Origin of the sequence: Pseudophaeobacter sp. 1A16562, assembly GCF_041008785.1 — a bacterium.
In the GTDB taxonomy this organism is placed as follows: domain Bacteria; phylum Pseudomonadota; class Alphaproteobacteria; order Rhodobacterales; family Rhodobacteraceae; genus Phycobacter; species Phycobacter gallaeciensis_A.
In genome coordinates this window covers 227,473-338,689 of record NZ_JAXGFT010000004.1, presented here as the reverse complement: position 1 = coordinate 338,689, position 111,217 = coordinate 227,473, and the positions used below count along the sequence as shown (strand labels likewise).

Sequence of the window (111,217 nt, the reverse complement as noted above, 5' to 3'; positions counted from 1 at the left end):
GGCGGCCGACAGGGCCAACCCGGCGCGGACCAGCCATTTTGCCCCGCGCCGTATCATGAAGCGCCAAGCACCTCTTCCAGCGCCGCCTCGATCAGGCCCAGACAGGCCTCATCGGAAAACCGGTGGTCTGCGTCCTTGACCAATGTCAGCCGCATGTCTTCGCATTCCGCGTGATCCAGCAGCCGCAGCGCGGTCTCGGTGGAGACAGCCGTATCGGCCGTGCCTTGCAGGCAGCGCACCGGAAAAGGCAGCGCCAGCGGGCTTCGCAGGACCAGACGGGTGCGCCCATCCTCGATCATTCGTTGGGAAATGCGGTAGGGTTCCATGTAATCACTGGGCAGCTCCACATAACCCTGCGCGTCGAGTTCGGCCTTCTGCGCATCGGTGAAACTCGCCCAGTATCCATCCTCGGTGAAATCCGGCGCGGCAGCTATGGTGACCATCCCGGCGATGCGTTCGGGTACGGCGCGCGCCAGAAGCAGCGCCTGCCAGCCGCCCATGGAAGAGCCGACCGGCACGATGGGCCCTTCGGTCAGTGCCGCAATAGCCGCCAGCGTGTCTTCGTGCCAATCGCCAATGCAGCCATCCTCAAACGTTTCCGAGCTTTCCCCGTGGCCGGAATAGTCAAACCGCAAAAAGGCGCGCCCCTGCGCCTGCGCCCAGGCCTCCAGATGGATGGCCTTGGTGCCCTCCATGTCGGACTTTAGCCCGCCAAGGAATACGATCACCGGCCCAACGCCATCAGTCTTGTGATAGGCGATGCGCCGCCCTTGGGGCGTTTCCAGATAGTTGGCCGTCATCTCGCGTGTCCTTCTGTCATGTCTTTCGCCAATCCTCTGCCATGTCGTGGCGCCATATGCAAAACCAGCAATCCGTCGGCGGGCGAGCCTATATGCTGAGCGCGAGAATGCGGGAAATCTCTGCCAGAGGCCGCCCCGACTGCGCCTGCCATGTATTGAATGCCTCTTGCGCCGCCAGCATGGCCTTTCTTGATCCCGGCGGGCCCGATATCACCCCTTCGGCAACAAGACGGGTGACCACGTCTTTGGTGAAAACATAGCCATCGCGCCCTATCTGCCGCAGGACATAGCCGCCGGTGGTGCCGCCCAACCGGGACCCTTCGGATTTGAGCCACAACAGCAGTTCCCCAAACCGGTCATCCGGCCAATCGGCGATCTTGCGGCCAAAACCACCCGCCTCTGCCGAGACCTCTTGAATGAAAACCGCGTTTTCCTGAATGGCGCGCAGTTTCGGGGCGTTGCGAATGATCCGCTTGTCCTGCAACAGCGCATCAAACCATTCATCGGACATCAGTGCCACGCGCCCCACCTCGAACCCCTCGAAGGCGGCAACGATATCGTCCTCTTTGGCCTCAATCATCTTTGTGTTCATGCCGGTCGAAAAGATCCGCATCGCCATGGTCTGCAGCCAGATAGCGTCCGGGATCTCTGCCACCTCCGCCTTGGGGCGGATCGTCGGCAGCATGGCCGCAATTGCCTCGGGGCCGCCATGGCGATCCGCCGCCAAGTCCAATATCTCTTCAAAACTATGCATGGTGCTCTTTCTAATCGGGCAATCGGGCAAAACACCCGGGGATCGTGACCCCGCGCCCATCAAAAGGCAAGAATGGAAAGAAAACCAATATGCTGTGGCTTCTTCCTCTTTACTCAAGGTGAGGCCAAGACAGACTGCAGTGGTTGACAGCGCCAGCGCCTCGGTCAAAAAGGGGCACACACACCATAACCCGCAACCGGGCGTTCAGTGGGCGCCAAACCGACGAGGAGCAGCCGATATGGCCCAGATCTCTCTCACCCTTCCTGATGGCAATTCACGATCCTATGACGCAGGCGTAACCCCTGCCGAAGTGGCTGCCGATATTTCGACCTCGCTGGCCAAGAAAGCAATTTCGGCCACTGTCGATGGCAAGCATTGGGATCTGCAATGGCCGATCAATGCCGACGCCTCCATCGCCCTGCACACCATGAAGGACGAAGAGCAGGCGAATGAGCTGATCCGTCACGATCTGGCGCATATCATGGCCCGCGCGGTGCAGGAAATCTGGCCCGAGACCAAGGTCACCATCGGCCCGGTGATCGAAAACGGCTGGTATTACGATTTCGACCGCGCCGAACCCTTCACCCCCGAAGACCTTGGCGCCATCGAAAAGAAGATGAAGGAAATCATCAACAAGCGCGAACCCGTGACCACCGAGGTCTGGGACCGCGAACGTGCGGTGAAATTCTATGAAGCCAACAACGAGCCTTACAAGGTCGAGCTGATCGACGCCATTCCCGGCGACGAGCCGCTGCGCATGTACTGGCACGGCCACTGGCAGGATCTGTGTCGGGGTCCGCACCTGCAGCACACCGGACAGGTGCCGGGCGATGCCTTCAAGCTGATGTCCATCGCGGGCGCCTATTGGCGCGGCGACAGCGACCGCGCCATGCTGCAGCGGATCTATGGCGTCGCCTTCACCGGCAAGGAAAAGCTGAAAGCCTACCTCACCATGCTTGAGGAAGCTGCCAAGCGCGACCACCGCAAACTGGGTCGAGAAATGGACCTCTTTCACATGCAGGAAGAGGCCCCCGGTCAGGTGTTCTGGCACCCCAATGGCTGGAAGGTTTACACCACCCTGCAGGACTATATGCGCCGTCAGCAGGAACGCGGCGGCTATGTCGAGGTTAACACGCCGCAGGTCGTTGACCGCAAACTGTGGGAAGCCTCGGGCCACTGGGACAAGTACCAGGAAAACATGTTCATCGTCGAAGTGGACGAGGACCATGCCCGGGAAAAGGCCGTAAACGCGCTGAAACCGATGAACTGCCCCTGCCACGTGCAGGTGTTCAACCAGGGTCTGAAATCCTACCGCGACCTGCCGCTGCGCATGGCCGAGTTCGGCTCCTGTGCGCGCTATGAACCCTCTGGGGCGCTGCACGGCATCATGCGGGTGCGCGGCTTTACCCAGGACGATGGCCACATCTTCTGCACTGAGGATCAGATCGAAAGCGAAACTGCGCGTTTCATCGACTTCCTGTCGAAGATCTACGCCGACCTTGGCTTCCACGACTGGACCATCAAACTGTCGACCCGCCCCGAGAAACGCATCGGCAGCGACGAAAGCTGGGACTTCGTGGAAAAGGCGCTTGGCGATGCCTGCAAGGCGGCCGGCTATGATTTCGAAATCCTCGAAGGCGAAGGCGCCTTTTATGGTCCCAAGTTGGAATTCACCCTGACCGATGCCATCGGCCGGAACTGGCAGTGCGGTACGCTTCAGGTGGACCCCAACCTGCCCGAACGCCTCGAAGCGACCTATGTGGGTCAGGACGGCGCCAAGCACCGTCCCTTCATGCTGCACCGCGCAACGCTCGGCTCCTTCGAACGTTTCATCGGCATCCTGATCGAGGAACACGCGGGCAAGCTGCCGTTCTGGCTGGCACCCCGTCAGGTGGTTGTCGCTTCCATCACCTCGGAAGCCGATGATTACGTTGCAGAAGTCGTGGAAACGCTGAAGGCCGCAGGCGTGCGCGCCGAGGCGGACATCCGCAACGAGAAGATCAACTACAAGGTCCGTGAACACTCGCTGGGCAAGGTGCCGGTGATTCTGGCGGTCGGCCACCGCGAGGTGGAAGAGCGCACCGTTTCCGTGCGGCGCCTCGGTGAAAAACAGACCAAGGTCGAAACCCTCGCCGATGTAACAAAATCGTTGGGCCTTGAGGCCACGCCGCCGGATCTGCTGTAACAATTGCAGCTACCGCTATCAAAAACCGGCTCCCAATCGGGGGTCGGTTTTCATTTTATAGTTGATTAACGTTCACAATCAGATGGTTAAGCGCCACCAGACTGTCACACTTCCTGACGCCCGCGTGACACACAGCCTCGTGAATTTAAAGACCTTCGGACCTGGGTTAGGGTTTTCACGTACCCCAAGGGTATACTCGATATACCGCAAAACCCGTTGAGGAGGACTTCATATGTCGAACCACGCAAAATCCCTCGCCGTCGCCAGCGCGGTTGCCGCTGCCCTGACCGCTGCAACCACCATGCCTGCCGCTGCGCAGAGCAAGGAAAAGTGCTACGGCATCTCCCTGGCCGGCCAGAACGATTGCGCCGCCGGCCCCGGCACCACCTGCGCGGGCAGCTCGGTCGTTGACTATCAGGGCAACGCCTGGACCCTGGTCGACGCAGGCACCTGCGCCGAAATCGAACTGCCGGAAATGGCAGACGGCACCGCGCGCAAAGGCTCGCTTGAGCCGCTGGAACGCGACCTGCCCGCATAATAATTGATTTCGTGAAGGGCGCGCGCCTGCCCGCCCTTCACATTTTCGCCCCGCCCCAAGCCACGACCAGACGAGCAGGACACGCCATGCTGGACGCCGTACTTCCCAACCAACTGCCGACGACCCCCGGCGTGGGGTACAAGCCGCAGCATTTTGACGCCCTGATCCGGTCTGTGACGGATGAACACGGCCCCGGACCAGTGCGCTGGCTGGAAATCCATGCCGAGAATTACATGGGCGACGGCGGACGCCCTATCGCGCAGCTGCGTCATCTGGCCGAACGGTTTGCCATTTCCGTGCACGGCGTGGGCCTGTCGATTGGCGGTGAAGCGCCGCTGGACCGTGACCACCTTGCGCGGTTGAAAAAGCTGGTCAACTGGCTGAACCCGGCGAGCTTCTCTGAGCATCTCGCGTGGTCCACCCATGACAGCCATTTCCTGAACGATCTGCTCCCCCTGCCCTATACCACAGAGACGCTAGACCGGATCTGTGATCACATCGACCAGCTGCAAACCACCATCGGCCGCAGCATGCTGCTGGAAAATCCCTCCAGCTATCTCGCCTTTGACGAAAGCGACTGGTCCGAGCCGGAATTTCTGGCCGAAATCAGCCGCCGTACTGGCTGCGGTCTGCTGCTGGACGTCAACAACGTCTTTGTCTCGGCGACCAATCTCGGGTTCTCGCCCACCGGATATATCGACGCCTTCGCGCTCGATAAGGTCGGCGAAATCCATCTGGGCGGGCACGACGAAGATGAAGACGATCACGGCGCGCCACTGCTGATCGACAGCCACGGGCGCGAGGTTGTGGACCCTGTCTGGTCTCTGCTCGACTACACCTTGGCCAAATCCGGTCCCAAACCTGTTCTGATCGAATGGGACACTGATGTGCCGGACTGGCCTATTCTGCGGAACGAAGCAATGCGTGCGGATCAGGCCCTGTCGAAAGTTGCCCCGACACAGGTGGCGAGATGAAACTGTCTCAAACAGGTTTTGTCAGCGCCTTGCTGGCGCCGGATGTCCCGATTCCGGATGGGCTGTCGGATGGTGTTGGCCGTCCGGCTGGTCGCCGGTTTTCGGTCTACCGCAACAATGTGGCGGCCTCTCTGACAGAAGCCCTGCACGAAGGTTTCCCGGCGATCGCGGGCCTTTTGGGCAAGGAGAACATGGACGGGCTTGCCGGGCTTTACTTTCGCAAGCACCCGCCCGCCTCGCCCCTGATGATGCATTTCGGCGGCGATTTCCCTGATTTTCTGGCCGGGATGCAGCAGCTGAACCATCTGGGCTACTTGCCCGATGTGGCCCGTCTCGAACTTGCGATGCGCCGCTCCTACCACGCAGCCGACGCAACGCCCGCCGCACGGGATGCGCTGGCCGGGATGTCCCCTGATGTGCTGATGTCACTGAAGGTGGGAATTGCCCCGGCGGTGGAACTGCTGCGCTCCGACTGGCCGCTATATGACATCTGGCGTTTCGCCACGCAGCCCGGCGCCCCCAAACCCCGGGCCGAGGCGCAGGACGTGCTGATTACCCGGCCCAAATTCGATCCCATCGCACAACCGCTGCACCCTGGCGGCGCCGATTGGATCGACGCCCTGATACAGGGGCAAAGCATCGGGGCAGCCTACGAGCTTGCTCTGCAAGCGAGCCCCGATTTCGACCTCTCCCAACCGCTGGCCCTATTATTAGAGGGCGGCGGCCTGACCGATCTGATGATCTCATGACATAAAGGAAAACCAATGCGTTCTGTTGTTTCGCTCCACAACGCGGTCTTCGGCTCCATCGAAACCGCGGGCAGCTGGCTGTTGCCTGCCCTCACCCGTTTCGTCTTTGCTGCAACCCTGCTGATGTATTTCTGGGTCTCCGGCGTCACCAAACTGGGCGACGGCGTCCTCGGTCTGTTCAGCCCCTCCATGGGGGCCTATGCGCAGATCTTCCCGAAGCAGTTCGAAGCCGTCGGCTATGACGTTTCGCAGCTGGGCGCGTTCCACTGGCTGGTCGTCATGGCGGGCACCTGGGCCGAATTCATCCTGCCGCTGCTGCTGATCATCGGCCTGTTCACCCGTCTTGCCGCGCTTGGCATGATTGGCTTTGTCGTGGTGCAGTCCCTGACCGATATCTACGGTCACAACGGCACCGATCCGAAAACACTTGGCGCCTGGTTCGACCGCTTCCCGGACGGCATCATCCTGGATCAACGTCTGCTGTGGGTCTTCCTGCTCAGCGTACTGGTGATCAAAGGTGCCGGCGCCCTGTCGCTTGATGCAGTGCTGCGCCGCAAATTCGCTGCGACCGATCCGGCCTGATCTCAACCGAAATCGTCACGCGTCATTCCCGCCATCCCCGCCAAAAACGGGGATGGCGTTTTTCGTTACCTTATTCGGGCAGAAGGGCCTGCTGAACGCTCTTGTCCCAGCCAAGGTACAGCTTGCCGTCATCTTCGATCAGGGGCCGTTTCATCAGCGCCGGATGTGCGCGCAGCAGATCAAGCGCCGGGGTTTCCCGTTCAGCGTCGCTGAGCCCCCGCCATGTGGTTGAGCGCGTATTGACCAGTTTGCCTTCAAATTCAGCATAGGCGCGCTCCAGAACATCATCCGGCACGCCATCGGCCCTGACATCCACCAGTGTAGCCTCTGGCAAGAGTTTCAGTGCCTTACGGCAAGTATCACAGTTCTTCAGTCCAAAAAGCTGCATCGTATCATTCTCTTTCGCTTTGGATCGTTTCCCGTAATTTACGGAAGATTTTGAGGTCTGGTCTTGATTTTTTGTTCACGCATGTAACAGTCGGACTTGCCTAGACATTTTTCGGATGCCGTATAGCTCCTCACGCAGCATTGTCCGGCGCCGAAGAAAGGCAATTGTGAACGCCTTGGCAATATCCGGGGCGCGTATAAGGTAGAAGGAGACACGGAACATGCCAAGTGGCACCGTGAAATGGTTCAATAACACAAAGGGTTACGGATTTATCGAACCCGACACAGGCGGCAAGGATGTCTTTGTTCACATCTCTCAGGTCGAACGTTCCGGATTAAAGGGACTCTCTGACAATATGAAAGTCGGTTACGAGTTGACTGAAGGTCGCGATGGCCGACAGATGGCCGGTGAAATCACCGAACTCTGACGGGGGTGAGGCGGCGCGCACAGGCACGCCGATCCACGCGACACCTCACCAGGCCATCTTATCGTCTGAGGTACTCCACCAAAGCGCAGGCCGGATCTGCCGCCCGTAAGGCGGTGGTTCCGATGGGGTTCCAATCCGCCTCGCTGAAATTGGGGAAGAACGTATCAGCGCCTTCGACGGCAACATCGACTTCGGTGATCAGCAGGCGATCAGCCAGCCCCATCATCGCAGCATAGATCCCGGCGCCACCGATGCCATAGACGCGCCGGTATCCCTGTGCATAGGCCATATCGATGGCCTCCCCGATCGAGGCGCAGACGGTATCCGCTGCGGCGGGATCTGATGACACCACGATATTCAGGCGGTTTTTCAGTGGCTTGAACGGCAGGCTGTCCCAGGTCCGGCGCCCCATGACGATGGCGCCGCCCAATGTTTCCCTCTGAAACGCCTTCAGATCCTCAGGCGCGTGCCAGGGGATCGTATTGTCCTTGCCGATGGCGCCATCCCGGGCGCGGGCTGCGATCAGTGTAATCATCTGTGCCGCTCTCCCTTAAACCGCGACCGGCGCCTTGATGCCCGGATCCGGATCGTAATTCAAAAACTCGAAATCCTCGAAACGGAAGTCGAAGATCGATTGCACATCCCGCTTGATCCGCAGCTGCGGCAGGGGTTTCGGCGTGCGCGACAGCTGTTCCTGCACCTGATCCATGTGGTTTGCATAGATATGCGCATCGCCCATGGTGTGAATGAAATCACCAACCTCATAGCCCGTCACATGCGCCAGCATCGCCTGCAACAGCGCGTAAGAGGCGATATTGAACGGCACACCGAGGAACATGTCCGCCGAGCGCTGATAAAGCTGCAGATGCAGCTTGCCGCCCAAGATCCGCACCTGCCACAGGGTATGGCACGGCGGCAGTGCCATATCCGGCACATCGCCCGGGTTCCAGGCTGACACGATCAGGCGGCGGCTGTCGGGCGAGGTTTCGATCATCTGCACCAGATCCGCGATCTGATCGACGCTGCCCGCGCGATAGAGGGCTTCGTCCCCCGTGGTTCCGGGCACCAGATCCAGACGCGGGAACCGGCGCCACTGATAGCCGTAGACCGGCCCCAGATCGCCATTCTCATCCGCCCATTCATCCCAGATCGACACCCCGTTGTCCTTCAGGTAGCCGATGTTGGTATCCCCGGAGAGAAACCACAAAAGTTCGTGAATGATCGAGCGCAGGTGCAGCTTCTTGGTGGTGACCAGCGGGAACCCATCGGCCAGCGGATAGCGCGCCTGCATGCCGAAACAGGACAGTGTCCCGGTGCCGGTGCGGTCACTGCTGCGCGTGCCGTTCTCCAGAATGTGGCGCAAGGCGTCGTGATATTGCTGCAAAGGTCATCCCCTCCCCGGCCGCGCCCGGTTGCCGGGCTGTTTCACCCTTGGTCATACCCGTTGCATCGGTCCGCGCCAAGGCCCTGCCCTACGGACCTAAGCGAGAACAAGCATGGGGTGAACTATGGCATTCCGGACAGCCCCGCCGACAAAGTTTTACCCATCCCGCAAATCCGTTGACTTTTGGAGTGCCGCGGCAAATTGTGGGAAAAAACCGCCCAGAAGTTCGAGCAGAGGCAGGCATATCATGAATAAGATCACCGGCGCATTTATTGCGGCGCTTGCGCTATCGGCGTGCGGCAACGGCAATCCGTTTACCGAGGACACCACCGATAACAGCGGCGACACTGGCACCGACACCGGAACAGATACCGGTATCGACGGGGACGGCCGCCCGCCGGGGACCCCCTCCCCGACCGCTGACACCTCCATCTTCCGCCGCGAAGGCACCAGCACCGAAGACGCCTATATCGGCAATGGCTACGCCACCGAAATCAGCTATGACAGCGACAACGATACGTTCTCGGTCGACAACCTCGCCTTTGATGGCGACGGCACCTATTCCCGCGGCACCGCCGTCAGCAGCCTTGGTCCCTTTGCCGTTTACGAGGCCGACGCCCAGTATAGCGACATCACCGACAACGAGCCAATCAACCAGTTCACCCACCGGGCGATCTACGGCGTCAGCACCTCCGGCAACAGCAAATTCGCCATTGTCCGCACCGGCGCCTATGCCGGTTATGGCTTTGGCGGCTTCGTCTATCAGCGCGATAACTCCGTCACCCTGCCCAGCAGCGGACAGGCGCAGTATAATGGCTCCCTGGCCGGCCTGCGGGACTACAACGGCGCCGCGGGACTGGAGTACACCACCGCCGACGTGCAGATCGCTATCGACTTTGACGACTTTAACCCGGCGACCGGCGGGCGTGGCGATGCCGTGAGGGGCAGCCTGACCAACCGGACCATCTACGACACAGACGGCAATGACATCACCAATGACGTGATCAACCGGATCAACGTCGACAAGAACCTGACGCTATCCAGCATTCCGGTTGCCGTCTTCGATGTCGGCCCGAACAATCTGGATGACAACGGCGAAATCATAGGCACCCTGCAAAGCACCTATGTCGATGCCAACGGCACGGCCCAAACCTATGAAACCGGCAATTACTACGCGGTGGTCTCGGGCGACAATGCCGAGGAAATCGTCGGCGTCGTTGTGCTGGAAAACTCGCTTGACCCGGCTGCAAATTCCGTCCGCGAGACGGGTGGCTTCATCGTCTACAATAACTGAGCCTGAGATGCCTCGCGTTCAGCCGCTCAGCCAAGGTCTGGGCAGGGCTGCACTGGTCCTGCTCTGCGCGACGGTTCCGGCCTCTTTCGGGGCCGTGACCACGGCTGCGCCTTCGGGTGAAACGGTGCTGACCCCGGCTCAGATGCGCGCTGCGGCGACGCAGCTCCTGAAGGTCAGCAATCCGAAACAGGCCATGGCCCTGGCCGAGGCGCTGATCTCACGCGACCCAGAGGACCGCACCGCGCTCCTCATCAAATCGCGGGCGGCGCGGGATCTGGGCGACTATCCCACCGCACGAAAAACAGCCAAACAAGCCTGGTCACTGGCCGAGACCGACAGCGACCGATACGCAGCCGCCCTGATCATGGCGCAAGCGCTTTCCTCGGGCGGGCAACGCACCATGGCGCAATTCTGGCTGCGCCGCGCCGTGGAACATGCCCCGGACGAACAGCTGGAGCGCCGCGCAGTGCGCGATTTCCGATACCTGCGCGCCAGCACCCCCTGGCTGCATCGGTTTTCCTTTTCGGTTTCTCCCGAATCCAACATCAACAACGGCTCCTCCGAGCGGTCCTCATTCCTGAATTACGAGCTGGCAGAGGTGCTTCTGGGCCAACCCGTGGAGTTCGAGCTGGGAGGCACCCAGATGGCGCTCTCTGGGATCGAATACGCAGTGGGCTTGCGATCCCGATACCGGTTTCACGAAACCGAAACCCGGGCTCATGACCTCGCCTTCTCATTGGATGCGCGTAGCTATACCCTCTCTTCCGAAGCCAAGGCACAGGCGCCCGGCGCCGAGGGCAGCGACTTTGCCTTTGCCACATATCAGATGGGCTATGGCTTGCGTGGCATCAATCTGGACCGTAGGGGCGAATTCCGCGTCGCCGCCGATCTGGGGCAAAGCTGGTACGGCGGTGAGGAATACGCCCGCTTCCTGCGCCTTTCTGCCGGGCAAAGCTACAAGCTGGACCGCGGCCGCCGGATCAACGCGCGCCTGTCGCATGAAATTCAGGACGGTGTCGCGACCAGCGACCAGGACACCTGGCGCGCAGATCTTTCCTACAGCTTCAAGCTGCCCTCTGGCGCAACGCTCTGGACCAACCTGTCTGTGGCCGGGGCAACGTCAAACTATGCCCCCGACGAATTTGAGGAGGTCGGCCTGCGCACCCAGCTGACGCTGGGCAAGCCGATCCTCGGCGCGACGGCGCAATTTGGTCTTTGGGGGCGGGTCCGGGATTATGACGTCTCCCCGCACAGCCCGGACGGGCGCCACGATGACCGCTACCAGGCAGATGTCTCGCTCACCTTCAACAAGATTGATTACTACGGTTTCAACCCGACGGTCAGCATTTCAGCATCCAAGCTCGACAGCAATATCGGCCTCTATGAATCGCATCGCTTCGGCGTGAACTTCGGCATTCAGTCAGCTTTCTGACCCCCGCCCCCTCGACTTTCCGGACCTGAAGGTTACTGTCGGCCCGAACGTGATCAGATCAGGGAAAATCACATGCCCCTTACCTATTTGCACACTATGGTCCGCGTTAAGGACCTTGAGAAATCCATGGCCTTTTACAAGCTTCTGGGCCTTGTAGAGACGCGCCGCTATGACAGTGAGCAAGGCCGGTTCTCTCTCATCTTCCTCGCGCCTCCGGGTCAGGAAGATGCCCCGATCGAGCTGACCTACAACTGGGATGGCGACGACGGACTGCCGAGCGACAGCCGCCATTTCGGCCATCTCGCCTATGGCGTCGATAACATTTACGAGATGTGCCAGCACCTGATGGACAATGGCGTCACCATCAACCGCCCGCCGCGCGACGGGCGCATGGCCTTTGTGCGTTCCCCCGACAATATCTCGGTCGAGCTGCTGCAGAACGGTGAAGCTCTGGAACCGGCAGAGCCCTGGGCCAGCATGGAAAGCTCCGGGCACTGGTAAAGCCAGCAGCCTTCCGGCTGCTGGGCCAGAGCACAGGAGCCGGTTCAGGACACCAGAACAGAACACGTGAAAAAGGCGGCCCCGTTCCCGGGGCCGCCTTTTTCTGTTTTTGTCGCCTTTATTAGCGCTCCACGCCGCGTCTTGGCTACGGGCAGCGCGTGTACCTCTATACGCCCCCTGCCGTGTTCGGTCTGTCGGGGCCTTGATCTTTACTGGCTAAACACCGTTTCCCTTTGGGGCCATGTATTGATCTGTTGAGGCATTCTTGCCTGTGCGACACTCACCCTCGCGGCTGAGCTCCTGTAGGTCGCAAACGGTTCACTCTTGAATTCTTCAAGTCGGGGTTTTGGCTGCGTTTTACAGCCGTACTAGGGTCTTCTTAACAGGTAGATCGAGCAGCCTTTCTGGCTGCATGGCAGCGGCCTTGGACCAAACGGTCCAGCACCATATCAGTAGATGTAGCGGATCTGGTCAGACCAGTAGCGCTCCACACGTTTCAGCGAGGCGGTAATGTCTGCAATACCTTCTCCGCTGATGACACCTTTGCCTTCCAGGCCTTCTGCGTGACGCGAGAACAGCCCAGCCACGATATCGCGGATTTCCCGGCCACGCGGCGTCAGACGCACACGCACCGACCGGCGGTCGATTTCGCAGCGCTGGTGATGCATGTATCCCATGTCGACCAGCTTTTTCAGGTTGTAGCTGACGTTGCTACCTTGATAGTAGCCACGCGTCTTCAGTTCGCCAGCGGTGACTTCATTGTCGCCGATGTTGAACAGTAATAGCGCCTGGACGGCGTTTATTTCCAGAACGCCTACGCGTTCAAATTCATCCTTGATCACATCCAGCAACAACCGGTGCAGACGTTCTACCAGCGCCAGTGCTTCAAGGTAGCCAGTCATGAACCCTTTTCGGTCCTGCTGGCCAATTGGCAATTCCATACTCATTCGCATCTCCGACTCGAATTTGCTGAGAGACAGAATGCCTACAATTTCCGAAAAATCAGTTAAGCTGAATTTTTATGATTATTGATAGGTTTGCGCAATGTGTTGAACCAGCTCAGAAAACGCTTCGGGCGCCGGGACCTGCCCCGTAACCCATTGATATAAATCCTGATCATTTTCATGAAGCAGCCGGTCATAGAGGTCGAGATCCGCCTCTGACATGACCGCGAGGTTGGCCTCAGCATAAGCGGACAGAAGAATATCCATCTCTTTGATTCCACGCCGCATCGACCGCATCTGCAAACGCTTCAGCCGGTTTTCGCGTGTTTCTGCCCCAGGGGTCTGTCCGCTCATGTGAGTCGCTCTCGTCTTACTGTGCTGCGTTTTGTAGCAGGTTCCGCAGTTTCTTTTCCAGACGCGCAGCGCGGTCCGAACCGGCGCGCAGCTCGGCGCGCAACTCGCGCAGCTCGCTCAGTACGGAAGAGAAATCGCCAGCTTCCAGTTCCAGCTCGCCCGGCTCGGGCATGCCGTCGCCTTCGCCCGTCAGCAGCCAGGTCATCGACACGTTCAGCAAGCCGGACATCATCGACAGTTTATTGGCGCGCGGCTCGGACAGGTCCTGTTCCCAGCCCGACAGGGTGCTTTTCTTGACGCCCAGACGCCGCGACAGCTGGCCCTGGGTCATGCCGGCCGCCTCTCTTGCAGCTGCCACGCGGTCGCCGAACGTCGCGGCCTCCGGTCCGAACCAGTCTGTTGTATCGTTGGCCATTTTGGCTCTCCCTTAATTGAACGCGCCAATGCCGCTTGATCGCGATTTGGCCGCACCCTATGACAGTTAACAGCAACATACAAACCGGGGCCACTCCGCCATGTCTTTTCTGTCAGCAACACTTTCTCGCGTAAAACCGTCACCCTCTATTGCCATCAGCACCCTTGCCGCCGAGCTGAAGGCCCAGGGGCGCGATGTGATCGGTCTGAGCGCCGGTGAGCCGGATTTCGACACGCCCCAGAACATCAAGGACGCTGCCGTCGCCGCCATCGCGGCGGGCAAGACGAAATACACCGCCCCCGACGGCATTCCCGAGCTGAAACAGGCGATCTGCGCAAAGATGAAGCGCGATCACGGGCTGGATTATACCCCGAAACAGGTCTCGGTCGGCACTGGCGGCAAACAGACGCTTTATAATGCGCTGATGGCAACGCTGAACCCGGGCGACGAGGTGATCATTCCAGCCCCCTATTGGGTCAGCTATCCCGACATGGTGCTGCTGGCCGGCGGAACCCCGGTCCCGGTCGAAGCCTCGCTGGAAAGCGATTTCAAACTGACGCCCGAGCAGCTGGAAGCCGCAATCACCCCGAAGACCAAATGGTTCATCTTCAACTCGCCCTCCAACCCCAGCGGTGCGGGCTATAACCGGGCCGAGCTGAAGGCGTTGACCGACGTCCTGATGCGCCATCCGCATGTTTGGGTGATGACCGATGACATGTATGAACACCTGGTCTTTGACGGGTTCGAATTCTGCACCCCTGCCGAGGTGGAGCCGGGCCTTTACGAGCGGACCCTCACCTGCAACGGCGTGTCCAAGGCTTATGCCATGACCGGCTGGCGCATCGGTTATGCTGCAGGCCCCGAGCATCTGATCGCCGCCATGCGCAAGGTGCAGTCGCAATCGACCTCGAACCCCTGCTCGATCAGTCAATGGGCCGCAGTCGAAGCGCTGAACGGTCCGCAGGATTTCATTGCCGAGAACAACGTTGCTTTCAAACGTCGCCGCGATCTGGTGGTGGCTGCGCTGAATGATATCGACGGGATCACCTGCCCGACGCCCGAAGGCGCCTTCTACGTCTACCCCTCCATCGCCGGGCTGATTGGCAAGACCACGCCCAAGGGCACCGTCATCAGCGATGACGAGGCCTTTGCCACCGCGCTCCTGGAAGAGCAGGATGTGGCCGTGGTCTTTGGCGCGGCATTCGGTCTGTCGCCGAATTTCCGCATCAGCTACGCCACCTCGGACGAAGCGCTGGTAGAAGCCTGCCGCCGCATCAAAAGCTTCTGCGACACCCTCAGCTGAACCGGAGAGACCGCCTATGTCCGCTGCGCTACCCGAGTATTACTTCCGTGTCCGCGAAAACGGGGCCTTTGTGTTCCGTGTGGATACGGAGAACCGCCAGCGCCGGATCGACATGGATCAGATCGCCGTTGTGAACACACGCAACGGCGAGATCCGCCCGCATGGGGACCGCCAGCTTTCCGCCCGCGACATGGAGGCGATCGAGACCTGGATGGCAGACCGCATCGCCACGCTGGCGCGGCGGGACATTGATGACATCCACCGGGCGGTGGACCATTTGAACCTCACCGCCCATTGGGTGCAAAGCAAGGCCACCGACGAACAGCTGGATGAAGTCTCGGATGCATTGTTAATGGCGATGCACGACCTGCGCTCGGTTCTGGTGCGCAAGAAGGCCGACCAGCTGATGAAATCTCGCAAGGACTAAACCGGCCCGTCTCCATTTCCCGTGACCCTGATCAGATCGCGGCGGCAGGTACCCTATGGGCGGCCTGACGCCAGAACCGGATCAGCAGGAAGAACCCGGCACAGCTGAGCCCCAGCGCCAGCCCGTACCAGACCCCGACACCGCCCCAACCGAAGGTAAAGCCGAACAGGTAGGAGGCCGGGATGCCGACCACCCAATAACTGAGCGCGGCGATCACCATCGGAACGCCGGTGTCCCGCACCCCGCGCAACAGCCCCAGAACCACCACCTGCATACCATCCATCAGTTGAAACAGCGCCGCCGCGGCCAGCAGCCCGGCTCCGATAAGCAGGATTTGTGGCTTGTCCGGATCTTCGGTGCCCAGAAACAGCGAAATCAACGGATCCGGCGCGGTCAGGAAAAGGATGATCGTTGCAACCGACATGGCCAGCGACAGGGCGATCACGACCTTCGCCCCACGCGCCATATGTGGCCAGTCGCGGCGCCCATAGGCGTTGCCGGACCGGATCGTCGCCGCATTGCTGAGACCGAGGTGCACCATGAAAGTGAGGCCCGACAGCGTGATCGCAATCCCATGCGCCGCCAAGGTGGCCGTGCCCAGCCAGCCCATCATCATCGCAGAAGCGGTGAACAGGCTGATCTCGCTGAGATTGGTCAGTCCGATCGGCACGCCAAGGCGGAAGACCTCGCGCAACATCTCCCAGTCGGGGCGGTGAAAATTACGCATCAGCTCGTGCTCGGCCAACGCCTTCAGCGCATATGCAAGCACTGCCACCAGCGACACAAGCTGCGTCAGCACCGAGGCAATCGCCGCACCCGTAATGCCCAGCTCTGGCGCGCCCCAGTGGCCAAAGATCAGCGCATAGTTCACCACGGCATTGACGAGAGCCGCCAGCACCGTAACCCAAAGCACGACCTGCGTGCGCTCCAGCGCCGCCAGATAGGATTTCAACACCATCACCAGGAGCGCCGGGAACAACCCCCAGCCTGCAATACGCAGATAGGCCGAGGCATCCGCCGCCACCCCCGGTTTCTGCCCCAGCATCAACAACAACGGCTCGGAATACCACAGCACCGGCATCGCCAGAACGCCATAGGCCAGCGACAGCCACAACCCCATGCGGGTGGAGCGTCGGATCTGGCGCTCTTCCCCAGCGCCTGCTGCGGCCGCCACCAGCGGCATCACTGCAAAGGCAAAGCCAGCCCCCAGCATGAAAAAGACAAAGAAACAGGATCCGGCCAGCGTCACCGCCGCCAGTTCATCGACGCCATACCAACCCAGCATGATGGTATCGGTCATGTTGATCGCGAACTGGGCCACATGGCCACCGATCAGTGGCAGGCCCAGAACCGCCACGGCCCGGGCATGTGCACGATATGTCATCACAGTTTCCATGCTCTCGCATTAGGGCCGCCCGCCCCCTCTGGCAAGAGGTTACGTCTCATCTTGAAACGTTCTTCCCTGGCTGCCAGTCGAACACTGCCAAATCCGAATGACGCAGTGTCACGCGGAAATTGCACAACATCCGCTACACATGTCGTGACCACGGGCTACCGTGGGGCCATTGGTTTCAACAGGAGAGCATTATGCGCGAACAGATTGCAGCGATCGGACTTGCGGCGGGACTGGCTGCGGGCACGGCGGCAGTGGCCGAAAACCGGATTGACCGGATCCGCCCCGATGCGCCCGAACTGGCGGCCTTTGGACCCCATCCGATCGGGGTACAGACGCTGACCTTCACCCATCCCGGACAACACGATATCCTTAATACAACGGCCGACAGTCAGCCGATCTATGACCGCCCTCTGACAGTCGAAGTCTGGTATCCGGCCGCCCCCGGCACCGAACCCGGCGGCAGCTATCGCACCGTCCTGCGTGATGGCGCGACCGAAGTCACGTTGCAGGGCCGCGCTGCCCGCGCAGCAGAGCCCGCAACCGGCGCCCGCTTTCCGCTGGTGGTGATCTCTCACGGCTATCCCGGCAACCGCTTCCTGCTGTCGCATCTAGGCGAAAACCTGGCCTCCAAAGGCTATGTGACCGTCTCCATCGACCATACCGACAGCACTTACTCCGATCAGGCGGCCTTTGGCTCGACCCTGCTGAACCGCCCCATCGACCAGAGGTTCGTTATCGATCAGATGGCCGCGCTTGATGGCCCGCTGGGCGACATCACCGATGTCTCGCAGACCGGCGTGATCGGCTATTCCATGGGGGGCTATGGCGCCCTGATCTTTGCCGGGGCGGGCGTGACCCAAGCCTCGACCGAATACAGCTGGGGCACGCCCGCCGGGCTGTTGTCACGGCATCTGGTCGGATCGGACAGCCACAAGGCGTTGGTGGACGAGCGGGTCAAGGCGGTGATCTCCATCGGTCCCTGGGGCATGAACACCGGGTTCTGGGATGCCACCGGGCTGGCAGGCGTGGAAAAGCCGGTGATGATGATGGCAGGCAGCGCCGATGATGTGTCGAAATACCCCGCCATGCGGCAGATCTTCGAAGGCATGGTCAACACCGACCGGCATCTTCTGACCTTTGAGGCAGCCAACCATAATGCCGCCGCCCCGATGCCCGCCCCGATCGAAAGCTGGCAACCGGTGGAAACGCTCGATTTCGTGCCGTTTGAACACTATGCGGATGCGGTCTGGGACACCAACCGGATGAACAATATCGCACAGCATTTCGCCACGGCCTTCATGGATCTGCACTTGAAAGGCGCCAAGGACAAAGCCGCGTATCTGGAGGTGATCCCGCGCGCGGCGGATGGCGTCGTCGACACGGACGATGCGGGCAAGGAAGGCCCCGGTCATACCTATTGGAAAGGCTTTGCGCCGCGCACCGCGCAGGGGCTGACTTTTGAAACCCTGCCCAAAGGCGAATAGTAACTTAGAAAGCCAAGCCCCGCTGCCGAAGCAACCGGCTGGCGGGGCTGATCAGCACGACAGGTCAGATCGCCCGCAGCATGATCTGAAACGCCAGAAGCGCGATCACACCGCCCGCCAGCAGTTCCAGCCCCGCTGCCAACGCCAGCGCGCCGCGCCCCTGCATCCGGTCCAGTGCGCCCTGTCGCAGGCTGACCGAGGCAATGGCCACCGCCACAGTCACACTGGCCGTGCCAAGCCCCATGGCAAAGGCCCCGGCGATCCCCGCAGGCAGCACATCCATACGCCATGTCACCAGGAGCAGGAACACCGCGCCGGTACAGGGACGCAGCGCCACCGCGCCGATGATTGCCAGCGCATCGCGCAGCCCATGAACCTGTGCTGCCTCCTCCAATGTCGGACCATGCCGGTGACCGCAGCTTGGGCAGGCATCTGCTGAGTGATCATGGTCGTGGCTGTGCGCATGCCCGTGATCACAGGCGACAGCCTGCCCACCCATCCCGGCCTCGGCAAAGCCGCGCCGCGCGCGCATCAGGCGGCGCGCCCCGCGCTGGAACAGGTACACACCAACCAGCGCGATCAGACCATAGGACAGCGGCGCCAGAACCTCTTCGGCTATGCTGGTCATGCGCTCCCGGCCCCAATCCATCACGGTCAGGCCGCCCGCGACCAGCACGACCGCCGTCGCTGCCTGCGCCAGCGAGGAGGCCACCGCCAGCACCGCCAGCCGTCCCATGGCCACCGAGCGGTCCATACCGTAGCCGCCGATCACCAGCTTCCCGTGCCCCGGCCCTGCTGCGTGAAAGAACCCGTAAGCGAAACAGAGTGACAAAAGCGAGATCAGCGCACCCGGTTGACCGGCCTTCAGCGCCCGCAGGCCCCGCGCCAACGCCGATTGCGCCTCGCGCTGGCCAGAAGCCGCCCAGCGCGCCACATCCTGCGCGCCGCCAACCCCCCAAAGCCAGATGGCAATGACAAGGACCGCGAGTGCGGCGAGTGCTGTAAAGGCCCGCATCTCAGTCCCCGCAGATCAGCTGCACTGTATCGGCAAAGGCCTCTCCGACCTCCGGATAGGCGGCCTCGGCCTGATCAGCAGGCATGGCGTAAAGCAGTTCTTCGACCAGCGTGTAGGCACGGTCGAGATCCGGTTCGGTGATTTCGGCCCGGCACCCTGCCCCGACCGACACGCCCTGGTTGACCGAATAGGCCGTGTAGTAAGTGGGATCATAGGCCCGGATCACAACGGCCTCCGCCGGGACCGGCGCCTTCAGCCCGCGCCGGTGGCGGGTAGTGATCCGCCCGTCCACCACTTCGGTCGACAGGTGTTCAGGCGCCATCAGGGCCAGCGGCGCTTCGTTCCGGGTCAGGTAGGTGTCCCCATCGTAGCCTGCGCTCCAATTGAGATCAAAGCCTTTGAGGCGCGCCAGTTCATCGTCGGTCAGGACCCCGTCCGCATCCGGGTCCAGCCCCAGATCCTCGAAAATCAGCAGCGAATAGAATTCATCATAGGCCCAGGTGACCTCGACCGCCTCCAACTCTCCGCCCGCGCCGATCTCCATCGCCAGACCGGTATCCACAAAGATATGCGGATGCGCCTGCACAGCAGCAGGCGCAAGAGCGGCGCAGGTGGCAAAGACCGGCCCTGTAAGGCGTTTTTGCAGCGTTTTCATGTCCTTTGGTTTAGCCGCAAGCCCCGCTCCCAACAAGACGGCATCCCGCCGCGCCAAGGCGGATCGGCAAAGGTCAGCGCAGCCGGGAATTGGGGTGCAGCGCCTTGCCCAGAATATGGTCCGAGCGGTGGATCACATGATGTGCCTGACCGATGATTAGCGGATCCGGCGCCGTGGCGATTTCAGGGTCCTTTCCAGGATAATCCAGCGTGCTGAGGAAATGGCGCATGCAGTTCAGCCGCGCCCGTTTCTTGCAGTTGGATTTCACCACCGTCCACGGCGCATCTGCGGTGTCGGTGTAAAAGAACATCGCCTCTTTCGCCTCGGTATAGTCATCCCATTTGTCCAGCGAGGCCTTGTCGATCGGTGACAGCTTCCACTGTTTCAGCGGATCAGTCTCGCGCGATTTGAACCGGCGCAGCTGTTCGTCCTGCGTCACCGAGAACCAGTATTTGTAAAGCCGGATACCCGAGCGCACCAGCATCTGTTCCAGATCCGGCGTCTGGCGCATGAACTCCAGATATTCGCTCGATTCGCAAAAGCCCATCACCCGCTCGACCCCGGCGCGATTGTACCAGGAGCGGTCATAAAGCACGATCTCGCCGCTGGTGGGCAGGTGTTGCAGGTAGCGTTGGAAATACCATTGCCCGCGCTCTTCGTCGGTCGGCTTGTTCAGCGCCACGACGCGTGCATGGCGGGTGTTCAGGTGCTCGGTAAAACGTTTGATCGTGCCGCCCTTGCCCGCCGCATCACGCCCTTCGAACAGCATGACGAACTTTTCCCCGGTCTCCAGCGCCCAGTGCTGCACCTTCAGAAGCTCCGCCTGCAGCTTTGCCTTCTCTTCTTCATAGGCTTTGCGGGCCATTTTGCGGGCATAGGGGTACTTGCCGCTTTCAAAGGCGCGGCGGATTTCCTCCGGCGCGGGCGGGCGCGGCGTAGCGCCTGGCTGGGGGGTGCTGGTGTTCGCGGCGGCTGGCCCTGCGGGAACTGGCTGTGCGGGGGGTGTGGACATATGGAACTCCTTACAATCACATTTGCCGCCAGCTTACCGGCTTTGCTGCGCGAGCGCGCTGACCTGTATCAAAGGACTGGCGCAAATTGGGTGTCACGTGACGAAATCGTTGCGCCCTGTGCGGTCTGGCATCAGCCTGTTCTTGATAGCGCGGAGGATATCAGCATGCAGGCAGGTTTCGAGACACTGAACGGCAAAGCCTTTTTCGTCCGCCGCTGGGGCGACCCTGCCCTGCCGCCACTGCTGATGCTGCACGGGTTTCCCGAATATGGCGGCGCCTGGCAGGAACTGGCCGAACGCCTGTGCCACAGGTTTCACTGCATCGCACCGGATCAGCGCGGATATGGCCAAAGCTGGGCGCCGCAGGACGTAGGCGACTATGCCACTTCCAGATTGGTTGCCGACATGGCGGTTCTGATCCCTACGACCGGCGCCCCGGTCACCGTGCTGGGACACGACTGGGGTGCAGCAGTGGCCTATGGTCTGGCGATGTTCCGACCCAATCTGGTGTCGCGGCTGATCATCGCCAATGGTGTGCACCCCGTGCCCTTCCAGCGGGCGCTGGCTGCCGGTGGACCACAGGCCGCCGCCTCGCAATACATCGCGGACCTGCGGCGCGACGGATCGGAGGCAGATCTAATGGCCAATGATTTCGAAAAGCTACTGGCCCTGTTTGGTGCCCCGATGGATATGAGCTGGCTCAGCGGTGAACGGCTGGAGGCCTACAAGGTGGAATGGTCCCGCCCCGGACGCCTTCGCGGCATGGTGAACTGGTACCGAGCCTCGCCCTTGCAACTGGCCCAGCCCGGCAGCCCGATCCCAATGCCGGACCTGCCGCTGAACCGGTTGCAGGTTCCCCAGCCGCATCTGCTGATCTGGGGCGCGGATGACAGCGCCCTTTTGCCCGAAGCGACCGAGGGGCTTGAGGATTTCGCCCCCAACCTGGCACGCATCACCCTGGAGGGCTGCGATCACTGGCTGCACCATCAAAGACCCGATGAGATGAGCCATGCGATCCAGACATGGTCAGAGCAGAACGTCTGACTCGGGGCTGAATCGCAGGCGCATCTGTCTTGCGCCTTTGTCGCGACTTACTTGTGCCCCCAGTCGTTCGGATCTTCCGAATTGTTGGGGCTGAGCCCCAGCACATCGCCATCGGTCGAGCAGCCAAGCCCCAGAACGGTCCGGTTGGCGTAGGAAAAATAGGCTGTGACCTGATTGATTTCGAGGATCTCCCCATCGTCAAACCCGGCATTGCGCATCGCCTGAATGTCGGATTGCTCGACGCTGGCAGGCGCCTCGGTCAGCTTGCGGGCGTAGCCCATCGCAACCTTCTGCGCAGGCTCCAGCGGTGCCGCCTCGGGATCGCGCGCCTCGATCGCCGCCCGGATCGCCAGACCGCGTTCTTCGTCCTGCAACAGGCGCTGCAGGCCGGCAAAGTGATGCTCGACGCAATAGGCGCAGTCATTCAGAGAAGACACCCAGACGCCAAGCACCTCCAAGAACCACTTGGGAATGGTATTGCCGGTATGGTGCAGGACGTTCTTGTAGATCGCCATATGCCCTTCCATCGAATGCGGGCGCAGGCTGTGCACCATCATGATGTTATCGACATTGCCGCCCGGCCCGGTCACCCGATCATAAAGTTTCTTCAGCTTCCCGGTGGCCTCGTCAAAGGGGACGGTTCTGATCCACGCCATATGCACTCTCCTCTTGCTTTGCGGCAGCTTACCCAACCGCAGCGCCGGGGAAAGAGGCAAAGCCGAAACGAAGTGATCACAAATCGGACAGTCCTGCCCGGCGCGCCACCGCGGCAATGGCCGCAGTGATATCCTCGTCCCGCGTGCGGTGGTTCGTCAGCGCGGCGCGCAGCAGGACCCGGCCCCCCATGCGTGTGGTGGAAAACACAGCCTCACCGCTTTCCTGCAGGTCCTGAGCTATTGCAGTATTAAGCCGCGTTTGCTCCGCAGCAGGCAGATCCTTCCGCGCGGTGAAGACGCAGACGTTCGACACCACCGCAGCGCCCAGCGCCATGCGCGGCTGTTTCTCGACCTCATCGGCCATCAGAGCCGCAAGTCGGCAATTGTCGGTAATCGCTGCGGCAAACGCCTCTTCACCATGCATTTCCAGCGCGCACCAGACCTTGAGGCCCCGATTGCCGCGTGACAGATCGATGCCATAGTCACAATACCACGGATCGCCGCCTGCCAACCCGCGCTCGGCGCCCTCCAGATAGGCTGGGCGGGCGGCAAAGGCGGCGCGATGAGCGGCCTCATCCGCGATCAGAACCAGACCGCAGTCATAGCCCACATACATCCATTTGTGGAAATCCAGCGCAATACTGTCGGCCCGCCCGATCCCGTTGCTGAGGCAGCGCCATGGCTCCGCCGCGATGCGCGTCCAGGCGCCAAAGGCCCCGTCCACATGCAGCCACAGCCCGTGATCCACTGCCAGATCCGCAAGAGATTCGAGATCGTCGAACAGGCCCAGATCCACCGAACCGGCTGTTCCCACCAATAGGAAGGGAACCGCACCTGCAGCCCGGTCCGCCGCGATCATCTCGGCCAGCGCCGCGGAGTCCATCTGCCCGTCCACCAGTGGCACCTGCCGCAGGTTCTCCGCGCCAACCCCGATCAGTTCCAGCGCCTTGCGGGTCGCATTATGCACCCCGACGCCTGCATAGGCCGTGAGCCGCACCGCGCCCTGCCCTGTCTGCCGCACCTCGGGCAAGGCCCGCACCCGCGCGGCCTGAAAGGCAATCACCGTTGCCTGCGACGTGCCCGTGGTCAGAACGCCACTGGCGCCCTCTGGCATCCCCATCCGGCGGCGGGTCCAGTCGATCACTGCGCGCTCCATATAGACGGCGCCATGATCGCGCCCGCCGACATTGGCATTGACCACCGCGCCCGCCATGCCCGCGATCAGATCGGAGGCCAGCCCAGAGCCCTGCACCCAGCCCCAGAACCGGGGATGCACGTTGCCGCCATGATGGGGCAATACATCCTGCTCGATCCGTCCCACCAGATCACCGCCCTGCCCTATCCGGTAGCGCGCAGGCAGATCTTCGGGAACCGGTTGCCAGGGACGCTCACGGATCTGTTCCAGCTGGTCCAGCGATGCCTCCAGCATCCGGTGCGCCTCGGCCCTGAATGCGGTCCAATCCTTTGGGTCCAGCCCATCACCCTTGCTCATGCCCGTCCCCTCTCTCGCGCGATTTGCCTCCTTACATGGCACAGCGCCGCAGGGTTATCCACAGGCCCCGTCGCCCTCTTCCCCGCGGCGCTGACACCTGCCATAATGCCCCTTAACCAAAAGCAACCAAGAGCAGCCCGAAACAGATGGCCAACGATCTCCTGAGCACGCCTGACGCCGAAACCTATGACGCCTCCTCGATCGAGGTTCTGGAGGGGCTTGAACCCGTCCGCCAACGGCCCGGCATGTATATCGGCGGCACTGACGAACGCGCGCTGCACCACATGGTGGCCGAGATCCTCGACAACTCGATGGACGAGGCCGTCGCCGGCCATGCCAACCGGATCGAGGTCGAGCTGCACGCCGATTACTCGGTCACCATCCGTGACAACGGCCGCGGCATCCCGATCGACCCCCACCCCAAGTTTCCCGATAAATCCGCGCTTGAGGTGATCCTCTGCACCCTGCACGCGGGCGGCAAATTCTCGGGCAAGGCCTATCAGACCTCGGGCGGCTTGCACGGGGTTGGCTCCTCGGTGGTGAACGCCCTGTCTGATCTGATGGTCGTTCAGGTGGCCAAGAACAAGGAGCTGTTCGAACAGCGCTTCTCCCGCGGGATCCCGCAGGGGCCGGTGGAAAAGGTCGGCGCGGCCCCCAACCGGCGCGGCACCTCGGTCACCTTCCACGCGGATGAGCAGATCTTTGGCTCGCACCGCTTCAAGCCCAAGCGGCTGATGACGCTGGTGCGCTCCAAGGCCTACCTGTTCTCGGGCGTGGAAATCCGCTGGAAATCCGCCATCGACGACGGTGAAACCCCGACCGAGGCGACCTTCCACTTCCCCGGCGGGCTCAGGGATTACCTCTCCGAGGTGCTGGGTAAGGCCACGACCTATGCCGATGCGCCTTTTGGCGGCAAGGTGGAGTTCCGCGAAAAATTCGGCGAGCCGGGCTATGTGGAATGGGCGATCAACTGGACGCCCGCCCGCGACGGCTTCATCCAGAGCTACTGTAACACCGTCCCCACCCCTGAAGGCGGCACCCATGTCGCCGGTTTCTGGGCCGCGATCCTGAAAGGCATCAAGGCCTATGGCGAGCTGGTCGGCAACAAGAAGGCCACGCAGATCTCGCGCGAAGACCTGATGACCGGGGGCTGCGCGCTGGTTTCCTGCTTTATCGCGGACCCCGCATTCGTCGGCCAGACCAAGGACCGCCTGTCGACCGAAAGCGCCAGCAAGATGGTGGAAAACTCGGTCCGCGACCACTTTGACAACTGGTTGGCCGCCGATACCAAATCGGCTGGCGCCATCCTCGATTTCCTGATCCTGCGGGCCGAGGAGCGCCTGCGCCGCAAGCAGGAGAAAGAGACCCAGCGCAAGAGCGCCACCAAGAAACTGCGCCTGCCGGGCAAGCTGACCGATTGCACGTCAAAAGACCGGCGCGGCACCGAACTCTTCATCGTGGAGGGCGACTCGGCCGGTGGCTCGGGCAAGGGCGCGCGCAGCCGTGAATATCAGGCGCTGCTACCGCTGAAGGGTAAGATCCTGAACGTTCTGGGCGCGGCCTCGAACAAGCTCGGCTCGAACCAGGAGATCAGTGACCTTTGCGAGGCGCTGGGGGTTGGCCTTGGCACCAAGTTCAACCTCGATGATCTGCGCTATGACAAGATCATCATCATGACCGATGCGGATGTCGACGGCGCGCATATCGCCTCGCTGTTGATGACCTTCTTCTTCACCCAGATGCGGCCACTGATCGATGGCGGTCACCTCTACCTCGCCTGCCCGCCCCTGTTCCGCCTGACGCAAGGCGCGAAACGGGTCTATTGCCTGGATGAGGCAGAGCGGGACAAATGGCTGGAAAAGGGTCTGGGCGGCAAGGGCAAGATCGATGTTTCCCGCTTCAAGGGTCTGGGTGAAATGGATGCCAAGGACCTGAAAGAGACCACCATGGACCCCAAGACCCGCAAGCTGATCCGGGTCACCATTGATGAGGACGAACCGGGCGAGACCGGCGATCTGGTGGAGCGTCTGATGGGTAAGAAACCCGAGTTGCGGTTCCAGTATATTCAGGAGAACGCGAAGTTCGTGGAGGAGCTGGATGTTTGAGGGGGACGATGAAAGAGGGGAGTTTGAGCTTGGATAGTGAAAATCCCTCGGTTCCGTCTCTTCCTGACAATTTTCAAAGTGGCAGTGACGGGTATCAGAAGGACTCAACCACCTCACCGCCTCTAAACATCACTAGGTCCAATGCACCACAGCATCCTGTCGGTGGTGTACTGAATGGGATCGCTGATGCCGAAAGCCGTTCGCTTGGAAACTCGGCTGCGACGAAACTCGCTGCTGCGAGTTTCGAAGAAGTGCATCGCCAGTTGCACCAAGCCAACTTGCATCTAGACCAAGAGCGTACAGCAAGGATCACAGCTGAAAAGGACGTTGTTCGCCTTCAGGCTGGCATAAAATCGAAGAAGACGGTGGACGTAGTTGCAGCCTTCACGCTGATGGCCGGACCTTTTCTAATTTCTCAAGGCATTGACCTTTCCGCTGAAACCGACCTGATCACAGAGGCATGGATGGTAGCCTTGGGGGCCGTTGCACTGGCAATCGGTCTCTTTGTACAGCTCGCACCGTGGAACAAATAAAAATGGATCAGTACCCTTTTGACCTCGTAGATGTATTTGACCGCGGGCAGCCCAATCTTGAAAGAATTGCAATCAGAGCGACAAGTTACGTTGACTTGCGCCACTATTTCCTAGGAATTGGCCTTCGAAAAGACTTCAACTCGTTTGACCCAGTTAATGACAACAATTTTTGGTTAGGACATGGAGTTTTGAACCCTAACGATTGGCTGTTTATTTATACTGGGAAAGGTTTTCCAACTTCAAACAAGGTCCCCAACCAATCATATTCAATTGTGACGCGGCACTGGGGAAGAGAAAGCGTTCTTTTCGCATCGAGCGAAATAGTTCCATTCATCTATACGATGGGCAACATTAACGTTCCTCAGAACATGCGACACACTCCTAACGTCCCCAATTTGAATGCACTGGCGTCTATTCTCGCCGGAGACTCTAACGACGAATAGATCAATTGTTTCAATAAGCTAAGACAACGTTCTGAACTGGCTGAACCCTCGCAGCTATTCCCTGCAACCCTCCACCACCACAAGGCCCGTGCCTGACCTTGGGGAGGCGTGAAGCGCCTTCCCGGGGGGAAGGTCAGGCGCGGGCCGTACCGCTGCGCGCCACGCCCCAAGGGGATACCCTGCAGGCGGTGTATCTTGTGGCAGGTGTTTCGGCGTAGGGCTCCGCCCGTTCTTACCCCAAACAGTGCCCCGCACTGTTTGCCGCTGCGCGGTCCGGGGCGAACTCCCGGGGGGAAGGTCAGGCGCGGACCGTGCCGCTACGCCCCACGTCCCAAAGGACCACCTTGCAGGCGGTGTATCTTGTGGCAGGTGTTGAAGCGTGGGGCTCCGCCCGTTCCCGCCTCAAACAGTCCCCGGGACTGTTTGTCCCTTCGGGATCCGGCGTGAACCCCGGATGTAAGGGCAGGCGCGGGCCGTGCCGCTACGCGCCACGCCCCAAGGGTACCCAGCAGGCGGTGCAACCTGACTTCCCTCCTCCACAGACAGCCTGAAATCACCGTGGCTTTCGCGCGGGGCAGCGGCTAACCTCCGGCCAAAACAGGGAGACAGAAATGACCGCCACCATGACCCCCGCGGATCTGCAATCCGTTCTGGCCGAAGGCTTTGCCGATTGGGTGCAGGCGCTGGATCTGACCGTGACCGAGGCAAGCCCGGAGGAAACAACCCTGCGCATGCCACTGACACCGAACCTTGCGCGCATGGGCGGCATCGTCTCGGGACAGGCGCTGGCGGCGCTGGCCGATACTTCGATGGTGCTGGCGGCCTTTGCTCATCAGGGCGGCGTGCGCCCGCTGGCGACAACGGACCTTCACACGCAATTCCTGCGCCCCGGGGTGGGCAGCGCGATCCTCTGCCGGGCGCAGGTGGTGCGGGCAGGCAAGGCGCTGGTCTTTGCCCGCGCCGAGATGAGCGAAGAGGGCAGCGGCAAACTGGTCGCCACCGCCACAGCCAGCTTCTTTGCCGCCTGAGCGCGGGCGCAAAACGGCTATACCGCCCTTCCTTGCTGCGCTAGCGTGACCTCATGATCCTGCGTCTTTTCCTGATTGCCCTGATCCTCGCCTCCTGCGGGCGCGAACTGACGCAGCAGGAGCGTGCCTTCCTGTCGGACATCCACGGCAGCGACCTGAAGCCGGAAAAGGTGCGCATCATGGATGGCGCGCCAGTGGCCGCGACCACCTTTCGCCGCAAACCGCGCCCGCGCGTGGCCTGCCGAGAACGCATCCTGCCGCCGGTGAAGGACGAGATTATCACATCCTCCCCCGCGGCGGTTACGCTGTTCAACCGGATCTACTTTATCCGCGACTGGTACACCGAGAATTACCTGCCTGCTTATCCTGAGCGCCTGTATCTGGTGGAGGCGATGCTGCTGGCCCATGAGGTGACCCATGTCTGGCAATGGCAGAACCGGGCCCGCACCGGATATACCCCGCTGCGCGCCGCGGCCGAGCATCGCGGCAACCCCGACCCCTACCTGTTCGAACTGGACCAGAGCCCCGATTTCCTGAGCTATGGCTATGAACAGCAAGGCGCCATCGTTGAAGAATACGTCTGCTGCCGCGCGCTGGCGCCACAGGGCGCCCGCACCCAGAGGCTGCATGCCATGCTGAAGGATGTGATGCCGGTTTCGGACCTGCCGCAAAGCCGCCAAAGCGACGTCTACCTGCCCTGGAAAGGCGCCGATCTGCGCGGCATCTGCAGCTGAGGCATATGCTGCGGCTCAGCCTTCGGCCTGGATGCTTTCGAGGTAGGTCATCAGCGCGGCCAGCGGGCGCGGTGTCGGCGTCAGGGTGCCTTCGACCTCAACCGGAATCAGCTCGCCTTCCAGCAGGGCGCCGAATTCCGGCATGTATTCGGCGCTGACCTTGCCGCGTCCGTAACCATCAATCTGCGACAGCACTGCAGCGCGTGGGAACGCACCGTCATGGCGCGCGTTGATCTTGCGCAGGTCGGGCGCATCAAGCGTGGTCTCACGCTGGGCGAGATCACCATTTTCGCCATGGCACAGCGCGCAGTTCTGATTGAACAGGATCTGTCCTTCCTGCGCGGTAGGCATACTGTTGACGATTTCGGTGCAGGCCACGGCAAGCCCGGCCACAAGCGGCAGCATGCAAAGGATCGTTTTGGTCTTCATGGCATCGTTCCTGTCGTTCTGGCCGCAACCGTCTCAGTCAGGGGCACTGTAACCGGCAGGTTTTGCAGCGTAAACCGGCGGCGGCAGAGATGCGCCCAGAAACCGGGGCCGCGTGCGCGCGGGCCTATTGCGGCGCGGCCGCCACCGCCCCGTCCTCCAGATGCAAAACCCGGTCCATCCGCGCGGCAAGGTCAAGGTTATGGGTCGCGATCAGCGCCGACAGGCCAGAACTGCGCACCAGATCCATCAAGACGCCAAAAACCTGATCCGACGTCCCCGGATCCAGATTTCCGGTCGGCTCGTCCGCCAGCAGCACACGCGGCTGGTTGGCCAGAGCCCGGCAAAAGGCAACCCGCTGCTGCTCGCCCCCGGACATCGCCGCCGGACGGTGCCCGGCGCGGGCCGAAAGGCCGACAAGATCCAGCAACTCTGCCGCACGCGCCCGAGCCGCCTTCTGACTGGCGCCATTGGCCAGTTGCGGCAGGACGATGTTTTCTGCGGCGGTGAATTCGGGCAACAGGTGGTGGAACTGATAGATAAAGCCCACATCGCTACGCCGCAGGCCGGTGCGCGCCCGCTCGCCCAGCCCGGTAACATCCTGCCCACCGATACACAGGCTGCCCTCGTCCGGGGTATCCAGCAGACCGGCGATATGCAGAAGGGTCGACTTGCCTGCGCCAGACGGTGCGACAAGGGCCACGACCTCGCCCGGTTTCAAGGCCAGATCGACGCCCCGCAGGACATCCACTTGCGCCGCGCTGCCCCGGTTATAGGACTTGCTGATGCCTTTCAGTTCCAGCGCCAGTGCGGCTGCCTGCGATACCTGATCATTCATAGCGCAGGGCCTCCACCGGGTTCAGCCGGGCCGCCCGCCGGGCCGGAAAGATCGTCACCACGAAGGACAGGCCAAGCGACAGGGCAACGGCCGAGAGCACATCGGGCAGGTTCAGCTCTGCCGGAAGCGCATAGATGCCCCGGATCGACGGATCCCAGACCCCGCCGCCCATCGCGTAGTTCACGAAGGAGAAGATCGGATCAATATAGATCGCGAAGAGGCAGCCCAAAACTACACCGCAAAGCGTTCCAATCACACCGGTAAAGGCACCACAGATGAAGAACACCCGCATCACCGATCCTTCGCTCAGGCCGATGGTGCGCAGGATACCGATATCGCGGCCCTTATTCTTGACCAGCATGATCAGCCCCGAAACGATGTTCATCGTGGCGATCAGCACCAGAATGGACAGGATGATGAACATCACGTTGTCCTCGACCTCCAGCGCGCGCAGGAACCCGCCAGAGGCATCGCGCCAGGTCCAGGCCCCGATCCCCTGCCCCGCCGCGCGCAGAAGCGGCAGCACCAAAAGATCGACCTTTTCCGGGTCAGCCACCATGACCTCGATCTCGTCAGCCACGCCTTCGCGGTTGAAGAACGCCTGCGCCGCGTCAAACGGCATATAAAGCCGGGTGCGGTCGATGTCATAGCGCCCTGCCGTGAAGATATAGACCACCTCATAGGCGTTGATACGCGGGCTGGTGCCAAATGGGGTTTTGACCCCATCGGGAGAGATCAGCTTGATCCGGTCGCCGACACTGACCCCCAACTCGCGCGCCACACCGGACCCGATGGCCACGCCTTCGCCAAACCGCTCCAGATCGCCAAGGATTTCGTCGCTTTGGGCAACGCCAGGAATGGCCTTCAGGTCCGCAGCGGCAATACCAAAGACCTCGACCCCAGCATTGCGCTGGCGCAGGTTGGCCATCACCTGCCCCTTGATCAGCGGCGCGGCGCGGATCACACCGGGCACCTGCGACGCTGCTGCGGCCATCTCGGCGAAGTCTTCCAAGGTCCGGTCGATATTGCCCTCTGCCGTGACCTGCCCATGAGAATAGAGCGTCACATGCGCGTTGGCGCCCAGGATGGTGCCGACAAACTCAGACCGGAAGCCCGAGCGCACCGCCAACGTGGCGATCAGCGCAAATACCGCCAGAGTGATCCCGATCAGGCTGATCCAGGTCATCACGCTGACGCCGCCCTCGGCCCTGCGCGCACGCAGGTAGCGCCAGGCGATCATCCATTCAAAACGTGAAAACGGCGGAGGTGTCGTGGCCATGTGTGGTCCTGCCCGGGAGATTTGCGGACAACCTGTGCTGTCCGGCGTGCAGGGTCAAGGCAAGGCTGCATTGCCAAGGCGGTTTTGGTTTCATGGCTGGCCATCTCGCGACGATTCCGCGCGGCGGCGGGTCCCCTGCTCTCACTCGGGAAACCACCAAGAGACGCTCGCTCCCCACTTACGTAATTCTACCTAAGATTGTAACAATTGGCGATTCATATGATTGCATATATTCGAATATGTCCGAATACATCGGCGCCAAAATTTCGCCTGAAACGTTACTTTTTTGTTTATTTTCAGCATTTTAAATACCAACAAAGTAACCATTTCGTGACTTTATCCCAGGATCACAGCGACGTCAGAGACTGTGAGGGAGCCCCCCCTTGGCATCCCCTCAATTCCCCCAGAAAGTGCGCAAACTTCAATTCAAACTGAGGATAACTCAATGACCGATCTTCGCATCGTCGCAACCAACACCTCTGCCCACGGCGGCACCTACACGACCCCTTTCTGGTTCGCCGCCCACGACGGCAGCTTTGACCTCTACAACACCGGCGAAGCTGCATCGGCTGCTCTGGAAGCCCTGGCCGAAGACGGTAACTTCGCTCCGGCAAACGAAGCGGTTGTGGCCGCAGACGCGGATGCCGTAACCGGCGCAGTGCTGGGTGCAGGCACCCCGCCGATTCTGGCACCGGGCGAAACTGCAACCGCAGAATTCTCCGTTGACGGTTCCTCCAACGGTCACCTGTCGCTGGCCGCAATGGTCATCCCCTCGAACGACGCCTTTGTCGGCACCGCAGATTCGCTGCAACTGTTCGACGAAAACGGCCACTTTATGGGCGAGCAAAACATCACCTTCGCAGGCAGCGACGTGCTGGATGCGGGCACCGAAGTGAACTCCGAGATCGCAGAAGAAGTGCCACTCCTGGGCCAGATGGCTGCCAACACCGGCACCACCGAAGGTGGCGTCGTCGGCGCGCATGAAGGTTTCCTGCCCGAAGGCGAAGGCAACATCCTGGGCGGCACCAACGCGCTTGGTGAACACATCGATGCGGTTGCAGCAGACTTCACCCGCGAGGGTGCACAAATCGCCGACATTCACATCAATGAATACGTTGTGACAGAAGGCTCCAATGGTTTTGACTTCTTCCGTGGTTCCTCCGTGGATGATCTGGTCAACGGCGCCGGTGGCCGTGACGTTCTGATCGGCCGTGGCGGCTGGGACGAGCTGGACGGCGGCGAGGGCAACGATGTCCTGATCGGCAACAGCGGCAACGACATGCTGACCGGCGGCGAAGGTCGCGACATCTTGAAAGGCGGTAGCGGTAGCGACACTCTGGACGGTGGCGCTGGTCGCGACATCCTGAAAGGCAACAAGGGCAGCGACGTGCTGGACGGTGGCGCTGGCCGTGACCGCATGAACGGCGGCCACGATGCGGACCTCTTTGTGTTCCAAACCGGCTACGACCGTGACCGCATCATTGGCTTCGATGCGAACGAAGACACGATCGCGCTGCACATCGAAGGCGTCGAAAGCTTTGACGATCTGAGCGGTCTGGCCACCGACCACGGCAACCGCACCATCCTCGACTTCGGAGAAGGCGATGCGCTGGTAATCAAGGGTGTGACCTTTGATGAGCTGAGCGCAGCAAACTTCGACTTCCTCTAAGCACGCGTGCGCAGCAAGCTTTTCGGTTTGCTGCGCAGCGTCCTCTAGGAATGGCGATAGATACAAAAGGGGGGCATCACTGCCCCCCTTTTCCATTTCAGTCTCGCGTTTGGAGGTTTCAGCCTGGGGCCTTAACCCTCTGCGCGCCGCCGCTCAGAAGCCGCGGCCCGAGGCGTGCTCGGCGTAGATCTCGGCGATCTTTTTCACGGCGTCTTCCGGGGGCAGTTCCACGCTTTCGCCAGTCCGGCGCGAGGTGAGTTCCACCACGCCGTTCTTCAGCCCGCGCGGACCGACCGTAATACGCCAGGGCAGGCCGATCAGGTCCATGGTGGCGAATTTGCCGCCCGCGCGTTCCTTGCGGTCATCATACAGCGGATCAAGACCAACCGCAGTCAGCGCGGCATAGATCTTGTCACAGGCCGCGTCGGCTTCTTCGTCGCCTTGCTTCAGGTTGACGATACCGCAGTGGAACGGGGTCACGCCTTCGGGCCAGATGATACCCTTGTCGTCGTGGCTTGCTTCGATGATCGCGCCAACCAGACGGGAAACACCGATGCCATGGCTGCCCATGTGCACGGGGATGGATTTGCCATCGGGGCCTTGCACCGTGGCCCCCATCGGTTCGGAATATTTGGTGCCGAAGTAGAAGATCTGACCAACCTCGATACCACGAGCACTGCGCTGACGCTCGGCCGGGATCTGGTCGAACAGCGCCGCGTCGTGGGTTTCGTCGGTCCGGGCATAAAGGGCGGTGAATTCTTCCATTACGGCGCGGCACTGGTCGTGATCATCATAGTCGATATTGCGCTGGCCAAGGCGGATATCGGTCACCGCGCTGTCGTAGAAGACTTCGCTCTCGCCGGTGTCGGCCAGCACCAGGAACTCATGCGTGTCATCGCCGCCAATGGGGCCAGAGTCCGCGCGCATCGGGATCGCCTGCAGGCCCATGCGCTCATAGGTGCGCAGGTAGCTGACCAGATGACGGTTATAGGCGTGCAGCGCGTCTTCCTTGGTCAGGTCGAAGTTATAGCCGTCCTTCATGTAGAATTCGCGTCCCCGCATCACGCCGAAACGCGGGCGGATCTCGTCGCGGAATTTCCACTGGATCTGGTACATGGTCAGCGGCAGATCCTTGTAGCTGCTGACATGGCTGCGGAAGATATCGGTGATCAGCTCTTCGGCGGTGGGTGTGAACAACAGATCGCGCTCGTGCCGGTCGGTGATGCGCAGCATTTCTTCGCCATAGGCATCATAGCGGCCGCTTTCGCGCCACAGGTCTGCCGATTGCATGGTGGGCATCAGCACCGGGATATGGCCCGCGCGCATCTGTTCCTCATGGACGATGCCTTCGATTTTCTTCAAAACCTTGAAGCCCAGCGGGAGCCAGGAATAGATCCCGGCGGCGGACTGTTTGATCATGCCGGCCCGCAGCATGTAGCGGTGGCTGACGATCTGGGCCTCTGAAGGCGTCTCTTTCAGAACAGGCAGGAAGTAACGGGACAGGCGCATGTCGCTCTCATTCGTTCAAAGGGGTTTTCAAGCGGTCTAAGCCATCGCCGCGCCTCAGGCAATCGGGCTTTGGAGTGGCGGCAGCGGACAAACCGGATATTAGCCCGGAAACCACTTGAACCACTGGTCAGTTTTGTAAATGCTGGTTCAAATTTATTGCGGAGGCCCAGATGCGCGACACCATTACCGAACCCGCCCGGGAAATCCCCGTCGTGCATCGCACCGATGTGCTTGTCGTAGGCTCTGGCCCCGGCGGGCTGGCGGCGGCACTGGCAGCAGCGCGCTGCGGGGTCGATGTGACCCTGCTGGACCGGTTCGGCTGCTTTGGCGGCAATATCACCGCTGTCGGCGTCGAAGGTTTTGCCTGGTACCGGCACGAGCAGACGGTCGAGGCCGGTGGCATCGGCTGGGAATTCGAGGAACGCGCCAAGGCGATGGATGCTGCCGTGCCGGAAAGCCAGTCTCTGTCTTACGAACTGGACGCCGAAGGCTTCAAACTGGTCGCCGATAGACTGGTCGAGGAAGCAGGCATTCACCCGATGCTGCACCGCATGTTCGTGGCCCCGATCCGCGAAGGCAACCGGATCACCGGCGTGATCGTCGAATCAAAGGCAGGGCGCGAGGCGATCCTGGCGCAACGAGTGATCGATGCGACAGGAGACGCCGATATCGCGCAGATGATGGGCGCCCCCACCATAAAGACACCGGTCGAGGAAATGCAGGCCGCTAGCGTGATGTTCCACATCGCAGGTGTCGACAAGCAAAAGTTCATGGAAGGGGTCAAGGCCGACCCGCAGACCTACAGGGACTGGTCCACCGGGGAGTGGGAGGTGGAGACCTCCGGCAAGGAGGATGAGATGTTCTCTCCCTTCCTCGCCAAGCCCTTTGCGCAGGCGCTGCGCGACGGGCTGATCCCTGCGCATCTCAATACCATCGGGGGCACCTGGGGGGCTGTTCATGACAGTGGTGAGATGACCTATATGAATCTGGTGCATCTGGCAGGCTGCGACGGCACCGACCCGGACAGCATGACCCGGTTCGAGATCGAAGGACGCAAGCAGGCCATGCACGCGATCAATGCGCTGAAGGCCTATACGCCTGGCTGCGAAGGCGCGCGGCTGCGCAATTTCGGCATGACCATCGGCATCCGTGACACCCGCAAGATCGACGCCCATCACAACATGACCGAGGATGAGACCCGCAATCAGGGCCGGTTCGAAGACACCATCGGCATCTACCCGGAATTCATCGACGGCTATGGCATCCTGATCCTGCCCACCACCGGGCGCTATATGCAGATTCCCTATCGCGCCATGCTGCCCAAAGGGGTGGAAAACCTGCTGGTGACGGGCCGCGCCATCGGCGGCGACAAGGTCGCCCATGCCGCCACCCGCAACATGGCCTGTTGCGCGGTGGCCGGTCAGGGCGCGGGCGTTGCCGCGGCACTATCCGTCAAATCCGCCTGCAGCCCGCACGCGGTGGACATTGCCGCCGTACAAGGTGAACTGACCCGTCAGGGCGTGCGCATCCACTGACGCAGACCGTGCAGAAACGCCCCTGCCCTACCCGGTACTCATTTGGCGGCACTTGCCGCTTGGCTGTTGCATGAGGCAACCGCATGGGCAATGACTGGGGTGATTGGCAAACAGATCTCAGAGAGGCGCTTGGCATATGGCACTTCCGGCGAAGAAGCAGTTTCAATACTGGGGCGTTGCTGCCGTGGTTTTCGCAATCGTCCTCTGGGCTTTGGGAGACGTGCTGCTACCCTTTGTGCTGGGCGCGGCGATTGCCTATCTGATTGATCCCATTGCCGACCGGCTAGAGGCCGCGGGCCTCAGCCGTACTGCCGCAACTGCGGTGATTACTATCGGCGCCATGCTGGTCTTCATGCTGCTGCTGCTGGTGGTGGTGCCGACGCTGATCTACCAGCTGAGCGATCTGATCCGGGTTCTGCCCGAAGCCTTTCGCGATCTGCGCAACTTTGCGCAGGAACACTTCCCGTCGATCTTCACCGAAGGTAGCCGCGCGCAGCAAACCATCGCCTCCATCGCTGGCACCCTTCAGGGCAAGGGGATCGAGCTATTTGAATCCCTCGTCGGCTCGGCCGTCTCGGTCGTCAACCTGCTGGTGCTTTTCGTGATCGTTCCGGTTGTCTCGGTCTATCTGCTGCTGGACTGGGACCGGATGATCGAACGGATAGACGCGCTGCTGCCGCTCGACCATGCGCCAGTGATCCGCAATCTGGCCGGTGAAATCGACGATGTGCTTGCCTCCTTCATCCGCGGCATGGGCACGGTCTGCCTGATCTTGGGCGTTTACTACGCTGTCGCCCTGATGCTGGTTGGTCTGAATTTCGGACTTGCGGTGGGGTTCATCGCCGGGCTCGTCACCTTCATTCCCTATCTGGGGGCGCTGGTGGGCGGCGCTCTGGCTATCGGACTTGCCCTGTTCCAGTTCTGGGGCGAATGGTGGTCGATCGGACTGGTAGCCGGGATTTTTGCACTGGGTCAGGTGATCGAGGGCAATTACCTTACTCCGAAACTGGTTGGCGGATCCGTTGGCCTGCATCCGGTCTGGCTGCTGCTGGCCCTGTCGGTCTTTGGTGCGCTTTTTGGCTTTGTTGGCATGCTGGTTGCCGTGCCTGTTGCGGCAGCCTTGGGCGTAGTTGCACGTTTCCTCACGGGACAGTATCTGCACAGCCGTCTGTACCAGGGACTGAGTCACCGGGATTCGAAAAAGTAATATGGCGCAACAACTCAGCTTTGACCTGCCCGCCAAAACGGCTTTGGGCCGGGACGACTTTTTTGTCGCCCCGTCGAATGCCATGGCTGTGGCGCTGCTGGATCCGGGGTTCTCATGGCCCAGTGGCAAACTGGTTCTGACCGGCCCTGCCGGATCGGGAAAGACGCATTTGGCCCATGTCTGGGCCAGCCAGTCCGGCGCCCGGATCGTATCGGCGGCAGATCTGACCGAGGCGATGGTGCCCGAGCTGGCAACCGCGCCCGTGGTCCTGGAGGACGTGCCGCAGATCGCCTCTGACAAATCCGCCCAGGAGGCCCTGTTTCACCTGCACAACTTGGTGCTGGCGAACGGGTTTGCCCTGATGATGACGGGGCGCGCGGCACCCAACCTTTGGGGGCTGAGCCTGCCGGACCTGCAAAGCCGTGTTCAGGCCGCCACACATGCCGAGCTGCAGCCGCCGGACGATGCCTTGTTAGCTGTGGTTCTGGCGAAGCTCTTCAATGACCGCCAGATCACCCCGAAACCCGACGTGATCCCCTATCTTGTGGCCCATATGGATCGTTCGTTTGCTGCGGCAGCCCGGATCGTCGAACAACTAGACCGGCTGTCGCTGGCGGAAAAACGCAACCTGTCGCGCCCCCTGGCGGTGCGGCTGATGTCCGAAGACCGCAGTGTTGCGGGCGAAACCCGGGTTGCCGGGACCGGCGGTTGACCCCGGCCCCACCCTAAACCATCCTAGATTCGAGACCCAAGACGGAGCGCCGACACCCGTGACCGAGGATCCTGCCACCCCCGACGCCACCGCCGACTGGGGGCCCTTTGGCCGCCCGCTGTTCGATGATCCCGATTCAAGGGCGCTGTCCCGGGTCGGGGTGGTGGATGTCGGATCAAACTCCGTGCGTCTGGTCGTCTTTGACGGCGCGGCCCGCAGCCCGGCCTATTTCTACAACGAGAAGATCATGTGCGCCCTGGGGGCTGGCCTCTCGGAAACCGGGCGCCTGAACCCCGAGGGACGCAAACGCGCGTTGGCCGCGCTGCGCCGGTTCCAACACCTTGCCGATGGGATGGGATTGCCCCCCCTGTCGGTGGTCGCCACAGCTGCCGTGCGCGATGCCGAGGATGGCCCTGAGTTCTGCGCCGATGTACTTCGCGAAACTGGGCTGAAGATCTGGGTGATCGACGGTCAGGAAGAGGCGCGCCTGTCCGCACAGGGCGTGTTGTTGGGCTGGCCCGGCTCTTATGGCCTGGTCTGCGATATCGGCGGCTCCTCGATGGAGCTGGCGGAAATCCACGACGGCGAGGTCGGCAAACGCGTCACCTCCTCTCTTGGCCCGCTGAAACTGCGGGACATCAAGGGCGGGCGCCGGGGGCGCAAGGCTCATATCGCCGAGGTCATGGCGGAACTGCGCGAGGAAATGGGCAAGCAGACCGACCGTCTGTTCCTGGTCGGCGGCAGCTGGCGCGCCATCGCCCGCATCGACATGGCCCGGCGCGGGTATCCGCTGAAGGTTCTGCACGAATACCGGATGAGCGCCAAGGACGTGCGCGCCACCCTGAAATATATCGAGAAACGCGACATCGAGGAACTGCGCGCCGAAACCGGCATCTCCAACGCGCGGATGTCCTTGGTGCCCTATGCGATCGATGTGCTGTCCCGACTTGTCAAGACCTTCAAGCCCAAGGATATCGCCGTCTCAAGCTATGGCATCCGCGAAGGGCTGCTCTACGAACAGATGCCCCAGCGCCTGCGCGAACGCGATCCGCTGGTCGAAGCCAGCCGTTTTGCCGAGGCCAAGGACGCCCGCATTCCCGGCTTTGGCAAGACGCTCTATGATTTTGTCATCCCGCTGTTCAGCAATGGGCCGCACACCAAAAAACGCCTGATCAAGGCTGCTAGCCTGCTGCATGATGTCAGCTGGCGCGCCCACCCGGATTACCGCGCCGAGGTCTGTTTCGACAATGCCACCCGCGCCAACCTCGGCGGGCTGAAACATTCCGAACGTGTGTTCCTCGGCCTGGCGCTGCTGCATCGCTACCGCAACAAACGGCAGGGCACCGCCTTTGAGTATCTATACGATCTTCTGGATGAAAAAGGGCAGAAAGAGGCGGAAATCCTGGGCAAGGCGATGCGGTTTGGTGCCATGCTGATGGTCAGCGAAAACGGCGACATCGGCAAGCTGAAATGGCAACCGCGCAAGAAGCACCTCACGCTGGAACTGCCGAAAGCCTCCGAAGCCCTCTATGGTGAGGTCGCCGAGGCCCGCCTGAAATCGCTCTGCGACACGCTGGAGGCAGAGCTGACCGTCAAAATTGTTGGCTAACCCGGTCGCCTGGATAGACCGATTGGATCAACGGATAACAAAGGCGCGCGTCACCCTACGGCTTGCGCCCCTTAGAGATCCGTAATCCCGTTCTCCGGAACGTCGTTCTTCTCTTCAGGAGAGGGCGCCTCTGGCTTCTTGCGGATGATGATATCGCCATTGGGCAGGATTTCCGGTAGCTCGTAGCTGCTCCAATCCTCGACCTCGGCCGCAATCGCCGCCAGCGCCGGTCCCATCTCGGACAGAAATTCCCGCATGGAGGGGCCGATTTCCGCGGCAAGCCCTTCCAGATCTTCCAGCGCCGGGGCCATCTCCTTGCGCAGCCCTTCCCAGAACAGCTCGGCGCCCTTTTCCATCAAACCTTTGCCGTTCTCTTCGCGCTCCTGCGCCGCCACAGGGGCGGACAGGCACAGCAGGCAGGCGGCACTTACATGTAAAAACCGTTTCATGGGTCCAATATAAGCTTCCTGTGCGATGATTTTAAGTCAGATCGATATCGAGGCTGACAGGGAAATGATCCGAGGCCATGAGCAGCGCCTCGCGCAGGACCTCATCGGCATAGCAATCAGCGTCCTCGAACGGGTGCCAGATCCGCCAGCGAGGATTATAGGCCGTCAGGCTTTGTGAAATCATCACATAGTCAAGGCACGCCCGGAAGAACCGTTTCTTTTCCTCATCATAAAACCGCGCGGTGCTGGGCACGATGCCGGGCCGGGGCTTTTTCAGGCTTTCGGCATGGGGATCGGTCAGATCCTGCCCCATGATAATCTCAACCGAGGATTGCCCGAAAAGGCGCTCGTATTCATCCAGACCCGGACCATCGTTCAGATCGCCCATCAGGATCAGATCGTCCCCTGCCGCGATATGATCGGCAATGCGCCGGTGCAGCCAAATCGCCTGTGCCAACTGCGTGCGCCGGTTCTCAATGGCGCGCTGGATGATGGCGTCATGCCCCTTCACCCCATAGGGCGCCTTGGACTTTAGGTGCGCGCCGATCATCCGCAGGGTCTTCCCCCCGGCTGTCGTGACGTTCAGCTCCAGCGGCGGCTTTGAAAACCGCACATGTTCCGGGATGGAATCGGTGTCGAGGTCCAGCTCAAAACGGGTATCGAAACGCGGCGCTTCCTTGCTACTCCGGGCATCGTGTTCGGCGCTCAGCACCGCTGGGTCGTACATCAGGGCGATTTCCTGGTGGGTATCGGTGGCAAAGCCGCTGATCACCTCGTTGGCGCGCAGCCCCGCTTCGGCAGCAAAAGCGCCAAGAGCGCGCACGGTCCGCTGCCGCCGCCCGGTATTGGGCGCCTCGATCACCATCACCGCGTCGGCATCGAGGGTCTGGAACACATGCGCCAGCGATACCCCTTGGGTGTAGCGATCCACCCCGTGCCGCCCCGAGGGCTTATTGTCCAGAATAAGCTGGTCATTCTTGTCGAAGAGGTGTGAAAACCACTCGATATTATAGGTGACCAGCCGCATGTGCCCCGCATCCGTTGATCTCGTCCCAGGCGCGGTTGATGTCGATCATCCGCTTTTCCGCCAGACGCACCGCCTCTTCGGGGACGCCCCGAGCCAGCATCGCATCGGGATGGGTTTCCCGCACCAGCTTGCGCCAGTGCTTGCGGATTTCATCAATCGGCATATCCGCCGACACCCCCAGCACCGTGTAGGGATCCTTTGGCGCATCGGTCACAAACCGCGCGCGCAGGGCGGTGAACTGTTGCGGAGTCTGACCGAAGATGCGGCTAACCTCTTCCAGAAACTCATTCTCGCCGGGATGATAGAACCCATCTGCCAGCGCGATGTGAAACAGTCCTTCCATCAGATCGCAAAGGGTTGCCGGATCATTGGCAAACATGCGCTGGATACGCGCCGCATAGTCCTGATAGCCCGCCACATCGGTGCGCGCCATGTTGAACACCCGCGCCGCGCCTGCCTCGTCATCGCGGGCGATCTGGAACACCTCGCGAAAGGCGGTCACCTCGTCCCGGGTGACCTGCCCGTCCGCCTTGGCCATCTTGGCCCCCAGCGCGATCACCGCGATGGCAAAACCCACGGTACGTTCAGGTGGCGCCCGCAGGCGGTCAAAAACATCCGCCAGGCTTTCACCCTTGGCCAGCGCGCCCAGCGCATCAGATATGCGGCTCCAAAGAGACATAAGAAAAGCCTAATGCGGTTTGCGCGACCTGTCAGGACCACAGGCACCGGAAACAGGTGATTTTTTAACGCAGCAGACGAATACCGTGCGGCGTGTCGAATTCTGCCTCCATGGCAGCAGGTCCGGTTTCAAACACCAACCGACCGTCGTTGAGCGGCAAAAGCGCTTCAAGATCGGCCGCATCGGAATGCGCGATCACAAGGCGCCGCAACGCGCAGCCCTGCTGCTCCAGCCGGGGCGCGGGATGGGCGCTGTGCCATTCGATGAGCGCCGGAAACAGATTGTCAAAAGGCAGCTTGCCATCGGCGGGCACTGCCATATCCCAGACCAGATCGCCTCGGGTCAGCGGCACCGGGATCCCGGCCCCATCCGGCATCCGCTCCAGCAATTCCGGCAGGCCGGTTGCGCGGCAGATCCAATTGGTCAGGCGCGGCATCCCGGAGAAACTATCGAGATCGAACCAGCGCGGGCTGCGTTCCGGCGTGGCATCGGGATCGATGGCGATAGCCTCGAGATAAAGCCCGTCGGCCAGCCCCAAGAGCCGGTTGTGCGTGCCGAATACCGGGTGCTCCCCGCCTGTCTGAAGCGGCACGCCAAGCGCGGCTTCGACATGGGCCGTGGCCTCCGCAAGCGTTTCACCGGCGACGGCAATGTGATCCAGTTCCATGGCTAAGCCCCTGTTGCGACTGATTTGTGTCGTTGTCTTTCGCGCGGACCCTAGCAAATTCACAGCGGAAGGAAACCCAGCACCTGAGCCGAAGGGCGCATAGCAACATCGCGGGTCTGACTGGGGGGGCGATTTCAGCTTGATCTAAAGTCAACTTCAGAAATTAGGCTTGGAATCATCAGGCGCCCTGCCCGGCCTCGCGCCGCGTAGAAACGCGCATCATGACATACAGCAAAGACCCGCGGGGCCGCGCCCCGCCGGAACCGGAGAAGATCATGCACGACCAACTGCCCCCGGAACAATGGGCCGCTCAACATATCCTTGGCATCTATGAAACCCACCTGCCGGTGCGGGATCTGGACCAGTCGCTGGCGTTTTATTGCGGCCAGTTGGGTTTGCCGCTAGCCCGGCGGCTGCCGGAGCGCAATGTCGCGTTTCTCTGGGCCGGACCAAAAGAAACCGGGATGCTGGGACTTTGGGGCGCGGGCAGCGCGCCCCTGAGCATGCGGCTGCATTTTGCCTTTCGCGCCACGAAAGAGGCAGTACTTCAGTCCTTTGAGCGCCTGCCCACCCAGGGCATCACACCGCTTGGGTTCAATGGCGCACCGGCGGATGAGCCTGTGGTTCTGGGCTGGATGCCTGCTGTCTCTGTCTATTTCAAGGACCCGGATGGCCATTCCATCGAGATGTTGCATATGCTGGATGAGGCGCCAGATGCGGATTTTGGCGTGGGTGGTTATTCCGTATGGGAGAACCGGAAGCACCGCTGATCCTGACGAGGGGAAGGCGGCTGAAACAGAAAACCCGGCGCCACGGGGCACCGGGTGTCTCTTTTTCAGGCTTGCGCCAACGCGCGGATCGGAGGGATCAGCTGCGCGCCTCGCGGATCAGTTTCAGGATATCCTGCGCCGCCTCGGGGATATTGGTACCGGGGCCGAAGATCGCCTTGACGCCATTGTCATAGAGGAACTGATAGTCCTGCTGCGGGATGACGCCGCCGCAGATGACGATGATGTCCTCTGCGCCGTGCTCTTTCAGCGCCTGCACCAGCTGCGGCGCCAGCGTCTTGTGACCTGCGGCCTGGCTGGAAATACCGACCACATGCACATCATTGTCGATGGCATCCTGTGCGGCCTCATCCGGGGTCTGGAACAGCGGGCCTACGTCGACGTCAAAACCGATATCGGCAAAGGCGGTCGCGATCACCTTGGCGCCGCGGTCGTGACCGTCCTGCCCCATTTTCACCACCAGAAGACGCGGACGGCGTCCTTCATCTGCAGCGAATTCATCGATCGATTTCTGGATCGCGGCAAAACCTTCGTCGCCTTCGTAAGCGGCGCCATACACACCGGCCAGGGTTTTCACCTCGGCGCTGTGACGGCCAAATTCCTTTTCCATCGCCATGCTGATCTCTCCGACCGAAGCCCGGGCGCGGGCAGCTTCGACTGCGGCGGCCAGAAGGTTGCCACCTTCCTTGGCCACGCGGGTGACTTCATCCAAGGCAGCCGTGCAGGCCGCATCGTCGCGGGTGGCGCGGATCTTTTCCAGCCGCGCGATCTGGCTTTCGCGGACCTTGACGTTATCCACGTCCAGAATGTCGATCGGGTCTTCTTTTTCCTTGCGGTACTTGTTGACGCCGACGATCACCTCTTCGCCCCGGTCGATCATCGCCTGACGACGGGCGGCGCTTTCTTCGATGCGCAGCTTGGGCATGCCAGAGGCGACCGCCTTGGTCATGCCGCCCATTTCCTCGACCTCTTCCATCAGGGCCCAGGCCTTGTCGATCAGCTCATTCGTCAGGCTTTCCACGTAGTAAGAACCGGCTAGCGGGTCGACCACATTGGTGACACCGGTTTCTTCCTGCAGCACCAACTGGGTGTTTCGGGCGATACGGGCCGAGAAATCCGTCGGCAGGGCAATCGCTTCGTCCAGCGCGTTGGTGTGCAGCGACTGGGTGCCGCCGAGGACAGCCGACATCGCTTCATAGGCGGTGCGGATCACGTTGTTATAGGGATCCTGCTCTTGCAAGCTGACGCCCGAGGTCTGGCAGTGGGTGCGCAGCATCTTGGAACGATCGTTCTTGGCGCCAAAGTCGGTCATCACCCGGTGCCACAGGGTACGCGCGGCCCGGAGTTTAGAGATCTCCATGAAGAAGTTCATGCCGATGGCAAAGAAGAAGGACAGACGGCCTGCGAACTTGTCCACGTCCATGCCGGCCTCGATCGCGGCGCGCACGTATTCGCGCCCATCAGCCAGCGTATAGGCCAGTTCCTGCACCAGGTTCGCGCCGGCCTCCTGCATGTGGTAGCCGGAGATCGAGATGGAGTTGAATTTCGGCATCTCGTTCGACGTATATTCGATGATGTCCGAAATGATCCGCATCGACGGTTCGGGCGGATAGATATAGGTGTTGCGCACCATGAACTCTTTCAGAATGTCGTTCTGAATGGTGCCCGCCAGCAAGCTCTTGTCGTGGCCCTGCTCTTCACCTGCGACGATGAAATTCGCCAGGATCGGGATCACCGCGCCGTTCATGGTCATCGACACCGAGACCTTGTCGAGCGGGATACCGTCAAAGAGGATCTTCATGTCCTCGACACTGTCGATGGCAACGCCGGCCTTACCGACATCGCCCACCACGCGGGGGTGGTCGCTGTCATAACCGCGGTGCGTCGCCAGGTCGAAGGCAACCGAGACGCCCTGCTGGCCGGCAGCCAGGTTACGGCGGTAGAATGCGTTACTTTCTTCGGCGGTGGAGAATCCGGCGTATTGCCGGATAGTCCAGGGGCGGCCCGCATACATGGTCGCCTTCACGCCGCGCGTGAACGGGCCGAACCCTGGAAGCGTGCCCATATGGGGCAGCGCCTTGGTGTCTTCCTCGGTGTAAAGTGGCTTGACGTCGATCCCTTCGAGCGTCTGCCAGGTCAGGTCCTCAAGCGGGCGGCCACGCAGCTCTTTTTCAGCCAGAGCCCGCCAATCGTCTGTCTTCGTCATGGGGTCTTCCTCTCGTCAAGTCGGTACGGAGCGGGTTTTGTCCCGCCACCTGTTTTTCCGGGTCATACATTATACGGGCCAGGCCATCGGCGCCCGAGGCCAGCCACATGAGGTCATCAGCGTAACGCTCGCGCAGCACCGCGCTTTGCACCTCGTCCAGGGGGCGCCAGCGACCCTCTCCTTCGGGCAGGCTCCGGGCGGCCGAGGTTGGGATCATGCCGCGCAGTTCTTCCAGTCGCGGGGACGCCGCATGGCGCATGCGGGCGTTTTCGCGTGGCGCCTTGCACCCGGTCAGCAGCTCCAGCTGCAACTCGGGACGGCCCCCAAAGGTTTCAAAGGGCAGCACCCGGATTTCAGTATCCGGCATACTGCAGGCCATGTCGGTCAGCACATCACGCCAGCTGCGGGTGCTTTCCAGCAGCCGGTTCAACTGCCCCGCGGCAGGCACCCGATGGCCACGCGCAACTGCATAGGTCAGCGCTGAGGTCCAGTAAGCTTCGAGGCTGCGCAGGTTCACCGCCAGCACCGACACCCTGCCATCAAAGGCTTCGTTGAAGCGCGCCAGACGCTCTCCGATCCCGCAGTAGAGCCCGGCAAGTCGCAGGTTTTCCCGCACGCTGCCGATCATGTTCTCGTCGCTGATCAGCAACTGCTCGGTACCCGCATCGCGGCTCTGGTCCAGACGAATCCGAAGCCGCCCACGCGCCCGTTTAGACGCCGCCGCAGCGCTGCCCACGGACGGGGTTGGTTGAATGCCGTGAAACAGCCCGTCCCGGGTCAGATCCGGGCCCCAGACCTCCAGCCGCTGTTCGGCCAGCGTGGCGGCATTGAACCGCAGATAATCCTGAAACGAGGTGGTGGCGCACCGATGAGCACCGACATGAACAATTACTTGCATCGCTTTTCCAGTCCTTTGGACGGGGTCCGTTTTTGCGGACCATCAGAGGGAGACGGACGGATCATGCCCTCTTCACCCTCTCAAAGCGGTTAATGTCCTCTGAATTTTTTTCGGCTCGGACACATTCGGCCATCGCATTCGCACCGGCGCGGCATATATTGACAGCAACAGGAGAGATCATGAAACCAATCCTAGCCCTTGTTCTGACAGCTTTTCTTCCCTGCGCCACCATTGCAGCCGGCGCCAGCGCCGAGGAAGCAACCACCGCCGATACCACAGGGTGGATCGAACCGGAGTACAAAGGCGATCTGAGCGATTTCCTGTGGCACAAACGGCCCGTTGTGGTCTTTGCCGACAGCCCCGAGGATCCGCGATTCCACGACCAGATGGAACGGCTGGCAAAACGTGCGGCGGATTTGCTGGACCGGGACGTGGTTGTTCTGACCGACACCGATCCAAGCGCGCGGTCCGACCTGCGCAAGAAACTGCGCCCGCGCGGCTTTATGCTGGTGTTGGTGGGCAAAGACGGCGGTGTGAAACTGCGAAAACCGCATCCCTGGACAGTGCGGGAGCTGACCCGGACCATCGACAAATTCCCATCGCGCCTGCGCGAGGTCGAAGAACGCCGCGGCAGCTGAGGCGTCAGCCGCTGCCGCGCACGTAGATCAGCGCCCCGGCCTGCCGGTCGAGCACGATCATCGCATCGCCATCCGGCACGAAAATCAGCTGCGAAGTCGGGTTCATGATGGCCTGATAGTAGACGCCCTTGACCAGTTCGGTCATGCAGTGTGCCCCAGCCAAACCGGAGTTCAGCACGCTGATCCCCTGCGGCAGATCGCGGGACATGATTTCCTCGGTCAGCGCGTTGGGTGTTTTGCCCCGAACATCGAAATAGACCGGTTTGCCTGCCGAGAGCATATTCATGCCCGTCGCCATCGACCGTGCCCGGGACACCAACGAGCTGATACGCGGGCTTTCGATGTAGAAGACCGCCGCAGTGCAACTGCTTGAGGATTCGAAGAAATATGTCTCGCCCAGCTTGACCCAGGGCGCGATCTGAGCGCGCACTTCCTCTTCCTTGTCCAGCGCACAGGCCGCCAGCACCAAAAGGCCCGACAGCAGACTGACAGCAATGCGGATCATGTGGCGCCTCCGGAAACCCTTGATACCTCTCGCGTGCGGGCTGGACGCGGCACGAAACCACCCCCACCATGCAGGAGCGGTCGCGGGCCCATCGCCCCGTCCGGATTAATCTGCCAGCCAATTCTGAAGAATTCGTGCATGGGTTGTCATACCCGGCATAAAAAAGGGCAGCCCCGGCCTCAGGGCGATGCCCTGTCCGGCCTCGCAGGCGGGCTCGCGCGGCAGATCGCCCCGCAAACCCTCCGGCAAGTATGGCTGCCCCCTGCTGCACCTTATTCGAACTCCATGATGACATCGTCCACGGCGAGGCTGTCACCGGCGCTTGCGTTGACCTTGGACACAATCCCCTTGCGTTCGGCGCGCAGGATGTTTTCCATTTTCATCGCTTCAACGGTGCAAAGCGGCTGGCCTTCCTGCACTTCCTGACCAACCTCGACATCGACTTTGACGATCAGGCCAGGCATCGGGCAGAGCAGCATCTTGGAGGTGTCCGGCGGCAGCTTCTCGGGCATCAGGCGCGCGAGTTCCGCCTGACGCGGCGTGCGCACATGCACCTTCAGATCGGCGCCGCGGCTGCGGATGCGGAAGCCGCCAGAGATCTTGCCAACCTTCAGAACCAGCCCGCTGTCATCCGTCGAAACCCGCGCCAGCTGATCACCCGGCGTCCAGTCCGAAGCCACCCGGACCGTTTCCCCGTCGGCAAAGCGCACGGTAGAGCCGGAGGGATCTGCCTCGATTGTCACATCGAGGGACTGGCCCTGAAGCGTCACAACCCAATCGGTTCCCACCTTGCGTTCGTGGTTGTCCATACGGCCCGACACACGAGTGCGGCGGATTTCGGCGACGCGGTGCATGGCTGCGGTGGCAGCTGCGATGCGGCGCAGCTCTGCCTCGGGCAGTTCGACGCCTTCAAACCCGTCCGGGTACTCTTCGGCGATAAAGGCAGTGGTCATGTCGCCGCTAACGAATTTCGGATGATCCATCACAGCCGACAGGAACGGCAGGTTGTGACCGATGCCCTCAACCTCGAACCCGTCCAGCGCATCACGCATGGCGGCAATCGCTGCCTCACGGGTCGGCGCCCAGGTGCAAAGCTTAGCGATCATCGGATCGTAATACATCGAGATCTCGCCACCCTCGTAGACGCCGGTGTCATTGCGCACTGCGACGGGACCTTCGGGCGCTTCGCCCTGCCATTTGCCGTTTTCCAGCAGCGGGCCAGAGGCTTGCTCTGCCGGGGGACGATAACGGGTCAGACGACCGATGGAGGGCAGGAAGTTGCGATAGGGATCTTCGGCGTAAAGGCGGTTTTCAATCGCCCAGCCGGTCAGTTTCACATCCTCCTGAGTAATGCTCAGCGGCTCACCACCGGCGACACGGATCATCTGCTCCACCAGGTCAACGCCAGTGATCAGCTCGGTCACGGGGTGTTCCACCTGCAGGCGGGTGTTCATTTCCAGGAAATAGAAGTTCTTGTCGCCATCAACGATGAATTCCACCGTACCGGCAGAGGCATAGCCCACCGCCTTGGCCAGGGCGACTGCCTGCTCACCCATCGCCTTGCGGGTGGCTTCATCAAGGAAAGGCGACGGCGCTTCTTCGACGACTTTCTGGTTGCGGCGCTGGATCGAGCATTCGCGCTCGCCGAGGTAGATGCCGTTGCCGTGGGTGTCGCAAAGGACCTGAATTTCGATGTGGCGCGGCTGTGTGACGAATTTCTCGATAAAGATCCGGTCATCGCCAAAAGAGTTCGCCGCCTCGTTCTTGGAGGACTGGAAACCTTCGCGAGCCTCTTCGTCGTTCCAGGCGATCCGCATGCCTTTGCCGCCGCCACCGGCAGAGGCCTTGATCATCACCGGGTAGCCGATCTCGTTCGAGATCTTCACCGCCTCATCGGCGTCCTCGATGAGGCCCATGTAGCCGGGAACCGTGCTGACGTTTGCCTCCTGAGCAATCTTCTTGGAGGTGATCTTGTCACCCATGCTTTCGATGGCGCCCACCGGAGGGCCGACAAAGGCCACGCCCTCGGCGGCCAGCGCCTCGGCGAATTTGGAGTTCTCCGACAGGAAGCCATAACCCGGATGCACCGCTTGGGCGCCGCTCTGACGGATGGCGTCCATGACCTTATCGATCACGATATAGGACTGGTTCGCGGGCGGCGGGCCGATATGCACGGCCTCATCCGCCATCTGAACATGCAGCGCCTGCTTGTCCGCATCAGAATAGATGGCAACGGTCTTGATGCCCATTTTGCGCGCCGTCTTGATGACGCGGCAGGCGATCTCGCCCCGGTTGGCGATCAGGATCTTATCAAACATTGGCAGTCCCTTGTTCTCTTTTGAGCCGGAATGCAGAACGCCGCCCCCGGGACGCACCCGGGCGCGGCATCTGCGCGGTGGTTGAACCGGCCTCAAGGGGCCGGAATGTCAGGGCAAGGGCCGAGGCAATGCGATCAGCATTTGCCAGGGTTTTCCTTGCAGTAGATGAGATTTGCAGCTGTGCCGACAGCGGCGCCGGTGACCGGGTTGCCGTCGAGCAAAAGCGAGCCGAGCGCGCCTGCGCTGGCGCCATAGACGACCTGCTCGCCGGTTGACTGCCCACAGGCCGCCAATCCGCCGCACAGGGCCAGGAGCGAGAGTATCCGTGTTGCCTGCATTGCCGTTTTCCTTTTCTGACCGAATTTATCTGGCCAGAAAAGATTGCAGGACGCCCAACGAGCCGCAACGCGCGGGGCCTCTGGCTGCCGGAATGAGCGATGGACCGCCCGCTTTCCCGCAGCCTGTGGCGGGGTTCCGCGCACTGGATGCACTCAAGGAACAGGCAAATGTTGCGCCGCAAAAAAAGAGGCAGGCCGCGGATGGGGGCGCGGTCCTGCCCATCCAAGTCAAGGGACTGGAACAGATGCGTGACAGCGCGAGCATTCCGTACTGTCACATCCAGAATGCAGCTATTGGCAGGGGTGGAAAGCCCGGTGTTCTGCAACGCCACTGACTGCGCAGCTTCCCGCTGAAAGGCGGGTCCCATGTGCGAATTCACGCCGACGCAGCGCACAGAATCCCGGCATTGACCGCCAAACAGGCGGGCGGACGGACCACCAGGCACCGGGCCTGCCGCGCATTCGCGCAGCGCCGTGATATGGTAGCCCGCCAGAGCCATCAGTCTGCGGTCCCGTCAAAGGCTTCAGGGAAGGACAAACGCGCGACATCCACATCGATGACAAGCAGTGCCTCATAATCTTCGGGATCAAAGGGATCTTCGGCGGCCACGACTTCGCGCCCGAACAGCCAGCTCAGCCGCCCGGCATCAAGGTTGCCCCGTTCGAAAGGCTGGTCGCCAAAATTCTCCCACAGCGCCCGCATAAAGGCTGCATCGGCCCTGCGGTCCGGCGGACGCCGGTCGCGGAACCGCTCACGCTGAGTGATCGGCGTGACCCCTTTGGGGTTTGGACGACGAATGGTGAACTGGAAATCGGTACCCGGAAGACGGCCGGGAAACCCGCGGTGTTTCAGCATGGTGATGCCTCCAGTCCGACACCCCGCGCGGCGACTGGGGCCGGCCACAGGGCCGGACCCCTGACGATGTTACTTGTATTTGCCGGTGTAGGTCGGTTCGACCGAGATGGGCTCGGGCTCAACCACGACAAATTCTTCTTCTTTTGAGCCGCATGCAGCGACGGTCGCCAGCAAACCTGCCAGCGTGAAAAGCTTGATGCTCTTGGACATTTCTGTCTCCTGATTATTGTCCTGAAACCCGCCGAGGGAAGTACCTCTGCAGGGTTCGACCTCAATATGCGGACGGCATTTACGCCGCCCAGCCGCATCATAGCCGAATGACAGGTCTTTTCACATCGAAAACACGCGGAGCGGTAGCTTTGTGATCGCAAAGCCGCAGGCAAAGGTGCACTACAATCGAGGGTCGCAAGATCTTGTAGATACATCAGAAACCCTCCCAGATGCAGGTGTCGCCACTCGGGCGATAGGCTTCGAAATACTGGGTGGCGGCGGGATCCTGCGCACCAAAGGGCACAGCGCGATCGGCAAATGAGATGACGATACGTTCCGGCTGCAGCGCGTGTTCCTGCATATAGGAGAGCGCCAGCTCCTGGCACAGGTGATCCATATCCGCCATCGCCTGATCATGGGTGGCTGTGCCGCCATTGCGGGAAATCTGCGGCGCCACGAAACGCAAGCGCAGCCACAGTGCACCAGGATCACGATCCAGCAGCACTTCAGACAGGGTGACCGGCTGACCAGAAGGTACGGAAATCGGCGCCACTCCGGCCTCACCTGCCGAAGCGGCAGACGCTGCGAGCATATTCAGGAAACCAGAAACGACGGCCACAAAATATCCGCAGCCCCGACCCCAAAAACGATGGGCTCCTCCTGCCGGGGCTGCAGGCGCTGCGCACGCGGCGCGCGCTGTCCTTATGCCGATGAGGCGGATCATGGAGCCGATTCGCCCTCTGTGTCAAACGTTGTTACAAATTTGTGCAAAATGATTTGCCCAAGCGGCATTCTTTGGCGCCGCAGAAACTCCGCACACGCATATGCAGAGTTGTGGGTTATTGTCTCTCCCACGGCTCGGGAAGGGCCACCGAAAAGGGCGCACATCAGGAAAGTCACAGATCCGCCCCCTGCCCGCGCGCCGCATGGCGCAGCCAGCGCCCACGGTTTGCCGGTTTTTCCAGCACAGCTTCAATCCGCTCGGCCAGCACCGGAGACACCGGCCCCAGGACACGACCGCCAGCCGTCACCTTGACGCCATCAGAAGTGCGCTCGACCCGGACCACCGGAGAGAACCCCCGCACGTTCTGCAACGCCCGCCACATATCCTGCCGGATCTGATGCGCCAGCCGCAACGGATCCGCCTTGGGCAGATCCGTGGCCACCTCCACATCGAACCGAGGCGGGCGCTGCCGACAGAGTGTCAGCCCCCCCTCCTCGCGCAGGATATGCCACGAACGCGCCATCAGCAGATCACAACGGGATGTTGTCGTGTTTCTTCCACGGGTTCTCGAGCTTCTTGTTACGAAGGCTCGCGAAGGCCCGGCTGACCCGCTTGCGGGTGGATTGCGGCATGATCACCTCGTCGATGAAGCCGCGTTCCGCCGCCACAAAGGGATTGGCGAAGCGATCTTCGTAATCCTTGGTGTGGGCCGCGATCTTGTCGGCATCGCCCAGATCGGCGCGGTGAATGATTTCGGTCGCGCCCTTGGCGCCCATCACAGCGATCTCGGCCGTGGGCCATGCGTAGTTGAAATCGCCGCGCAGGTGCTTGGAGGCCATCACGTCATAGGCACCGCCATAGGCCTTGCGAGTGATGACGGTCACTTTTGGAACCGTGGCTTCGCCATAGGCAAACAGCAGCTTGGCACCGTGTTTGATGACACCGCCATATTCCTGCGTGGTGCCCGGCAGGAAGCCCGGCACGTCGACCAGCGTCAGGATCGGGATTTCGAAACAATCGCAGAAGCGCACAAAACGCGCTGCCTTGCGGCTGGAGTCGATGTCGAGGCAACCGGCCAGAACCATAGGCTGGTTGGCGACGACACCCACGGTCTGCCCTTCGAGGCGAATAAACCCTGTGATGATGTTCTTGGCGAAATCTTCCTGGATCTCGTAGAAATCACCTTCGTCCGCGACCTTGGTGATGAGCTCCTTCATGTCGTAAGGCGTGTTCGGGTTTTCCGGGATCAGGGTATCGAGACTCTCCTCGATCCGGCCCGGCTCATCAAAGAAGGGGCGCACCGGCGGCTTTTCGCGGTTGTTGAGCGGCAGGAAATCGACCAGGCGGCGCACTTCGGCCAGTGCTTCGACATCGTTTTCAAAGGCGCCATCGGCAACCGAGGATTTCTTGGTGTGGGTCGAGGCACCACCCAGCTCCTCGGCGGTGACGACCTCATTGGTAACGGTTTTCACCACGTCGGGGCCGGTCACGAACATGTAGGAGCTGTCTTTGACCATGAAGATGAAGTCGGTCATGGCAGGCGAATAGACCGCGCCGCCCGCGCAGGGGCCCATGATAACCGAGATCTGCGGCACCACGCCCGAAGCCATGATATTGCGCTGGAACACCTCGGCATAACCGGCGAGCGAGGCAACGCCTTCCTGAATGCGGGCCCCGCCCGAGTCGTTGATGCCGATCACCGGCGCGCCATTTTGCACGGCCATGTCCATGATCTTGCAGATTTTCTGCGCGTGGGTTTCGCTGAGCGAGCCGCCAAAGACGGTAAAGTCCTGGCTGAAAACATAGACCATACGGCCGTTGATGGTGCCCCAGCCAGTAACAACGCCGTCGCCGGCAGGCTTTTGTTTTTCCATACCAAAATCGGTGCAGCGATGCGCGACGAACATGTCGAACTCTTCAAAGCTGCCCTCGTCCAGCAACAGATCAATCCGTTCGCGCGCTGTTAGCTTGCCGCGTCCATGCTGCGCATCGATCCGCTTTTGCCCACCGCCCAGCCGCGCGGTGTCGCGGCGCTCTTCCAGCTCGGAAAGGATATCTTTCATGGCACAGGTCCCCTATAGATTTCCGGGCGACCATAGCCCGGTGGCAGTCTGGGCCAAAGCCCTTTGTCGCAAATTTGCAAATCGTTTGCATACGCCATAAGCAAATTTGCATATTTAGCAAAATCCTCGGCATTATCCGGCTGCAAACCGCCGGTCATGGCGCACCGCGCGCTAGCGCCTCTTTCCTCAACCCCGACCCGGCAGTAAGCTTCTGATCAGTAACCGTCGATCCCGGTAACCAGTGAGGAAAATGATCAGATGCTGAGCCAAGCGGAAATCATCAAGGCCCTGCAATTCGCCCGCTTTTACGACAGCGATCCGATGAACTCGACTGGCGCTCCGCGGCTCGAGATTACCTATCAATATGCCGGCACGCAGCAGCCGGGTGACCTCCCCACAGACACCACCTACAGCGGCTGGCGGGATTTCACGACCGCCGAGAAGGCCAATCTCGAGACCGCGCTGGCGCATATCGAAAGTTTTTTGAACGTCGAATTTACCGAGGTCAGCGGTGAGGACGATCCGGATATCAACGTCGGCGCAGTCACCCTGTCCGGCAACACCTCGGGCTATGGCGGTTACGGTGTCAGCTTTTTTGACACCACCATTACCGAATGGGACGGCTTCGTAGTCTTTGACGAGAGCCGCGATCTGTCCTCGGCCGATGCAATGAATCTGCTGCTGCACGAACTGGGCCACGCGATGGGCCTGCGGCACACATTCGACCCGGACGCCAACCTGCCGGAGGAATACGACAGCAACCTTTATTCCATCATGTCCTATACAGCTAATCCTATCAACGGGCAGGACAGCGATGCGATGATGCTGTTCGACGTCCTGGCGCTGCAGGACATCTGGGGCTCAGCCGACTACAACACCGGCGACACCCGCTACACCGGATCGCGCACCAATACCGTTGATGCGATCTGGGACAGCGGCGGAGAGGACACCCTTGATGCGAATGGCCGGGCGGATGGCGTTGTCTTTGACTTGCGCGAGGGCAGCTTCTCCAGCTTTGATGCCGAAAGCGACGTGGTGATCACCTTTGGAAGCGAGATCGAGAACGCCACCGGCGGGCTTGGCGATGACCGCATTACCGGTAATGGCGGCAACAACACCCTTCTGGGCGGTGGCGGCAAGGACACGATCTTTGGGCAAAGAGGCAGCGACCTGCTCGAAGGCGGCGCCAGCCGGGATCGCCTGTTTGGCCAGGGTGGGCGCGATGATCTGGAAGGCAACGCAGGACGGGACGTTCTGCGCGGCGGCAGCAGCAAGGATTTCCTGAGCGGAGGCGGACACCGGGACCGGCTGTTCGGCGGCAACGGCAACGATACGCTGAAAGGCAACGGCGGCAACGACATCCTGAACGGTCAGTCCGGCAATGACAGGCTGTTCGGCGGTCGCGGGGATGACAAGTTCGTGTTCAACAACAGCTTCGGCAACGACACGATCAGAGATTTTGCCGATGATTTGGATAGCCTTGAGATCACGGGCCACGGCGATCAGGCAACCCTCCTTGCCGCGGCAAGTGACACGGACAAGGGCGTTTTGTTCGACTTTGGCGCCGACACCCTGTTGGTCAAGGGCATTACGCTGGCCGATATTAGCGACGATATTCTGATCTGACGGCATCGCCACTCGGCACGGGGGCACATCGATGGCCCCGCCCGCGCACAGGGGGTGTGTAATATCACCAATAGACAATTTGTCGCTGCTGCACTAACCCCTTAGCATGACAACTACTCCGCGCATGAACACCTCTCCCCGGGCACCCCGAACGGCGCCCCATATCGGCACGCTCATCCTTCTGGCCGGCATCTCTGCCCTCGCGATGAATGTTTTTCTGCCTTCCCTGCCGGGCATGGCAGTATATTTTGAGGTCGACTACCGGCTGATGCAGCTCTCCGTCGCGCTTTATCTGGCGGTGAACGCGGTGGTACAGATTCTGGTTGGCCCGATTTCGGACAAGATGGGCCGCAGACCTGTGATTCTTGCCAGTATCATCCTGTTCCTGATGGCCACACTCGGCTGCATCTTTGCCCCGAATGCGGAAATTTTTCTGTTCTTCCGAATGGCACAGGCTGCGATTGCCGCCACCATGGTGCTGAGCCGTGCCGCAGTGCGTGACATCTATGACACCGACAAGGCTGCCAGCATGATCGGCTATGTCACCATGGGCATGGCTGTGGTCCCGATGATCAGCCCCGCGATCGGCGGGATTCTGGACCAGATCTTTGGCTGGCAGGCCAACTTCTGGCTGCTGGTGGTGCTGGCACTGGGCACCTACGCGCTAACCTATTTCGATTTTGGGGAAACCGCGCAGAAAAGCGGCAAAACCCTGCTTGCGCAGTTCAAGGAATACCCCGAACTGTTCCGCTCGCCGCGCTTCTGGGGTTATTCGCTGGCCTCTGGACTGGCCTCCGGCGCCTTCTTTGCCTACCTCGGCGGCGCACCCTTTGTCGGCACACAGGTCTATGGCCTTGACCCGGCGACGCTCGGCATCTGTTTTGCCGCGCCCGCAGTCGGGTACTTCCTGGGGAACTTTGTTTCCGGGCGCTTTTCCATGGCCTTCGGCGTCAACCGTATGGTGCTCTGGGGCTGTATCATCAACGGGGTCGGCGTTGCTATCTCTCTAGGGATCGCGCTGGCCGGGCTGGACAGTCTTTATACCTTCTTCGGCTTCATGACTTGCGTCGGCCTCGGCAATGGCATGGCGATCCCGAATGCCACTGCGGGCGCGATTTCCGTGCGCCCGCACCTGGCCGGGTCTGCCTCGGGCCTTAGCGGTGCCATCATGATTGGCGGCGGTGCAGGCCTGAGCGCGATGGCGGGCTGGGTTCTGGTACCCGGCGCCACAGCCGTGCCGCTGCTTGCTATCATGTTTGTCACAGCCGTGCTGGGGCTTCTGGCCATCATCCTCGTAATCCAGCGGGAAAAATCTCTGCAGCTCTAGCGCCTTGCCCCACCGGGTTTGCAATTATACACTGAACGTGGAGATGATTTGCAAAGGTAGACCCGATGGCCACCCAAAAGCTTTATGCCGGAGCCAAGCTGCGCGAGATGCGGACACGGCTTGAGCTGACGCAAAAGGATTTTGCCGCCAAGCTGGGTGTCTCCCTGCCCTATCTCAACCAGATGGAGAACAACAACCGTCCGGTGTCGACCACCGTGGTGCTGGCTCTGGCGCAGGAGTTCGGCATGGATGTCACCGAGCTGAGCACCGGTGACAGCGAGCGCCTGGTCAGCGACATGCGTGAGGCGATGGCGGACCCGGTTTTTGCCGATGACCCGCCGCCTTTGGCCGATCTGCGCCTGACCGCATCGAACGCCCCGGCACTGGCGCGCGCGTTTCTGACGCTGCACCGGGCCTACCGGCAGACCCACGAGCGGCTTGCCTCTCTTGATGAAGCGCTGGGGCGCGAGGATGCCCGTATACAGGCCAGCCCCTGGGAGGAAGTGCGCGATTTCTTCCATTATTGCGACAACTACATCGACGCGGTGGACCGGGCGGCAGAACGTTTTGCCGGCGCGGCAGACGTGCGCGCTGCGGCTCTGTCTGCGCTGGAAAACGCCGGGATCACGGTTCAGATGACGGATATGACCGGGCTGCGCAGCTACGACGCCGAGAGCCGCACCTTAAGGCTCTCAAACCGCAGCGCCCCCTCTACTCAGGTATTTCAGCTGCTGCTGCAGGTGGCGCTGCTCAGCCAGGACAGCCTGCTGGAGGCGACGCTGGATTTTGCCCGCTTCCAGACCAGCGAAGCCCGCGCCATCGCCAAGATCGGCCTCGCCAATTATTTCGCGGGCGCCGCCCTGATGCCCTATGGCCGGTTCCTCGCCGCTGCGCAGGAGACCCGCCACGATCTGGAGCGACTGGCCACCCATTTTGGCGCCTCGATCGAACAGGTCGCGCACCGGCTATCGACCCTGCAACGGCCGGGCGCCAAGGGGATTCCCTTTTTCTTTGTCCGAGTGGATCAGGCCGGCACCATCACCAAACGCCATTCTGCGACAAGGCTGCAATTTGCCCGCTTTGGCGGTGCCTGCCCACTGTGGAACGTGCACCGGGCCTTTGAAACGCCGGGCCGGTTCCTGCGCCAGCTGGCCGAAACCCCGGATGGGGTACGCTACCTGTCGCTGGCCCATGACGTATCCAAACCGGGGGGCTCCTTCGGCTCTCCGGTACGGCGCTATGCCATCTCCCTGGGCTGCGAGGTGCGCCATGCCGATGCGCTGATCTATGCGGATACGCTGGATGTGAACAACGCCTCGGCCTATGAGCCGATCGGCATTTCCTGCCGCATCTGCGAACGCAAGGACTGCCATCAACGGTCTGTTCCACCGCTGGAGCGCCGTCTTAGCATCAATGCCGATGCGCGTGGCGTACTGCCCTACGAGGTCAGCTGACACAAAATGGGGCCCGCATTGCGGACCCCGGAACTATTTACCAACGCTCTGTGCTTCAGGCCTTTTCGGACAGAAGGCTCCAGATTTCGTCCTTGAGTGCGGCACGTTTCTTGCGCATCTCAACCTCGGCCAACTCCTCGACCGGCTCCACATTGGTTTCGGCACGGTGTACGGCGCGGTTCACCTCGTGATACTCATCCGCAAGCTTGGCGAAATGAGCATCGGATTGTTTCAACTGGCTGATCAGCTCCGCCTTGTCGGGGAATTCCTGGGCCAGTTCATGAGGCGTGTTGGACATCTGTTCGCTCCTTTATCTGTATTGTTTGACAGGACATTAGATGCTGGTTTGAAGCCTCACTTTGACCGGGATCAAATCAAAGGCCCGCAAGCAACATTTCTGCTGCGCTTTAAAAAGAGGTGCATCAGATCCAACAAAAAACCGCCCCGCTGCGTGGTGCAGGGGGCGGCCTTATCAAACAGAAATTGAGGGGCTTACCTCTGTGCGGCTTGCCAGCCCGGATGGAACCAGGGTTCGGCATTTGAAGACGGCAGGCGGCGCCCCAGAATGTGATCTGCGGCCTTTTCGCCGGTCATGATCGACGGGCCGTTGAGGTTGCCATTGGTAATGCGCGGGAAGATCGAGCTGTCCGCCACCCGCAGGCCATCGACGCCGATGACGCGGCATTCGGGATCCACAACCGCCATCGGATCATCCTCTGCTCCCATCTTGCAAGTGCCACAGGGGTGATAGGCGCTTTCGGCATGCTCGCGGATGAAACTGTCGATCTCATCGTCGCTCTGCAGTTCATTGCCGGGCTGGATCTCATGCTTGACGAAAGGTTTGAAGGCGTCCTGCGAAAAGATCTCCCGTGTCAGGCGGATGCATTTGCGGAAATCCTCCCAATCCTGCTCGGTGCTCATGTAGTTGAACAGGATCTTCGGCGCCGCCTTGGGATCAGAGGAACGCAGGCTGACATTCCCGCGCGAGGGTGATCGCATGGGGCCGACGTGAGCCTGGAACCCATGTCCTTCGGCGGCCGCCTGTCCATCATAGCGCACCGCCATCGGCAGGAAGTGGTACTGGATATCCGGATACTCCACCCCCTTGTCCGAGCGGATGAAAGCCGCGCTTTCGAATTGGTTGGAGGCGCCCAGACCTGTCTTGGTGAACAGCCACTGCGCCCCGACCAGTCCTTTGCCCAGGAGATTCCAGTATTTGTAAAGTGTGATCGGCTGACTGCAGGCCATCTGCATGTAGACCTCAAGGTGGTCCTGAAGGTTCCGCCCCACGCCCGGACGATCCGCCACCACGTCAATCCCGTGTTCGGCCAGATGGGCCGCCGGCCCGATGCCGGACAGCATCAGCAGTTTCGGCGAGTTCAGCGAGGACGCCGAGACGATCACCTCCCGGTTTGCCCGGATCACCTCGACCTTGCCGCCGCGCTCCACCTCGACCCCGGTGGCACGCCCCTCTTCGATCACGATGCGGCGCGCCAGGGCGCGGATGACATCGCAGGTGTCGCGCTTCAGGGCCGGCCTAAGATAGGCATTGGCCGCTGACCAACGCCGTCCCTTCCAGACGGTCATTTCCATCGGGCCAAAGCCTTCCTGCTGCCGACCGTTATAGTCGCCCGTCACCGGGTAGCCGGCCTGGCGCCCAGCCTCGACAAAGGCATCGTGCAGGGGATTGTCGCGCGGGCCGCGGCTGATGTGCAACGGACCATCGGTGCCGCGCCAGTCGGGATCGCCGCCGTGGCCCCCATCGTGCCAGGTTTCCATCCGTTTGAAATAGGGCAGCACATCCGCATAGGACCAACCCCGGGCGCCGCTTTCGGCCCAGTGGTTGTAATCGCCGGCATGGCCGCGCACATAGACCATCCCGTTGATCGAGGAAGAGCCTCCGATCACCTTGCCACGCGGGCAGACCAATTCGCGCCCGCCCAGATGCTGTTCCGGCTCGGATTTATAGCCCCAGTCATAAAGCGACATGTTCATCGGATAGGACAGCGCCGCAGGCATCTGGATAAAGGGCCCCATATCGGTGCCCCCATGCTCGATCACCAGCACCCTGTGCCCGGCCTCGCTCAGCCGGTAGGCCAGCGCACAACCAGCAGATCCGGCGCCCACAATCACATAATCAGCGTTCATCGCATTTCTCCGTCACCGGTCAACGACCCGTCCAAACCTGGCCTACCCTCTGCCCCGGTTGCCCTTCCGGGCGACGGGGCGGGTGGGTGGGCGTTGACCGGAAGGGCAATCAGAAGGCCGCTTCGACATCGCCCATGCGCACATAGACGGATTTGACCTGGCTGAAGTGTTTGATGGCTTCCTTGGAGTTCTCGCGCCCCACACCGCTGGCCTTGACCCCGCCAAAGGGCGCCTCGACCGGCGCGTCGTTGTAGGAGTTGATAAAGCAGCTGCCCGCCTCCAGCGCCCCGATCACCCGGTGAGCCCGAGTGAAGTCACGAGTAAAGACACCTGCGGAGAGACCGAATTCCGTCGCGTTGGCGCGTTGGATCACCTCTTCCTCGGTTTCGAAATCCAGAACCGACATCACCGGACCAAAGATCTCCTCGCGCGCGATCACCATATCGTCCGTCACATCGGCAAAGACGGTCGGCGCAATGAAATAGCCGGGTCGGTCCACACGTTCGCCGCCGCAGATCAGGCGCGCGCCCTCGGCCTTACCCTTTTCGATATAACCCAGAACGATCTCCATCTGCCGTTCTGACACCATGGGGCCAAAGTTGACCGCCTCGTCCTGCGGATCTCCCAGAACCGCGCCTTTGGTCCGCTCGGCCAACCGCGCGAGGAACTTCTCCTTGATGCCCTTTTGCACAAAGACCCGGGTGCCGTTCGAGCAAACCTGCCCGGAAGAATAGAAGTTGCCGTTGATCGCACCGCCAACCGCGTTTTCAATATCGGCATCGTCAAAAATGACCAGAGGCGACTTGCCGCCCAGCTCCATGGTGACGTGCTTCATGTCGGCCGCGGCGGCAGCGTAGACCTTTTTGCCAGTCGGTACCGATCCGGTCAGCGACACCTTGTCGACGCGCGGGTCGGCAACCAAGGCTCCGCCAACTTCGCCCATGCCCTGAACCACGTTGAACACCCCGGCAGGTAGGCCCGCCTCGTGCAGGATCTCGGCAACCTTCAGGGCGCAAAGCGTCGTCGTCTCGGAAGGTTTGAACACCATGGCATTGCCACAGGCCAGCGCCGGCGCCGCCTTCCAGCAGGCGATCTGCGTGGGATAGTTCCAGGCGCCGATCCCGACGCACAGCCCCAAGGGTTCGCGCACGGTATAGACCCAGTCCTCGCCCAGCGGGATATGCTCGCCAGTCAGGCTGGCAGCCAGACCACCAAAATACTCCAGCGCATCTGCGCCAGAGGTCGCATCCGCCACCAGCGTTTCCTGCAAGGGCTTACCGGTGTCATAGGTTTCCAGCACCGACAGCTCGTGATTGCGTTCGCGCATGATGTCGGCGGCGCGGCGCAGGATACGGCCGCGCTCGGTACCCGTCATCTGCGCCCAGGCCTTTTGCGCCGCCTGGGCCGAAGCGAGCGCCTCTTCGACGATCTCGGGCGTCGCGGCATGCACGGTGGCGATCTCTTCGCCGGTGGCCGCATAGATCACCGGAATGGCGGTCCCAGCGGTGTTTTCGACATAGGCGCCATTGATGAAATGGCTGGCCTTGGGGGCTGCGGGATGGGTCATGATATAGGCCTGTCCAGTCTTGAAATTGGGTTATTCGCCGCGCGGGAAGCGGGCGTTTTCCTCAACCACATTGAGATCCATGTGGTTGCGCATGTAACGTTCCGAAGCCTTTTGCAGCGGCTGGTAGTCCCAGGGGTAATAACCGCCCTGGCGCAGCGCTTCGTAGACGATCCAGCGGCGCGCCTGGCTAGCGCGCACCTCGGCGTCGAACTGTTCCAGGTTCCAGCGCGCTTCGGATTTTGCCCGCAGAGTTTGCAGGGTGCCCGCATGGTCGGGGTGATCCGCCAGATTGGTCAGTTCCTTCGGGTCGGCCTCCAGATCAAACAGCTGATCAGGGTCGAGCGCGCAGCGGTTGTACTTCCACTTGCCATAGCGCAGCGACACCAGCGGCGCATAGGACGCCTCGGCTGCGTATTCGATGGTCACCGGTGCACTGCGTTCTTCGCCCTTGGCCAGCGGCACAAGGTTCTCGCCGTCGGTCCAGGGGGCGATCTCCTCCATCGACACCCCGGCCAGAACACCCAGCGTCGGGGTGACATCCAGTGTCGACACCGGCGCATCGATACGCCCGGCGGGCAGATCCGGGGCCGAGATCATCAGCGGCACGCGCGAAGAGCCTTCAAAGAAGCTCATCTTGAACCAAAGTCCGCGCTCTCCCAGCATGTCGCCGTGATCGGAAACGAACAGAATGATCGCCTCCTGACGGGTGGTTTCCAGCACCTCAAGGATCTCACCGATCTTGTCATCCAGATATGAGATATTGGCGAAATAGGCACGGCGCGAGCGGCGGATGTCTTCTTCGGTGATGTCGAAGCTGCGCCAGTCGTTGGCGTCAAAGATGCGCTTGGAATGGGCGTCGTGGTCCTCATACTCCATCGCCGGAACCTCGGGCAGCAGATGCTCGCAATCCTCATAAAGGTCCCAGTATTTCTTGCGCGCGACATAGGGGTCGTGCGGGTGGGTAAAGGACACCGTCATCGCCCAGGGACGGTCATCCTTGCCCCGCGCCAGATCGTAAAGCTTGGCCTTGGCGTGATAGGCGACCTCGTCGTCGTATTCCATCTGGTTGGAGATTTCCGCGACGCCTGCCCCGGTCACCGAGCCCATATTGTGATACCACCAGTCGATCCGCTCGCCCGGCTTGCGGTAATCCGGCGTCCAGCCGAAATCGGCCGGGTAGATATCCGTGGTCAGGCGCTCCTCGAACCCGTGCAGCTGGTCAGGGCCGACAAAATGCATCTTACCGCTGAGGCAGGTGTAATAGCCCGCACGGCGCAGGTGGTGCGCGTAGGTCGGGATATCGCTGCGGAATTCGGCGGCGTTGTCATAAACGCCAGTGCGCGAGGGCAATTGCCCGGACATAAAGCTGGCCCGCCCCGGTGCACAAAGCGGCGAAGCGGTATAGGCATTGGCAAAACGCGTCGAGCGCGCCGCCAGTTTCTTCAGGTTGGGCGCATGCAGCCAGTCCACCGGACCATCCGGAAACAACGTCCCGTTCAACTGGTCCACCATCAGGATCAGAATATTGGGTGCAGTCATGCGCCTCTCCTGTTTCATTTTGTGCTGAGCTCCGGCCAATCCGGAAAACGGCAGCTGTTGCTGCGGGTCCTGCCACGCGCGATCTGCACGGCACCCCGGTTCTGTTCTGCCCTACCACGACTTGCCGGTAAGCCAAACAGTTTTTTGTACCGCCATACAAGTTATTGAAGCCACATAACATCGCTTGTATCCGGCGCGCATGTAACGCAAAACTGCGTTATGGGACGAAAACGCATCCGAGATATCCGCAACGAAGAGCTGATCGAAGCCACCATCGTTGCCGTGCACAAGCGCGGTTATGGTGTTGTGACCATGGCCGAAATCGCCGCTGAAGCCGGAGCCTCGGCGGCGTCGATCAACTATTATTTCGGCTCCAAGGAAGGGCTGATGGAAGCCACGATGCGGCATCTGTTGCGCAAGCTGCGGACCGCCATGGTCGAAGGCTACGCCACCGCGCGCACGCCGAAAGAACGGCTATACGCGGTGATGGATGCGAACTTTTCCGACAATCTGTTCACCGTGACGCAATGCAGCCTGTGGATGCAGTTCTGGGCCAATGCGCCCTACTCGCCGCGTCTGTCGCGGCTGCACCGCATCAACAGGACCCGGGTGCGCAGCCATTTCCTGGCCGAGCTGAGGCATCTTCTGCCCGAGGCAGAGATTGAGACCGCGCGGCAGGCCCTGCAGTGCTATATGGACGGTGTCTGGCTGCAGACCGCGCAGTCCGAAGGCCCGGTCGATCCCGAAGCCGCACGGCGCGCGGCGCACCGTGTCGTGGATCTGGCCCTGTCATAAGACCGGCCCAACTGCATACAGGCAGGACCTTCAGACCTTGGTCGCAGGCACCGGCGGTGTGATGGCGCGACGCTTCAGCACCGCCTCGCGCCAGGTGATGAAACTGATTGCTCCAAGGATCAGCGCGCCGCCCGAGACCACCCAGATATCGATCGCCTCGTCAAACACCAGCGCGCCCAGAAGCGTCGCCCAGATCAGCTGCAGGAAGGTCACCGGCTGCGTCACCGCAACCGGCGCCGCCGAGAAGGCAAGCGTCATCGTGTAGTGCCCCGCCGTGGCGAAACAGGCCACCGCAAAGAGAATGCCAAGCTCGGCCAGTGTCGGGGTCACCCAGACCGCCGCCGCAAAGGGCGCCAGCCCCGCCGTCACCCAAAGCGACAGCATGGCTACCACCACAACCGGATTGGTGCCGTCCACGGTGAATTTGGCCAAGAGGTAAGAACCACCGAACACCACCGCCGCTGCCAGCATCGCGATATGCCCGGGGGAGATTTCCCGAAACCCCGGCCGCAGGATGATCAGCGCACCAATCAAAGCCGCGATGATCGCCGCGATCCGGCGCAGGGCCAGTTTTTCCCCCAGAAACACAGCCGCCCCGATGGTGACATAGACCGGCGCCAGGTAATTCATCGCCGTGACCTCGGCCAGCGGGATCTGTGTCATGGAAAAAAACCACAGCATCACCCCAAGCGTATGCAGAACGCCGCGTCCAGCAAACAGTCCCCACAGCTTGGGCGTCAGCTTGGCCTGACGCAGCGCGCCAATCATCGGGATCAGGAACACCAGCCCCAGAAGGTATCTGAGGAAGGCGGATTCGGCAGGGGGGATCCGACCGCCCAGGTATTTGACCAATGCGGTAACCGCGACAAAGTTCAGCCCGGTCACCAGCATCCAGAAAATGCCCATCACGGGATTAGTGTCCCGGTCTTTTGTCTGCTGCGCATCACTCATGACGCCAGACAGAACACCCAAACGGCAAAGGGTACAACCCTGAACATGGCAATTATTTTCGGCATCCGCCTTTGGCCACGCAGCACTCTGCGCCGCCCCGTGCCTGACGCAACTCAGATCATCAACAGGTTCGCCGCAATGGCCCACATTGTCAGCCCGACAACCGCCTCAAGCACCTGCCAGGACCGGGGCTTGGCAAACACAGGCGCCAGCAGACCCGCGCCATATCCAAGTGAAAAGAAGAACGTGAAACTTGCCAAAACGGCCCCAAGGCCAAAGATCAGCGGCGCCGGATCCTGCGCCGAGATCGTGCCCAAGAGAACCACCGTATCGAGATAGACATGCGGGTTGAGCCAGGTCAGCGCCAGCACCGTCGCCAGAACCGGCAGCAGCGGCGCGCTCTGATTGCCCTGCCCCGCCGCATCCAGCACGGCGCCGCCGCGCCAGGCCGCCAGCAGACTGCGCGCGCCATACCAGATCAGGAAAGCAGCCCCGCCAAAGCGCATGATGGTCTCGATCCCCGGCAGCGCCTGCGTCAGCGATCCGAACCCCAGAACCCCGGCATAGATCAGTACCGCATCCGAGCCTGCACAGGTCAGGCAGATCCAGAATACATGCTGCCGCCGCAGCCCTTGCCGCAGCACAAATGCGTTCTGCGCTCCAATCGCAAGGATCAGGCTAAAGCCAAGGGCAAATCCGGAAACAAGGCTGGCTGACATGCGGGGCGTCTTTCTTCTGGAACTCTTCGCGCTTTGACTATGCGCCGCAGCCGGGATAATCCAATTAATTATGATAACCCAGATTAAGCACAACTAATGCAACTCGACCCCAATCACCTTTCTGCGCTCCGGGCCGTTTTACACCATGGCTCGTTCGAGGCTGCGGCGCATGCCCTTGGGGTGACGCCCTCGGCCATTTCACAGCGGATCAAGGCGCTGGAGGACCGTACCGGCATCGCACTGGTCCTGCGCGGTGTGCCCTGCACCGGCACGGCAGCGGGGCTGCGGATTGCCAAACATGCCGAGGATATCGGCCTTCTTGAGGCGCAGCTGGCGCGGGAGCTGGCGCTGGAAAACGGCGCGGCCCCGGTGCGGCTGCGCATCGCGGTCAATGCCGACAGCCTTGCCAGCTGGTTCATCGACGCAATGGCGGGAACAGATGGCGTGCTGTTCGACCTTCTGGTGGACGATCAGGATCACAGCGCCGACTGGCTGAAGCGCGGCGAGGTCTCAGCCGCGGTCACCGCCAGCACCCGGCCCGTGCCCGGGTTCGATGCCTACCCGCTCGGCACGCTGGACTATGCGGCAACCGCCAGCCCGGACTTCATGGCGCGCTGGTTTCCAGACGGCGTCACGCCAGAGGCCGCTGCCGATGCGCCCTGCATGATCTTCAACGCAAAGGACAGGCTGCAGCAGCAGTGGCTGGAGCGGAACGTGGCACCCCGGTTGTCGCCGCCCGCGCACTACCTGCCCTCTACCCAGGCTTTTATCGAAGCCGCAGCTGCCGGTCTCGGCTGGGGCATGAACCCGCTTTCCATCATCGGGGAAGAGCTGCACAGCGGCCGTCTGGTGCCACTCATCCCCGACACAATCCTGCCGGTTCCGCTCACGTGGCAGGTGGCGCGAGTGATGGCGCCTGCCCTTGCAGAGGTCACCCGGTCTGTGCAGACATCAGCGCGACGGCATTTGACCCAAGACCGTTAAGACCAATCGGAAAGACCCCTCATGTTTTCACAAGACTCTCTCAGCTATGATCCGCTGCCATTGCCCGACCGGGCCGCGTACACGGATGCGCAGATGCAGGAAAAGGCGACTGAGTTTCTCGCCCATATGCAGCGGCGCCACACGGTGCGCGATTTCACAGATCGGCCAGTGCGCCGACAGGTGATCGAGGACTGCATCCGGGCGGCGGGCACCGCACCATCGGGCGCCAACCACCAGCCCTGGTTCTTTGCGGCCGTTTCGAACCCGGAATTGAAGGCCCGGATCCGCGCCGAGGCTGAGGAAGAAGAACGCAAGTTCTATGCAGGTGGCGCTGGCGATGAATGGATCAAGGCGCTGGAGCCGATCGGCACCAATGAAGACAAACCGCATCTGACCATCGCGCCCTGGCTGATCGTGGCCTTCGCCCAGCGCTGGGGCGAGTTTGCGGACGGCACCCGTTACAAGAACTACTACGTACCCGAAAGCGTGAACATTGCCACCGGCGTTTTGCTGACGGCGCTGCATACCGCTGGACTGGTCAGCCTGACCCACACGCCGAACCCGATGAAGTTCCTCAATGGCGCCCTGGGTCGCCCGACCTCGGAAAAGCCTACGATGATCATCGCTGTAGGCCATCCGGCAGAAAATGCTATGGTTCCCTCAGTCGCCAAGTTCAAAAAACCTCTGGAGGAGATTTGCCAGGTCTTCGAATGACAGAAAGCCCGGTGTGACACCCGGGCCAGTCTCTCTGCGGCGCAGCCTTGGCCTGCACGTGGTTCTGCCACGGGCCGGGGTTCTGCTGGTCTGGCTGGCCCTCAATCATTTCTTCTGGCTGCCCGTGTCACTGGCCTGGGGGCTGATCGCGGCGGATGGGGTGTTGCTGGCGTGGCAAAGCCGCGATTTGCTGCGCAGCACCGATGGACACATCCGCAGCACCGGGTCAATGGCGCCGGTCTGGGGCAGCTATCTGGTTCTATTGTTTGCAGGATTTGCGACACTGACGCAGTGGTGGGGCGCCTTGCTGACCGCCGGACAGGTGGAGACTCTGCCCTATGCCAAGCAGCAGGAACAGGCGCGCCAGCAGCTCTATAGTCTGACCCTGTCCGATGATGGCCGCACGCTGATCTTTACAGGCGAAATCACCCACGGGCTGACCCGGCGCATAGCAGCAACGCTGGACGCGGCGCCAGAGGTCCGCTCTCTGCATCTGACCGGCCCCGGCGGGCTGATCTACGAGGCGCGCGGCGTGGCCAAGCTGATCCGGACCCGTGGCCTTGATACCCAGGCTGCCGACCTCTGTGCCTCTGCCTGCACAGTGATCTTTGCCGCTGGGCAGGAGCGCCTCCTCGCCCCCAAGGGACAGCTCGGATTTCACGGCTATGCACTGATGTTCGAAGGCGGGCTGCCGCAACTGGACCTGAAGAAAGAGCAGGAGAAGGACCTGTCCTTTTTCCTGCAGCAGGGCATCAGCGAAGGGTTTGTGCAGAGGGTCTTTGAGGTGGCCAACTCCGACCTTTGGATACCGGAGCACGCGGAACTGCGCGCCGCGGGCGTGATCACCGCCGGGGCCGACTGAAAAGCTCAAAACGCCACAATTGCGGTGCCTTTTACGGTGCTGACACGTTACAGGCCGGTTTTTCTTGCGCGACGCATTCCCCGTGCCTAGCCTGAAATCGTTCAAATTCAGGATATGTTATGCGCTTTGTCACTGCCGGTTTATGCCTCGCCTTCTCTGCCGCTCCTGCCTTTGCAGGCCTTGAAATCTGCAACGATGCCGGGCGCAGCCTCAGCGTGGCGATCGGATACGCCGATGGCGACACCTGGGTATCCAAGGGATGGTGGAACATCGATGCGGGCGATTGCAAGACGCCGCTCGGCGGGGATCTGAAGAATCGCTACTATTACTACCGTGCCAATTCTTCGGGTTCGGCCTTTGCCAGCGGTGATTTCACCTTCTGCACCACCTCACAGGCCTTCACAATATCGGGAGATTCCGAGTGTGCCGCACGGGGATATGAGAGCACCGGCTTCCGCAAACTGGACACCGGCAAGACCGCGAAACAGTTCACCCTGACGCTGGTGGACAATTCCACCAGCAAGAGCGAAACCACACCGAAGCCCGCCCCTCCGCCACCGGCACCTGCTCCAGCCACAGGCCCCGCCCCGGCGGGCACCTATGGCGAGCCCTATTCCAACATGGCCAACCTGCAGGACTGCACCTATGAGGGCGCCCGCACCTGCAGCTTTCACGCCGACGGCACCAAGTTCTACGTCTCCGATGACGGGCGCACGCCGCAGTTCGTCTTTGCCATCATGGAGAAACTGGACCCCGGCACGCCCATCGAGGTTCAGGGCGATCTGGAAGCCATTTACGACCGCAGCGCGGATGTTGTGCTGCGCGATATCACCATTCGTCCCTGGACCAACGCGGATTCGATCCTGAACCGGATGCAAGGCAGTTGGTACTCGGTCGATGATCCCAATTCCCAGTTCAACATTCTGGGGTCTGAGCGCGACAACACATATGACGGTGCCATCACCGGACGCGACTATATTTCCGTGTCAGACTGGTGTGACAGTTTTCAGGGCGCAGGCCCTTACCTTTATGCGCGCGAGGAAGAGACCGGCGAGAGCTACTGCTATGCCATCGACAGCATGTCCGATTTCGAAATGACCCTGATGTATCTGCCCGGCGGTAATTTCCTCAGCTACCGCAAGCTGGACTGACCTTTCGGCACCCGGGAGCCCAAACGCAAAAGGCCCGCCAGATTGGCGGGCCTTTGTCTTGTACTACGAAGGTAATATAGCCGCGTTACAGCTGCGCCATGACCTCGTCCGAGGCTTCGAAGTTGGTGGTGACGCGCTGCACATCGTCGTCATCTTCAAGCGCATCGACCAGCTTCATCAGCTTCTGCATGCCTTCCAGGTCCAGCTCTGTGGTGGTGGTCGGCTTCCAGATCAGCTTGGTCGATTCAGACTCGCCCAGCTCCGCTTCGAGCGCGTTGGAGACATCGTTGAGATCGGTGTCGGCGCAGTAGATGATATGACCATCTTCCGAGCTTTCGACATCCTCGGCGCCCGCTTCGATGGCGGCCATCATCACGGTGTCCGCATCGCCAACCGAAGCCGGATAGGTCACCTCACCCTTGCGGTCGAACATGAAGCCGACCGAGCCGGTCTCGCCAAGGTTGCCGCCGTTCTTGGTAAAGGTCGAGCGCACCGTCGAAGCGGTCCGGTTCTTGTTGTCGGTCATCGCCTCGACGATCACCGCAACGCCGTTCGGCCCGTAGCCTTCATAGCGGATCTCGTCATAGTTTTCCGCATCGCCGCCGATCGCCTTTTTGATCGCGCGTTCGATCACGTCCTTGGGGACCGATTGGCTCTTGGCCTCTTTCACCGCAAGACGCAGGCGCGGGTTCTTTTCAGGATCCGGGTCGCCCATCTTCGCGGCCACGGTGATTTCCTTGGCCAGTTTGGAAAAAAGCTTTGAACGCGCGGCGTCCTGACGACCCTTGCGGTGCTGAATATTCGCCCATTTTGAGTGGCCTGCCATGCGCCAGCCTCCATTTCTACCGATTGATCTTGTCGGGGCGTTTGATACAGCCCTGCATCGCGGGCCGCAAGAGATTGGTGCCAAAGCCACCTCAGCAGCACGCCTCAAAGCTTGAGGCACACAAATCCGTCCGGCTTTCAGGCCAGTACTGGCATCGGCTGCGGCTTTGCGCGACACTGCCCCCATTACCGGAATGACCGTCCCGGCGTTTGCAGGGCTTCATCCCGGGTTCAACCAGGGACAGGCAGCAATGACATTCGACCAGGGCATTCTTTTCATCATCTTCGCAGCGGTCTTCGGGATGCTGCTCTGGGGGCGCTACCGCTATGATTTGGTGGCCTTTTCGGCGCTGATGGTGGCTGTGGTGATCGGCGTTGTCCCGGCCAAGGATGCCTTTGCCGGTTTCGGCCATCCCGCCACATTGGTGGTGGCGCTTGTGCTGATCGTTTCGGCCGGGCTGGTGCGGTCCGGTGCCGTCTTCCTGATCACCCGCACGCTGGTCGACAGCAGTCGCACTCTGGGTCTGCATATCAGCCTGATGGGCGGCATCGGCGCGGTTCTGTCAGCCTTCATGAACAATGTCGCGGCCCTCGCCCTGCTGATGCCGGTGGATATCCAGACCGCGCGCAAGGCGGGCCGCGCCCCGGGGTTGAGCCTGATGCCGCTGAGTTTTGCGACAATCCTTGGCGGCATGGTCACGCTGATCGGCACCCCGCCCAACATCATTATCGCCTCGATCCGCCATGAAGCCCTTGGCGAACCCTTCCAGATGTTCGACTTCGCCCCGGTCGGCCTCGTTGCCTCGGTTGCCGGTCTCGCGTTTGTGGCTCTGATTGGCTGGCGTCTGATCCCGCAGCGCAAGAACGCCGCCGGCGCCTCTGAGGCGCAAATCGCCGATTACATCGCCGAATTGACAGTGCCCGAAGAGTCCCCCCTGATCGACAAACGCCTGGGAGAGCTGGACAGCGAGGCGGAAAAGGCGGACGTGGCGATTCTGGGTCTGATCCGGGACGGCAAACGGCTTTATGGTCGTGCCGCCGCATACAGCCTGCGGGCCGCCGACACGCTGGTGATCGAAGCCACGCCCGAGGCGCTGGACGAATTCCGCACAGCGCTGTCGCTCGATTTTGCCGATGCCGCGCGGCAGGAAAAACTGACCGCCGCAGGCGAAGGGCTGGAACTGGTCGAGGTGGTGGTGCCGGAAACCGCGCGCGTCAACGGGCGCAGCGCCCAGGCCGTCGGCCTTGCCTGGCGCCAAAGCACGGTTCTGCTGGGTATTTCCCGGCAAGGGCGGCGTCTGACCAGCCATATCCGCCAGACCACCATCGAGCCGGGCGATATCCTGTTGCTGCTCTGCCCGCGCGACCGCAGCGCCGATGTGACCGAATGGCTTGGCTGCCTGCCACTGGCCCAACGGGGCCTATCCGTCACCGCCAATGATAAAACATGGATGGCCATCGGCCTGTTTGCTGCAGCTGTAGCGGCGGCCTCGGTGGGCCTTGTCTACCTGCCAGTGGCACTGGGGTTGGTGGCAATTGCCTATGTGCTGACAAAGATCCTGCCGGTGGCGGAAATCTATGATCACGTCGAATGGCCTGTGGTCGTTCTTCTGGGTTCGATGATCCCACTCGGCGCCGCACTTGACAGTTCCGGCGGTACCCAACTGATCGCCAACGGCCTGATCGGCCTGACCGAAGGCCTGCCTGCCTGGGCGATCCTGACCGTACTGATGGTGGTCACAATGACACTGTCAGATGTGCTGAACAACACGGCCACGGCCATTGTTGCGGCCCCGGTGGGTATCCAGATGGCAACGGCGCTGAATGTCTCCCCAGACCCGTTCCTGATGGCGGTCGCCGTGGCGGCCTCTGCGGCGTTTCTGACTCCCATCGGCCACAAGAACAACACGCTGGTGCTGGGTCCCGGTGGCTATCAGTTCGGCGATTACTGGCGCATGGGACTGCCGCTGGAAATCCTGGTGATCGCGGTTTCGATCCCGGCCATCCTGTTCTTCTGGCCGATGTAATCGCGCCTCAAAGAGGCCAGAAAAGCGGGATAAGGGCCGAGGCCAGCAGGCCGATGCTGAGGTTCAGCGGAATGCCCACGCGCAGGAAATCAGTGAACTTGTAGCCACCCGGACCATAGACCAGCATATTGGTCTGATAGCCGATGGGCGTCGCAAAGGATGCCGAGGCTGCCACCATCACCGCAACAACCAGCGGACGCGGATCCAGCCCCATCGCCTGGGCAAGCCCGATGGCGATGGGGGTCACCACCACCGCCACCGCATTGTTCGACACCAGCTCGGTCAGCACCGACGTCAGCAGATAGACCGCCCAGACCAGCAGGAAGGGCGGCAGGCCGGACAGGCCCGGTGCGATGGCATTGACGATCAGCGCAACCGCGCCCGAGCTTTCCAGCGCAGCGCCAATCGCCAGCATCGAGAAAATCAGCGCCAATAGCCGCCCGTCGACAAAGGAAAACGCCTCATCCGCGTCGATGCAGCGGCTGACCAGCACCAGCGCCACCGCGACAACCGACAGCAGCAGGATCGGTGCAACACCCAGCGCGGCCAACAGCACGATCCCGAGGAGCGCAGCAATCGCAAGGGGTGCGTGGCTGCGGCGATAGGCCCGCTGCGTCGGCTGAGAGACATCGGCCATATCCGTATCTGCCGCAAGACGCTGAATATCCGCTGGGGCGCCTTCCAGCAGCAGGGTATCGCCGACCCGCACCACCAAATCGTCGAGCTGCACACCGATGTTCTGATTGCGCCGGTGCACCGCCAGCACATAGACACCATAGCGGCGACGCAGGCGCATGGCACCCAGCGAGCGCCCGACCAGACGGCAACCGGGGGTGATCAGAACCTCGACAGTCTTGGTCTCCACCGCCGACACCTGATCGACGCGCTTCAATTCCTTGTTGCTTTGCAGGCTCAGAAGCTCGGTCATCTGTGTGCGCAGCACCACCCGGTCCCCGACCTGCAGCTCGACGCCTTTGAGGTTTCGGCGCAGCGAAACATCGCCGCGGATGACGTCAATCAGGCGCACGCCGGGACGTTTGAACAGCTGAACGCCGGAAACCTCACGGCCGATCAGGTTGCTTTCGGGGGGAATAACCGCCTCGGTGAAGAATTTCATCTTTGACCGATCACTCAGCAGGTTGGCCAGATTGTCCCGGTCCGGCAGCAGCCGCGGCGCGATGAAGCGCAGGTAGACCATGCCCCAGATCACAAGAATGACCCCTAGCGGCGTGACTTCGAAAATGCTGAAAGCCGCCAAACCCTGTGCCCGGGCCACACCATCCACCAAGAGGTTGGTCGAGGTGCCGATCAGCGTCAGCGTGCCACCCAGGATCGCCGCATAGCTGAGCGGGATCAGCATCTTGGAGGCCGAGACATCCAGCGTGCGGGAGATCTGGATGAACACCGGGATCATCACAACCACCACCGGCGTATTAGAGACGATGGCAGAGGCGCCCACGACGAAGGCCATCAACATGGCAACGGCCAGCTTGGGGCTGACCTCGGCCTGTTTGCGGGCAATCGCGGTAAAGGCATCCAGCGCCCCGGTGCGCACCAAGGCTCCCATGATGATGAACATCGCCGCAATCGTCCACGGCGCCGGGTTGGAAAGCACCGGCAGCGCCGCATCATAAGGCAGAACGCCGGTGATCAGCATCAGAGACACCCCAGCGAGGGCCACCACCTCGGTCGGGTAGGTTTCCTTCAGAAAGGCCAGAAACATCAGTGCGACGATCAGAAGGGTGATCAGGGCGCTGCCGTTCTGAGCGACTTGAAAGACATGCATGTGCGGCAAATATCCCACCTGGTTTGCGATGCTGCGGTCCCGCCCATTATGCCAGACCGGCACAGAGTGTCCCCGATCCTAAATTGCGGAGCAAGCACTTCTGCACCCCGGCCACAAGCATTTGGCATCTCACGATGATTTCAATGCACATTTGGTGGCCGGAGCGGGAGGTTAGTGGATCAGACCGGCGCCGCGCCTTGCAGCAGACCACCGTCCCGGACCATGTGGATTTCCTTGGCCGCGCCGGTGCGGTCGTCTGTTACGACAAAGACACCCGACAGGGTCGCCTCCCCTTCCGCCGGGGTGAAGCGGCTTTTGGGCATGCCAGTCAGGAACCGGCGCATCGGTTCGGCCTTGTCCATGCCGATGACGGAATTGTAGTCGCCGCACATACCCGCGTCGGTCAGATAACCGGTGCCTTCGGACAGGAGTTGCGCATCAGCGGTGGGGACATGAGTGTGGGTGCCGACCACCAGCGAGGCCCGGCCATTGCAGAAATGCCCCATCGCCATCTTTTCCGAGGTCGCCTCGCAATGCATGTCGACGATCACCGCCTGCGCCAGCCCGCCGCGCGGGTGCGCCTTCAGCACGCCTTCGACAGCGCCAAAGGGATCGTCATAGGCCCGTTTCATGAACACCTGACCCAGCGCCTGCGTTACCAGCACCTTGCGCCCGCCGGGCGCGTCGAACAGGCGGTGCCCCCGCCCCGGTGCGCCTTTTGCAAAATTCAGTGGCCGGATGATACGCGGTTCCTTTTCGATGAACTGCATCATGTCCTTTTGATCAAAGGCATGATCGCCAAGGGTCAGACAATCAGCTCCGGCATCAAGCAGAAGCTTGGCGTGATCGCCGCTGAGCCCCATGCCATTCGACGCGTTCTCGCCGTTGACCACAACAAAATCCAGCCGCCACTCCTTGCGCAGTCGCGGCAGGTTTTCGGTGATGGCACGGCGCCCCGCGCGGCCCATCACATCGCCTAGAAACAGAATTCTCATGGCTCAGTCCTAGGCGGCGCTGCGACGGGGAACAAGCCCCCGCTGCGCCCTATGTGGCGTTTTTCGCCTCAAATCCCGCGAGCCATATGCGACCTAAGCCCCTTCCCTATCGGGAAAACTGGAGGATACGGCTTTCGGTCACGATCATGTCAAGCGGCTGATCGGTCGGCTCCAGCGGCAGATCAGCCGCCTCCTGCGCATCAAAGGCAAAGCCGATGGCCAGCGTTGCTCGCTTGCTGCGCAAGAGCTCCAGCGTGCGGTCATAAAAGCCGCCACCATAGCCAAGCCGCCCGCCGGACAGATCAAAGGCCACCAGCGGCACAATCAGGATCTCGGGTTCAAAGAAGTCATCCACCGCAGGCACCATCGCCCCGAACGGTCCCTCGCGCAGCGGCGCATCGGGCTGCCAGCGGCTGAACCGCAAGGGCAGACCTGCACCTTCGATCACCGGTACGCCGACGACTCCATGGGCTGCGGCTTCGGCCATGGCAGGCAGCGGATCAATCTCGGTTCGGATCGGCATGTATCCGGACAGTGGAACACCGCGATACCCGGCCAGCACCTCGGACAGATGCCCGGCGGCACCGGGTTTTCCCATGTCGAAGGCCTCCTTGCGCCGGGCAAAGGCCGCCTTGCGCGCTTGTGCCTTGATCGCTGCCAGATCCGCCATTGCTCCCTCCTTTGCCGGGATTGAATGCCTAGAGAAGAACCAGCCCAGCCAGACCGAGGAAGGCAAAGAACCCAACGATATCGGTCACCGTCGTCACAAAAGCCCCCGAGGCAAGTGCCGGGTCCACATTCATTTTTTCCAGCATAACCGGCACCACGGTCCCGGCGAGGCCTGCCACGACCAGATTGATGACCATCGCGACGCCAATCACCGCGCCAAGCTGCGGCGAGCCGAACCACAACAGCCCGACACAGCCCATCACAACGGCAAAGATCAGACCGTTGACCAGCCCCACCAGAACCTCACGCCGGATCACCCGCCAGACGTTTGATCCTGTCAGGTCGCGTGTGGCCAGCGCACGCACCGCCACCGTCAGCGACTGGGTGCCGGCATTGCCGCCCATCGAGGCCACGATGGGCATCAGCACGGCGAGGGCCACGAACCGGGCGATGGTATCTTCGAACATTGAAATCACCATCGACGCCAGCACGGCCGTTACCAGGTTGACCGCCAGCCAGGGGAACCGCCGCTTGGTGGTGTCAATCACCCGGTCCGACAGGCTGCCTTCGCCGACACCGGCCAGGCGAAGGATGTCTTCTTCGTGCTCTTCATCCAGAACCGCCATGGCATCATCGATGGTGATGACACCCACAAGACGCCCCTCGTCATCGACCACCGGGGCCGAAATCAGGTGATACTGGTTAAAAGCATAGGCCACGTCTTCCTCGTCCTGATCGGCGGGAATGACCTGGAAGGTTTCTTCCCTGAGATCGGTAAGCGGTACCTCGCGTCGGGCCGACATGATCCGGCCAAGAGTGACATTGCCCACCGGATGCAGGCGCGGACTGACCATGACCACGTGATAGAACTGCGCTGGAAGGTCCGACCTTTCGCGCATGAAATCAATCGCCTGCCCCACCGTCCAGTGTTCCGGCGCCATCACCACTTCGCGCTGCATCAGGCGGCCGGCGGAGTTTTCCGGGTAGCTCAGCGATTGCTCGATCGCGACCCGGTCGGAATCCTCCAACGCGTCGAGAATGGCTTCCTGCTGCGGCTCTTCAAGGTCCTCCAGCAGGTCGACCACATCGTCGCTGTCCAGATCCCGGACTGCTTCAGCCAAAACCTGCGGGTTGAGGATCGCGATCACTTCCTCGCGGATCGCCTCGTCCAGTTCTGACAGGATTTCGCCGTCGAATTCGCGGTCATAAAGCCGGATCAGCCGGGCCCGGTCATAGGCGTTCACCTGCTCCAGAAGGTCGGCGATGTCGGCCGCGTGCAGCGGCTCCATCAGGTTCGCCAGCTCGGCCTTGTCGTTGGTATCCACAGCATAAAGGATCTGCGCCACGCGGCGGCGATCCAACATATAGGCGTCGTCCTGGCCCTTGTCGGTCCCGATGGTCTCGTCGCCTGTGCTCATACGCTGCCCCTTCCGATGCTTGTCCCATGAATAGAAGAAGCTGCTACCGGAAAACAATGACAATGACACAATTTACCGCCGCGCGCGCCGCGCGTATCCTGCATGCGGTGAATTCGCACGAAAGGACAGCACATCATGAGCAACGCCCACATCCTGCGGGGACAGGTCCTGTCCTTTCAAGGCTCCCCCTTTGCCACCGAGGCACCGCAGGAAGCGGCAAGGCTGAGCGAGGCAGTGGCAGTGCAGGATGGGAAGATTGCCGCCGTCGGCAGCTTTGACGATCTGCGCCAGAGGTTTCCCGCAGCCGCGTTGCATGATCACGGGGAGAAGCTGATTCTTGCCGGCTTCGTCGATGCGCATGTGCACTATCCACAGACCGCCATTATTGCCAGCTGGGGCAAGCGGCTGATCGACTGGCTGAACAGCTATACCTTCCCCGAGGAGATGCGCTTTGGTGATCGTGCCTATGCCGATGAGATTTCGGCCCGCTATCTGGACCTGACCGCTGCCCATGGCACCACCACGGTCTGCAGCTATTGCACCATCCACCCCGAAAGCGTTGATGCCTTCTTCACGGCGGCGCAGGCGCGCGGGCAACGGGTTGTGGCGGGTAAAACCTGTATGGACCGCAACGCCCCAGAAGGGCTGCAGGATACGGTTCAGTCTGCCTATGACGACAGTGCGGCGCTGATCGCGCGCTGGCACGGGATCGACCGGCTGGACTATGCGATCACGCCGCGGTTCTCCCCCACCTCTACCCCTGAACAACTAGAGGCCATCGGCGCCCTCTGGGCCGCCAACCCCAGCTGCCTGATGCAAACCCATCTGAGTGAACAAACGGATGAGATCGCCTGGGTCAAGGATCTGTTCCCGGATGCCCGCGATTATCTGGACACCTACGAGGCCTTTGGCCTGTTGGGCGCACGTGGCCTTTACGGACATGCCATCCATCTGGAACCGCGCGAACGTGACCGGCTGCGCGAACATGGCGCCGCGCTGGTGCATTGCCCTACCTCGAACACCTTCATCGGGTCCGGGCTGTTCGATATGGCCGGGCTGATGGCCGAAGGGCAGCGGATCGGCCTTGCCACCGACACCGGCGGCGGCTCCAGCTTTTCCATGCTGCGCACGATGGCGTCAGCCTATGAGATCGGCCAGCTGCGCGGCACCCCCCTGCACGCGGCCCAGCTGTTGTGGCTGGCAACGCAAGGCTCGGCCACGGCGCTGCGGCTCGAAGACAAGATTGGCAATGTCGCCCCGGGCATGGAGGCCGATCTTGTGGTGCTCGATCTCGCCTCCACCCCCGCCATCGCCCAGCGCGCCGCCCGCGCCGATGACATCTGGGAGGCCGCCTTTGCCACCATCATGATGGGTGATGACCGGGCTGTGTCCGAAGTCTGGATCGGCGGGCGGCAGGTCTGACGCCCCGCCCCGCCTGCAGCCTTCCGTTACGCCTTCTCGGCCAAGGCGCGGGCCAGCTGCCCATGGCGTTCGATCAGCCGCGGCAGCTCAAGGCTGGTGACCTCGCCTGCCGAGATGATCTGACGCCCTTCCACGAACAGATGCTTGACCTGTGTCGGCCCGGCCAGCAGCAAGGCCGCCGGGTCCCAGCTGCCGCTGGAGGCAACGCCGGTCACATCCCAGACTGCCACGTCGGCGCGTTTGCCGGGGCTGAGCCGACCGCAATCGGGACGACCCAGAATATCAGCGCCGCCACGGGTGGCGATTTCCAGCGCCTCATAGGCGCTCATGGCGTCAGCGCCCTGCGCAACCCGCTGTAGCAGCATGGCCTGCCTCGCCTCGCCGATCAAGTTGGCGATATCGTTGCTGGCCGAGCCATCAACGCCCAGCCCCACCGGCACCCCGGCATCGCGCATCGCCCGTACCGGTGCGATACCGCTGCCAAGGCGGCAATTGGAACAGGGGCAATGCGCCACGCCGGTCCGGGTGCGCGCAAACAGATCGATTTCCTGCGCGTCCAGCTTGACGCAATGCGCATGCCAAACGTCATCGCCGGTCCAGCCCAGTTCCTCGGCATATTGGCCGGGACGGCAGCCGAACTGCGCTTCGGAATAGGCGATATCCTCATCGTTTTCGGCCAGATGGGTATGCAGCATCACGCCCTTGTCACGCGCCAGCAACGCCGCATCCCGCATCAGGTCGCGGCTGACCGAAAACGGCGAACAGGGCGCAAGCCCCACCCGGCACATGGAGCCCTCAGAGGCGTCGTGAAAGCCATCAACCACGCGGATCATATCTTCAAGAATGGACGTCTCTTGCTCGACCAGGCTATCCGGCGGCAATCCCCCGTCGCTTTCCCCGATGCTCATGGCGCCGCGTGTGGGGTGAAACCGCAAACCGACCTCGCGGGCGGCATGGATGGTATCCTCCAGCCGCGCGCCGTTGGGATAGAGGTACAGATGATCAGAGCTGAGCGTACAGCCGGAGAGGGCCAGTTCCACCAGTCCCAGCTGGGCAGAGACGAACATCTCCTCCGGACCAAAGCGCGCCCAGATCGGATAGAGCCGTTGCAACCAGCCAAACAGCAGCGCGTCCTGCGCCCCGGGCACTGCGCGCGTAAGGTTCTGGTAGAGATGGTGGTGCGTATTGACGAGGCCTGGCGTCACCACGCAGCCCCGGCCAGAGAGGATCTGCCCTGTCGTGCGCAGCCCCTGCCCCACCTTGGCAATCTGACCGCCCCGGATCAGAACATCTGCATCGTGCAATACGCGGTCCGCATCATCCATGGTGATGACGGTGGTGGCATTTTGAATCAGGATTTCCTGCATTGGTTCACACTCCTTTATCACCCGTTTCGGTTTTGGAAGTGTGAACTGGCCCGACAGAATACGGGTAAAGGACTCGGGCCGTGGCGGTGCTATACAGCACTGCCATGGCCGCGCTCAAGCCCCGGACGGGACCTGATCAGCTGTTTTTCAATAGGGCCAGCGCCGCTGCGTGCAACTCGGCATTGGCGGCGGCCAGCACCCGACCGCCTTCATGAGCCGGGCCGCCCTCCCAATCAGTAACGACACCGCCTGCAGCCTGGATCACTGCGATCGGAGCTTGCACGTCATAGGCGTTGAGGCCTGCCTCGATAACCAGATCGATCTGCCCCGCCGCCAGCAGTGCATAGGCGTAGCAGTCCATGCCATAGCGCGTCAGCCGGACCTTTCCGGAGACACGTTCGAACCCGGCACGTTCTTCAGGGGTGCCGACTTCGGGGAAGGTGGTGAAAAGGATCGCCTGATCCAGCGCCGTGCCGTTGCGGGTCGCCAGATCGCGTGCGCCCTGTGGCCCGGTCATCTGCGCCAGCCCGGGCGCGCCGATAAAGCGTTCGCCGGTGTAGGGCTGATCGATCACGCCCAGCACGGGGCCGTCTGCCTCGGACATGGCGATCAGCACCCCCCAGGTCGGCGTGCCGCTGATGAAACCGCGGGTGCCATCGATAGGATCCAGAACCCAGGTCCGGCCAGAGCTGCCTTCGACGGGAGCGAATTCCTCGCCCAGGATACCATCATCAGGGCGCAGCTGCGCCAGCACCGCCCGCATCGCCAGCTCGGCCTCGCGATCGGCGACGGTGACCGGATCGAACCCGTCCTCCAGCTTGTTGTCCGCTCCAAGAGTGGCGCTACGGAAATACGGCAGGATCGCTGCGCCGGCCGCATCGGCCATCTTCTGCGCAACGTCCAAATCGGAATCAGGGTTCTGTGTCATGCGATGGCGGTGCCATCTGGCCGCACGCTATTCAAGAAAAAAGACCCCGAAGGGTCTTTTCACTTTCAGGCTGCGTCGCTGAGCACACGGGCCAGCTCGAACAATCGCCTGCGCTGGTTCTCGGGGATCGCGTAATAGGAACGCACCAGATCCAAGGCCTCTTTATCGCCCATCAGATCCTCAGGCACCGACGCCTTGTCTGCCTTGTCGGCAGGGGCCTTATCCTCTTCCTGTAGACCATCAAAGAAGAAACTGACCGGGACGTCCATCGCGTCAGAAATATCCCAAAGGCGGGAGGCGCTGACCCGGTTGGCACCGGTTTCATATTTCTGAATTTGCTGGAACTTGATGCCGACTTTCTCGGCCAGTTGCTGCTGTGTCATACCAATTAGCCAGCGACGGTGACGGATCCGTTTGCCGACATGCACATCTACAGGATGAGCCATGTGCTATCTCCTAGTTATACCAAAGTGGTTCGCGCCCAAGTAGCCGCGATGATTGCTAAATCCGTCAGGATATCAACACTGGCCCGCGTTACCGGACCTTCTAAAACCGCGACAGAGGCTCAACCCCTCAGCTGAGCTTACGACCTCCACGGTTGAATTCAAGTGCGACAAAGGTCAGTCGCGGTTGAAGATATCCAAATACATGATTTCATGCATCATTTTGTCATGCTAATGCGACCAACAACATGTGAAATAATGCCTCCCCATAAATAGCGAGGTGAATTTGCGGCGTCTGTTGTCAAACAGTCACGCAACGAATCACCTTTCGCGCGGCAAAACCAAGAGGACATCATGCAGGCTTATCAGGTCACCGCCTTCGACGCCGCCCCGGAACTGATCGAAATTGCCTGCCCGGCTCCGGCTGCAGGCCAGATCGCTGTCAGGATCGCCGCCTGCGGGCTGAATTTCGCGGATCTTCTGATGCAGAAAGGCACTTATCAGGACACCCCCACCCTGCCCTTCGTACCGGGCTTGGAGGTCTCTGGCACGGTAACCGCGCTGGGAGAAACGGTAACAGAGTTCAAGATCGGTGACCGGGTTGCAGTCTTCTGCGGTCAAGGTGGCTTGGCTGAAGAAGGTGTGTTTGACGCCAGCCGCGCGGTCCGCATTCCGGACAGCATGAGTTTTGAACACGCCGCCGCGCTGCAGATCGCCTATGGCACCAGCCTGGTGGCGCTGGATCACTGCGCCCGGTTGCAACCGGGCGAAACCCTGCTTGTCACCGGCGCCGCCGGAGGCGTTGGGCTGACCGCAGTGGAGATTGGAAAGCTGATGGGCGCCCGCGTTATTGCTCATGCGCGCGGCACCGACAAACTGGAGGTGGCCCGGGCCGCTGGAGCGGATCACTTGATCGACGACAGCGAGGATCTGCGCAGCATCGTAAAGGACCTGGGCGGCGCCGATGTTGTCTATGATGCGGTCGGGGGCCCGGTGTGGAAAGCTGCCTTTAGGGCGACTAACCCCTGCGGGCGACTGCTACCGATCGGGTTTGCCAGCGGCGAAGTGCCCCAGATCCCGGCCAATCATCTTCTGGTCAAGAACCTGACCGTGATCGGCTTTTATATCGGCGGCTACATGAAAGCCCGGCCAGAGGTCATTCAGCAGGCCTTTGCAACTCTGTTCGACTGGCACGCAGCCGGTCGGATCAAACCTCATATCAGCCACGTCCTGCCACTGTCGCAGGTCGCGGAAGGAATGGAGCTGCTGCGCAGCCGGGCCTCGACCGGGAAGGTCGTTATTACCCCGTGAAAGGTAAATAGAACCGGGAAATCGCCATCGCTCGGTTATAGGGCCATGGCGATCACATCCCTTTTCGAGAGCCTTTTACTCCCTCAGCCCCTTTGATCAGCCCGCTGCGCGCAACTGCGCCGGACGCAGCGCAGCAAATCCCTGCCGAATGATATTGGCAAGATCGCCAACATACTCGGCCCGCACCCGATCCGCGCCATAGAGGTTGATCTGCTGCACCGGCAAGGCAGGCAGCACGCCGCCGTGTTCGATAACCTCCTGATGGGCCGGTTGGGTACCTTCCAGCAGAACGCCAATGGCAAGGTCAGCACTCACCGTGGCCTCAACCGTGCGGTCGGATTCGCTGTCCACCGCCATATCCCACTCGATCCCAACCTCATCCAGTGCTGCGGTTGCAGAGGCCCGGAAAATACAGTTGCGGCAAAAGCCAAGACGCAGCGGTTGCTGCCGCCAGGCGGAGCCGTTCACCGCCCCGATCCAGCGCAGCGGCATTTCGTGGATGGGCTCGCCGCCCTCGCCCGCAGTTCCTTCGGTCGTCAGGATCAGGTCATAGGCCCCTTTGGCGAAGCCGGCCTTCAGATCGCGGGTATTCGAGGTCACCAGATTGACGCTGACGCGGGGAAAGCTGGTGTTGAACCGCTGTAGTACGCGCGGGATGACCGGATAGACCACGTCATGCGGCACCCCCAGCACCACCTCACCTTCAAAAGCCTGATCGGTCAGCCGGGTGATCACCTCGTCATTGAGCGCGACCATGCGGCGAGCATAACCGAGCAGCTGTTCCCCCGATGGGGTCAGGGCAATGGAGCGCCCCGACCGGTCCAGCAGTTCAAGCCCCAGCAACTCCTCCAGCCGTTTCAACTGCATCGAAACCGCCGATTGAGTGAGATGCAAAAAACCTGCTGCGCGTGTCACGCCACCGTTGTCTGCCACTGCCACAAATGAGCGCAGCGTCGTCAGATCCAAATTTCTAATCATCACGACCTCTGATGGAAGATATCAAAAACATTCGTTTCCAATATTAATCACACTCCCCCATATACATCAACAGAATTGATAAAGACCCAAGATACCATCACGAACGAAAGAAAGGACAAGAGCCATGACCTATATCTCCACCACCTCGGTCAGCCCGAAACCCCGCCGCGGCCTCGCGGATCGCATCAAAGGCGCATTCGCTCTGACCCGCCAGCGGCGCGCGCTGGCAAAACTGGACGCTGAGGCGCTGGCAGACATCGGCATCAGCCGCGACGCCGCCAAGGAAGAGGCCCGCCGCCCGTTCTGGGACGCACCGGATTCCTGGACGCGCTGACAGAGACCTCACAGATGACAAATGACGACTGAAGGCGCACCCGCTGTAATGGTGCGCCTTTTCATGTTTTTGCGGCAAATCTTTTCATCGCAGACTTGAACCGTATGGGCTTTGACCCGATATTTGACGGGAATGTTGTGCATGGCCGTTGAACTGGCTGTTCCGCGCAACTGGGGAGACTTTTTGAAAACGGAGACCATGATACATGGCACAGTTTGACACCATTCGTTCTACAGCAGGCGCACGCACTGCCGAGATCGATGCGGGCCTACGCGCCCATATGAACAAAGTCTACGGCACCATGTCCGTGGGCACGTTCATCACCTTTCTGGCCGCCTGGGCCATCGCGGGCCTCGCGGTGACAACCGATCCGTCGGCCGCCTCTGCACAGCTGAGCGCCGACAAATACCTGACCAGCCTCGGCTATGCGATCTACGCGTCGCCGCTGAAGTGGGTGATCATGTTCGCGCCGCTCGCGTTCGTGTTCGGCTTTGGCGCCGCCATCAACCGCCTGTCGGCCTCGGCCGCGCAGCTGGTGTTCTACACCTTCGCAGCCGTCATGGGCCTGTCGATCAGCTCGATCTTCCTGGTTTTCACCGGTGAATCGATCGTTCAGGTATTCCTGATCACCGCCATCGCATTCGCGGGCCTTTCCCTGGTGGGTTACACCACCAAGAAAGACCTTTCCGCAATGGGCACCTTCCTGATCATGGGGCTGATCGGCCTGATCGTGGCTTCGGTGGTGAACATCTTCCTGGCGTCCTCCGCCATGGCCTTTGCTATCTCGGTGATCGGCGTTCTGATCTTTGCAGGCCTCACCGCCTATGACACCCAGAACATCAAGAACACCTACCTGCAGATGGCCGAATCCGGCGATCAGGAGTGGCTGGGCAAAGCCGCGATCATGGGCGCCCTCAGCCTGTATCTGGACTTCATCAACCTCTTCATGATGCTGCTTCAGCTGCTTGGGAACCGCGAATAACGCCACCGGCCATACCAAGACTTCAGCAAGGGGCGGATCACAGCGATCCGCCCTTTCTTTATGCCCAGCCGTTTCTTTTTTGGCTGGGCCTTTTGAACGGACCACAGGATTTAGAAGATGAAGATTACCGATATCACTGCCCGCGACGCAGGGCGTATTGTTCCCTTGCTGCGGGACCTACATGCACAGCACGCGGAAGAACAACCGCTCCGCTACCCGTCTGCCCCGGCGGACAGTGACATTGCTGACTGGCTGTCGGACTGGATGGAAAAGGATGGAATACAGGCAATCGCCGCGCAAAGCCCCGCAGGCGCCCTAATGGGCTATGCTATCTATGAGATCGAAGACCAGCCTCACCTGCCGGTGATGCGCGGCGGCAAACGGATCCAGTTGCATCATATTGCCGTGGATCCGCCATTCCGCCGTCTGGGAGTTGGTCAAGCACTGGTGACAGAAGTGAAATCCCGCTGTCAGACACTTGGCATCGACACGTTGACCACAAGCTTTGCCGTCTTTGACACGGCCTCAGCCGGGTTGATGAGCAGCATGGGATTGCAGCCGGTCACGACCGTTGCGGAATGGCGGGCCTGAAGATCATCTCCGCAGGTCCTCAAACGAGCTGAGAGGCGGCTCAGGAGCAGCTTAGACCGGTGGCAAGGGCGACCGTGCCCCGGTCGCTGCCGAGCACCTGAACCTCACCTGAGACGCTGCAGCCGCTTTCGCGCGCCGCAATGGTCTGGAAATCCGCAGGGGTCATGTCAGGCAGGTTGCCAATCACGCTATGCGCAGGGGCGCTGAGCACCGCGAGCCCGGTCGAACCTGCCCGCACCACAGAGAGCGATAGGGCCCGGCCCTGCACCTCGACCCGCAGGGTCTGGCTGCCCGAGCGCGGCGCTGTCGCAGGCTGCTGAGTTCGACCAGCGGTCAGGGACAGCGGCCCGGCCATCACCGGCGCCGGAACCGGCACCACGCCCGCAATCGTCGCCTCCGGAGAGGGCGCCACGGCCACGGCAAAAACCACGCTGAACAAGATACGCCTGAACATACTATCACCCACTTGTCTCATTTACCCACGTAAACAAGTTACGACTGAAATGAGGCGAAAAGGGGAACTATCCTTTCGTACAGGCGGCTAAACTATCGGGTAATTTTTTCAAATTCGAACAAGCTCTCACCTGCCCTGCGCCTGCAACGACCGCCGAAAACCCGGCTCCAAACACGAAAAAGGGCCACGCGCGCGGCGTGACCCTTTTTGAAAATCCTGTATGCCGGATGGGCTTACTTGATTTTGCCTTCTTTGTACTCGACGTGCTTACGCGCAACCGGATCGTATTTCCGGATGACCATTTTTTCGGTCATGGTGCGTGCGTTTTTCTTGGTCACGTAGAAGTGGCCCGTGCCCGCGGTCGAGTTCAGGCGGATCTTGATGGTCGTCGGCTTCGCCATGGTGCTTCTCCTGCGTCCGAAAAGGCAGGGGGCCTCTCGGTAAATTCCTATATGAGCGTGCGCTTTTACCTGCACTGCCCCCCAAGTCAATAGGATTCGGGGGGATATTTTGCGCAGAAGGCCTGTAAGCCGGATTCTGTCCCGAGACTTGCGCCTCATGGACGGCCATTCATCTGCGATACGCATTGCTGCGTACCTCTAGCTGCCAACCCGGCCCCTCTTGGCTAAAGCATGCCTAGCGGCGGTATCCCGTTGCCGGGACCTGCCCGCGCGGGGGCCCTATTTGGCGTTGCTCCCGGTGGGGCTTGCCGTGCCGCCCCTGTTGCCAGGGGCGCGGTGGGCTCTTACCCCACCGTTTCACCCTTACCGCGCCCTGATCCGTTGCCGGGGGCACGGCGGTTTCATTTCTGTGGCGCTATCCGTCAGGTTGCCCTGCCCGGGCGTTACCCGGCACCGTTGCTTTAGGGAGTCCGGACTTTCCTCGCGGAGGGCAAGCCCCCAGCGCGGCCGTCCAGCCTTCTGCGCAGGGCTGCACCTAGGCCCTGGGGGCTGACAGGTCAAGGGTGGTTACAGCAGGCACCTTTCAGCCCCACAACTCTGCCTGGCCCAGCGGCGCGAAATCCGCCGCACAAAGCGGCCCGCGGGCCTGGGGACGATAGCGCAGCCGCACAGCCGCCAGAAGCGTCTCATCCTCCACCGGAGCGGTATATCCGATGTCGCGGGCATAGGCGCGGAAACGCGCCTTATCGGCGCTCTCTGGCTGCAGCAGGCTCTGCCCTTGCCCATCCGCCTGCGCCACCTGCCGGGCCAGTCCCTGACGGGCCAGCCGCGCCCAGTCAAACCGGGCACCCGGATCGCATTTGCGTCCCGGCGCCATGTCCGAATGGCCGATCACCCCCTCGGGCGCGATATCCCAGCGGTGCAGGATATCGCCCAGCAACCGCTCCAACCGCGTCATCTGCGGTTCGGAAAACGGATGATCGCCGCGATTGTCCAGCTCGATCCCGATTGACCGGGAATTGAGATCCTCCAGCCCGCACCATTCGCCAGCACCGGCGTGCCAGGCGCGCTGCGCCTCCTCCACCATCTGCCAGAGGGTGCCATCCTGCCCGATCAGATAATGAGCCGACACCTCGGCCGCAGGAACACACAGCCGCTGCAAAGCAGCCTCAGCCGTCTCCATTGCCGTATAGTGCAGAACCACGAACTGCGGAATCAGCCCATCACGACGCGGACCGAAATTGGGGCTGGGATGCCAGATTGCCCCGGCCTCATCCCCTGCCCTGTCAGCCCCGGACATCAGGAGTCTTCGCGCAGGACCAGACGATAGGGGGACGGGTCCCAGCCGCAGGCGTAGCCATCCCCATCCGGGTCCAGCGCGTAGCGGTCGCGTTTGGGGCCGCCCGCCTCAAGAAACGCCACTTGGGCCAGCTCAGGCGAAGCATAGCCCGCGCAGTTACGCGACGAGCGGGCCTTGAGGTTGATACCCGTGCGGCTGAAGATGCGGTTGCCCGGCGGGTTCGAAGTGCTGAGCGCGTATTGCACGATATTGGGATCCCGGTTGCCCGCAGAGACCGTGGGCAGCGCTGTCGGCTCCACCACCTGATACTGCGCACGCTGCCGTTTCAGACGCTCTGCATCGCTTTCGATGGTCTGGCGCGAGGACACCGCATCAAAGCTGTTTTCGTCCGACAGACGCGGGTTGCCGCCGACGATCTGCGGCGCAGGGTTGTCCGGGCTCGCTTCAAGCGGCGCCTCGCCAGAGTTGGCCTGCGCCGCACTCAGGGCTGCTGCCGTTTCGCGAGCGATATCGGCATTGCTGCCAGTGCCAACCGAGGCTCCAGCCGCAGCGACCGAGGTGGCTCCGCTTTGATCTGTCGGCATCGCCAGGGGCGCGCCAACAACCTGAGGCGAGGGGATCAGTGGATCGCCGTTGATCGTGGTGCCCTGCGCCGGACGGGCGGCGAAGGGATCGCCGTCCACGCCCACCCCGGCCGCGCTGTCCGGCACTGGCGGGCTGCAAGCTGCAAGGGCCAGAAGACTGCCAGCGGCGGCGAGGGAGACGAAGACGCGCATCGGGATCACCTGTTTATGGTCGTATGGTTCATGCTCTTGTTTGAGCCGGTTTTACCACCATTTCCCCGGCTTTGCCACAAACCCGGCGGCCTGCTCCAGCGCATAGGCGGTGTTCAGCAGATCGCCCTCTTCCCAGGGGCGGCCGATCAGCTGCAGGCCCAGCGGCAGACCCTGTGCATCGACACCCGCAGGCACAGAGATGCCCGGCAGGCCCGCAAGATTCACAGTGACGGTAAAGACGTCATTGAGGTACATCTGCACTGGATCCGCATCGGTCATTTCACCCAGCCCAAAAGCAGCAGAGGGCGTCGCCGGTGTCAGGATCGCGTCCACGCCTGCGGCAAAGACATCTTCGAAGTCCTTCTTGATCAGGGTGCGAACGCGGCGGGCGCGGTTGTAATAGGCATCATAGAAGCCTGCCGACAGCACGTAGGTGCCGACCATCACGCGGCGCTGCACCTCGTGGCCAAAGCCTTCGGCGCGGGTCTTTTCGTACATCTCGGTGATGCCGTCGCCAGCCTCCAGCGTGGCGCGGTGGCCGTAGCGCACCCCGTCATAGCGTGCGAGGTTCGAGGAGGCTTCGGCCGGGGCGATCACGTAATAGGCAGGCAGCGCGTATTTGGTGTGCGGCAGCGAGATGTCGACGATCTCGGCGCCCGCGTCCTTCAGCATGGCAGTACCATCGGCCCAGAGCTTTTCGATCTCGGCGGGCATGCCGTCCATGCGGTACTCTTTCGGGATACCGATTTTCTTGCCCTTGATGTCGCCGGTCAGCATCGCCTCGAAATTCGGCACGACCAGATCGGCGCTGGTGCTGTCCTTGGGATCATGCCCGGCCATGGCTTCGAGCATGATCGCCGCATCGCGCACCGATTTGGTCATCGGTCCGGCCTGATCCAGCGAGGAGGCAAAGGCCACGATGCCCCAGCGCGAGCAACGCCCGTAGGTGGGTTTGATGCCGACGGTGCCGGTAAAGGCCGCAGGCTGACGGATCGAGCCGCCGGTGTCGGTGCCGGTGGCCGCAAGGCACAGGTCTGCCGCCACGGCAGCCGCAGAGCCGCCCGAGGAGCCACCCGGTGTCAGCTTGGCATCGCTGCCGTCACGCCGCCAGGGGCTGACCACATCGCCATAGGCAGAGGTTTCGTTGGACGAGCCCATGGCGAATTCGTCCATGTTCAGTTTGCCCAGCATCACGGAACCGGCATCGACCAGTTTCTGCGAAACGGTCGACTCATACTCGGGCTTGAAGCCTTTAAGGATGTTGGAGGCCGCCTGGCTGTCCACGCCCTTGGTGCAGAACAGATCCTTGATCCCGACCGGCAGGCCGCACATGGCAGGCGCATCGCCTTCCTTGATGCGGGCATCGGCTGCCTTTGCGCGCTCCAGCGCGATCTCGGGCGTCTTGTGCACGAAGGCGTTCAGCGCATCGGCGCCTTCGATGGCCTTCAGGCAGGCTTCGGTCAGCTCGACAGAGGTAGTGTCGCCTTTGCGCAGGGCATCGCGGGCCTCGGCCAGACCCAGTTTGTTCAGATCGCTCATGTCTTACTCCACCACCTTGGGGACCGCAAAGAAGCCCTCGCGGGCGTCGGGGGCATTGGCCAGGATCTTGTCCTGCTGATTACCGTCATTGACCACATCCTCGCGCCGTTTCAGACGCTGCGGCGTGACCGAGGTCATCGGCTCGACCCCTTCCACGTCCACTTCGTTCAGCTGTTCGATGAACCCAAGGATGGTGTTGAACTCGTCTGCCAGCGCAGGCAGCGCGTCCTCTTCGACCTTGATCCGGGCCAGTTTGGCCACTTTGGCGGCAGTGCTTTGGTCAATCGACATGGAAACCCTCATCTCGTGTTACAGACGCGTTTACCGCCGCGCCGTCCGCGCCGCAAGCGGGTCTGCACCGAAAACGGGTGTCTATACACAGGCTGGTGGGCGCAGGAGCGTTTATTCGCAGTTATTGTGCATCCGCCACATCGTTGGGTCATGACCCTCCGGCACCGCGTCGCAAGGATCAGCCGCATAGCCGCGCAAGCGATTATAGGCGGCGATCTGTTCGCCCGAGAGAAACTGAACCGTCTGCAAATGCCGGTACAGATGTACGTACCGCAGATCTGCCCGCGCCGCGCCTGCTTCGGAAACCAGACGCCGCAGCTGGTCGGCATCCGGGTTCCCCGATGCAAAGGCCTGATCAAGACGTTCTTCGGCGGCAATGAAAACCTCTGCGGCCTGCTGCGCCTCGGCGGCCATTTCGTGATGGATCTGGCGCACCTGCTCGATCTGCGCCGCGCTCAGCCCGATCTGCGGTGCCAATTCCAGAAGATGCGCGGGCCCGGGCCAGCCATTCAGTTCCGCCGGAAGAGCAAAGCCCCAGCCTTTGCCCGCGCGCAATTCTGCGATGTCCGCATCCGAAAGGCTTTTGATTCGCCGGGTTTCCTGCCCGGCATAGGGTTGCGCGTCATCACCCTGATGCTGCTGGTGCCCCTGGTGCCCTCCCGCGCCCTCGGCATGGCCGGGCGCAGCGGATATCGGCGCAAGTGCCAGCAGGCTCAGAAGAACGGTGGCCTTCGACCCGATCATTGTCACAGCACTGCCTCCCATCATGTTCTGACGCCCATGAGGGCACATTCACCGCTAGAGCACAAGTTTGCTGCGAAACACTGCGGACCGGGGGCCTGACCGGGCCCGCAGGACAGCAAACCGATGGAAACAGGCATTCGGCGTGCTAGGGTGAGAGCAGACAAATCAAGGAATTGGGAGAGACACCATGAAGATCATCTGGCTGGGCCACGGCAGTTTCCGTTTTGAAACCGAAGGAAAGGTGCTGCTGTTGGACCCCTGGCTGACCGGCAACCCCAGCCTGCCCGAGGACCAGCATGATGCCGCCATCGAAGGCGCCACCCATATCATCCTGACCCATGTGCATTTCGACCATGTGGTCGATGTGCTGCCGCTCGCGAAAAAACTGAACATTCCCGTGGTTGGCCAATATGACATCATGGGCTTTTGGGGCGAAACCGAAGGCGTCGAAACCGTCGGCTTCAACAAGGGTGGAACCGTCGATCTGGGCGGGCCGAAACTGTCGATGGTGCCCGCCTCGCACAGCTCGACCTTTGCCACGCCCGAAGGCCCGCGCACGGGTGGGTCGGAAGTCGGCTATGTGCTGCAGGCCGAGGGCAAGACGATCTATATTTCCGGCGACACCGCGATCATGGCAGACATGGACTGGATCGGGGATTACTACAAACCCGATATCGGCATTCTCTGTGCTGGCGGTCACTTCACCATGGACATGAAGCAGGCGGCCTATGCGGCCAAGAAGTACTTCAACTTCAAGACGGTAATCCCCTGCCACTACAAGACCTTCCCCCTGCTGGAGCAATCCGCAGAGGATCTGAGCGCAGGCCTGCCCGGTGTCGAGGTGATCGAACCTGAGGTAATGACCGCGCTTGAGGTCTAAACCGGCTTTGTGAACGCCGCCCGCGCGCGGGCGGCCTTTTCTCTGCAGCAGCAGCCCAGCGCGTGGTCATTGATCAGCCCCATCGCCTGCATGAAGGCAAAGACGGTGGTGGGGCCGACAAACTTCCAGCCACGTTTCTTTAGCGCCTTTGACAGCGCCACGGAGTCCGGGCTGGTCGACCTGGTCTGCGGCTCGGGCAGGCTGTCCGGGTCCGGCTCAAAGCTCCAGAAAAACGCGGCGAGCGATCCAGCTTCTTCGACCAACTCCTGCGCGCGTTTCGCATTGTTGATCACGGCTTCGATCTTGCCGCGGTGGCGGATGATCCCGGCATCCTGCAACAGGCGCTCCACATCCGCATCGGTGTATGTGGCGATGACATTCCAATCAAAGCCCGCGAAAGCGGCGCGAAAATTCTCGCGCTTGGCCAGAATGGTGCGCCAGCTGAGGCCGGACTGGAAACTTTCAAGACAGATCTTTTCGAACAACCGGATATCGTCGCTCACCGGATAGCCCCATTCCGCATCATGATAGGCGTCAAATTCAGGTGCGCTGGCGCTCCAGCCGCAGCGCGGCTGGCCGTCTTCTCCCACGACAATATTGGCCATCGCCTTCTTCTCCGCTCTGCAGCCGAAACAAAAAGAGAACATGCCACGGGGCGCATGGGCCGTCCAGTGCCTAAACGCAGGCGCCACCCTGCTCCTTCGCGCAAGACAGCAGCGCCGCCAGCAGGTCCAGTTCATCCTCCTGCGCCAAGAGCCCCTTACTGCGCCAAGCAATGGAGAGCGCACATTTGACCGCCGCCCATTGCAAAAGACGCTGACGATCCACCGCAAATTCTACTGACCAGAGATCGGCCCGCATCCCGATCCGACGCGGATCGCGGGTCAGATCGGGGGCTCCATAGGGATGGCGAAAGGCATTGGCCAACTCAAAGGCACGCTCCCCGACGATCCCCTTGGCATCAAAGGCGCAATACCCGCGCGGCGTCTTCATCACGTTGCCATGGTGCAAATCCCCGTGCAGCGGGCGCACATCTATCTGCGTGTTGAGAAGTTCGCGGGCCAGCGTCTGACACGCGGCAATCGCCGCCTTGTCTCCCGCCGCACAACTTGGTGCAGGTTTCAGATGGAACAGCGCATCAAAACGATCTTCCAGCCGGGGATAGCCCTCTGGCGCCTGCCCCGTACCGGGATGTAGGCCAGAGGCGACCCTCACCAGTTCGCGTGCAGCCATTTCGTCCTCACCGGCAATTGCGAGATCGGCGAGTGATGGCCCCTCCAGCCATTCGATCAAGGCCGCGTCCGGGCGCAAGCCATAGACCTGGGCCGCGCAACTCTCGGGCGCAGCTTGCAGAAACCGAAAACCGCTGGCCTCGCTGCCCATACCGCGGGCGCCATAGCATTTCAGCACCGCGGCACCGCCCCCGGCGCGGGTGACTTTCCACAGGCTGGCAATGGCAGTGGTCGCGATCCACTCCGGCACCGCCACCCTGAACGCGGCAAGAACCTCTTCCGGCGGTTTCACATGCCCTTCCATTCCGGCCCCCTATCGTTTTGCGGTGAAGAACTCTTTCAGAATGGCAGCACAGTCCGCTTCGGCAATCCCTTCGTAGACCTCGGGCACATGGTGTGCCTGCGGGTGTGAAAACACGCAGGCCCCATGGGCAACGCCGCCGGATTTGGGATCAGAGGCGCCGTAGTAGACCCGCGCGATACGCGCCGCTGCGATGGCCGCCGCACACATGGCGCAGGGCTCCAGCGTCACATAAAGATCATATCCCGTCAGTCGCTCCCCTCCCGCTGCGGCGCAGGCGGCGCGGATCGCCAGGATCTCGGCGTGGGCGGTGGGATCGTTCAGCTCCCGAGTGCGGTTTCCGGCCCGCGCCGCGACCGTTCCGTCCGGCGCAATCAGAACCGCGCCCACCGGCACCTCGCCGCGCGCGGCGGCAGCGCGGGCCTCTTCCAGGGCCAGGGTCATGTAAGAACGGAAAACCATGGCCTTCCCTGCCGCAGAATGCCCGCTTTCGCAAGACGCCGGAATGCTCTATGGCGAGGGGATGAGCAAAACACCCGCATCCCCCAAGCGCCCGCACCGCCCCAAAGGCCCGGCAGGCAAAGCCGCGAAACCGTCGCGTCCCGACGCCACTGCAGGCGACAAGAGCACGGGCACGCCTGAAGGTGACCGGATCGCCAAGGTTCTGTCGCGGGCCGGCGTTGCCTCGCGGCGCGAGGCCGAGCGGATGATCGCCGAGGGGCGGGTTGCGGTGAATGGCAAGGTGATCGACAGCCCCGCGCTGAACGTCACGGCGCGGGACCGGATCCTGATCGACGGCCAGCCCCTGCCCGAGGCAGAAGCGCCGCGCCTGTGGCTTTATCACAAACCCGCCGGACTGGTGACCACCACCAGCGACGAGATGGGCCGCACGACCATCTTTGACAAACTCCCCGAGGATCTGCCGCGGGTGATGACCGTCGGGCGGCTTGACCTCAATTCCGAAGGGCTGCTGCTGCTGACCAATGATGGCGGCATCAAGCGCAAGCTGGAACTGCCCTCGACCGGCTGGCTGCGCCGCTACCGGGTGCGTATCAAGGGTCGCCCGCAAGAAACGGATTTCGAGCCGCTCCGCAAAGGGCTGGTGATCGACGGCGAGACGTTCCAGCCCATGACCGTGGCGCTGGACCGCCAGCAGGGGGCGAACGCCTGGCTGACCGTGGGACTGCGCGAAGGCAAGAACCGCGAAATCCGCCGCGCCATGGAGGATATAGGGTTCTCCGTCAACCGCCTGCTGCGCCTGTCCTACGGCCCGTTCCAGCTGGGAAATCTGAAACCCGGTGAAGTCGAAGAACTGCGCCCCCGGGTGATCCGCGATCAGCTAGGTCTCGAAGACGACACCGAAGAGACGCCTCAGACCGACCGCCCCCAGCGGCGCAAACCGATGCGCGGCAAGCGCCCCGGCGGCCGCAAACCCGGCACTGACGCCCCTGCCCCCTATAGCGGCGGCGGCGCTGGCAAACCGCGTGGCAAATCGCAGGCCAAACCACAAGGAGCCCCGACGGGCAAATCCGGCCATACTGGCGGCGGCAAGCCTGGACAGCCCGGCAAACCGGATACCCGCGGCAAGGGACGCGGCGCCAATGGCGCAAAGCCCGGCAATCGTCCAATCGGCAAGAATCCCCGCCGCTGAGGCATTTGCCCGACACTTCCCCCTAGCAAGGCGGCCTGCAATCCCTTAGATTTCAGGCATGTAAATCGTGTCATGGGGGAACCCGCGTGCAGAAAGTCGCCTTCGCCGCCCTGCTTGTTCTGATGTTCGGACTGAGCACCGGATGGATTGTGGGAGGCTGATCCATGGCACAGAGGTATGGCGGCAAATACAGCCCCGATGGCGCCGGTGATCCGGCCGCCTTGGGTGACACATCCCCGCCGACGGGCAAAACCAACTCCTTTCGCAGCGCACAGGTCGATCCTGTCGGCGCCCGTGCCAACACCATGTTCGTGCCTGGAGGCGTGCTGCTGATCCTGTCGCTGAACGACGGGGCCACGGGTCTGGCGCTTGGCGGGATTGCAGCTGCCCTCTGGACCGGGGCCGCCTTTCTTCTGCGCGAAGGGTTGCGGGCCGAAACCGCCTTTGCCGCGCGCCGTGTCGCGCGCAAACCCGCCTTGCCGCGCAAGATCCTCGCCTCGGTTTTGACCGGCGCCGGGGCCGCGCTGGCCGCCTGGAAGGCCGAACCGGGGATCATGATCGCCGCCGTCTACGGGCTGGCAGCCACCGGGCTGCATCTGGTCGCCTTTGGCCTTGACCCTTTGCAGGACAAGGGCGTGGAGGGCGTGGACGATTTCCAGCAAAGCCGCGTTGCCCGCGCCGTGGATGAGGCCGAAGCCTACCTTGACGCCATGCGGGACGCGGCGCTTAGGGCGCGTGACCGGCAGCTGGAGGCGCGTGTGGATCAGTTTCAGGCTGTCGCCCGGGACATGTTCCGCACCATAGAAGAAGACCCGCGCGACCTGACCGGTGCGCGCAAGTATCTGACCGTCTATCTGCAGGGCGCGCGCGATGCGACCATCAAGTTCGCCGATATCTATGCCCGCAGCCAGGATCCGCAGGCCCGCAGCGACTACCTTGCCCTGCTGGAGGATCTGGAACAGAATTTCGCGGCCCGCACGCAAAAGATGCTGCTCGAAGACCGCAGCGACCTGACCATCGAAATCGACGTGCTGCGCGACCGCCTGCAGCGCGAAGGGGTCCGCCTGGACCGCAATTGACACTTTGACCCGAGGAACGCCACCGATGTCCGAGACCGTTCAGAAGAAAGCAATCGAAGCCGAGGCCATGGTCACGGAGGTGACGGGCGTCGCGCTTGCGGATCCCACGGGTGACATCCAGCCGCTGGAGCAGGCGGATGAAGTCACCAGCGAAGCGATCCGTCGCCGCATGGGCGAAATCGACATGAGCGACAGCAACTCGATCATCGGCTTCGGATCCGGCGCGCAGGCCGAATTGCAGACCATCAGTCAGGCGATGCTGGCCGATGTGCGCAACAAGGACGTCGGACCCGCCGGGGATTCCTTGCGGGATATCGTCACCACGATCCGCGGCTTTTCCGTCTCGGAACTGGACGTGCGCCGCAAACCCACCTTCTGGGAGCGCCTGCTGGGCCGCGCTGCGCCCTTTGCCAAATTCACCGCGCGCTATGAAACAATCCAGGCGCAGATCGACAAGATCACCGATGATCTTCTTGGCCATGAACACGGGCTGTTGAAGGACATCAAATCGCTCGACATGCTTTATGAAAAGACGCTGGCATTTTACGACGAGCTGGCGCTCTATATCGCGGCAGGCGAGGCCAAGCTGGGTGAGCTGGACAGCAGCGAAATTCCCGCGCTGGAAGAAGCCGTCGCAGCAGCCGCCGAAGCCGACCAGGTGATCCGCGCGCAGGAACTGCGCGATCTGCGCGCCGCCCGGGACGATCTGGAACGCCGGGTGCACGACCTGAAGCTGACCCGGCAGGTCACCATGCAGTCGCTGCCCTCGATCCGTCTGGTGCAGGAGAACGACAAATCGCTCGTGACCAAAATCAACTCGACGCTGGTCAATACCGTGCCGCTCTGGGAAACCCAGCTGGCGCAGGCGGTCACCATCCAGCGCTCGGCCGAGGCTGCTGCAGCGGTGCGCGATGCCAATGATCTGACCAACGAGCTGCTGACCTCCAACGCGGCCAACCTGCGCGAAAGCAACAAGGCGATCCGGCAGGAAATGGAACGCGGTGTGTTCGATATCGAAGCGGTGAAACAGGCCAATGCGGATCTGATCGGCACCATTCAGGAAAGCCTGCAGATCGCCGATGAGGGCAAGGCCAAACGCGCCGCTGCCGAGGGCGAGCTGAAAAAGATGGAAGCCGAGTTGCGCGATACGCTGGCCGCCGCCAAGGCGCGCCGCGATGGCATCGGAGACAATGCCGGCACAGCGGTTCCGTCCTGACCTGATGATCTGGCAAAAACGTCATAGGTCGGCGGCGATTTGTGCCGAAGGCAGCGCCGGGCGGGCAATATCCGCGCCTGTACGCCTTGCCGCGCTTTTGGGTTTGGGCCTGCTGTCGGCCTGCATGCCCATGGGCCGCAGCGAGTCCGTCGTGCCAAAACCACGTCCGGCTGCCATGGTCGCGCCCGCTGCGCCTTCGGCCGCCAGCGCAGAGCTGCGGCAATATTACCGTGTCCTGCAGCAGGACCTGCTGACGCGAGGCCTTTTGCGCACCGATGGCGGCGGACCCGATACGCCTTATGATGCCGAGGATCTGGCGGAAAACTTCGAAGCGATTTCCTTTTTCAACGAATACGCCGGGCGCGGTGGCGGCGCTACAGGCGGCCTGAGCCGCTGGTCCGGGCCGGTGCGCTTGCAGGCTGAATTCGGCCCCTCGATCCCTGAAAGTCAGCGCCGCGCCGACGGCGCGCGGGTTGCCGAATACGCCATGCGGCTCGGGCGGATCACCAACCATCCCGTTGCGGCGGTGGCGAAGCGCGGCAATTTCCATGTCATCTTTGCCAGCAAGGACGACAGCGCCTTTGTGGCCAAACGGGTCCGTGAACTGCTGCCCAATATCAGCCAGAACGATTTCCAGCTCTTCGTGAACCCGCCACGGACGCATTACTGCTTTGTCCTTGCCGGCGGCGCCCAGGGCAGCCCCTTCGACTATATTCGCGGCGTCGCGCTGATCCGCGCGGAGCATCCCGATCTGGTCCGGCAAAGCTGCATCCACGAGGAAATCGCACAAGGCCTGGGCCTGCTCAACGACAGCCCCCGGGCGCGCCCGTCGATTTTCAACGACGATGACGAATTCGCCTTTCTGACCAGCCATGACGAAAAGCTGTTGCAGATGCTGTATGATCCAAGACTGAAAACCGGGATGAGCGCCGAAGAAGCCCGCCCGATCACCCGCATTATCGCCCGCGAAATCATGGGACAGCCCCTGTAAGGTGGCCCTTGCGCCCATCGATGAGGCTCCCAGCAGGCACACCGTAGGAAGAGGACCTGAGATATGGGTATTTTCGACTTTCTCACCGGAGAGTTCATCGACGTCATTCACTGGGTCGATGACACCCGCGACACCATGGTCTGGCGGTTTGAACGCGAAGGCCATGAGATCAAATATGGCGCCAAGCTGACGGTACGTGAAGGACAGGCAGCCGTGTTCGTGCACGAAGGCCAGCTGGCGGATGTCTTCACCCCCGGTCTCTATATGCTTGAGACCAACAACATGCCGGTGATGACGACGCTGCAGCACTGGGACCACGGGTTTCAGTCGCCCTTCAAATCCGAGGTCTATTTCGTCAGCACCACCCGGTTCAACGACCTGAAGTGGGGCACCAAGAATCCGATCATCTGTCGCGATCCGGAGTTCGGCCCGGTGCGTCTGCGCGCTTTTGGCAGCTACTCGGTGCGGGTGGTGGATCCGGCGCGCTTCCTGACCGAGATCGTCGGCACCGATGGCGAATTCACTATGGATGAAATCAGCTTCCAGATCCGCAACATCATCGTGCAGGAGTTCAGCCGCGTCGTTGCCAGCTCGGGCATTCCGGTGCTGGATATGGCCGCCAATACCGCCGATCTGGGCAAACTGGTTGCGGTCGAGATTTCCGCCACCGTGGCCGAATATGGCCTGGCGATCCCGGAGCTGTATATCGAGAACATCTCTCTGCCGCCTGCGGTCGAACAGGCCATGGACCGGCGCACCCAGATGGGGATCGTGGGCGACCTTGGCCAATACACCCAGTTCGCCGCTGCCGAGGCGATGGACGCCGCAGCCCGCACCCCGAACAGTGGCATGGGCGCCGGTTTGGGAATGGGGATGGGCATGGCGATGGCCCAGCAGATGGGCAATGCCATGTCGCAGGGTGCAGCGGGTCAGCCGTCAGGTCCCTGGGGCGCCCGCCCCGCGCCCGCTGCGGCGCCGATGGCCCCGCCGCCGCCCCCGGTCGAACACGTCTGGCATATCGCGGAAAACGGTCAGACTTCGGGTCCCTATTCCAAGGCGCGTCTCGGACGCATGGCGCAGGAAGGGCAGCTGAAGCGCGACACCCACGTCTGGACTCCCGGCCAGGATGGCTGGCAGCGGGCCGGTGATGTCGCCGAACTGGCGCAGCTTTTCACCATTCTGCCGCCTCCGCCCCCGCCGCCTCCCGCGGGCTGAATTCGGGGCGCCAAGCGCGCGCTCCGGGCCTTGACTGTCGGCCTGACACAACTGAGCCGGGCCGACATGTCGTCACTATTGCAGGCTCTTGCGCCAGACCATCATGTGTTTGGTGAGTTCCTTAGTCTTTTCATCGAACGGCTTGCCCAAATCCAGATCGTGTTTGGCCGCATCCAGATCGCCACGTTCGATCTTTTGTGCGATGGCGCCGGCAAATTGGTGAAACTCGGAATGCAGTTTCTTCGCACGCACATAGTTGGTATCCCCTGCCATACCGGCTTCCGTACTAGGCGAATGCAGCCACTGGCCGAATTTGCACTTGTCATCACAGCAGATGTCACGCGAAGGCGTTTCAAGTCTGCCGCTGATGGTGCCCGTGCGAAGGTGAAGTTTCCATGTGCTATGGGCCTTGATGGCTTCGGAAATCTCATCCTGGATAGCCGCTACAGACATACTCATACTCCTTATTACTGAACCCTTCTGCCGTAGCCCTTCACAGGTTAATCAAACATTAAGCTCACATCTCAACCCTCACCGTGAATTCCCCTTGATCGACTCGGTTCCGCCGGGAAACATAAATAGAAATCAATTAAATAAACAACGACCGGAAAAAATCGTTACAATTTGAGAGAGCGCCGTGCCATCTTCCCCTCCTCCCCCTCCGCCTGCCACCGAAAACACTGATTCTGCCGCTGTGCCGGATGAAACCCATCGTTTTCCCTGCGAGCAATGTGGCGCCGATTACCGGTTCGACCCGCAATCCGGAACCCTGACCTGCAACCATTGCGGCCATACCGAGGAGATCAACGGGGGCCCCTGGCGCGGCGGCGCCCTGCGCGAGTTGGACTTTCGCGCCGCGCTGGATCGTCAGCTGCCAGAGGCCGACATGGAAACCACCCGGGTTTCCAAATGCCCCAACTGCGCGGCCGAGGTGGAATTTGATCCCACTACCCACGCCCGCGAATGCCCGTTCTGCGCAACGCCCGTGGTCACCGACACTGGCGAAAGCCGCCACATAAAGCCCAAGGGCGTCTTGCCTTTCTCCATCGACGAACGCGCGGGCCACAAAGCCATGACAGACTGGCTTGGCCGCCTGTGGTTCGCGCCAAACGGGTTGAAGGAATACGCCCGCAAGGGGCGCCGGATGGAGGGGATCTATGTCCCCTACTGGACCTATGACGCCGACACCCGCAGTTCCTACTCAGGCCAGCGCGGCACGGTCTACTACGTGACCGAAACCGTCATGGTCGATGGCAAACCGCAGGCCAAACAGGTCGCAAAGGTGCGCTGGCGCCCGGTGTCAGGTCGGGTCAAACGCTTCTTTGACGATGTTCTGGTGCTGGCGTCGAAAAGCCTGCCCAAACGCTATACCGATGCGCTGGAACCCTGGGATCTGTCGGCGCTGGAGCCGTATCAACCGCAATATCTAGCCGGGTTCCGGGCCGAAGCCTATGCGATCTCTTTGCAGGACGGTTTTGAGGAGGCCCGCGCCCATATGGACCGGGTGATCGAACGGGATGTCCGTTTTGATATCGGCGGCGACCGTCAGCGGATCTCGCATATCGACACGCAAGTCTCGGATGTCACCTTCAAGCACATCCTGCTGCCGGTCTGGCTGGCGGCCTATAAATACCGGGGCAAGACCTATCGTTTTGTCGTCAATGGACAATCCGGACGGGTTCAGGGCGAACGCCCCTACTCCGCCTGGAAAATCGCAGGCGCAGTTGCCGTCATGGCTGTCCTGATCGCCGCAGCAATCTATATCGGGAACCAGCAGTAAACCTGCGACGTTCAAGCCCCCCGGACATGCCGATGCGCACAGCCCCGATCCGGGGCTATGCGCCACTTGTCGCCGGACTGCCCGGCATTCTGCCCAAGGCCGAAAACGCCTCAGGATTTGGCGATCTTGATCTTCTTCGCGGTCTCTGGCTGTTCCAGCGCCTTCTTGGGAACGCTGATATGAAGCACACCATCCTCCATATGCGCCGCTGCCGCAGCGCCATCAGCATCTTCCGGCAGGCGGAAGGCACGGCGGAATGCACCATACTGGCGCTCGCTGAAGTACCAGGTATCGCCTTTCTTCTCGGTCGAGGTCTTCTTTTCGCCGCTGATGGTCAGAACGCCATTGTCCACCGTCAGTTCCACATCCTCATCGGTGACACCCGGTAGTTCCATGGTGATGTCATAGGCTGCATCCCCCGAAGAGGCCTCGGTCGCCGGGCTCAGCCAATCTGCAACCCGAGCACCAAATGCACGAAAGGGATCATAAAGCGACGGCCAGAAACCGCTTTGTTCGGTCTTTTCTACCATTGATCTTCCTCCTGTTTCGAACGCGGGCAGCGTATCTCAACCGGTGAGGTCTCGATTTGATCCATCTCAATTCTGGCCTTGAACCCCGTGGCACCGCTGGCCATTGTGGCGCCGCACCACAGCAGGAGAGTTGCAGATGACCACGAAGTCAGCCGATCTGACCGAACTGGACGCCCTGATGAAGGACCGTCACAGCTGCCGGGCCTTCCGCCCGGATCCGGTTGACCGGGAGGTGATCGAGCAGATCCTGCGCTGCGCCCAGAAAGTCCCGTCCTGGTGCAATGCCCAGCCGTGGAAAGTGACCATCACCAGCGGCGCCGAAACCGACCGTCTGCGCAACGCGCTGACAGAGGCTGCCATGGCGGGCGGACACGCACCGGACCTGAGTTTTCCGGACGGCTATTCAGATGAATATCAGGCGCGGCGCCGGGAATGTGGCTGGGCGCTGTACGAAGCGGTCGGAGTGACCAAGGGTGACCGCGCCGGATCTGCCCGGCAGATGATGGAGAACTTCAACCTTTTCGGCGCGCCCCATTGTGCGATCCTGTCCTCACCTGCCGAACTTGGCCCCTATGGCGCAATGGACAGTGGCGGTTTCGTTGCCGCCTTTACCCTAGCGGCGCAGGCGGCAGGGGTCGCCAGCGTCGCGCAGGCCGCGGTCGCGTCCTTTGCGCCGATGCTGCACGAGATGCTGGAGATCCCGCAGGACCGGCTAATCCTCTGCGCGATCAGCTTTGGCTATGCCGACCCGGATCATCCGGCAAACAGGTTCAGAACCACCCGGGCCCCCCTGCCCGAATTCACCGACTGGCGCGGCTAAGTCATCGACAGAAAAGGACGACAATCCCCATGCGAGCCCTCATTCAGCGCGTCAGCGAAGCCTCAGTCACCGTCGATTCCGAAGTGACCGGCGAGATCGGGGCCGGGCTGTTGGTTTTGGTCTGCGCGATGGAGGGCGACACCGAAGCCGAAGCCGATCATCTGGCGGCGAAGATTTCCAAGCTGCGCATCTTTCAGGACGACGCGGGCAAGATGAACCGCTCGGTCCGCGACATCGGCGGCGCGGTTCTGGCGGTGAGCCAATTCACCCTGGCGGCAGATACAAGACGCGGCAACCGGCCCGGGTTTTCCGATGCCGCCGATCCTGAAACCGGCGCGCGGCTTTATGCCTATTTCTGCGAGGCGCTGACCGGTCTTGGCCTGCCGGTGGCCACCGGGCGGTTCGGCGCCGACATGAAGGTGCGCCTGCTGAATGACGGCCCCGTTACGATTTGGATGGACACCGCCGGGTAAGAATTTTTCCGACCAGACCGGTCCTTTGCCCACGTGTTGTCGGGGGCGATTCTCTCTTCTGCCGCCGCGATTTGGCCATATCTGCACGCAATCCCGGCATCGCACTACGAATGCGCAAAACCGGCATACGCATGTCGTTTTTAGTGAATTTTTGCCTTCCCCCGGTTTTCATTCACAAAAATGCGGCATACCACTGGCAAAACGCGACCTGTCGCTGGCATGTGTCCCGCCGCTTTGGCCCCGGACGCCGCTGCGGAACAGGTATTAATGCTTGCTAGGCCGCCGCAAATGCGCAAATCTTGAATAGCCAATCAAGAAAAAGCTGTTTGAAGCGGCAAATTCAACTGGGAGACTTCAATGAAAGATCAACTGTATTTCCTCGCGCGTAAGGCTGCCACGGGCATGATGAGCCGCCGCGAATTCATGGGCCGCGCCGCTGCGCTGGGTCTCACCGCTGCTGCAGCCAACTCGCTGCTGTCCACCGAAGTCATGGCCGCAGGCCCCCAAAAAGGCGGCACCATCCGCGTCGGCCTGCAGGGCGGCAGCACCACCGACAGCCTGGACCCGGCGCTGGCCACCAATCAGGTTGCCCTGTCGCTGATCCGTCTTTGGGGTGAATCCCTGGTCGAGCTGGCCGACGACGGCGGCATCCAGGGCAAGGTAGCGGAAAGCTACTCCGCCTCCGCAGACGCACGTGTCTGGACCTTCAAGATCCGCCAGGGCATCACCTTCTCCAACGGCAAACCCGTGACCGCCGAAGACGTGGCGCAGACCATGGACCGTCACTCGGGCGAAGACACCAAATCCGGTGCACTGGGCATCATGCGCAGCATCACCAACATCTCGACCGAAGGTGACAGCGTCATCATTGAGCTGGACAGCCCCAACGCCGACCTTCCCTACCTGATGACCGACTACCACCTGGCCATCCAGCCCGGCGGCGGCAAGGACGATCCGGCAGCCGCGATCGGCACTGGCCCCTATATCCTGAAAGAAGTCGATATGGGCGTGCGTTTCGTTGCCGAGAAGAACCCCAACTACTGGGGTGATCTGGGCAATGCCGAAACCATCGAATACGTGGTGATCAACGACAACACCGCCCGCGTTGCCGCGCTGCAATCGGGTCAGGTCGACATGATCGACCGGGTCCCCCCGCGCACCGCGAAACTGGTTGACCGCGCGCCGAACATCAACGTGCATTCCACCAGCGGCCCCGGCCACTACGTGTTCATCATGCACTGCAACACTGCACCGTTTGACAACAACGACGTGCGGATGGCGCTGAAATACGGCATCAACCGTCAGGAAATGGTCGACAAGATCCTCAATGGCTACGGCACGGTCGGCAACGACTCCCCGATCAACTCGTCCTATCCGCTTTATACCGAGTTCGAGCAGCGCGAGTTCGATCCGGACAAGGCGATGCACCACCTGAAGAAATCGGGCTACGACGGTGAGATCCTGCTGCGCACTTCGGACAACTCCTTCCCGGGCGCACCGGATGCGGCGGCCCTGTTCCAGCAGTCCTGTGCAACCGCGGGCATCAACGTCAACGTCAAGCGTGAGCCGAACGATGGCTACTGGTCCGAGGTCTGGAACAAGCAGCCCTTCTGCACCAGCTACTGGGGCGGTCGTCCGACCCAGGACCAGATGTACACCACCGCTTATCTGTCGACAGCGGACTGGAACGACACCCGGTTCAACAACGAAAAGTTCGACCAGCTGCTTCTGGCGGCCCGCGCCGAGCTGGACACCGCCAAGCGGACTCAGATGTATGCCGACATGGGCGCCATCCAGCGCGACGAAGGCGGCCTGATCTGCCCGATGTTCAACGACTTCGTCGATGCGACCTCGGACAAGCTGGCAGGCTGGGTCGACGGCGCAAAAGGCTTTGCCCTGATGAACAGCTATGCACCGCACAAAATGTGGGTGAAGGCATAACATGCCCCTCCTGTTAAAACTTTTGGCCCAGCGCATTGCGCTGGGTCTTCTCCTGCTGTTTCTGGTTTCTGCCCTGATTTTTGCCGGGACAATGATCCTGCCCGGTGACGTTGCGCAATCGATCCTGGGACAGTCCGCCACGCCCGAGGCGCTGGCCAACCTGCGTGCCGAGCTTGGCCTGAACGAGCCCGCGCTGCAGAGATATTTTGACTGGCTCGGCGGTATCATGACCGGCGATCTGGGAACCGCCCTTACAAGCGGCAGCGACATTGCAGAAAGCATCGGCAAGCGCCTGTCGAATACGCTTTTCCTCGCTTTCTGGGCTGCCGTCATCGCGGTACCTCTGGCAATCTTCCTTGGCCTGCTGGCCGTGCGGTTCAAGGACCGTTGGCCCGACAAGCTGATCTCGGCTGTCACGCTGGCCTCGATCTCGATCCCGGAATTCCTGATCGGCTACGTCCTGATGTACCTGATCGCGGTCAAACTGCGCTGGTTCCCGTCGGTTGCGATGATCAACGACAACATGTCGCTGGGTGAAAAGCTGAGCTCCATCGCCCTGCCCGTTGCGGTTCTGACCCTCGTCGTTCTGGCGCATATGATGCGCATGACCCGGGCTGCGATCCTCAATGTGATGCAATCGGCCTATATCGAAACCGCCGAGCTGAAGGGTCTCAATGGCTTTCAGGTGATCTTCCGCCACGCCTTCCCGAACGCCATCGCGCCAATCGTCAACGTTGTGATGCTGAACCTTGCCTATCTGGTGGTTGGTGTCGTCGTGATCGAAGTCGTCTTCGTCTATCCAGGCATGGGCCAGTATCTGGTCGATCACGTGTCGAAACGGGACGTTCCTGTGGTGCAGGCCTGCGGTCTGATCTTTGCCGCCGTCTACATCGGTCTCAACATGGTTGCAGATATCGTTGCCATCCTGTCGAACCCGCGTCTGAGGCATCCGAAATGAAAAATATCCCCATTTCCGCCCTCATCGGGCTGTTCTTTACAGCGCTCTACTTCCTGATGGCCATCCTGGCGCCGCTGATTGCCCCCTATGGCATGGCCGAGGTCGTCGGTGACGTCTGGGAGCCGTCCTCGTCCGAATTCTTGCTCGGCACCGACAACATCGGCCGCGATCTGCTGACCCGCATGATCTATGGCGGGCGCACCACCATCTTCATCGCAACCATGGCCACGGTGGTTTCCTTCACCCTTGGTTCGGTTCTTGGCTTTTTTGCCGCCGTCACCGGTGGCTGGGTTGATCAGGCACTGTCGCGCTTTGTCGATCTGGTGATGTCGATCCCGACGCTGATCTTTGCCCTCGTGGTTCTGTCGGTGACACCGGTCACTGTTCCGATGCTGATCATCGTGATGGGTCTTCTGGATTCCACCCGCGTCTACCGTCTGGCCCGCGCCGTTGCGGTGGATATCGAGGTGATGGACTATGTCGAAGCCGCCCGTCTGCGCGGCGAAGGCACCGTCTGGATCATCTTCCGCGAAATCCTGCCCAACGCCCTGTCACCGCTGGTGGCCGAGATGGGCCTGCGCTTCATCTTCATGGTTCTGTTCGTCTCCACCCTGTCGTTCCTGGGTCTGGGCGTGCAACCCCCCGAAGCGGACTGGGGCGGCATCGTGAAAGAGAACAAGGACGGTATCGTCTACGGCATTCCTGCCGCACTGATCCCGGCCTTTGCCATCGCCACGCTGGCGATCTCGGTCAATCTGGTTGCCGACTGGGTGCTGAACCGAACCACCTCGCTGAAAGGAGGCCGCGGATGAGCGATCCACTGATTAAAGTCCGTGACCTGAAAATCGGGGCAACGGTCTATCCCCCCGGCGAACGTCCGCATGATATCGAAATCGTGCATGGCGTCAGCTTTGATCTGGAAAAGGGCAAGGTGCTCGGCCTCATCGGGGAATCCGGCGCCGGTAAATCCACCATCGGCCTCGCTGCCATGGCCTATGGCCGCGGTGGCGTGAAGATCACCGGTGGAGAGGTCTGGATCAACGGGCGTGATATCCTGAAATCCTCGGTCCGCGATGTGCGCCGCCTGCGTGGCGGCGAGGTAACCTACGTGTCGCAATCCGCAGCAGCCTCGTTCAACCCGGCCAAGAAGATCATGGAGCAGGTGACCGAGGCCGCGGTGGAGCAAGGCAAGTTCTCGCGAAAAGACGCCGAGGCCCGCGCTCGGACCCTGTTTGCCAAGCTCGGCCTGCCGGATCCGGACAATATCGGGGACCGCTATCCGCACCAGGTGTCGGGCGGTCAGCTGCAGCGCTGCATGACAGCGTTGGCGCTCTGCCCCGAGCCTGATCTGGTGGTCTTTGACGAACCGACAACCGCGCTCGATGTGACCACCCAGATCGACGTGTTGAAGGCGATCAAGGAAGCGATCCGCGACACCGGCGTGGCGGCGCTTTATATCACCCACGATTTGGCGGTGGTGGCGCAGGTCAGCGATGACATCATGGTGCTGCGCCATGGCGACATGGTCGAATACGGTGATGTGGATCAGATCATCAACGCACCGCAGGAAGACTACACCAAGGCGCTTGTCTCGGTTCGCTCGATCGAGCATGAGGAGAAGGCCCCGTCAGGCAATCCGGTGCTCAGCATCCGCAACATTACCGCGCGCTACAAGGGCACCAAGTTCGACGTGCTGCATCACGTCAACGCCGATCTCTACCCTGGTCAGACGCTGGCGGTGGTGGGTGAATCCGGTTCCGGCAAATCCACCCTCGCCCGCGTGATCACCGGCCTTCTGCCGCCGCGCGAAGGGGAAATCGAGTTCGCAGGCCGCGTGCTCTCGCCCGATCTGGCAAGCCGGACAAAGGATGATCTGCGCGAATTGCAGATGATCTACCAGATGGCGGATGTGGCGATGAACCCACGCCAGACCGTGGGTACTATCATCGGGCGCCCGCTGGAGTTCTACTTCGACATGAAAGGCACCGAAAAGCGCAAGCGGATCATCGAACTTCTGGATGAGATCGAACTGGGCGAAAGCTTCATCGACCGCTACCCGGCCGAGCTGTCGGGCGGTCAGAAGCAGCGTGTCTGCATCGCGCGGGCGCTGGCGGCCAAACCCAAGATGATCATCTGTGACGAGGTGACATCGGCGCTCGACCCGCTGGTGGCGGACGGCATTTTGAAGCTGCTGCTGAACCTGCAGAAGATCGAGAACGTCGCCTATCTGTTCATCACCCACGATCTGGCGACGGTGCGGGCGATCTCGGACAATATCGCCGTGATGTATCAGGGCCGCGTGCAGCGCTATGGCAGCAAGACCGAGGTGCTGTCTCCGCCGTTCGACGATTACACCGATCTGCTGCTCGGCTCGGTGCCGGAAATGCGGCTGGGCTGGCTCGAAGAAGTCATCGCGAACCGCAAGATGGAAAGCGCCGGGAACTGATCCGGCGCCTCGGTCACAAAACACCACAGGCCCGCGCAGCTGCGTGGGCCTGTGCCGATAAGGGCGGTCTCACCCGCCGGGCAAATGCCAAGACAAGGATTGCCAATCATGGACAACAAACTCCTCCTCATCATTCTGGACGGTGTGCCGTGGCGCAATTTTCGCCGCCTGTTCGGAAATCTAGAAGGCTGGGTCGATAGCGGCGATGCCCGCGTCTGGAAACACCGCGCCGTGCTGCCGTCGATTTCCGCCAGCTGCTATGCCTCGATCCACACCGGCGTGGCCCCGGCGGAACATGGCTGCACCGGCAACGGCAACGTTTTCCGCCTGTCGCACAAGGACGTCTTCAGCCAGGTCCGCAGCGGAGGTGGCACGACCGGAGCCGTGGCGCATAGCTTCTGGTCCGAGTTCTTCAACCGGCACCCTTTCGATTTCGTGCGCGACATTGAATACGATGAACCCGAAAGCGAGACCATCAACCACGGTCGTTTTCACAGCATGACCGGTTACGGTCTCATCAATCAGATGACGCCCTCGGATGTGGATCTCTTCGGCACGCTCACCAACCTCGCCCACCGGTTCGATCTGAACTATGGCATGCTGCACACCTGCACGCTGGACAGCATGGGGCACCGGTTCTTCCACGACTGCCAGGAGATGGACCATGCCTGCGCGGTCATGGACGAGATGCTGGCGCCCTTCATTCCGCGCTGGCGCAAGATGGGTTACGAAGTGATCGTCACAGCCGACCATGGGCAGGACGAACGCGGCCACCACGGTGGACGCAGCCCGCTGCAACAGGAAACTGCGCTCTATTACTTCGGCGATGCAGAAGGGCCCCATGCGGACACTGTCATCGACCAGCTGCAACTGGCGCCGACGATCCTGAACCGGTTGGGTGCGCCCATCGCCGATACGATGAAGGCCAAACCTTTTCTGAGCTGACGCAAAGGGAGCCCCCATGCTGAAACCCGCAGTTGCCTGCCTTGCCCTATTCGCCGCTCCGGCAGCCGCGGGCGATTTCTGCCATGATCTGTGGTACACGCGGAACGCCATCATGGACCGGGCCGGGTATTGCTTTGGTTCCGCTCTGGGTCAGGCGGTGTTCGGCACGGGGCCCTGCATCGGCAAATCGGTCAGCCTGACGCCGCAGGATCAGCAACGGGTCGCGCAGATCCAGGGAATGGAGCGCGACCTGTCCTGCCGGGTGAATACCAAACAGCACCATCTGGATCTGGATGATTTGCATATCCGCAGGCAGCTGTCGGATCTGCCGATCCCGGACGAGATACAGGGCGCGTGCCTCGGCTGGATGGGCCCCGCGACCGCGCTGCATGCCGGGCATAGCGAAGCCAGCCCCGTGATCGGGCAGATCCTTCCCGATGATACCGTATCCTATAGCCACTGGCCCGATGCGGGCTGGACCTACGTGACCACATCTGCGGGACATGGTGACTGGCGCGTCAAAAGCGGCGGCTGGCTGAACTATGAAAAGGCCGGAGAGGTCCCCTGCCGGGATTTCGCGGGCTGATCACCCGCCCCCAGCCCTAATCGTAAGGCCAGATTTCCTGGCCCAGCGCCTCAATGGCGAGCGAGATACGTTCGAAACTGTCGCGGGCGCGGCCAACTGAATGGCGCGCGCGCAGATAACCGTGCACCAGCCCTTCTTCGTTGATCCAATGGGCCTTGCCCCCGGCCGCGAGGATGCGGTCCCGGTAATCGCGGCTGTCATCGCGCACAGGGTCGCAATCGGCGCTGATCAGAATGGTCGCGGGCAGTCCGGAAAAGTCGCCGTCCTGCAGCGGCGCATAGGTGGGATCGCCTTGGGGCACCTTGCCATCCTTGCAGCGTACCCCCTGATAAAACAGGATTTCATCCCTAGTCAGCATCGGTGCCTTGGCATGCTCGAGGTAGGATCCCGCATTCACATCGCCGCCAAAGGCCCCATAGATCAGCACCTGCCCCAGAATGCGATCCGTCCGCCCCCGGGCATAATGGGCGACCGCCGCACAGAGGTTGGCGCCAGCGCTGTCGCCAGAGAGGACAATACCGCCCTCATATTCTGACAGGATCCATTCAAAGGCCGCC

114 protein-coding genes and 1 other RNA gene (2 of these 115 running past the window's edge) are annotated in these 111,217 nt (G+C 61.5%); 53 read left to right on the top strand and 62 right to left on the bottom strand.

Features of this window, described 5'->3' with window-relative positions:
• From SM764_RS08070 to SM764_RS08060, 3 genes are all read right to left on the bottom strand, one after another.
• On the bottom strand, window positions 1-57 hold the 5' end (the start) of the coding sequence (locus SM764_RS08070) for an alpha/beta hydrolase (protein WP_369001478.1). 936 nt of this gene lie to the left of the window's left edge; 57 of the gene's 993 nt are visible here — the first part of the coding sequence; its start codon is at window positions 55-57; its stop codon lies off the left edge, out of view.
• Window positions 54-800: an alpha/beta fold hydrolase gene (locus tag SM764_RS08065; RefSeq protein WP_369001477.1), complete on the bottom strand. Its 747-nt coding sequence runs from the start codon at window positions 798-800 to the stop codon at window positions 54-56. Before SM764_RS08065 ends, SM764_RS08070 begins: the two co-directional genes overlap by 4 nt.
• A gap of 88 nt (window positions 801-888) precedes the next feature.
• Window positions 889-1,554 carry a DNA-3-methyladenine glycosylase I gene (locus SM764_RS08060; protein WP_369001476.1) on the bottom strand — a complete coding sequence of 222 codons (666 nt, stop codon included), beginning with the start codon at window positions 1,552-1,554 and terminating at the stop codon, window positions 889-891.
• Window positions 1,555-1,792: 238 nt separating this feature from the next.
• Here SM764_RS08060 and thrS point away from each other — a divergent pair, with 238 nt between their 5' ends.
• The 5 genes from thrS (at window position 1,793) to SM764_RS08035 (ending at window position 6,582) form a co-directional block, all read left to right on the top strand.
• Complete coding sequence (gene thrS / locus SM764_RS08055) at window positions 1,793-3,739, top strand: threonine--tRNA ligase (RefSeq protein ID WP_274839522.1); 1,947 nt, start codon at window positions 1,793-1,795, stop codon at window positions 3,737-3,739.
• A 232-nt stretch (window positions 3,740-3,971) separates the two neighbouring features.
• A complete protein-coding gene (locus tag SM764_RS08050; RefSeq protein WP_065270710.1) occupies window positions 3,972-4,277 on the top strand; it encodes a BufA1 family periplasmic bufferin-type metallophore in 306 nt (101 codons plus the stop codon).
• Window positions 4,278-4,363: 86 nt separating this feature from the next.
• A complete protein-coding gene (bufB, locus tag SM764_RS08045) occupies window positions 4,364-5,251 on the top strand; it encodes an MNIO family bufferin maturase (protein ID WP_369001475.1) in 888 nt (295 codons plus the stop codon).
• Window positions 5,248-6,000 carry an HvfC/BufC family peptide modification chaperone gene (locus SM764_RS08040; protein ID WP_369001474.1) on the top strand — a complete coding sequence of 251 codons (753 nt, stop codon included), beginning with the start codon at window positions 5,248-5,250 and terminating at the stop codon, window positions 5,998-6,000. Before bufB ends, SM764_RS08040 begins: the two co-directional genes overlap by 4 nt.
• A 15-nt stretch (window positions 6,001-6,015) precedes the next feature.
• Entirely contained in the window at window positions 6,016-6,582 is a 567-nt protein-coding gene (locus tag SM764_RS08035) for a DoxX family membrane protein (protein WP_369001473.1), read from the top strand.
• A 70-nt stretch (window positions 6,583-6,652) separates the two neighbouring features.
• Here SM764_RS08035 and SM764_RS08030 read toward each other — a convergent pair whose 3' ends face one another.
• Window positions 6,653-6,970, bottom strand: a complete 318-nt coding sequence (locus SM764_RS08030) for an arsenate reductase family protein (protein ID WP_274828399.1) — start codon at window positions 6,968-6,970, stop codon at window positions 6,653-6,655.
• A 220-nt stretch (window positions 6,971-7,190) separates the two neighbouring features.
• Here SM764_RS08030 and SM764_RS08025 point away from each other — a divergent pair, with 220 nt between their 5' ends.
• Entirely contained in the window at window positions 7,191-7,397 is a 207-nt protein-coding gene (locus SM764_RS08025; protein ID WP_065270715.1) for a cold-shock protein, read from the top strand.
• 58 nt (window positions 7,398-7,455) lie between these two features.
• On the opposite strand, the gene SM764_RS08020 is transcribed toward SM764_RS08025, so the two are convergent.
• Entirely contained in the window at window positions 7,456-7,932 is a 477-nt protein-coding gene (locus SM764_RS08020; RefSeq protein WP_274832535.1) for a dihydrofolate reductase, read from the bottom strand.
• A 15-nt stretch (window positions 7,933-7,947) separates the two neighbouring features.
• Complete coding sequence (locus SM764_RS08015) at window positions 7,948-8,781, bottom strand: thymidylate synthase (protein ID WP_369001472.1); 834 nt, start codon at window positions 8,779-8,781, stop codon at window positions 7,948-7,950.
• 247 nt (window positions 8,782-9,028) lie between these two features.
• On the opposite strand from SM764_RS08015, the gene SM764_RS08010 reads away from it, so the two are divergent.
• The 3 genes from SM764_RS08010 to SM764_RS08000 all read left to right on the top strand — a co-directional run bounded on the left by SM764_RS08010 (window position 9,029) and on the right by SM764_RS08000 (window position 12,008).
• Window positions 9,029-10,075, top strand: coding sequence for a hypothetical protein (locus SM764_RS08010; protein WP_369001471.1), 1,047 nt, complete (start codon window positions 9,029-9,031; stop codon window positions 10,073-10,075).
• Window positions 10,076-10,082: 7 nt separating this feature from the next.
• Window positions 10,083-11,507: a surface lipoprotein assembly modifier gene (locus SM764_RS08005; RefSeq protein WP_368947056.1), complete on the top strand. Its 1,425-nt coding sequence runs from the start codon at window positions 10,083-10,085 to the stop codon at window positions 11,505-11,507.
• 72 nt (window positions 11,508-11,579) lie between these two features.
• Entirely contained in the window at window positions 11,580-12,008 is a 429-nt protein-coding gene (locus SM764_RS08000) for a VOC family protein (RefSeq protein ID WP_065270720.1), read from the top strand.
• A gap of 449 nt (window positions 12,009-12,457) precedes the next feature.
• On the opposite strand, the gene SM764_RS07995 is transcribed toward SM764_RS08000, so the two are convergent.
• From SM764_RS07995 to SM764_RS07985, 3 genes are all read right to left on the bottom strand, one after another.
• Window positions 12,458-12,955 carry a MarR family winged helix-turn-helix transcriptional regulator gene (locus tag SM764_RS07995; protein ID WP_197492335.1) on the bottom strand — a complete coding sequence of 166 codons (498 nt, stop codon included), beginning with the start codon at window positions 12,953-12,955 and terminating at the stop codon, window positions 12,458-12,460.
• Between the two features lie 78 nt (window positions 12,956-13,033).
• Window positions 13,034-13,306, bottom strand: coding sequence for a succinate dehydrogenase assembly factor 2 (locus SM764_RS07990; protein WP_369001470.1), 273 nt, complete (start codon window positions 13,304-13,306; stop codon window positions 13,034-13,036).
• A gap of 16 nt (window positions 13,307-13,322) precedes the next feature.
• Complete coding sequence (locus SM764_RS07985) at window positions 13,323-13,721, bottom strand: helix-turn-helix domain-containing protein (protein ID WP_274828393.1); 399 nt, start codon at window positions 13,719-13,721, stop codon at window positions 13,323-13,325.
• Between the two features lie 100 nt (window positions 13,722-13,821).
• On the opposite strand from SM764_RS07985, the gene SM764_RS07980 reads away from it, so the two are divergent.
• The gene (locus SM764_RS07980) at window positions 13,822-15,024 is read left to right on the top strand and encodes a pyridoxal phosphate-dependent aminotransferase (protein WP_274828392.1); all 1,203 of its coding nucleotides are present in this window, start codon (window positions 13,822-13,824) and stop codon (window positions 15,022-15,024) included.
• A 16-nt stretch (window positions 15,025-15,040) separates the two neighbouring features.
• Window positions 15,041-15,451: a hypothetical protein gene (locus SM764_RS07975; protein WP_065270725.1), complete on the top strand. Its 411-nt coding sequence runs from the start codon at window positions 15,041-15,043 to the stop codon at window positions 15,449-15,451.
• Window positions 15,452-15,482: 31 nt separating this feature from the next.
• Here SM764_RS07975 and SM764_RS07970 read toward each other — a convergent pair whose 3' ends face one another.
• Entirely contained in the window at window positions 15,483-16,835 is a 1,353-nt protein-coding gene (locus SM764_RS07970) for an MATE family efflux transporter (protein WP_369001469.1), read from the bottom strand.
• Window positions 16,836-17,038: 203 nt separating this feature from the next.
• Here SM764_RS07970 and SM764_RS07965 point away from each other — a divergent pair, with 203 nt between their 5' ends.
• Window positions 17,039-18,331: an alpha/beta hydrolase family protein gene (locus SM764_RS07965; protein ID WP_369001468.1), complete on the top strand. Its 1,293-nt coding sequence runs from the start codon at window positions 17,039-17,041 to the stop codon at window positions 18,329-18,331.
• Between the two features lie 64 nt (window positions 18,332-18,395).
• Here SM764_RS07965 and SM764_RS07960 read toward each other — a convergent pair whose 3' ends face one another.
• The 3 genes from SM764_RS07960 to ppk2 all read right to left on the bottom strand — a co-directional run bounded on the left by SM764_RS07960 (window position 18,396) and on the right by ppk2 (window position 21,013).
• Entirely contained in the window at window positions 18,396-19,346 is a 951-nt protein-coding gene (locus SM764_RS07960; protein WP_369001467.1) for a nickel/cobalt transporter, read from the bottom strand.
• A 1-nt stretch (window position 19,347) separates the two neighbouring features.
• Window positions 19,348-20,001, bottom strand: coding sequence for a DUF1007 family protein (locus tag SM764_RS07955; protein ID WP_369001466.1), 654 nt, complete (start codon window positions 19,999-20,001; stop codon window positions 19,348-19,350).
• 73 nt (window positions 20,002-20,074) lie between these two features.
• Window positions 20,075-21,013: a polyphosphate kinase 2 gene (gene ppk2 / locus SM764_RS07950; protein ID WP_369001465.1), complete on the bottom strand. Its 939-nt coding sequence runs from the start codon at window positions 21,011-21,013 to the stop codon at window positions 20,075-20,077.
• 165 nt (window positions 21,014-21,178) lie between these two features.
• Between ppk2 and SM764_RS07945 the strand changes: the two genes are divergently transcribed.
• Window positions 21,179-22,057 (top strand): alpha/beta fold hydrolase, encoded by an 879-nt coding sequence (locus SM764_RS07945; RefSeq protein ID WP_368947051.1) that lies wholly within the window; start codon window positions 21,179-21,181, stop codon window positions 22,055-22,057.
• A 47-nt stretch (window positions 22,058-22,104) separates the two neighbouring features.
• Here SM764_RS07945 and SM764_RS07940 read toward each other — a convergent pair whose 3' ends face one another.
• Both SM764_RS07940 and SM764_RS07935 read right to left on the bottom strand, forming a co-directional pair.
• Window positions 22,105-22,713: a carboxymuconolactone decarboxylase family protein gene (locus tag SM764_RS07940; RefSeq protein ID WP_065270730.1), complete on the bottom strand. Its 609-nt coding sequence runs from the start codon at window positions 22,711-22,713 to the stop codon at window positions 22,105-22,107.
• A 76-nt stretch (window positions 22,714-22,789) separates the two neighbouring features.
• Window positions 22,790-24,205, bottom strand: coding sequence for a pyridoxal phosphate-dependent decarboxylase family protein (locus tag SM764_RS07935; protein ID WP_369001464.1), 1,416 nt, complete (start codon window positions 24,203-24,205; stop codon window positions 22,790-22,792).
• Window positions 24,206-24,351: 146 nt separating this feature from the next.
• On the opposite strand from SM764_RS07935, the gene parE reads away from it, so the two are divergent.
• The 4 genes from parE to SM764_RS07915 all read left to right on the top strand — a co-directional run bounded on the left by parE (window position 24,352) and on the right by SM764_RS07915 (window position 29,048).
• Window positions 24,352-26,310, top strand: coding sequence for a DNA topoisomerase IV subunit B (gene parE, locus SM764_RS07930; protein WP_274835703.1), 1,959 nt, complete (start codon window positions 24,352-24,354; stop codon window positions 26,308-26,310).
• 8 nt (window positions 26,311-26,318) lie between these two features.
• Complete coding sequence (locus tag SM764_RS07925) at window positions 26,319-26,843, top strand: hypothetical protein (protein WP_369001463.1); 525 nt, start codon at window positions 26,319-26,321, stop codon at window positions 26,841-26,843.
• Between the two features lie 1,054 nt (window positions 26,844-27,897).
• The gene (locus SM764_RS07920; protein WP_369001462.1) at window positions 27,898-28,314 is read left to right on the top strand and encodes a PaaI family thioesterase; all 417 of its coding nucleotides are present in this window, start codon (window positions 27,898-27,900) and stop codon (window positions 28,312-28,314) included.
• Window positions 28,315-28,367: 53 nt separating this feature from the next.
• Window positions 28,368-29,048 carry a hypothetical protein gene (locus SM764_RS07915; RefSeq protein WP_369001461.1) on the top strand — a complete coding sequence of 227 codons (681 nt, stop codon included), beginning with the start codon at window positions 28,368-28,370 and terminating at the stop codon, window positions 29,046-29,048.
• A 15-nt stretch (window positions 29,049-29,063) separates the two neighbouring features.
• On the opposite strand, the gene SM764_RS07910 is transcribed toward SM764_RS07915, so the two are convergent.
• From SM764_RS07910 to SM764_RS07900, 3 genes are all read right to left on the bottom strand, one after another.
• The gene (locus tag SM764_RS07910; RefSeq protein WP_274835707.1) at window positions 29,064-29,477 is read right to left on the bottom strand and encodes a c-type cytochrome; all 414 of its coding nucleotides are present in this window, start codon (window positions 29,475-29,477) and stop codon (window positions 29,064-29,066) included.
• 124 nt (window positions 29,478-29,601) lie between these two features.
• Window positions 29,602-30,312 carry an ABC transporter ATP-binding protein gene (locus SM764_RS07905; RefSeq protein ID WP_369001460.1) on the bottom strand — a complete coding sequence of 237 codons (711 nt, stop codon included), beginning with the start codon at window positions 30,310-30,312 and terminating at the stop codon, window positions 29,602-29,604.
• Window positions 30,305-31,591 (bottom strand): lipoprotein-releasing ABC transporter permease subunit, encoded by a 1,287-nt coding sequence (locus SM764_RS07900; protein WP_369001459.1) that lies wholly within the window; start codon window positions 31,589-31,591, stop codon window positions 30,305-30,307. Before SM764_RS07900 ends, SM764_RS07905 begins: the two co-directional genes overlap by 8 nt.
• Before the next feature lie 445 nt (window positions 31,592-32,036).
• On the opposite strand from SM764_RS07900, the gene SM764_RS07895 reads away from it, so the two are divergent.
• Window positions 32,037-33,260: a spondin domain-containing protein gene (locus tag SM764_RS07895; protein WP_369001458.1), complete on the top strand. Its 1,224-nt coding sequence runs from the start codon at window positions 32,037-32,039 to the stop codon at window positions 33,258-33,260.
• A gap of 153 nt (window positions 33,261-33,413) precedes the next feature.
• Here SM764_RS07895 and proS read toward each other — a convergent pair whose 3' ends face one another.
• Complete coding sequence (gene proS, locus SM764_RS07890) at window positions 33,414-34,769, bottom strand: proline--tRNA ligase (protein ID WP_368947043.1); 1,356 nt, start codon at window positions 34,767-34,769, stop codon at window positions 33,414-33,416.
• Window positions 34,770-34,939: 170 nt separating this feature from the next.
• On the opposite strand from proS, the gene SM764_RS07885 reads away from it, so the two are divergent.
• From SM764_RS07885 to SM764_RS07870, 4 genes are all read left to right on the top strand, one after another.
• Window positions 34,940-36,304, top strand: coding sequence for an FAD-dependent oxidoreductase (locus tag SM764_RS07885; protein WP_274867212.1), 1,365 nt, complete (start codon window positions 34,940-34,942; stop codon window positions 36,302-36,304).
• Window positions 36,305-36,440: 136 nt separating this feature from the next.
• The gene (locus tag SM764_RS07880) at window positions 36,441-37,511 is read left to right on the top strand and encodes an AI-2E family transporter (RefSeq protein WP_368947042.1); all 1,071 of its coding nucleotides are present in this window, start codon (window positions 36,441-36,443) and stop codon (window positions 37,509-37,511) included.
• A gap of 1 nt (window position 37,512) precedes the next feature.
• Window positions 37,513-38,223, top strand: coding sequence for an HdaA/DnaA family protein (locus SM764_RS07875; protein WP_274828376.1), 711 nt, complete (start codon window positions 37,513-37,515; stop codon window positions 38,221-38,223).
• Between the two features lie 58 nt (window positions 38,224-38,281).
• The gene (locus SM764_RS07870) at window positions 38,282-39,832 is read left to right on the top strand and encodes a Ppx/GppA family phosphatase (RefSeq protein ID WP_274840522.1); all 1,551 of its coding nucleotides are present in this window, start codon (window positions 38,282-38,284) and stop codon (window positions 39,830-39,832) included.
• A 71-nt stretch (window positions 39,833-39,903) separates the two neighbouring features.
• Here SM764_RS07870 and SM764_RS07865 read toward each other — a convergent pair whose 3' ends face one another.
• The 4 genes from SM764_RS07865 to SM764_RS07850 all read right to left on the bottom strand — a co-directional run bounded on the left by SM764_RS07865 (window position 39,904) and on the right by SM764_RS07850 (window position 42,654).
• Window positions 39,904-40,281, bottom strand: a complete 378-nt coding sequence (locus SM764_RS07865) for a hypothetical protein (RefSeq protein ID WP_368947041.1) — start codon at window positions 40,279-40,281, stop codon at window positions 39,904-39,906.
• A gap of 31 nt (window positions 40,282-40,312) precedes the next feature.
• A complete protein-coding gene (locus SM764_RS07860) occupies window positions 40,313-41,308 on the bottom strand; it encodes an endonuclease/exonuclease/phosphatase family protein (RefSeq protein WP_274838647.1) in 996 nt (331 codons plus the stop codon).
• Window positions 41,289-41,987 (bottom strand): molecular chaperone DjiA, encoded by a 699-nt coding sequence (locus SM764_RS07855; RefSeq protein WP_274828372.1) that lies wholly within the window; start codon window positions 41,985-41,987, stop codon window positions 41,289-41,291. Before SM764_RS07855 ends, SM764_RS07860 begins: the two co-directional genes overlap by 20 nt.
• A gap of 64 nt (window positions 41,988-42,051) precedes the next feature.
• Window positions 42,052-42,654: a VOC family protein gene (locus SM764_RS07850; protein WP_369001457.1), complete on the bottom strand. Its 603-nt coding sequence runs from the start codon at window positions 42,652-42,654 to the stop codon at window positions 42,052-42,054.
• 275 nt (window positions 42,655-42,929) lie between these two features.
• Between SM764_RS07850 and SM764_RS07845 the strand changes: the two genes are divergently transcribed.
• Complete coding sequence (locus tag SM764_RS07845) at window positions 42,930-43,424, top strand: VOC family protein (protein WP_369001504.1); 495 nt, start codon at window positions 42,930-42,932, stop codon at window positions 43,422-43,424.
• Window positions 43,425-43,521: 97 nt separating this feature from the next.
• Here SM764_RS07845 and scpA read toward each other — a convergent pair whose 3' ends face one another.
• Together scpA and SM764_RS07835 are read right to left on the bottom strand one after the other, a co-directional pair.
• Window positions 43,522-45,648, bottom strand: coding sequence for a methylmalonyl-CoA mutase (gene scpA / locus SM764_RS07840; protein WP_369001456.1), 2,127 nt, complete (start codon window positions 45,646-45,648; stop codon window positions 43,522-43,524).
• Entirely contained in the window at window positions 45,614-46,546 is a 933-nt protein-coding gene (locus SM764_RS07835) for a hypothetical protein (RefSeq protein ID WP_369001455.1), read from the bottom strand. The genes scpA and SM764_RS07835 overlap by 35 nt, the downstream gene beginning before the upstream one ends.
• Window positions 46,547-46,725: 179 nt before the next feature.
• Between SM764_RS07835 and SM764_RS07830 the strand changes: the two genes are divergently transcribed.
• A complete protein-coding gene (locus SM764_RS07830) occupies window positions 46,726-47,184 on the top strand; it encodes a DUF4174 domain-containing protein (RefSeq protein ID WP_065270749.1) in 459 nt (152 codons plus the stop codon).
• Between the two features lie 4 nt (window positions 47,185-47,188).
• On the opposite strand, the gene SM764_RS07825 is transcribed toward SM764_RS07830, so the two are convergent.
• From SM764_RS07825 to SM764_RS07790, 8 genes are all read right to left on the bottom strand, one after another.
• Window positions 47,189-47,689: a hypothetical protein gene (locus SM764_RS07825; protein WP_065270750.1), complete on the bottom strand. Its 501-nt coding sequence runs from the start codon at window positions 47,687-47,689 to the stop codon at window positions 47,189-47,191.
• A 272-nt stretch (window positions 47,690-47,961) separates the two neighbouring features.
• Window positions 47,962-50,007: an acetyl-CoA carboxylase biotin carboxylase subunit gene (locus tag SM764_RS07820; protein WP_368947036.1), complete on the bottom strand. Its 2,046-nt coding sequence runs from the start codon at window positions 50,005-50,007 to the stop codon at window positions 47,962-47,964.
• Between the two features lie 134 nt (window positions 50,008-50,141).
• Window positions 50,142-50,345 carry a hypothetical protein gene (locus SM764_RS07815; RefSeq protein ID WP_065270752.1) on the bottom strand — a complete coding sequence of 68 codons (204 nt, stop codon included), beginning with the start codon at window positions 50,343-50,345 and terminating at the stop codon, window positions 50,142-50,144.
• Window positions 50,346-50,844: 499 nt separating this feature from the next.
• Window positions 50,845-51,201, bottom strand: coding sequence for a hypothetical protein (locus tag SM764_RS07810; protein ID WP_274828367.1), 357 nt, complete (start codon window positions 51,199-51,201; stop codon window positions 50,845-50,847).
• A gap of 69 nt (window positions 51,202-51,270) precedes the next feature.
• On the bottom strand, window positions 51,271-51,411 hold the full coding sequence (locus tag SM764_RS07805) for a hypothetical protein (protein WP_165832697.1): 141 nt from the start codon (window positions 51,409-51,411) through the stop codon (window positions 51,271-51,273).
• Between the two features lie 214 nt (window positions 51,412-51,625).
• Window positions 51,626-52,030, bottom strand: a complete 405-nt coding sequence (locus tag SM764_RS07800) for a DUF6497 family protein (RefSeq protein ID WP_274832507.1) — start codon at window positions 52,028-52,030, stop codon at window positions 51,626-51,628.
• Between the two features lie 277 nt (window positions 52,031-52,307).
• A complete protein-coding gene (locus SM764_RS07795; RefSeq protein WP_369001454.1) occupies window positions 52,308-52,658 on the bottom strand; it encodes a hypothetical protein in 351 nt (116 codons plus the stop codon).
• A gap of 7 nt (window positions 52,659-52,665) precedes the next feature.
• Entirely contained in the window at window positions 52,666-54,198 is a 1,533-nt protein-coding gene (locus tag SM764_RS07790) for an acyl-CoA carboxylase subunit beta (protein ID WP_274828364.1), read from the bottom strand.
• A gap of 258 nt (window positions 54,199-54,456) precedes the next feature.
• Here SM764_RS07790 and SM764_RS07785 point away from each other — a divergent pair, with 258 nt between their 5' ends.
• The 3 genes from SM764_RS07785 (at window position 54,457) to SM764_RS07775 (ending at window position 58,605) form a co-directional block, all read left to right on the top strand.
• Complete coding sequence (locus SM764_RS07785) at window positions 54,457-55,824, top strand: M10 family metallopeptidase C-terminal domain-containing protein (protein WP_369001453.1); 1,368 nt, start codon at window positions 54,457-54,459, stop codon at window positions 55,822-55,824.
• A 124-nt stretch (window positions 55,825-55,948) separates the two neighbouring features.
• On the top strand, window positions 55,949-57,151 hold the full coding sequence (locus SM764_RS07780) for a multidrug effflux MFS transporter (RefSeq protein WP_274835724.1): 1,203 nt from the start codon (window positions 55,949-55,951) through the stop codon (window positions 57,149-57,151).
• A gap of 65 nt (window positions 57,152-57,216) precedes the next feature.
• Entirely contained in the window at window positions 57,217-58,605 is a 1,389-nt protein-coding gene (locus SM764_RS07775) for a helix-turn-helix domain-containing protein (RefSeq protein WP_065270760.1), read from the top strand.
• 55 nt (window positions 58,606-58,660) lie between these two features.
• Here SM764_RS07775 and SM764_RS07770 read toward each other — a convergent pair whose 3' ends face one another.
• The 4 genes from SM764_RS07770 to betC form a co-directional block, all read right to left on the bottom strand.
• A complete protein-coding gene (locus tag SM764_RS07770) occupies window positions 58,661-58,903 on the bottom strand; it encodes an HP1242/YdcH family protein (RefSeq protein WP_274828360.1) in 243 nt (80 codons plus the stop codon).
• A 194-nt stretch (window positions 58,904-59,097) separates the two neighbouring features.
• Window positions 59,098-60,753, bottom strand: a complete 1,656-nt coding sequence (gene betA / locus SM764_RS07765; RefSeq protein WP_368947030.1) for a choline dehydrogenase — start codon at window positions 60,751-60,753, stop codon at window positions 59,098-59,100.
• 109 nt (window positions 60,754-60,862) lie between these two features.
• Window positions 60,863-62,320: a betaine-aldehyde dehydrogenase gene (gene betB / locus SM764_RS07760; protein WP_368947029.1), complete on the bottom strand. Its 1,458-nt coding sequence runs from the start codon at window positions 62,318-62,320 to the stop codon at window positions 60,863-60,865.
• A 30-nt stretch (window positions 62,321-62,350) separates the two neighbouring features.
• Window positions 62,351-63,859 carry a choline-sulfatase gene (betC, locus tag SM764_RS07755; protein ID WP_274832501.1) on the bottom strand — a complete coding sequence of 503 codons (1,509 nt, stop codon included), beginning with the start codon at window positions 63,857-63,859 and terminating at the stop codon, window positions 62,351-62,353.
• A 219-nt stretch (window positions 63,860-64,078) separates the two neighbouring features.
• On the opposite strand from betC, the gene betI reads away from it, so the two are divergent.
• A complete protein-coding gene (gene betI, locus SM764_RS07750) occupies window positions 64,079-64,654 on the top strand; it encodes a choline-binding transcriptional repressor BetI (RefSeq protein ID WP_065270764.1) in 576 nt (191 codons plus the stop codon).
• A 30-nt stretch (window positions 64,655-64,684) separates the two neighbouring features.
• On the opposite strand, the gene SM764_RS07745 is transcribed toward betI, so the two are convergent.
• Together SM764_RS07745 and SM764_RS07740 are read right to left on the bottom strand one after the other, a co-directional pair.
• A complete protein-coding gene (locus tag SM764_RS07745; protein ID WP_274828356.1) occupies window positions 64,685-65,605 on the bottom strand; it encodes a DMT family transporter in 921 nt (306 codons plus the stop codon).
• A gap of 113 nt (window positions 65,606-65,718) precedes the next feature.
• A complete protein-coding gene (locus SM764_RS07740) occupies window positions 65,719-66,324 on the bottom strand; it encodes a LysE/ArgO family amino acid transporter (RefSeq protein ID WP_369001452.1) in 606 nt (201 codons plus the stop codon).
• A gap of 96 nt (window positions 66,325-66,420) precedes the next feature.
• Here SM764_RS07740 and SM764_RS07735 point away from each other — a divergent pair, with 96 nt between their 5' ends.
• From SM764_RS07735 to SM764_RS07720, 4 genes are all read left to right on the top strand, one after another.
• Window positions 66,421-67,308, top strand: a complete 888-nt coding sequence (locus tag SM764_RS07735; RefSeq protein WP_369001451.1) for a LysR family transcriptional regulator ArgP — start codon at window positions 66,421-66,423, stop codon at window positions 67,306-67,308.
• Between the two features lie 21 nt (window positions 67,309-67,329).
• Complete coding sequence (locus tag SM764_RS07730; RefSeq protein WP_369001450.1) at window positions 67,330-68,022, top strand: nitroreductase family protein; 693 nt, start codon at window positions 67,330-67,332, stop codon at window positions 68,020-68,022.
• Window positions 68,023-68,035: 13 nt separating this feature from the next.
• Complete coding sequence (locus SM764_RS07725; RefSeq protein WP_368947026.1) at window positions 68,036-68,884, top strand: COG3904 family protein; 849 nt, start codon at window positions 68,036-68,038, stop codon at window positions 68,882-68,884.
• Between the two features lie 119 nt (window positions 68,885-69,003).
• The gene (locus SM764_RS07720) at window positions 69,004-70,035 is read left to right on the top strand and encodes a DUF1036 domain-containing protein (RefSeq protein WP_065270770.1); all 1,032 of its coding nucleotides are present in this window, start codon (window positions 69,004-69,006) and stop codon (window positions 70,033-70,035) included.
• Between the two features lie 85 nt (window positions 70,036-70,120).
• On the opposite strand, the gene SM764_RS07715 is transcribed toward SM764_RS07720, so the two are convergent.
• Entirely contained in the window at window positions 70,121-70,861 is a 741-nt protein-coding gene (locus SM764_RS07715; RefSeq protein ID WP_065270771.1) for a YebC/PmpR family DNA-binding transcriptional regulator, read from the bottom strand.
• A gap of 250 nt (window positions 70,862-71,111) precedes the next feature.
• On the opposite strand from SM764_RS07715, the gene SM764_RS07710 reads away from it, so the two are divergent.
• Window positions 71,112-72,887, top strand: coding sequence for an SLC13 family permease (locus SM764_RS07710; protein ID WP_369001449.1), 1,776 nt, complete (start codon window positions 71,112-71,114; stop codon window positions 72,885-72,887).
• 7 nt (window positions 72,888-72,894) lie between these two features.
• Here the strand turns inward: SM764_RS07710 and SM764_RS07705 are convergent, their stop codons facing one another.
• From SM764_RS07705 to mgtE, 4 genes are all read right to left on the bottom strand, one after another.
• Window positions 72,895-74,673: an SLC13 family permease gene (locus SM764_RS07705; protein ID WP_347509905.1), complete on the bottom strand. Its 1,779-nt coding sequence runs from the start codon at window positions 74,671-74,673 to the stop codon at window positions 72,895-72,897.
• 179 nt (window positions 74,674-74,852) lie between these two features.
• On the bottom strand, window positions 74,853-75,668 hold the full coding sequence (locus SM764_RS07700) for a TIGR00282 family metallophosphoesterase (protein WP_369001448.1): 816 nt from the start codon (window positions 75,666-75,668) through the stop codon (window positions 74,853-74,855).
• A 106-nt stretch (window positions 75,669-75,774) separates the two neighbouring features.
• Window positions 75,775-76,338, bottom strand: a complete 564-nt coding sequence (locus SM764_RS07695) for a 5-formyltetrahydrofolate cyclo-ligase (protein ID WP_369001447.1) — start codon at window positions 76,336-76,338, stop codon at window positions 75,775-75,777.
• 28 nt (window positions 76,339-76,366) lie between these two features.
• Window positions 76,367-77,755 (bottom strand): magnesium transporter, encoded by a 1,389-nt coding sequence (mgtE, locus tag SM764_RS07690; protein WP_065270774.1) that lies wholly within the window; start codon window positions 77,753-77,755, stop codon window positions 76,367-76,369.
• Window positions 77,756-77,890: 135 nt separating this feature from the next.
• On the opposite strand from mgtE, the gene guaD reads away from it, so the two are divergent.
• Window positions 77,891-79,177 carry a guanine deaminase gene (gene guaD / locus SM764_RS07685; RefSeq protein WP_369001446.1) on the top strand — a complete coding sequence of 429 codons (1,287 nt, stop codon included), beginning with the start codon at window positions 77,891-77,893 and terminating at the stop codon, window positions 79,175-79,177.
• A gap of 26 nt (window positions 79,178-79,203) precedes the next feature.
• Here the strand turns inward: guaD and SM764_RS07680 are convergent, their stop codons facing one another.
• The 3 genes from SM764_RS07680 to SM764_RS07670 form a co-directional block, all read right to left on the bottom strand.
• Window positions 79,204-80,544, bottom strand: coding sequence for an 8-oxoguanine deaminase (locus tag SM764_RS07680; protein ID WP_369001445.1), 1,341 nt, complete (start codon window positions 80,542-80,544; stop codon window positions 79,204-79,206).
• 136 nt (window positions 80,545-80,680) lie between these two features.
• A complete protein-coding gene (gene hisN, locus SM764_RS07675) occupies window positions 80,681-81,472 on the bottom strand; it encodes a histidinol-phosphatase (protein WP_369001444.1) in 792 nt (263 codons plus the stop codon).
• 65 nt (window positions 81,473-81,537) lie between these two features.
• On the bottom strand, window positions 81,538-81,918 hold the full coding sequence (locus SM764_RS07670) for a helix-turn-helix domain-containing protein (RefSeq protein ID WP_065270778.1): 381 nt from the start codon (window positions 81,916-81,918) through the stop codon (window positions 81,538-81,540).
• Window positions 81,919-82,269: 351 nt separating this feature from the next.
• Here SM764_RS07670 and SM764_RS07665 point away from each other — a divergent pair, with 351 nt between their 5' ends.
• A complete protein-coding gene (locus SM764_RS07665) occupies window positions 82,270-83,226 on the top strand; it encodes an NADPH:quinone oxidoreductase family protein (protein WP_369001443.1) in 957 nt (318 codons plus the stop codon).
• A gap of 96 nt (window positions 83,227-83,322) precedes the next feature.
• Here SM764_RS07665 and SM764_RS07660 read toward each other — a convergent pair whose 3' ends face one another.
• Window positions 83,323-84,204 carry a LysR family transcriptional regulator gene (locus SM764_RS07660; RefSeq protein ID WP_065270780.1) on the bottom strand — a complete coding sequence of 294 codons (882 nt, stop codon included), beginning with the start codon at window positions 84,202-84,204 and terminating at the stop codon, window positions 83,323-83,325.
• A 124-nt stretch (window positions 84,205-84,328) separates the two neighbouring features.
• Here SM764_RS07660 and SM764_RS07655 point away from each other — a divergent pair, with 124 nt between their 5' ends.
• From SM764_RS07655 to SM764_RS07645, 3 genes are all read left to right on the top strand, one after another.
• A complete protein-coding gene (locus tag SM764_RS07655; RefSeq protein ID WP_274835740.1) occupies window positions 84,329-84,538 on the top strand; it encodes a DUF1127 domain-containing protein in 210 nt (69 codons plus the stop codon).
• Window positions 84,539-84,743: 205 nt separating this feature from the next.
• Entirely contained in the window at window positions 84,744-85,520 is a 777-nt protein-coding gene (locus tag SM764_RS07650) for a Bax inhibitor-1/YccA family protein (RefSeq protein ID WP_065270782.1), read from the top strand.
• Window positions 85,521-85,637: 117 nt separating this feature from the next.
• Entirely contained in the window at window positions 85,638-86,111 is a 474-nt protein-coding gene (locus tag SM764_RS07645; protein ID WP_065270783.1) for a GNAT family N-acetyltransferase, read from the top strand.
• A 40-nt stretch (window positions 86,112-86,151) separates the two neighbouring features.
• Here SM764_RS07645 and SM764_RS07640 read toward each other — a convergent pair whose 3' ends face one another.
• The 8 genes from SM764_RS07640 to SM764_RS07605 form a co-directional block, all read right to left on the bottom strand.
• Window positions 86,152-86,565, bottom strand: a complete 414-nt coding sequence (locus SM764_RS07640; protein WP_065270784.1) for a hypothetical protein — start codon at window positions 86,563-86,565, stop codon at window positions 86,152-86,154.
• 233 nt (window positions 86,566-86,798) lie between these two features.
• Window positions 86,799-86,966, bottom strand: a complete 168-nt coding sequence (gene rpmG / locus SM764_RS07635) for a 50S ribosomal protein L33 (protein WP_065270785.1) — start codon at window positions 86,964-86,966, stop codon at window positions 86,799-86,801.
• A 109-nt stretch (window positions 86,967-87,075) separates the two neighbouring features.
• Window positions 87,076-87,489: RNase P RNA component class A (rnpB, locus tag SM764_RS07630), an RNA gene on the bottom strand.
• A 60-nt stretch (window positions 87,490-87,549) separates the two neighbouring features.
• Window positions 87,550-88,266: an N-acetylmuramoyl-L-alanine amidase gene (locus SM764_RS07625; RefSeq protein WP_369001442.1), complete on the bottom strand. Its 717-nt coding sequence runs from the start codon at window positions 88,264-88,266 to the stop codon at window positions 87,550-87,552.
• Window positions 88,266-89,042, bottom strand: coding sequence for a hypothetical protein (locus SM764_RS07620; RefSeq protein WP_274835743.1), 777 nt, complete (start codon window positions 89,040-89,042; stop codon window positions 88,266-88,268). Before SM764_RS07620 ends, SM764_RS07625 begins: the two co-directional genes overlap by 1 nt.
• 51 nt (window positions 89,043-89,093) lie before the next feature.
• Window positions 89,094-90,581: an Asp-tRNA(Asn)/Glu-tRNA(Gln) amidotransferase subunit GatA gene (gene gatA / locus SM764_RS07615; RefSeq protein WP_369001441.1), complete on the bottom strand. Its 1,488-nt coding sequence runs from the start codon at window positions 90,579-90,581 to the stop codon at window positions 89,094-89,096.
• A gap of 3 nt (window positions 90,582-90,584) precedes the next feature.
• Complete coding sequence (gene gatC / locus SM764_RS07610) at window positions 90,585-90,872, bottom strand: Asp-tRNA(Asn)/Glu-tRNA(Gln) amidotransferase subunit GatC (RefSeq protein ID WP_065270789.1); 288 nt, start codon at window positions 90,870-90,872, stop codon at window positions 90,585-90,587.
• A gap of 111 nt (window positions 90,873-90,983) precedes the next feature.
• Complete coding sequence (locus SM764_RS07605) at window positions 90,984-91,616, bottom strand: Spy/CpxP family protein refolding chaperone (RefSeq protein WP_369001440.1); 633 nt, start codon at window positions 91,614-91,616, stop codon at window positions 90,984-90,986.
• 187 nt (window positions 91,617-91,803) lie between these two features.
• Between SM764_RS07605 and SM764_RS07600 the strand changes: the two genes are divergently transcribed.
• Window positions 91,804-92,496, top strand: a complete 693-nt coding sequence (locus SM764_RS07600; protein ID WP_369001439.1) for a metal-dependent hydrolase — start codon at window positions 91,804-91,806, stop codon at window positions 92,494-92,496.
• Here the strand turns inward: SM764_RS07600 and SM764_RS07595 are convergent.
• From SM764_RS07595 to SM764_RS07585, 3 genes are all read right to left on the bottom strand, one after another.
• Entirely contained in the window at window positions 92,493-93,101 is a 609-nt protein-coding gene (locus SM764_RS07595) for a DNA-3-methyladenine glycosylase I (RefSeq protein WP_369001438.1), read from the bottom strand. The genes SM764_RS07600 and SM764_RS07595 overlap by 4 nt on opposite strands.
• Window positions 93,102-93,171: 70 nt before the next feature.
• Entirely contained in the window at window positions 93,172-94,032 is an 861-nt protein-coding gene (locus SM764_RS07590) for an aminoglycoside phosphotransferase family protein (RefSeq protein ID WP_369001437.1), read from the bottom strand.
• A 9-nt stretch (window positions 94,033-94,041) separates the two neighbouring features.
• Complete coding sequence (locus tag SM764_RS07585; protein WP_369001436.1) at window positions 94,042-94,491, bottom strand: nucleoside deaminase; 450 nt, start codon at window positions 94,489-94,491, stop codon at window positions 94,042-94,044.
• 61 nt (window positions 94,492-94,552) lie between these two features.
• On the opposite strand from SM764_RS07585, the gene SM764_RS07580 reads away from it, so the two are divergent.
• From SM764_RS07580 to SM764_RS07560, 5 genes are all read left to right on the top strand, one after another.
• Complete coding sequence (locus SM764_RS07580) at window positions 94,553-95,680, top strand: pseudouridine synthase (RefSeq protein ID WP_369001435.1); 1,128 nt, start codon at window positions 94,553-94,555, stop codon at window positions 95,678-95,680.
• A gap of 164 nt (window positions 95,681-95,844) precedes the next feature.
• Entirely contained in the window at window positions 95,845-96,759 is a 915-nt protein-coding gene (locus SM764_RS07575) for a 5-bromo-4-chloroindolyl phosphate hydrolysis family protein (protein ID WP_369001434.1), read from the top strand.
• A gap of 25 nt (window positions 96,760-96,784) precedes the next feature.
• Window positions 96,785-97,975 (top strand): toxic anion resistance protein, encoded by a 1,191-nt coding sequence (locus tag SM764_RS07570; protein ID WP_274828328.1) that lies wholly within the window; start codon window positions 96,785-96,787, stop codon window positions 97,973-97,975.
• Window positions 97,976-98,099: 124 nt separating this feature from the next.
• A complete protein-coding gene (locus SM764_RS07565; protein ID WP_274835765.1) occupies window positions 98,100-98,966 on the top strand; it encodes a DUF2927 domain-containing protein in 867 nt (288 codons plus the stop codon).
• Window positions 98,967-99,029: 63 nt separating this feature from the next.
• Window positions 99,030-100,181: an SPFH domain-containing protein gene (locus SM764_RS07560; RefSeq protein ID WP_369001433.1), complete on the top strand. Its 1,152-nt coding sequence runs from the start codon at window positions 99,030-99,032 to the stop codon at window positions 100,179-100,181.
• A gap of 75 nt (window positions 100,182-100,256) precedes the next feature.
• Here the strand turns inward: SM764_RS07560 and SM764_RS07555 are convergent, their stop codons facing one another.
• The gene (locus SM764_RS07555) at window positions 100,257-100,634 is read right to left on the bottom strand and encodes a CZB domain-containing protein (protein ID WP_369001432.1); all 378 of its coding nucleotides are present in this window, start codon (window positions 100,632-100,634) and stop codon (window positions 100,257-100,259) included.
• Between the two features lie 184 nt (window positions 100,635-100,818).
• On the opposite strand from SM764_RS07555, the gene SM764_RS07550 reads away from it, so the two are divergent.
• Window positions 100,819-101,961 carry a TFIIB-type zinc finger domain-containing protein gene (locus SM764_RS07550; RefSeq protein ID WP_490363071.1) on the top strand — a complete coding sequence of 381 codons (1,143 nt, stop codon included), beginning with the start codon at window positions 100,819-100,821 and terminating at the stop codon, window positions 101,959-101,961.
• A 110-nt stretch (window positions 101,962-102,071) separates the two neighbouring features.
• Here the strand turns inward: SM764_RS07550 and SM764_RS07545 are convergent, their stop codons facing one another.
• Complete coding sequence (locus tag SM764_RS07545) at window positions 102,072-102,491, bottom strand: Hsp20/alpha crystallin family protein (protein WP_274828324.1); 420 nt, start codon at window positions 102,489-102,491, stop codon at window positions 102,072-102,074.
• Window positions 102,492-102,627: 136 nt separating this feature from the next.
• Between SM764_RS07545 and SM764_RS07540 the strand changes: the two genes are divergently transcribed.
• The 8 genes from SM764_RS07540 to SM764_RS07505 all read left to right on the top strand — a co-directional run bounded on the left by SM764_RS07540 (window position 102,628) and on the right by SM764_RS07505 (window position 110,660).
• Complete coding sequence (locus SM764_RS07540) at window positions 102,628-103,311, top strand: nitroreductase family protein (RefSeq protein ID WP_274839555.1); 684 nt, start codon at window positions 102,628-102,630, stop codon at window positions 103,309-103,311.
• Between the two features lie 29 nt (window positions 103,312-103,340).
• Window positions 103,341-103,784, top strand: coding sequence for a D-aminoacyl-tRNA deacylase (gene dtd, locus SM764_RS07535; RefSeq protein WP_368947010.1), 444 nt, complete (start codon window positions 103,341-103,343; stop codon window positions 103,782-103,784).
• Window positions 103,785-104,141: 357 nt separating this feature from the next.
• On the top strand, window positions 104,142-105,725 hold the full coding sequence (locus tag SM764_RS07530; protein ID WP_369001430.1) for an ABC transporter substrate-binding protein: 1,584 nt from the start codon (window positions 104,142-104,144) through the stop codon (window positions 105,723-105,725).
• Between the two features lies 1 nt (window position 105,726).
• The gene (locus SM764_RS07525) at window positions 105,727-106,683 is read left to right on the top strand and encodes an ABC transporter permease (RefSeq protein WP_065270803.1); all 957 of its coding nucleotides are present in this window, start codon (window positions 105,727-105,729) and stop codon (window positions 106,681-106,683) included.
• On the top strand, window positions 106,680-107,495 hold the full coding sequence (locus SM764_RS07520) for an ABC transporter permease (RefSeq protein ID WP_065270804.1): 816 nt from the start codon (window positions 106,680-106,682) through the stop codon (window positions 107,493-107,495). Before SM764_RS07525 ends, SM764_RS07520 begins: the two co-directional genes overlap by 4 nt.
• The gene (locus tag SM764_RS07515; RefSeq protein ID WP_369001429.1) at window positions 107,492-109,129 is read left to right on the top strand and encodes an ABC transporter ATP-binding protein; all 1,638 of its coding nucleotides are present in this window, start codon (window positions 107,492-107,494) and stop codon (window positions 109,127-109,129) included. Before SM764_RS07520 ends, SM764_RS07515 begins: the two co-directional genes overlap by 4 nt.
• 108 nt (window positions 109,130-109,237) lie before the next feature.
• Window positions 109,238-110,074: an alkaline phosphatase family protein gene (locus SM764_RS07510; protein WP_065270806.1), complete on the top strand. Its 837-nt coding sequence runs from the start codon at window positions 109,238-109,240 to the stop codon at window positions 110,072-110,074.
• A gap of 16 nt (window positions 110,075-110,090) precedes the next feature.
• A complete protein-coding gene (locus SM764_RS07505; RefSeq protein ID WP_274832472.1) occupies window positions 110,091-110,660 on the top strand; it encodes a DUF4453 domain-containing protein in 570 nt (189 codons plus the stop codon).
• 16 nt (window positions 110,661-110,676) lie between these two features.
• Here the strand turns inward: SM764_RS07505 and SM764_RS07500 are convergent, their stop codons facing one another.
• Window positions 110,677-111,217, bottom strand: the 3' portion of a protein-coding gene (locus tag SM764_RS07500; protein ID WP_369001427.1) for an alpha/beta hydrolase. 386 nt of this gene lie beyond the right edge of the window; only the last 541 of its 927 coding nucleotides appear in the window; its start codon lies off the right edge, out of view — the gene reads right to left on this strand; it ends in the stop codon at window positions 110,677-110,679.

Excerpts from the sequence above, each read along its gene's own strand:
- SM764_RS07735 (WP_369001451.1), top strand. The coding sequence starts at position 66,421 with ATGCAACTCGACCCCAATCACCTTTCTGCGCTCCGGGCCGTTTTACAC.
- SM764_RS07865 (WP_368947041.1), bottom strand. The coding sequence starts at position 40,281 with ATGAAACGGTTTTTACATGTAAGTGCCGCCTGCCTGCTGTGCCTGTCC.
- SM764_RS07700 (WP_369001448.1), bottom strand. The coding sequence starts at position 75,668 with ATGAGAATTCTGTTTCTAGGCGATGTGATGGGCCGCGCGGGGCGCCGT.
- betC (WP_274832501.1), bottom strand. The coding sequence starts at position 63,859 with ATGACTGCACCCAATATTCTGATCCTGATGGTGGACCAGTTGAACGGG.
- betI (WP_065270764.1), top strand. The coding sequence starts at position 64,079 with ATGGGACGAAAACGCATCCGAGATATCCGCAACGAAGAGCTGATCGAA.
- SM764_RS07940 (WP_065270730.1), bottom strand. The coding sequence starts at position 22,713 with ATGGCGTGGATCAGAACCGTCCCCTTTGACGAGGCCACCGGGAAGCTG.
- SM764_RS07985 (WP_274828393.1), bottom strand. The coding sequence starts at position 13,721 with ATGGCCAACGATACAACAGACTGGTTCGGACCGGAGGCCGCGACGTTC.
- SM764_RS07850 (WP_369001457.1), bottom strand. The coding sequence starts at position 42,654 with ATGGAACTGGATCACATTGCCGTCGCCGGTGAAACGCTTGCGGAGGCC.
- SM764_RS07565 (WP_274835765.1), top strand. The coding sequence starts at position 98,100 with ATGCCCATGGGCCGCAGCGAGTCCGTCGTGCCAAAACCACGTCCGGCT.
- SM764_RS07710 (WP_369001449.1), top strand. The coding sequence starts at position 71,112 with ATGACATTCGACCAGGGCATTCTTTTCATCATCTTCGCAGCGGTCTTC.
- hisN (WP_369001444.1), bottom strand. The coding sequence starts at position 81,472 with ATGACACAGAACCCTGATTCCGATTTGGACGTTGCGCAGAAGATGGCC.
- SM764_RS07505 (WP_274832472.1), top strand. The coding sequence starts at position 110,091 with ATGCTGAAACCCGCAGTTGCCTGCCTTGCCCTATTCGCCGCTCCGGCA.
- SM764_RS07945 (WP_368947051.1), top strand. The coding sequence starts at position 21,179 with ATGCAGGCAGGTTTCGAGACACTGAACGGCAAAGCCTTTTTCGTCCGC.
- SM764_RS07595 (WP_369001438.1), bottom strand. The coding sequence starts at position 93,101 with ATGGCCAATATTGTCGTGGGAGAAGACGGCCAGCCGCGCTGCGGCTGG.
- SM764_RS07925 (WP_369001463.1), top strand. The coding sequence starts at position 26,319 with ATGAAAGAGGGGAGTTTGAGCTTGGATAGTGAAAATCCCTCGGTTCCG.
- SM764_RS08000 (WP_065270720.1), top strand. The coding sequence starts at position 11,580 with ATGCCCCTTACCTATTTGCACACTATGGTCCGCGTTAAGGACCTTGAG.
- mgtE (WP_065270774.1), bottom strand. The coding sequence starts at position 77,755 with ATGAGCACAGGCGACGAGACCATCGGGACCGACAAGGGCCAGGACGAC.
- SM764_RS07860 (WP_274838647.1), bottom strand. The coding sequence starts at position 41,308 with ATGCGGCTGGTCACCTATAATATCGAGTGGTTTTCACACCTCTTCGAC.
- gatA (WP_369001441.1), bottom strand. The coding sequence starts at position 90,581 with ATGAGCGATCTGAACAAACTGGGTCTGGCCGAGGCCCGCGATGCCCTG.
- SM764_RS07665 (WP_369001443.1), top strand. The coding sequence starts at position 82,270 with ATGCAGGCTTATCAGGTCACCGCCTTCGACGCCGCCCCGGAACTGATC.
- SM764_RS07790 (WP_274828364.1), bottom strand. The coding sequence starts at position 54,198 with ATGAAAGATATCCTTTCCGAGCTGGAAGAGCGCCGCGACACCGCGCGG.
- SM764_RS07820 (WP_368947036.1), bottom strand. The coding sequence starts at position 50,007 with ATGTTTGATAAGATCCTGATCGCCAACCGGGGCGAGATCGCCTGCCGC.
- SM764_RS07640 (WP_065270784.1), bottom strand. The coding sequence starts at position 86,565 with ATGTTCAGGCGTATCTTGTTCAGCGTGGTTTTTGCCGTGGCCGTGGCG.
- SM764_RS07885 (WP_274867212.1), top strand. The coding sequence starts at position 34,940 with ATGCGCGACACCATTACCGAACCCGCCCGGGAAATCCCCGTCGTGCAT.
- SM764_RS07960 (WP_369001467.1), bottom strand. The coding sequence starts at position 19,346 with ATGCGGGCCTTTACAGCACTCGCCGCACTCGCGGTCCTTGTCATTGCC.
- SM764_RS07955 (WP_369001466.1), bottom strand. The coding sequence starts at position 20,001 with ATGAAAACGCTGCAAAAACGCCTTACAGGGCCGGTCTTTGCCACCTGC.
- SM764_RS07975 (WP_065270725.1), top strand. The coding sequence starts at position 15,041 with ATGTCCGCTGCGCTACCCGAGTATTACTTCCGTGTCCGCGAAAACGGG.
- SM764_RS08065 (WP_369001477.1), bottom strand. The coding sequence starts at position 800 with ATGACGGCCAACTATCTGGAAACGCCCCAAGGGCGGCGCATCGCCTAT.
- SM764_RS08025 (WP_065270715.1), top strand. The coding sequence starts at position 7,191 with ATGCCAAGTGGCACCGTGAAATGGTTCAATAACACAAAGGGTTACGGA.
- bufB (WP_369001475.1), top strand. The coding sequence starts at position 4,364 with ATGCTGGACGCCGTACTTCCCAACCAACTGCCGACGACCCCCGGCGTG.
- SM764_RS07880 (WP_368947042.1), top strand. The coding sequence starts at position 36,441 with ATGGCACTTCCGGCGAAGAAGCAGTTTCAATACTGGGGCGTTGCTGCC.
- SM764_RS07575 (WP_369001434.1), top strand. The coding sequence starts at position 95,845 with ATGGCACAGAGGTATGGCGGCAAATACAGCCCCGATGGCGCCGGTGAT.
- SM764_RS07740 (WP_369001452.1), bottom strand. The coding sequence starts at position 66,324 with ATGTCAGCCAGCCTTGTTTCCGGATTTGCCCTTGGCTTTAGCCTGATC.
- ppk2 (WP_369001465.1), bottom strand. The coding sequence starts at position 21,013 with ATGTCCACACCCCCCGCACAGCCAGTTCCCGCAGGGCCAGCCGCCGCG.
- SM764_RS07540 (WP_274839555.1), top strand. The coding sequence starts at position 102,628 with ATGACCACGAAGTCAGCCGATCTGACCGAACTGGACGCCCTGATGAAG.
- betB (WP_368947029.1), bottom strand. The coding sequence starts at position 62,320 with ATGACCCATCCCGCAGCCCCCAAGGCCAGCCATTTCATCAATGGCGCC.
- SM764_RS07660 (WP_065270780.1), bottom strand. The coding sequence starts at position 84,204 with ATGATTAGAAATTTGGATCTGACGACGCTGCGCTCATTTGTGGCAGTG.
- SM764_RS07525 (WP_065270803.1), top strand. The coding sequence starts at position 105,727 with ATGCCCCTCCTGTTAAAACTTTTGGCCCAGCGCATTGCGCTGGGTCTT.
- SM764_RS07585 (WP_369001436.1), bottom strand. The coding sequence starts at position 94,491 with ATGGTTTTCCGTTCTTACATGACCCTGGCCCTGGAAGAGGCCCGCGCT.
- SM764_RS07730 (WP_369001450.1), top strand. The coding sequence starts at position 67,330 with ATGTTTTCACAAGACTCTCTCAGCTATGATCCGCTGCCATTGCCCGAC.
- SM764_RS07590 (WP_369001437.1), bottom strand. The coding sequence starts at position 94,032 with ATGGAAGGGCATGTGAAACCGCCGGAAGAGGTTCTTGCCGCGTTCAGG.
- SM764_RS07905 (WP_369001460.1), bottom strand. The coding sequence starts at position 30,312 with ATGAATGATCAGGTATCGCAGGCAGCCGCACTGGCGCTGGAACTGAAA.
- SM764_RS08020 (WP_274832535.1), bottom strand. The coding sequence starts at position 7,932 with ATGATTACACTGATCGCAGCCCGCGCCCGGGATGGCGCCATCGGCAAG.
- SM764_RS07835 (WP_369001455.1), bottom strand. The coding sequence starts at position 46,546 with ATGCAAGTAATTGTTCATGTCGGTGCTCATCGGTGCGCCACCACCTCG.
- SM764_RS08005 (WP_368947056.1), top strand. The coding sequence starts at position 10,083 with ATGCCTCGCGTTCAGCCGCTCAGCCAAGGTCTGGGCAGGGCTGCACTG.
- guaD (WP_369001446.1), top strand. The coding sequence starts at position 77,891 with ATGAGCAACGCCCACATCCTGCGGGGACAGGTCCTGTCCTTTCAAGGC.
- SM764_RS07900 (WP_369001459.1), bottom strand. The coding sequence starts at position 31,591 with ATGGCCACGACACCTCCGCCGTTTTCACGTTTTGAATGGATGATCGCC.
- SM764_RS07920 (WP_369001462.1), top strand. The coding sequence starts at position 27,898 with ATGACCGCCACCATGACCCCCGCGGATCTGCAATCCGTTCTGGCCGAA.
- SM764_RS07805 (WP_165832697.1), bottom strand. The coding sequence starts at position 51,411 with ATGTCCAAGAGCATCAAGCTTTTCACGCTGGCAGGTTTGCTGGCGACC.
- SM764_RS07625 (WP_369001442.1), bottom strand. The coding sequence starts at position 88,266 with ATGTCCGGGGCTGACAGGGCAGGGGATGAGGCCGGGGCAATCTGGCAT.
- SM764_RS07720 (WP_065270770.1), top strand. The coding sequence starts at position 69,004 with ATGCGCTTTGTCACTGCCGGTTTATGCCTCGCCTTCTCTGCCGCTCCT.
- SM764_RS07810 (WP_274828367.1), bottom strand. The coding sequence starts at position 51,201 with ATGCTGAAACACCGCGGGTTTCCCGGCCGTCTTCCGGGTACCGATTTC.
- SM764_RS07970 (WP_369001469.1), bottom strand. The coding sequence starts at position 16,835 with ATGACATATCGTGCACATGCCCGGGCCGTGGCGGTTCTGGGCCTGCCA.
- SM764_RS07780 (WP_274835724.1), top strand. The coding sequence starts at position 55,949 with ATGAACACCTCTCCCCGGGCACCCCGAACGGCGCCCCATATCGGCACG.
- gatC (WP_065270789.1), bottom strand. The coding sequence starts at position 90,872 with ATGTCGATTGACCAAAGCACTGCCGCCAAAGTGGCCAAACTGGCCCGG.
- SM764_RS07845 (WP_369001504.1), top strand. The coding sequence starts at position 42,930 with ATGCACGACCAACTGCCCCCGGAACAATGGGCCGCTCAACATATCCTT.
- rpmG (WP_065270785.1), bottom strand. The coding sequence starts at position 86,966 with ATGGCGAAGCCGACGACCATCAAGATCCGCCTGAACTCGACCGCGGGC.
- SM764_RS07680 (WP_369001445.1), bottom strand. The coding sequence starts at position 80,544 with ATGCAGGAAATCCTGATTCAAAATGCCACCACCGTCATCACCATGGAT.
- SM764_RS08030 (WP_274828399.1), bottom strand. The coding sequence starts at position 6,970 with ATGCAGCTTTTTGGACTGAAGAACTGTGATACTTGCCGTAAGGCACTG.
- SM764_RS07915 (WP_369001461.1), top strand. The coding sequence starts at position 28,368 with ATGATCCTGCGTCTTTTCCTGATTGCCCTGATCCTCGCCTCCTGCGGG.
- SM764_RS07510 (WP_065270806.1), top strand. The coding sequence starts at position 109,238 with ATGGACAACAAACTCCTCCTCATCATTCTGGACGGTGTGCCGTGGCGC.
- SM764_RS07545 (WP_274828324.1), bottom strand. The coding sequence starts at position 102,491 with ATGGTAGAAAAGACCGAACAAAGCGGTTTCTGGCCGTCGCTTTATGAT.
- SM764_RS07895 (WP_369001458.1), top strand. The coding sequence starts at position 32,037 with ATGACCGATCTTCGCATCGTCGCAACCAACACCTCTGCCCACGGCGGC.
- SM764_RS07670 (WP_065270778.1), bottom strand. The coding sequence starts at position 81,918 with ATGGCTCATCCTGTAGATGTGCATGTCGGCAAACGGATCCGTCACCGT.
- SM764_RS07980 (WP_274828392.1), top strand. The coding sequence starts at position 13,822 with ATGTCTTTTCTGTCAGCAACACTTTCTCGCGTAAAACCGTCACCCTCT.
- SM764_RS07785 (WP_369001453.1), top strand. The coding sequence starts at position 54,457 with ATGCTGAGCCAAGCGGAAATCATCAAGGCCCTGCAATTCGCCCGCTTT.
- SM764_RS08040 (WP_369001474.1), top strand. The coding sequence starts at position 5,248 with ATGAAACTGTCTCAAACAGGTTTTGTCAGCGCCTTGCTGGCGCCGGAT.
- SM764_RS08050 (WP_065270710.1), top strand. The coding sequence starts at position 3,972 with ATGTCGAACCACGCAAAATCCCTCGCCGTCGCCAGCGCGGTTGCCGCT.
- SM764_RS07705 (WP_347509905.1), bottom strand. The coding sequence starts at position 74,673 with ATGCATGTCTTTCAAGTCGCTCAGAACGGCAGCGCCCTGATCACCCTT.
- SM764_RS07745 (WP_274828356.1), bottom strand. The coding sequence starts at position 65,605 with ATGAGTGATGCGCAGCAGACAAAAGACCGGGACACTAATCCCGTGATG.
- SM764_RS07655 (WP_274835740.1), top strand. The coding sequence starts at position 84,329 with ATGACCTATATCTCCACCACCTCGGTCAGCCCGAAACCCCGCCGCGGC.
- SM764_RS07795 (WP_369001454.1), bottom strand. The coding sequence starts at position 52,658 with ATGGCGCGTTCGTGGCATATCCTGCGCGAGGAGGGGGGGCTGACACTC.
- parE (WP_274835703.1), top strand. The coding sequence starts at position 24,352 with ATGGCCAACGATCTCCTGAGCACGCCTGACGCCGAAACCTATGACGCC.
- SM764_RS07520 (WP_065270804.1), top strand. The coding sequence starts at position 106,680 with ATGAAAAATATCCCCATTTCCGCCCTCATCGGGCTGTTCTTTACAGCG.
- SM764_RS07910 (WP_274835707.1), bottom strand. The coding sequence starts at position 29,477 with ATGAAGACCAAAACGATCCTTTGCATGCTGCCGCTTGTGGCCGGGCTT.
- SM764_RS07555 (WP_369001432.1), bottom strand. The coding sequence starts at position 100,634 with ATGTCTGTAGCGGCTATCCAGGATGAGATTTCCGAAGCCATCAAGGCC.
- SM764_RS07830 (WP_065270749.1), top strand. The coding sequence starts at position 46,726 with ATGAAACCAATCCTAGCCCTTGTTCTGACAGCTTTTCTTCCCTGCGCC.
- dtd (WP_368947010.1), top strand. The coding sequence starts at position 103,341 with ATGCGAGCCCTCATTCAGCGCGTCAGCGAAGCCTCAGTCACCGTCGAT.
- SM764_RS07935 (WP_369001464.1), bottom strand. The coding sequence starts at position 24,205 with ATGAGCAAGGGTGATGGGCTGGACCCAAAGGATTGGACCGCATTCAGG.
- SM764_RS07770 (WP_274828360.1), bottom strand. The coding sequence starts at position 58,903 with ATGTCCAACACGCCTCATGAACTGGCCCAGGAATTCCCCGACAAGGCG.
- SM764_RS07515 (WP_369001429.1), top strand. The coding sequence starts at position 107,492 with ATGAGCGATCCACTGATTAAAGTCCGTGACCTGAAAATCGGGGCAACG.
- SM764_RS07530 (WP_369001430.1), top strand. The coding sequence starts at position 104,142 with ATGAAAGATCAACTGTATTTCCTCGCGCGTAAGGCTGCCACGGGCATG.
- scpA (WP_369001456.1), bottom strand. The coding sequence starts at position 45,648 with ATGACGAAGACAGACGATTGGCGGGCTCTGGCTGAAAAAGAGCTGCGT.
- betA (WP_368947030.1), bottom strand. The coding sequence starts at position 60,753 with ATGAACGCTGATTATGTGATTGTGGGCGCCGGATCTGCTGGTTGTGCG.
- SM764_RS08060 (WP_369001476.1), bottom strand. The coding sequence starts at position 1,554 with ATGCATAGTTTTGAAGAGATATTGGACTTGGCGGCGGATCGCCATGGC.
- SM764_RS07815 (WP_065270752.1), bottom strand. The coding sequence starts at position 50,345 with ATGCAGGCAACACGGATACTCTCGCTCCTGGCCCTGTGCGGCGGATTG.
- SM764_RS07825 (WP_065270750.1), bottom strand. The coding sequence starts at position 47,689 with ATGATCCGCATTGCTGTCAGTCTGCTGTCGGGCCTTTTGGTGCTGGCG.
- SM764_RS07855 (WP_274828372.1), bottom strand. The coding sequence starts at position 41,987 with ATGTCTCTTTGGAGCCGCATATCTGATGCGCTGGGCGCGCTGGCCAAG.
- SM764_RS07965 (WP_369001468.1), top strand. The coding sequence starts at position 17,039 with ATGCGCGAACAGATTGCAGCGATCGGACTTGCGGCGGGACTGGCTGCG.
- SM764_RS07620 (WP_274835743.1), bottom strand. The coding sequence starts at position 89,042 with ATGCGCGTCTTCGTCTCCCTCGCCGCCGCTGGCAGTCTTCTGGCCCTT.
- SM764_RS07775 (WP_065270760.1), top strand. The coding sequence starts at position 57,217 with ATGGCCACCCAAAAGCTTTATGCCGGAGCCAAGCTGCGCGAGATGCGG.
- proS (WP_368947043.1), bottom strand. The coding sequence starts at position 34,769 with ATGCGCCTGTCCCGTTACTTCCTGCCTGTTCTGAAAGAGACGCCTTCA.
- thrS (WP_274839522.1), top strand. The coding sequence starts at position 1,793 with ATGGCCCAGATCTCTCTCACCCTTCCTGATGGCAATTCACGATCCTAT.
- SM764_RS07605 (WP_369001440.1), bottom strand. The coding sequence starts at position 91,616 with ATGATCGGGTCGAAGGCCACCGTTCTTCTGAGCCTGCTGGCACTTGCG.
- SM764_RS07570 (WP_274828328.1), top strand. The coding sequence starts at position 96,785 with ATGTCCGAGACCGTTCAGAAGAAAGCAATCGAAGCCGAGGCCATGGTC.
- SM764_RS07875 (WP_274828376.1), top strand. The coding sequence starts at position 37,513 with ATGGCGCAACAACTCAGCTTTGACCTGCCCGCCAAAACGGCTTTGGGC.
- SM764_RS07695 (WP_369001447.1), bottom strand. The coding sequence starts at position 76,338 with ATGGCGGATCTGGCAGCGATCAAGGCACAAGCGCGCAAGGCGGCCTTT.
- SM764_RS07580 (WP_369001435.1), top strand. The coding sequence starts at position 94,553 with ATGAGCAAAACACCCGCATCCCCCAAGCGCCCGCACCGCCCCAAAGGC.
- SM764_RS07645 (WP_065270783.1), top strand. The coding sequence starts at position 85,638 with ATGAAGATTACCGATATCACTGCCCGCGACGCAGGGCGTATTGTTCCC.
- SM764_RS07715 (WP_065270771.1), bottom strand. The coding sequence starts at position 70,861 with ATGGCAGGCCACTCAAAATGGGCGAATATTCAGCACCGCAAGGGTCGT.
- SM764_RS08010 (WP_369001471.1), top strand. The coding sequence starts at position 9,029 with ATGAATAAGATCACCGGCGCATTTATTGCGGCGCTTGCGCTATCGGCG.
- SM764_RS07600 (WP_369001439.1), top strand. The coding sequence starts at position 91,804 with ATGAAGATCATCTGGCTGGGCCACGGCAGTTTCCGTTTTGAAACCGAA.
- SM764_RS07990 (WP_369001470.1), bottom strand. The coding sequence starts at position 13,306 with ATGAGCGGACAGACCCCTGGGGCAGAAACACGCGAAAACCGGCTGAAG.
- SM764_RS08035 (WP_369001473.1), top strand. The coding sequence starts at position 6,016 with ATGCGTTCTGTTGTTTCGCTCCACAACGCGGTCTTCGGCTCCATCGAA.
- SM764_RS07560 (WP_369001433.1), top strand. The coding sequence starts at position 99,030 with ATGGGTATTTTCGACTTTCTCACCGGAGAGTTCATCGACGTCATTCAC.
- SM764_RS07650 (WP_065270782.1), top strand. The coding sequence starts at position 84,744 with ATGGCACAGTTTGACACCATTCGTTCTACAGCAGGCGCACGCACTGCC.
- SM764_RS07995 (WP_197492335.1), bottom strand. The coding sequence starts at position 12,955 with ATGAGTATGGAATTGCCAATTGGCCAGCAGGACCGAAAAGGGTTCATG.